Consider the following 85,032-nt stretch of genomic DNA (forward strand, 5'->3'; position numbering starts at 1 on the left):
GCGCGTGCACATGTCGATGATCCACTGGGCAAATCGTGGCTTTGAGGCCTGCGCGTACTCGGGGTTCGGCTGCCCGTCCGGGTGCGCGGAATGGGCTGCCAGATACGTCTTTTGAGCCAAAATCCCGCGCCACGTGTCGACCATTTCCATGGCATGGGGTGCCAGGACTGGCTCTGCTCGAGAGAGCAGCTCTGCGTCACGGGGCTGGACGTGCGCGGCGGCCTCAATCTGTCGTAGGTCCTCGAGTGTGAGCGGGGATGTGGGGACGGCATCGGTGCCGTAGGTGTACCCCGACGAGTGGTCGTAAGCGGTCATGAGAACCTCCTTGAACCTATGGGTTAATGGTAGAACGTGTTCTGCTCGTCTGGATCTGTTTGACATTCGGGGATGGTGCAGCGGGCAGATGGGTGGGGCGTGGCGCTCCGCGCGAGTTCGCGGCGCGCGTAGCCGGTGTGGTGAGATGGCAACGACGCTGCGGGGGTTGTTCACAATACAATTGACCTGTGGATCCCCTTCTTATTGCCGTGGCCGGAATGCTCATCATTGTAGCATGCCAGTTCGTCGCGCACAAGGTGCGCGTGGCATCCCCCCTGATCCTGCTGGTCGTCGGCCTGGCGATTGGGTTCCTGCCGCAGGTGGGGGCCATCGAGATCGAGCCGCACATCGTCCTCGAGATGGTGCTGCCGCCGCTGCTGTTCTCGGCGGCCGTGCGTATGCCGACCATGGACTTCCGGCGCGAGATGCAGGCTGTCGCGATGCTCGCGATTCCCCTCGTGTTCCTGTCCGCCTTCGCGGTCGGCTTCGTCATCAACTGGCTGGTCCCCGCGATCTCCCTGCCCTGGGGCGTCGCGCTGGGCGCGGTCCTGTCGCCGACGGACGCGGTCGCCATCTCGATCGCGAAACGCTCGGGCGTCTCCCACCGCATCATCACGGTCCTCGAAGGCGAGGGGCTCTTTAACGACGCGACCTCGCTGGTTCTGCTCTCCGCAGCGATGAGTGCCGGCCTGGCCGCCGACGAACACGCCCTCAATCCGGGCCTGCTCATCGGCAAGGTCGCCATCGCCCTCGGCATCGCTGCGGGTATTGGCTGGGTCGTCGGCGAGGTCGGCGTGCGTCTGCGTGCCCTCATCAAGGAGCCCTCGGCCGACACGGTTTTCTCCTTCGCGATGCCCTTCATCGCATCGATCCCCGCCGAGCACCTGGGAGGCTCCGGCCTCGTTGCGGCCGTCGTCGCCGGCCTGGTCGTCTCGCGCCGACGCGCCGCCACGATCTCCGCGGCGAACAGGCGTTTCTCCCAGCAGAACTGGCAGACCATGACGCTCGTCTTGGAGAGTGGCATCTTCCTGACGATGGGCCTGCAGGCCTTTGGCATTGTCGAGGAGACCGCCGCGTTCTCCGGCGGCCTGGCCTTCGCCGCCTTCCTCGCCGTCACCCTGGGCGCGCTCATCATGGTCATTCGAGCCGTCTTCATCGCGTTGATGTTCACCTGGCTGGACCATCGACACAAGCGCCGTCAGCGGCGCTACGAGGCCGAGGCCGCGCGCATCGAGCGCTTTGAGAAGCGCATGCACAAGGCGAGTGAGGTTGACGCCGACATGCTTCAGGCGCGCGACCTGAGTCCCGAACGCTGGGAAGACGCGCTTAACCACTATCGTCGCCGCCTCAAGCGGCGCGCGCGCCGCAACGCGATGCGCGGATCCGACCTGGACTACTTCGAGAGCGAACCGCTGGGCCCGCGCGAGGGCAGTGTCATCGTCTGGGCGGGCATGCGCGGCGCGATCACCCTGGCCGCTGCGCAGACGATCTCGACGCATGCGCCGATGCGCGCGTTCCTGAACTGCCTCCCGTTTCTTGGACATCGAAAATGAAGTCCAAGGAACGGGAGGCAGTTCACTTACAGGTACCGGGGCTTTCGCCTTATCTTCTATGAAGCCTTCTCTACGAAGGTGCGGGGTGTGTTTTAGCGGTTTTCAGAGCCCTCAGCGCTGTCAACGCTATTAGCGGTCTCAGGTGCTTCAGCTTCTTCGGCATCGCGAGCCTCGGCGGCCTCGCCCGGGTTCGCCTCACCGGGGGCCGAAACGCGCCAGGCCAGCCACACGCCCAAAGCGTACAGCGGCAGGCCCATAATCAGGCGGGTGGCACCCAGCGCCTCCACCGCGTTGGCGAAGTACAGGGGCATCTGCACCACCAGGCGCAGAAGCATCAGGATCGTAATAATCCAGGTGGCCAGCATGTACTGGCGCACCCGCACCGGGTTCTTCCGCCAGGTCAGGCCCTCGCCGCGAATCACGCCGAAAATCAGGCCCGTAATCGGCCAACGCACCGCCATGGACACCAGGTACCCCAGCGAGTACAGGCCGTTCGTCCAGAAACCAACCACAAAGTAGTCGCTCGCGTTACCCGTGCGGTAGGCCGCGAAGGCACAAATCGCCACGCCCACCAGGCCGGTCAGGGCGCTCACCAGCTTAGAGCCCTGCACCAGGCGAATCAGAGTGAAGGCGGCGGCCGCGACCAGCGCGGCAATCAGCGAAAGGTTCAGTTCCTTCGTCACGGTAAACAGCACCAGGAACGCCACCGCGGGCAGGGAGGATTCCACCAGGCCGCGCCAACCGCCGATGGCGTGCAGAACGTCCACGTCACCGTTGGCGGTGCGGCGCATGTTCGCGCTCATGGAGGCGCTCACCGCCTGCGCAAACTGGTGCGGCGACTCGGACGACTTGGAGGATTCGGAAGCCTCGTTCCGCTCGCTCGCCCGGCCCTGCTGTGCGGCGGCGGGCTCGGTCTCGCGCGCGGTCTTCTCGGCCTCCCGGTCGGGGTTGGTCGGCTCGGAGCTCATGTTATCCCTTCTCCACAAAGAATTGCGGCACAATCTCGTAGCGCGGATTGTAAATAATCGGCTGGTTCGCGCGAATCGACACCACGCCCGAACAGCGCAGGAGCGCACCGGCGAGGATGCCCGGCACCATCTGCTGACCCTGCCACTTGAGTATCACCCGGTCGCCGTAGTTGAACGGCGGGTAGGAGGGAAAAGCCACATCCACGATTTCCAGCTGCGAGGTGACCGTGGCCAGCGAGGCCGTGTTCAGGTGCTTCCCGACGTCCGTGGGAGCCTCAGCATCTTCGTCAAAATCCTCGCCCGGAGGCTCCACAATGGGCATGCCGATGATTGCGCGCGGGTTCGTCCACTGCAGCGGCTTCGACTTGGCGACCAGCAGCTCGGCGCGGTACATCGGCTTGCTGTGGGCCGTCGGCAGCCACACCTGCTCCACGCGACCGGCGAGGCGCACGCGAAAGCGCTCGGGGTAGCCGGGAGCAATCAGGGGCTCCTCGGGAACCACGAGCGCGCTCGGATGATGCGAAAAGCTCGGCATTAGCCGATCTCGGTGATCTCGGGGCCGCGGCGAGGCATCGGGCGGAGCTCCTGGTGATTATCCTTCGGCTCCTCGTCCTCACCGTCATCCTCGGCGATAGCCAGGTCTGCAGGCAGGGTCATGGGCAGCAGCTCACGGGGCGGGCGCGGGTCGTCGCCGCGGTCCACCACCACATCGCGGAAGACCTCCTCCACGGAGGCTGCGGCAGCCTCATCGCCCAGCACAGCGGCACCGGAGATGACGCCGCGCAGGAACCAGCGGGGGCCGTCCACGCCCACGAAACGGGCGATGCGCTCGCCGCGCTTGCCGTCCGGGGTGACGGCGGGCAGGCGGGTCAGCATCTCGGCGCCGAACACGCCGGCGTACACCTCAACCGTGCCGCCCTGGGAGGCGACGGACTCGGTCAGGTCGTGGCGGATGTCATCCCAAATGCCGGTGGTACGCGGCGCTGCGAAGGCCTGCACCTGCAGGGTTGCACCGTCGCGGGTGATGGTTGCGGCAATCACCGCACCGGTCGAGTCATCGGTCTCGAGTCGCAGGTTCATGCCCTCGTGCATCTTGATGCGCAGGGCGCCCAGGTCGACGTAGTCCTCGAGATCCTCTTCGCTGACCTCCTCGATGTCGTGGGGTCCGTTCACGCGATCGTACTTGATCACTTCGGCGGAGTTCTCCTCCTCCTTCAGCTCCTCGACCTCGACGCTGGTCTCTTCGATTTCCTCGTTGACAGCCTTGTCGATGGCGGCCTCCTCGGCTTTCTTCTTCTTACCAAATCCGAACATGGTGTTCCACCTTTCGCCGCACCCCGGGTGCGGGTTGTGTTCCCTCCACCCGGGGAATCCGTCAGAATCCGTTGAGGGGAGGTACGTTTCTACGCGCGAGCCGCAGCGCGGCGGACCGTGCGAGCCCGTCCTAGTGAACTCCGCTGGAGCCGAAGCCGCTGGAGCCACGCTCCGTCTCGTCCAGTTCCTCCACGATGGTGAAGGTCGCGTGCTCGTACTTCTGAATCACCAGCTGAGCGATGCGATCGCCGCGGCTCACGTGGAAAGCCTTCGTCTTATCGGTGTTGAGCAGGGTGACCATCAGCTCACCGCGGTAGCCGGAGTCAACGGTTCCGGGCGCATTAACAATGGTAATACCGTGCTTGGTGGCCAGACCCGAGCGCGGATGCACCAGACCCACGTAACCCTCGGGCAGGGCAATGGCCACGCCGGTGGGCACGAGCGCACGCTCGCCCGGCTCCAGCTCGAATTCGATGCGCGAGCGCAGATCGGCGCCGGCGTCACCGGGCTTGGCGTAGGAGGGGGCGGGCAGCTCGGGATCGAGCAGCTTAATGTGAACGTTGATGGGGTTCATCGGGGTCGGTCCTTTCGGGGTGTGTGTGCCAGGCTCCGCGCGGCGGGTGCGGAGGCATACTCAACGGGGCGGTGCCGTGTGGCACTCGCCCCGTTCAGATGTCTATCGGGTGGGGGTTACCCATCCTTGGAATATTAGCCTTCGCATTCGACGCAGTAGTACAGGCCGCCGTCCTCGCGTGCAATCTGCGAGCGGTGGCGAACCAGGAAGCAGGATGCGCAGGTGAACTCGTCGTCCTGAGCGGGCAGAACCACGACGTTCAGCTCCTCGTTGGAGAGGTCGGCGCCGGGAAGCTCGAAGCTCTCGGCGGCGCTGTTCTCGTCCTCATCTACCGCGCCGGACTGCATGTCGGAACGGCGCGCGTTGAGCTCCTCGTAGGACTCTTCGCTCTGCTCTTCGTCCTGCTTGCGAGGTGCATCGTAATCAGTTGCCAAACTTTCACGCTCCGTTGAATCTATTGAATCTGTGGCCGCGTTAGCCGCGCCACTCTGGTTTTAAAATTCTCCATGCCGCCGCTACGCCCGTGACGACATGCCAGGTATTGTTCACCATTGAACACCCTTTTGTCTAATCCAGCGTGAGCTTTGAGCATATACGGCGTCATATTCTGTGCAATAAAGATGGCGCGGGACATATTTTTTGGCCCAAACAAGCCCCCGAGCTACTGATTTTGCGCGCTTTCACGGTACCCTGGAAGGTAGTTTGCGTTCCGTGCACCACATTTCACGGAAGGCGCCCGGTTCACCTATGGAGGTTCTCATGCTTGAGCTACGTCTGATTGGCGTGCACGATGACGGCGAAAATCTGGTGCTTGAGTCTGCCGACGGCACCCGCTTCTTGCTGCCCATTGACGCTAACCTGCGCACGAGCATCACCAAGGCTCGCCGTATTCAGCCCGCCCGCGGCCTGGGCGCTAAGGGCACCTACGGCCCGCGCGATATTCAGACCCGTTTCCGTCAGGGTGCCTCCGTTGAGGAGATCGCGGAGGAGTCCGGCTGGGAGCCGGAGCGCGTGCGCCGCTACGAGTGGCCGATCGTGGCCGAGCGCGCCCACATTATTCGCGCCGCTCAGAGCGTGAAGATTGGTCGCCGCGATTCGGCTTCGGGTAGCGCGCAGATTCCGGTGACGCTCAGCGCCCGCATTGAGGAGGTTTCGGAGCGTTACGGTTTTGAGGAGGCCACCCAGGATTGGACGACCCGCCAGCAGGAGAACGGCCAGTGGCGCGTTGAGGTTGATATTGCGCTGAAGGATTCGGTGCGTCAGAACCTGCCCTCGCAGGTGATGTTCCCCGCCCGCTGGGTGTACAACCCCGCGAACCAGGGCCTGTACGCCTCGAACGAGGCCGCGTACTTCCTGATGGGCAATAGCGAGGACGCTGTGGCCGCCGCCGCGAAGAAGGCCCCCGTGGAGGTTCCGCAGGCCCGCCTGCCGAAGGCTCCGGAGCCCGCACCGGCTCCCCTGGCTTCTTCCGAGAGCGCTGACGAGCGTAAGCTCAAGGAGCTTCTGGAGCGTGCCCGCTCGGTACGCCCCGCCCAGGTTGAGGAGCCCGAGGTGTTCGTGCATCGCGAGTCTGCTGAGGCTCCGCAGGCTGAGGCTCCCGCAGAGACTCCTGCTGAGGCCCCCAAGGCTGAGGCGACCACCCGTGCGAACGAGGAACAGCCTGCACAGCCTGCACAGCCCGCAACCGCCGATCGAGGCCCGCTGACCGGTGCGCCCTCCGCGCACACCCCCGCGGCGCATCCGGCACCGGAGGAGTACGGCAAGCACTCCCCCGATACCGAGGCAGCCGAGACTGCCGAGGCTCCCGCGGCGCAGGATGAGCCCGCAGAAGCTGCGGGTGCGGCCGAGGAATCCACCAAGGCCTCCGCGGCCGAGAAGCCCAAGTCTTCCTCAAAGAAGCAGCGCGTGAGCGTTCCCGCCTGGGACGACATCATCTTCGGCGGCCGCAAGTAAGCGACCGCCCTCGCGCCGCCCGATAAAGGCTTCTAGGCAAAGGCACCAAGACAGCAGAAAGCCGCCGGTTATTCACACGAATAACCGGCGGTTTTTTTCTATCTTCTCAGCCTGTATCCGCTGAGCGCGGCTCTTCCGAGCCTTAGAAGGTCTTGAGCATGCGCAGCGGTACCAGGCGCTCGGCGTCGGTAAGCGAGCCGTGCTGGCCCACCATGTGCAGGGCCCGCTCCTGGTAGTGGCGCATATCGTAGAGCGCCCAGTCATCGCGAGCGCACACCATCAGGTCGCCGATGCGCGAGCGCGCGGCATCGGTCACGATCGGGCCGAAGTAGCCGGCACGCATCAGCTCGCGAGAATCAATCACCCAGGCGCGCTCGCCCCAGTACTGCGCCCAACGCTGAGCGGTGGCGGTGCGTGCCGCCTCCGAAGTGTCCTCCAGGTACAGGTGCACGGCGCGCGGTTCACCCGCGGTCATTGCGATATTGCGGGTCAGCTCCTCCACGCCGGAGTAGTCGATGCGCTGGTGCTCGGGCACGTTTACCATGCCGTGATCGGCGGTCACGAAGAGTGCCGCCCACGCGGGGGCGCGCTCCGCCAGACGCTTCAGCGCCGAGTTCAGCTCCTCAAGCTGTTGCAGCCATTCGTCGCTGCCCACGCCGTAGCGGTGGCCCGCCGCGTCAATCTCGCCCCAGTACAGGTACACGGTGGTCGGGGTGCGGCTGGAGAGCGCCTCCAGGGCGTAGGTGATGCGGGCGTTGTACCCGACGGCATCCACGAAGTCTCCGCCGCGCAGGGCGGCCTCGGTGAGTCCGGTGCCGCGGTACTTACCCAACGAAATGGTGAGCACGCGGCGGTTCGTATGGTGGCGTTCCAGCACGGTCGGCAGCGGTTGCCAGGCGTGGGGGTCGACCGACTGATCCCAGCCGGAGAGGTGGTTCATGACCGAGCCCGCTCCCCCGTTGCCTGCCGGGTTGCGCACCTCGTAGCCGGCAATGCCGTGCGCGCCGGGTGCCGTGCCGGTACCCAGCGAGGTCAGGGAGGCGGCAGTCGTGGTGGGGAACGCGGCGTCCAGCGGGCCCAGGCTCAGGCTCTTGCGCAGGGCGGGCGCGTAGCCGGCGTATCGGTTGAGCAGCTCCTCGCCCAGGCCGTCCACCATGATCACGCAGGCGTGGCGGAAGGAGTCCGGGTCAACATCCTGCTCGGTCAGGCGGGCAGCCAAGTTCAGAGGGTCGGCGGAGGAGTGGAAGGCCGGGTCGGCGTCCAGGGCGTGGACCGGGCGCACCAGGCTTCGCTGAGCCACGAGGGATGAGGCGGACTCCAGCACATCGGCGATGCTATTGCGACCGTAGGCCGGCGCGGGAGGCAACGGCGCACCCAAGATATCGTGCAGGGCGGGCTGTTCGGTGCGGGACGGGGCCGTCATGATGGTTCCTCTCGGCGGGTGACTGCTTAGCGGTGGGTGCTTGTTTAGCGGCGGGCGGCGCGCATGCGGGCGCGGTGCAGGGCGCGCGCAAAGTGCTGGGCGCGGTACACCGACTCGGGGCCGTCAGCGGTTGCGGAAACGCGCACCGCGATATCCTCGCGGCGAGCGTCACCGGTGTAGCCGTGGTCGGCGTTGCACTGCGGATCCTGGCAGCCGGCCGGGGCGAGCTCCAGGTGCAGGGAGCCGGTCCAGGCAATCTGGAAGGAAATTTCGGTCGGGGCCGTGCTGCCGGCGTTGTAGGCCTGCGGCTGGCTGAAGCCGTAGCTCATGGTGACCGCGTTCAGGTCGCTCAGGTGCACCGCCTCCACGCTCACGTGCGCCACGGTGCCCTGCGCATCGCCCTCGAGGTGCTGGTCGTCCAGGTGTGCAAACACGATGAAGTCGCCGCACAGGACCATCACGGTGATGTGGCGGTGGAAATCATCGCGCGAGAAATGGGTTTCGTGCTGCACAAAGTGGGCGTCGGGGTTCATATCGGCCAGGGCCTCGTCCACCACTTCCAGCACCAGGTCGGGGTAGAAGCCGGCGTGCTTGATGTCTGCGACCAGCTGCTCGCGTTCGGGGGTGGGGGTGTTCATCGGACCTCTTTCGTGCGGTGTCAGCCGGCGCGCACGGCGGCTCTGCGGGGCGTGCGCGTTTCGGCGGTTAGGCATTACTACCTTCTACCTTAGAGGGTTCCAGCCGGGCTGTGCTACTTAACCACGCGTACGGATGCGCATATGACGAGACGCCGGGCCTGGCCCGCTCCCCCGCCGGGTCGACGCATCATCTCCCGGCCGCCCAGACGCACGCCCGGGTATCCCCGCGCGTCTCCGTGTATCTTCGCGCGTGACGCTGACCGGTCGGCCCGGTTCACCCGCGTGCACCCGCTAGAATAGAAGTACGAAAAACACACCGACACGAGGAGATATATGGCTCGCCGATCCAAATCCACCGCCAGTGACTACCCGGTGGATGTGGTAGAGAATATCGTCGACATCGACGTATCCGCCGAGATGGAATCCAGCTTCCTGGAGTACTCCTACTCGGTGATTTATTCGCGCGCCCTCCCCGACGCCCGCGACGGTCTCAAGCCCGTGCAGCGCCGCATCCTCTACATGATGCAGCAGATGGGCCTGCGCCCCGATAAGGGCCACGTCAAGAGCGCCCGCGTGACCGGTGAGGTCATGGGTAAGCTCCACCCGCACGGCGACGCCGCCATCTACGACGCCATGGTGCGCCTCGCCCAGCCCTTCGCGCTGCGCCTGCCCCTCGTGGACGGTCACGGTAACTTCGGCTCCCTCGACGACGGTCCCGCGGCCGCCCGATACACCGAGGCGCGCATGGCGCCCGCCGCACAGGCGCTGACCGCCGACCTCGACGAAGATGTCGTCGACTTCGTGCCCAACTACGACAACCAGTTCATGCAGCCCGCCGTGCTGCCCGCCGCGTTCCCGAACCTGCTCGTCAACGGCACCACAGGCATCGCGGTCGGCATGGCGACCAACATGGCGCCGCACAACCTGCGCGAGGTCATCGCCGGTACCCGCCACCTCATCGCCCACCCCGAGGCAAGCCTCAAAGACATCATGAAGTTCATTCCCGGCCCCGATTTGCCCACCGGCGGCACCATCGTGGGCCTGAGCGGAATCCGTGACGCCTACGAAACCGGCCGAGGCACCTTCAAGACCCGCGCGAAGGTCTCGATTGAGCAGGTCAGCCCCCGCAAGCAGGGCATCGTCGTCACCGAGCTGCCGTACATGGTCGGCCCCGAAAAGGTCATCGAAAAGATCAAGGATGGCGTCAACTCCAAGAAGCTCACCGGCATCTCGGACGTGGTCGACCTGACCGACCGCACCCACGGCCTGCGCCTCATCATCGAGATCAAGAACGGCTTCAACCCCGAGGCCGTGCTCGCCGCCCTATACAAGCACACCCCGCTCGAGGACTCCTTCGGTATCAACAACGTGGCGCTCGTGGACGGTCAGCCGCAGACCCTCGGCCTGCTCGACCTGATGCGCGTGTACATTGACCACCGCCTGAACGTGGTCCGCCGCCGCACCGAGTTCCGCCTGGGCAAGCGCACCGACCGCCTGCACCTGGTCGAGGGCCTGCTCGTGGCCATCCTCGACATTGACGAGGTCATCCAGATTATTCGCGAATCCGATGAGACCGCTCAGGCACGCGAAAAGCTGAAGGTCGTCTTCGACCTGACCGACACGCAGGCGAACCACATTCTGGAGCTGCGCCTGCGCCAGCTCACCAAGTACTCCCGCCTGGAGCTCGAGGCAGAACGCGATACCCTGCAGCAGGAAATCGCGGAGCTGCAGCGCATCCTCGGCTCCGATGCGGCGCTGCGCGAACTGGTCTCCGAGGAGCTCGCCGAGGTTGCCGAACGCTACGGCACCGACCGCCGCACCCAGCTCAAAACCAAGGACGAGATGCAGGTCGCCATTGAGGCAGTCACCGCGCAGTCCAAGGCGAAGAAGAGTCTGGGCCTGGCCCTCGAGATTGCCGACGAGCCCTGCTGGGTGCTGCTCTCCGCCACCGGCATGATGGGACGCACCCCCGGCAAGCCCATCCGCGAGGCGCTCGTGGATCCCGGCAAGCGCTTCAAGCACGACGTGTTCGCTTCGATTGTGCCGACCACCGCACGCGGTGAGATTGGTGCCGTCACCTCCGCCGGACGCATGGTGCGTCTGTCCGTCATGGACATTACGGTGCTGGACGAGAACGGCGGCACCCCCTCCATGGCGTCGGCGGCGAAGGCAACCGAGCTGGTTCAGCACGCCAAGGGTGAGAAGCTGGTCGCCCTCGTACCGCTGAACACCGTGCTGGCGATGGCCACCGCCGGCGGCGTGATTAAGCGCCTCAACCCCGACTACCCGCTGAATCAGACCGAGTGGGACATCATGAAGCTCAAGGACGGCGACGAAATCGTGGCCGCCGCCCCCTGCCCCGCCGACGATGCGGTGCTCACCTTCGTCACCCGCGACGCAAAACTGCTGACCTTCGACGCGGCGAAGGTCCGTCCGCAGGGACGCACCGGCGGCGGTATCGCCGGCATTAAGCTCGCCGAGGGCGACCGCGTGATTGCCCTGGGCGTGACCGCGCCCGGCGATGCTACGGAGGTCGTGACCGTCACCAACGGCAAGGACGGCCTGGCGAGCGCCAAGGTCACCGCGCTGAGCGAGTACCCGCAGAAGGGCCGCGCGACCGGTGGCGTGCGCGCGCACCGTTTCCTCACCGGCGAGAGCCAGCTGGCCCTGGCCTGGGTTGGCGTGGGCCCGGCGAAGGCGGCATCCTCCGGCGGCGTGGCTCGTTCCCTGCCGACCGAGCACGGTGCCCGCGACGGCTCCGGCGTGATGCTCACCCAGAGCATCGGTGTGGTTGGTCCGAACTACGCGGCGGTTTCCGCGGCGCTGGCGGTCAGCCCGGAGGGTGAAAAGCTCTTCTAGGCGCGCCGTTCACGGCCTTTCGACCTCATGTTGCTAACAAAGCCGGGGGTGAAGACACGTTGTGTGTGTCTTCACCCCCGGCTTTTATGTGGTGTACCTTAAGTAACACAGCACACATTTATTGACGCATTGTTCTTAGAGGATTTGTCGTGCTTGATTTACTGTCCGTCACACCAGAGTTATTTATCGTGCTCCTGCTCGCCGCCTTCTGCGCGGGCTGCATCGACTCTGTCGTGGGCGGAGGCGGCATGATCCAGCTCCCCGCCCTGCTCATGGCACCCGGATTCTCACCCGTCGCCGCCCTGAGCACCAATAAAGTTGCCAGTTCCATGGGCACTTTGACGAGTGCCTCAACCTATATTCGCTCACTCAAAATCCCGTGGAAAATCCTACTCCCCGTAGCGTTCGTGGCGTTCTGCGCCTCCGCCGCCGGCGCCTACTGCGCCACAATCCTGCCGGCACATATTTTCCGCCCCGCCATTGTGGTGGTTCTAGCCGCTATCCTCGTCTTCTCGGTGCTACAACCGCGCATACCTCGCGGGCAGCCTCGCGCGCTCACAACCTCATCGTTCCTAGTGCGCGGCTTTGCGCTGGGTCTGATTCTGGGCAGCTACGACGGCATCCTCGGGGCTGGCACCGGCGCGATGATGCTCGTCGCCCTGCAGGTAGCCATGGGCTACGATATGCTCCACGCGACCGCCGCCGCCAAGGTTCTCAACACCGCCACCAACCTCGGCGCGCTCCTCTACTTCATTCCGCTGGGCTCAATTCACTGGCTCCTCGGAATCACCATGGGATGCGCCAACATGGCGGGAAGCTGGGTTGGTGCCCGCACCGCAATTCACCTGGGCGAACGATTCATTCGCCGCGTGCTTGTTATCGTTATGACCCTCATGCTACTGCGGTTGAGCGCGCAGATACTCGGCTGGGTCTAGCTCTCTCCTCCCCACCCTCACCCGAACCTATTCGCGCGGAGATATGAACGCGCAGAAAGGCCCCGGCACTGATGTACCGGGGCCTTTCTTCATGTGCAATTCGCACGTGGTGCATGCCCTCAGCCGCGTTTAGAGGCGAACCACCTCGTCGCAGTGGGCGACGTCCTCGGGACGGTGCGACACCAGGACCGTGGCCACGGAGCTGGCGCGGGTTGCCGCATCCAGGTCGGCCATGAGCGCGCGGGCAGACTCGGCGTCCAGGTGCGCGGTCGGCTCATCCAGCAGTAGAACCGGCGAGTTCACCAGCAGGGCGCGAGCCACCGCCAGGCGCTGACGCTGACCGCCCGACAGGAAGGAACCGCCGGCACCCACGGGGGTGCGCAGGCCCTTCGGCAGGGCGTCAAACCACTCGCCCAGACCCACGCGGCGCAGAACCTCGATGAGCTCCTCCTCGCTCGGTCGATCTGAACGGTCGCGGGCCAGCAGCAGGTTACCCTCGAGGGTCGACTCGAAGATATGCGCCGCCTGCGGGCACCACGCCGCGTAGCCGCGCAGCTCTTCGGGATCCAGTGCCTCGCCGGCGGCCTCGATGCGGCCCGACTCCAAGGGCAGGAAGCCCAGCAGGGTAGCCAGCACGGTGGACTTACCGGATCCGGAGGGGCCGGTCACCGCGGTCCAGGAGCCCTCGCGAGCCGTCAGGTTCAGGTGTGCGAAGACCGGGTGGTCCATGCCGGGCCAGCGGGCGGAACCGTCCTGCATGGCCAGGGCGGGGGCCGCGCCGGTGACCTTCACGCCGAGCTGCTGCGGGGTGCCGCATCCGACTATCTTGGGCTCGCCGGGCTTGGGCGGGCGCGGAGATTCAGCCTTGGACTCAGCCGCAGAGTCGGGGCGCGCGAAGCGGCGGGCACGCTGGCGGTCCGCCTCCAGCAGCTCCTCCATCTCGGCCTCGGCACGGGCACGCAGACGCTCGGCACGACGCGGCAGAACGTGGGTGTCCACCTCGGCTTCGGTGGGCACGGAACGCTTCAGGGTCGAGGTGGCGACAACGCCCTCCAGGGATACGTCGCGAACGCTCGGGGCAATCGAGGCGAGCAGGCGGGCGAACTCGGGCCAGGAGCGAACCGCCTCGATGTGGCCCAGGGAGCTCTCCAGCATGCCGGTGCACAGTAGCACCACGATCGCCGACTCGGGGGCGCCCACGGTGCCGTTTACGGCCAGCGGGTAGGCAATCACGGCGCTCGCCAGCGCGGCGCCAAACCAGCTCAGCGCTACGAGGGTTCGGCCCAGGCCCTGGGCGGTCGAGCCCTTCTGCAGGGCGGAGAGGTTCTGCGCGTCCAGATCGTTGTTGGCGCGTTCGGCGGTGTTCGCCACGCCGTTGGCGCGCAGGTCCTCGGCGGCGGAGAGCATACCGGTGCCCAGGCGCAGCATACGTGCGGTGGACTGGCGGGCCAGAGCCTCCGCGCGGGCATCGGCACGAAGCACGGCCCAGGGGGCCACAAAGGTGCTCACCAGCACCGCCGCCAGCACGGGAATCAGGGCCTGCGGCAGGATGCACGCGGTCGTCACCAGCGCGGCAATCATGACCAGCAGGTGCGCAGCCGGCGGAATAATCACGCGCGGAATACCGTCGCGAAGCTCGTCAATACCTCCCACGAGGCGCTCCAGCAGGGCGTCGCCGCGCAGCAGGGCACGCACGCTACTCACGCTCTGCCAGGCGCCAACCCAGGCGCGCAGACGCAGGATATTCGCGGCGGCCAGCACCTTCGAGTGGGTCATCAGACGCTCGGCGTAGCGGGCGCACGCGCGGCCCAGGCCGAAGAATCGCACGCCCACGATGGCGACCATCAGGTACATCATGGCGGGGCCCTCGCCCGCGCGCACGATAAGCCAGCCGGACAGCGCGGTCAGGGCCGCGGCCATCAGGGAGGTGGTCGCCGCCATCAGCACGGGGCCGGAGAAGGCGCTCGCACCGATTCCGGTCAGTTCCTTGAGGGTGCGCAGGGTGGCGAACAGGCCTGCGGGCTTTTCCTCTTGCGGGTTCTCGTCCGCGGCGGGGGTGGCCTCCACGAGGGCGCGGCTTTCGGCCTCGTGTTCGCTCTTGAGCTCCAGCAGGTGCGCGGGGGCTTCGGCGGGCACGGGCACGCGGGTCGCGTTGAGCGAGGTGCTCCAAGTGTATCCGGACGCGCCCAGCTCGGCTCGCACGAGGTGGTCGCAGTGCGCGGCCAGTTCGCCCTCGTGGGTCACGATTAGCACGGTGGCGCCAAGCTCCGCCAGGCGGTGCAGGGCGCGGGTGACCAGGTAGGCCGAGTAGGCGTCCAGGTGAGCGGTGGGCTCGTCCACCAGCACGGTCAGCACAGTCTGCTCGCCGCCGGCGCGGTAGATGGCCTCGGCGCGGGCCAGAGTACGTGCCACGGCGAGGCGGCGCGCCTGACCGGCGCTCAGGGCGCCCGGTTCCAGCACGTTCACGCTCTCAAGGCCCAGCTGCGCCAGCGGGCGCATCATCAGGTCGTTATCGGCGGGGCTCACTGCGAACTCGCCGCGCTCCAGCACGCCGGTCACCAGGGCCGCGGCGCGCTCGCGTTCGGAGTCGTCGGCGCTCAGGGCGTACAATGCCATTTCGGCGCGCACGGTGGGTGCGGTGAAGACCGGCGACTGCGGAATCATCAGGGTCGTGCCCAGGCCGGTGACGCTACCGGTGACGCGCATCGGCTCCTGCGAGCCGGTGGGCACCAGACCCTCACGCACGGCACCGGAGAACACGTTCAGCAGGGTGGATTTGCCGCAACCGGAGGGGCCCATGATGCCGATGACGGTACCGCGTTCCGAACCGGGCTCCGCCGCCCGAGCCACGCGGCGAGGCAGGCTCAGCGACAGGTCGGTCAGCACCTCGGGGCGATCGGGGTAGTTCACGTCCAGGTTGCGCACCTCGATGGCTGCGGGGTTGGCCGAGTCGTCCTCGACGGTTTCCTCGGGCAGGGGCGCATCAATAATCTTCTGGGCGCTACGCAGGGCGGCCACGCCGTCCTCGGACTGGTGGAAGGCGGCGCCCACATCGCGCAGCGGCTGGTAGCACTCGGGAGCGAGCAGCAGCACGAGAATGGCGGTGTCCAGGCCCAGGGTGCCGTTGACCAGGCGCACACCAATCAGCACGGCAATCAGCGCCACGGAGATGGTGGTAATCAGCTCGAGAGCCAGCGAAGACATGAAGGCGCTGCGCAGGGTCTGCATGGTGCGCTCGCGGTAGCGCTGGCCCAGGGAGTTCATGGCGCGGGTCTGCGCGCGTTCACGGCCCAGACCGATGATGACGGGCAGGCCGCGTACGAGCTCCAGGATGTGGTCCGAGAGGCGGTGCAGCTCGGCCTGCGCCTCCGCGGTTTCGGTGCGGGTGTTCTTGCCGATCAGCACCATGAACACGGGAATGAGCGGCAGGGTGCAGAGCAACACGAGGGCGCTCATCATGTCCAGGGAGGCGACCACAATCCACAGCAGGACCGGCACCACCGCGGTGGAAACAAACGCGGTCAGGGTCTTGGTGTAGTAGTCGTCCAGGGCGTTCAGGCCGCGCGAAAGCAACACCGCGGTCGCGCCGGTACCCTCGGGGGTGTCCGCGCCACCGGTGGCGAGCACGCGGCGCAACAGACTACGGCGAATCTGAGACTTCGCTCCGGAGGCGGCACGCTGCGCGCTCACCGCCAGCAGGTAGTCCGCGCCCGAACGCACCGCGAGGGCCAGGACCGCCACGATGAGCAAGCCGGGGGTGATGGCGTCGCCGTCACCGAAGATGCCGCCGAGTCCGAGCAACCAGCCGCCGTGCGCCTCCAGGTGTGCCTGGGCGGAGCCGGCGAACTCAACGTAGGCGCGGTACACGTCCGGCGCGCTCGTCTCCTTGAGGCGCGCGTGTTCGGCGGCGACCGCGGCAAACCCCGCGTGGGCTGCGCGGGCAATGATGACCGCGAGCGCCGCGCTGAAAAGCACGGTGGCCAGGGTGTGCACGGCGGTGATGATGCCGAAGGTGCTCAGATTCTTGCGGGCGTTGGGTCCCAGCGGCGGACGGCGGTCAGCGCGGTTATTGCGCTTTCCTTCGGTCACCTCTGGTGCCTCAGTGTTCTGATGTTTTTCAGCATGACGCGGTGTGTGCGTTCGACTCACGTGTTGTCCTTAGTCTTCTGCTGTTTTTACCTCCCATCAGTTTAAGGGGTGGGCTATCCAATACCTATTTGGCAGGTCATACTCCGGGGACTTGAGGGCCCTGCCCGCTCTCCCCCGCTCGAGCGCGCGGCGCGGACCGGCGGTTCCTGGCGAACCGCGCCTCGCACCCATTAACGCGGACTCCTATCCGCGCATCGCGTCGGCGGGGCTCTTGCGGGACGCCACCCACGCCGGGTACGCCGAAGACACCAGACCGGTAAGGGCACCAACGCCCACGCCGAGCACCACGAATCCCGGGGAGAGGACAGCCTGCCAGCCTTGCACGAGCGAAAGAATGATGGTCGCAATCATGCCGGAGCAGGCGCCGATGGAGCCGCCGAGCACACCGAGCATGACGCCCTCCATGAGGAAGATGCGGGCAATCAGCCATTTACTCGATCCGATGGCGCGGCGCAGCGCAATCTCTGCGGTACGCGATTGCACGGACAGGTACATTGCGGTTGCCGCCGAGAGTGAGGCGAGCACCAGCAGAATACCGGAGAGCACACCCACGTACAGGCCCAGATCCGAGGCGATAGACGCGCGTAGGCTCTGCAGGTCGGAGGGGGTTTCCACGTTGATCTGGCTGGGTTCAGCGGGCTTGAGGGTCAGCGGAATCGCCTTGGCGACCGCCTTGCCGTAGCCCCGTTCGGTTTCGGCAATGTAGGTCACCTGGCCGCGTCCGGTGCGCTGAAGTGTGCCCGGCGAGACAATGACCGTGTTCCTGAATTCGTAGCCGCTATTGCCGGGGTCAAAGAGGCCGATAACCGGCATCAGCTTACCGTCCACCCAGATGCTCACGCCGGGTGCCACCTGCGGCAGCCCACCGAGCTTAATGCCGTAGTCGACGACGGGCATCTCGCCGGGGCGGGGCTCGGTTGTGGCGTTATCTGCCGCCTTATCTTCGGGAATAATGCCGAGGGCACGGGCAGCGGAGACCGAGACGATAGCGCCGGAGAGCTGCTCGGCGCGTTCACGGTCGGCGACGTTCTGCTGGGTGAGGGTCGAGTTCATCTGTTCGAGCGCACGCAGGGTTTCGGGGTTCATGCGGGCACCGATTTGCTCGAGCCGGGTCTTCGAGGTGGAGCTGAGGCCAATCGCCGTTTTGGGTTCGTCCTCGTAGGGGCTGAACCGGGTGATTCGCACGTCGGCGGGTGCCACGCTGCTGACGAATCCGGTGTTCTTCACGTAGTCCAGCGCGCTAATGCGGTCGGCAACATTCTGCGCGGATTCGCCCTGCCGGTAGGTTCCGAGCATGTTTTGGTCATTGTCCCTGTCGCTGATGTAGAGCGTGGATTGTTCGGATCCGAGCAGGCGCTGGTTCACCTGGTAGCTGGCGGATTCGCTCATGCCGGAGGCGCTGATGAGTCCGCCCACGCCCAGTGCGAAGGACAGGCCCAGCAGCAGGGTGCGTAGCGGTCGTGAGGTGAGCGCCGAGATTGCCTCGATGCTGTCGTCGGTGAGGAAGCTTCCGCGGCGATGCGTAGCGGGCTTCTCCCCCGCAGCGAGGCTGGTGGTAGCATCTACCGGGGCACCCACCGTGGCTTCTGCCGGGGTGTCCGTTGCAACCGGTGCAACCTCAGTACTCGGCACCTCAGCGACCGGCACCGTAGCCAAGTCGGCGCGGCTCTGCTCGTGCAGCCGCCCATCCTCAATGCGGATCACGCGGCGGGCGGCGGCGGCAACCTCCGGGTCGTGGGTAATCACCAGCACGGTACAGCCGGTCGCGTTAATGCGCTGAAGAATCTCAATGACCTTGGCGCTATTGTGGCTGTCCAGGTTGCCGGTCGGCTCGTCGGCAAGAATCAGCGGCGGGCGCGTGGCGAGGGCGCGAGCAATGGCGCAGCGCTGCTTCTCGCCACCGGAGAGGTAGCGGGTGCGGATGCTGGCGCGGTCGCTCAACCCCAGAAATTCTAGGGTTTCTTCGGTGCGTTGCAGGCGCTCGCCGTAGGGTACGCCCTGCACACGCAGGCCCATGGAGGCGTTGGTCGTACTGGTTTCGTCCAGCAGCATGTTTGAGGATTGGAAGATGAAGCCGAGGTGATCTCGGCGCATTTCGTCGCGTTCTCTGTCGCTGAGTCCTTCCGTGTTTTTGCCGAAGAGGCTGTAGGTTCCGCTGGTGGGAGTGTCGAGCAGGCCAATGGCGTTGAGCAGGGTGGATTTGCCGGAGCCCGACGGACCAATAATGGCGAGGAATTCGCCGCGTTCGACCACCAGGTCGAGACGATCGAGGACTGCTCGTTCGCTCCCCTCGAAGATGCGGGTAATGCCGTGCATTTCAATAGCGGGCGCGGTACCGAGCCCGGCGGCAGGTGTAGCGGCGGACGCTACGTTGGGCGCAACTGTAGGCGCACGTCCCGGGCTTGCGTCTGGGGTTCTCTTACGGCGGCTCATGAGACAAGCACCTTCTGTCCCGTGCTGAGGTTCGCGTTGATTGCGGCGTACCCGCCGGCGGTGCGTAGAACCTCAACGTTGACGCGTTCGGTGGCGGGCGCATCCTTGCTGGTCGAGGTGGAGCTTCCGCCCTTTTCAACGAGCACATAGGTGCCCTGGGAGTCCTGGCGTACCGCGGTAGTCGGCACGGCGAGGGTGGTTGAGGTGTTGCCCTTACTGGTGATGGATGCGCTCTGCCCCGGAGTGAGCTTGCTCGGGTCGTCGGCGCTGAATCGCACGCTCTTCGCCGCACCCTTGGAGGGGTCGTTCTGCAGCTCACCAATGCTGGTGATGGTGCCCTCCACACTGCCGGTGGAAGTGCGCAGGCTGATGCGGTCGCCGACCTTGAGCTTGTTGGCGACGGCGAGTTCAACGCTGGATTCCACGTAGGGTTCGCTGGTTTCTACACTCGCGATGGGGTTGCCGTCGCTGATGAGCTGGCCGACCGCCGCAACTGCGGTGACGGTGTGGCTTCCGCCGGGCAGAATCGCGTAGTTGCTGCGGGCAATGCTGGTGACCCCTTCGCTGGGCACGCCGGTCAGGTGCGCGCGGTGCAGGCGCGTGACGGCGTCGAGGGTGTCTTCGGTGACGGTGCCACTCTGAGCGGTGGCGTACCCGGCGGAGTTCAGTGCCTTCTGGAAGGCGAGCACGTCGTCGCCGTTATCGCCCAGGTTGAGGTCGCGGTACAGCGGCAGCGGCCCCTCCAGCACGAAGACGGGGTCGGCGCCAATGATGCCGATGAAGTCACCGGCTTTGAGCACGTTACCGGGCTTCTGGTTCTGGTAAACGAGCACCGGTTCACCGTTGGTGCGCGCGCTAATCGGGGCGGTCTCCCCAGCCTTGGTGGTTCCGGCAATGGCGAGGCCCTCGCTGACGGTTCGTTCTTCAACCTTCGCCCAGACCGGAATCACGGTTTTCGCCTGCACGGCCGGGTCGGGGCCCGTGGCGGCGTAGCGGGTGCCCAGGTAGAAGGACAGCATGAGCGAGCCAATGGCGAGGATTGCGAGCAGCAGGAGCACGCGGGGTCGGGCGATGCGTTCGCTGAAGCGGTGCCCGCTGTTTTGGTTTTTCGTGTGAGTGGTCATGGCGGTGTCTTTCTAAACTGTGTCAGCGCTGTCTATTTCTCTGCGCTGCCTATTTCTTAGCGCCGTCTTTCGGTGCGCTGTCTTTTAGTGCCCCGGTTTACTGGTGCTCCAGAACGTACTGTTTGAACTTCTCGTCACGCTCACGTTCTGCCTTGCGGTCCTGCTCAAGCTGCGACTGGTACTTGCGGATGAGCGGCATCTGATACTGTGCCTCCAGGTCGTAGAGCTGCTGGCTCATGCCGACCTGCTGGTTACATTCGGCCTGGATGGTGGCGATGCGAATCTCTTCTTCGGAGGCGGGCTCGTCGATACCGTCGTTCTTGCTCCACTGCTCAGCCAGCGGGGATTCCTCGGCTACCGCCCCTGCCTTAATGGGGGTGAGCCCCCGGTTTGAGACGCACTGCTTCCACTTCTCTTCGAGTTCGCGGTGCAGTTTGCTACCGTAAACGGCGTTGACCGCCTCGGTGGAGATACGACTGTATGTGGACTGCACGTCGTTCTCGGGCCTCTTACCTTCGGGAACCGCGGCGTCCAGGGTCTCGCGGGCCTTGTCCTCACATTCGATGATGAGCCTCTCCTCGGGGCTGAGGCTTGCCCCTGGGGTGACGGAGATGGGAGCTTTGGCGTTGGGGTCTCGCTTCTGAAAACCGTACTTCTTGGCGTACTCGACGTTCCAGGGGCCGTACATTCGGCCCGGATCGCCACGCGGCGCGCTTTCAGATTGGGGAGCTTGGTCGGGGTCGGTGTAGCTCTGCCCGTGTTCGGCGAAGCACTGCTTCATAGCAATCTGAAAAGCCGTGTACTCGTAGTTGGTGCGCTCGTAGTAGAGGTAATCGTCCAGGGGCATCTTCACAATGTCCTGCTCCGCGTCGAAGACAGCGTGGACGCTTTCGTCGCGTTCCAGCGGCGGGTTGAAGAGCGAGCATGCGCTCAGGGGCATGATGCCGATGCAGAGCAGGGCGCCCGTGGCGAGCAGGCGGCGGCGCGTGCCGGTACGAGGAGCGGTTCCGGTGCGAGGAGCGGATGCGGTGGAGCTACGGTTGAGGGACTTCATCGTTGAACACCTTTCATAAGAGTGAGTTGTTCACCACATTACACTTTTTGCTCCTTGCCGCGCTCGAATTTCGGGGGGGTGCAGCAAAAATTTTTGCGCGCCCACTCGCCTGCCGCGAGCTGCATCCTCTGCGGGAATATCCTCTGCGGGAATATCCTCTGGGGGCATAGAAAAATCCCCCGAACTTCTCAGAAGAGAAATCCGGGGGATTTTCAATCAGCTACATGCTACTTGGTCGGCAGTTCAGCCAGTTCGGTAGCGTCGTGAGCATCGGGGATGTGATCCACGTGCAGACGCTTACGGAAGACCCAGTAGGTCCAAGCCTGGTAGACGAACACGACCGGCAGACCAAGGCAGGTCACAAAGGTCATAACGCCCAGGGTGTACTCGGAGCTGGATGCGTTCGCAATGGTGAGCGAGTATGCCGGATCCAGGGTGGAGGGCAGAACGTTCGGGTACATTGCGGTGAAGATTGCCAGAGCGCCGAATGCGAGGAACACGGACAGGCCTGCGAAAGCGCGACCCTCACGGCCACCCTTTGCGGAGACCCAAGCAATCAGAACGGCAACAACAGCCAGGATGGTGCACAGCCAGGAGATACCGTTACCGCTGGTGAAGTCCAGGGTCAGAACCCATGCGACGATCGGCAGCAGCAGGACGGGAGCCCAGCGCACCAGGGTGTTGCGGGCACGGTCGCGGATATCGCCGTCGGTCTTCAGAGCGACGAAGGCAAGACCCTGAACCAGGGAGAAGCCAGCGAAACCCAGACCGCCGAGCAGAACCGGCAGGGAGACCCAAGCGAAGGCGCCGCCAACGCGGTCACCGTTCTCGTTGATGGGCAGACCCATGGAGGTCAGGCCCAGCAGTGCACCCACGAGCAGAGCGATGAAGAAGGAGGAGACGGACAGAGCGATGTTCCAGTTACGGATCCACTTCTCGTCGTTCTTCTTACCGCGGTATTCAATTGCGACCACGCGCAGAATCAGGAAGACCAGCGCGAGGGTCAGGGGGATGTACAGAGCCGAGAAGAGGGCTGCGTACCAGATGGGGAATGCTGCGAAGATAGCAGCACCGCCGGACACGATCCACACCTCGTTACCGTCCCAGACGGGGCCGATGATGTTCAGCAGCAGACGACGTTCCTTCTCGTTCTTGGTGAACTTGGAACCCATCAGCATGCCGACGCCCAGGTCGAAACCGTCGAGGATCAGGTACATGATGAGGAAGACGCCAATGGCGACAAACCAGAGGGTGGACAGGCCAGGCTGACCGGCAAAGATATTGAAATCAAAATTCATGGTGAATCAATCCTTACCCGCCTAGTAGGCGAACTCCAGCACATCGCGCTTGGACTTGTCGTTGGACTCGTCCTCGTGGTGCGACTGAACCAGCTCGGGCATTGCTGCAACGACGCCGGCCTTGACGTACTTGATGAGCAGGTAAACCTCAACCACCATCAGCACGCCGTAGAGCAGGCCCAGGGTGAGTAGGGAGAAGAGGATTTCTTCACCGGAAACGCCCGGGGAGATAGCTGCTGCGGTGTACAGGCGGATTGCGGGATCGCCCTCAAGGTTGGGGACAACCACGAAGGGCTGACGGCCCATTTCGGTGAAAATCCAGCCCAGTGCAATTGCGAAGAAGGGAGCCAGGATAGACCAGACGGCAACCTGCTTCAGCAGCTTGGACTCGGGAACGGTGCCCACGCCCTTCTTGCGGGTAATCCACAGTGCGTAGAGGTAGAAGGGAACCACAATGGCGCCCAGACCGATCATGCCGCGGAAGCCCCAGTAGGAGACCTCGAGGGAGGGCAGGTAATCAATCTTCTGGCCTGCACGCTCACCGTAGAGGGGGTTGTTGGGCAGGTTGGTGCCGTACTTAGCTTCGTACTCGGGCAGCAGGGTCTGGATGCCCTTCACCGGGGTGTTGAAGTTGTCGTGTGCCAGGAAGGACAGCACGCCGGGAACCTCGATGATGGTGTTAATCTTGTCGCAGCTCTGAGCGCCAAGCTCACCAACGGTCAGCACGGAGAAGGAGGTGCCGTCGTGGCAGGCGGCCTCGGCGGCAGCCATCTTCATGGGCTGCTCGTGAATCATCATCTGTGCCTGCATGTGGCCGGATGCGCCAACACCGGCGAAGCCGATGAGGCCCACCACGGCGCCCAGGCGCAGGGACTTGAGCCAAACCTGGAAGTCCTTCTTGTCGCGTGCGCCCTTGTCGGACTCACCAACGACAACCTTGCCGTCAACGACCTTGTCAATGCCGTCCTTGCGGCGGCGCCACAGCTTGTACCATGCGATACCGACCAGGAAGCCACCGGCAACCTGAATGGATGCGGTGATGACGTGCGGGAAGGTGACCCATGCGGTGGGGTTCATCAGCACGGCGCCGATGTCGGTCATACGGGGACGACCGTCAATCATTTCTGCGCCGACGGGGTGCTGCATCCAGGAGTTTGCCACCAGAATGAAGAAGGCGGAAATCCAGGAACCGAGAACAGCCATGAACAGGGAGAAGGCGTGGACTGCGGGCTTGAGGCGATCCCAGCCGAAGATCCACAGGCCCAGGAAGGTCGACTCGACGAAGAACGCGAAGAGGCCTTCCATAGCCAGCGGGGCGCCGAAGACGTCGCCCACGAATCGGGAGTATTCACTCCATGCCATACCGAACTGGAACTCCTGAACCAGACCGGTGGCCACACCCATGGCGAAGTTAATGAGGTACAGCTTGCCCCAGAACTTCGTCATTCGCTTGTATTCGTCCTTCTTGGTACGAACGTAGCAAATGTACAGGTAGGTCACTACAAGGCCCAGACCCAGGGTCAGCGGAACCATGAAGAAGTGGTAGACGGTGGTGATACCGAACTGCCACCTACCAAAATCAAGGGGATCCATTGATAGGTCCTTACTATGTGTGTACTGATATGCGCGTGCGCCAGAATCGGGCACTCCCCCGTCAGTGAAGGGAGTGCGAGAGTTACTGACACAGTGTCTCTCACCCATCTACGGTACAGGTTTTTCTTTGAAGACTGTGAGGCACCTGTGCGCCGACTGGGCGTTAAATGTTTGACGTTTCGATAAAGGTTCATCGCACGTTATCAGCAAATACCGAGGTGAGACGGTTTAGAAACAGCCTGTCACCATCCGGAGTACGGAAGCCTTTTTCAACCCCTCCCCCAAACCTTGCAGTAAATTGTAATATCTGCAAGATTTTGGTGACGGATTTACCGAAACTGACACAATAGTTATTCAGTGTCGATTCATTAAATTTGCATCAAAAATACTGATTTTTGCGCCGTAGTGAAATCTAATGTGACAATTATCATAGAAAATTCCCACTTTATGACAAATCGTCAGCATGTTTTCCACGAGTCTCGCAAGAAAATACACACGCAAACACACACGGGGAGAACCGCTACATATCGATGTTCTCGGTATCCAGCTGATGCGCACCCGCGATAATGAACTCCTTACGCGGAGCCACCTCGGAACCCATCAGGAGCGAGAAGGCGCGCTCGGCAGCCTCGGCATCCTCGATGCGGACGCGACGCAACATGCGATGGCGTGGATCCATCGTGGTCTCGGCCAGCTGGTCGGCGTCCATCTCACCCAGACCCTTGTAACGCTGAATGGGTTCTTTGTAGGTCACGCCCTGCTCCCGCAGGGAATCCAGCAACTCGTGCAGCTGCTTCTCGGAGTAGGTGTACACCATCTCGTTCGGCTTACCGCGGCGCACCACCTCCACGCGGTGCAGGGGCGGAACCGCGGCGTACACGCGACCGGCCTCAATCAGCGGGCGCATGTAACGGTAGAACAGGGTCAGCAGCAGGGTGCGGATGTGCGCGCCGTCAACGTCCGCATCGGTCATCATGATGACCTTGCCGTAGCGGGCAGACTCTAGGTCAAAGGTGCGGCCCGAACCGGCACCAATCACCTGAATCAGCGCCGCGCACTCGGCGTTCGCGAGCACATCGGTCACCGAGGCACGCTGAGTGTTCAGAATCTTACCGCGAATCGGCAGCAGGGCCTGGTACGAGGAGGAACGAGCCAGACGCGCAGTACCCAGCGCCGAATCACCCTCCACAATGAACAGCTCGGAATGTTCGACGTTCGTCGAACGGCAATCCACCAGCTTGGTGGGCATGGACGAAGACTCCAGCGCAGTCTTACGGCGCTGAGTTTCCTTATGGATGCGCGCGGAGACGCGGGTCTTCATCTCAGAGACGACCTTCTCGCACAGAGCCGTAGCCTGCGCCTTCTCAGCGCGGGCGGTTGACTCCAGGCGGGCCTTCAGGGCATCGCCCACCACCTTGGAGACAATCTGGCGAACCGCCGGGGTGCCCAGAATCTCCTTGGTCTGACCCTCAAACTGCGGCTCGGCCAGACGAACGGTCAGCACGGCGGTCAGACCGGCCAGCACGTCGTCCTTCTCAATCTTGTCGTTACCCACCTTGTACTTGCGAGCGTTATCGGCCAGATGCTTGCGCATCACGCGCAGCAGGCCCTGCTCAAAGCCCGCGGTGTGGGTACCGCCCTTGGGGGTCGAAATGATGTTCACGAAGCTGCGAATCGTGGTCTCGTAGCCGATGCCCCAGCGCAGGGCAACGTCCACCTCGCAATCACGTTCCACATCGGTCAGCTGCGAGCGGCCGTCCTCCCCCAGCACGGGCACGGTCTCGGTGAAGGTTCCGCTACCGCTGAAACGCCAGATGTCGGTGACGCGCTCGTCGTGCGCCAGGAACTCCACGAACTCGCTAATGCCGCCGTCGTACTGGAAGACCTCCTCGTGCGCCTCCAGTTCGCCGGGGGTGCCGGGCAGCCGGCGCTCATCGCGAATACAAATGCGCAGGCCCGGAATGAGGAACGCGGTCTGGCGCGCACGAGCCACCAGGTCCTCGTAGCTGAACTTGGCGTCGGGGGTAAAAATCTGCGGGTCAGCCCAGTAGCGCACGCGGGTGCCGGTCACACCGCGCTTCGCCTTACCCACAATCTGCAGGGCGTCGGTGCCCTCGGATGCGGGGGTGAACGGGTCATCGGGCTTGGGGGTACGGCCCGAATCGAAGTGGCCGGGAATACCGTGACGGAACGACATCTGGTAGGTCTTCGAACCGCGGTCCACCTGCACGTCCAGGCGCGAAGACAGCGCGTTCACCACGGATGCGCCCACACCGTGCAGACCGCCGGAGGCGGTGTAGGAACCGCCACCGAACTTACCGCCGGCGTGAAGCTTGGTGAAGACGACCTCCACACCGGATAGGCCGGTACGCGGCTCAATATCCGTGGGGATGCCTCGGCCGTCGTCGCGAACCTCCACCGAACCATCGCGGTAGAGAATCACCTGAATGGACTGGCCGAAGCCGGCGAGCGCCTCGTCCACCGAGTTGTCGATAATCTCCCAGAGGCAATGCATGAGGCCGCGGGAATCGGTGGAGCCGATGTACATGCCCGGGCGTTTGCGGACTGCTTCAAGACCTTCCAGAACGGAGAGGTTGCGAGCGGTGTAGTTCGAGGACGCCACGGGGTTCCTTTCGGGTGAATATGTCTGCGGTGGTGAACGCGCGCCGCACGCAGGGCGGAGTGAGGGCCCGGCTCACGTGCTACTAGGCAGAACGGATGCGGGGCACGACGCGTGTCGTGCCCCGCAGAGCGTTCAACGTTCGGAACTCTATTCTAGCGTGGCTTGGGGAAAAGGGTGGTCAGGACGGTCACCGATGGTGCCGTGCGTGGTTCCCACGTTCACCCCGCTAGTGTGCCTCACCCGTGGCCTTCGAGGAGCTCTCGTGACGGTTCGTGACCATGATATTGGACTTGAAGTAGAACTCTTCGGGAAGCTCATTGGTGACCGGGCCGTGGGGGAACTCGCTGAGCTTCGGCACGAAGTACCAGTCCATCAGCTCGCCGCTGCTCTGCTTGAGCACGCGACGCTCGCGCATGGCGCGGCGTACCTTGCGGCGCAGACGCGGACTGTCTTTCAGGGTGCTCGTGAAGACCCACGGAGTCTCGTAGCCCTCGGTGGCGGTGCCGAAGGTGATGCGCAGGTTGCCGTTCTCGTCGGCGTCCATCGTGAAGTCGCCGTCTGCGATATCGGTGAAGGCGAGCATCCAGCTGTGTCGGCGTTCGTAGCTTTCGCGGGTGGTCTGCAGTGCCGCAATGATGCGGTGGTCGACCAGCAGCTCAACCTTACGTTCGGTGATTTCGCCCAGACGAGCGTAGGAGCCGAAGGCGCGGTTCGCACCGCTGCGGCGAGGCCACTTCGTCACCGCACCGTGCGGCACCTCCCCCGCAAAGGTGAAGGGGCCGGTAATGGTGCCGGGCAGACGCAGACGCTCAAACGGCGCAGTCGGCAGGAAGGTCGTCAGCAGTTGATCGGAGCTCACCGACTTACCCCAGCGCGCCATCTCAAAAATAGTCGGCTCGGGGCCCACCGGGTAGAGGCGCGGCATCTTGCGACCGAACTCGTCAAAGCCCTCAATAAACTCACCGTTGGAGCTGTACCCGGGCATGGTCGCACCGAGCGGGCGAGTCCACGAGCCCGAGTACGGCTTGGTCAGGTGCGGGTTCTCCACCGGCAGGATGCTGGTGCGAGCGCCCAGGTAGGCGGGCATACGGGACAGGTTACGCCAGGCGAACTTCGCGGCAACCGCCTCACGCCACCACATGGGGCGCTTGCCGGGGGTTTGGCCGCCCAGGCAGTGCATGAGGAGCCAAAAACCAGCCCAGCCGAGAGTACCGGCAACAATCACCCACAACACCACGCTCAGCACCAGCTGGAGGGTACCGGTCGCCCACATATTCGTGGCGATGATGCCCATCAACCCCGCCCAGGCCACCATGGCGTACGGGCCGAGCGTAATCATGGGGTCGACCACCTTGACGGCGGCGATAACACGGCGGTTGAGGCCGCGCCACACGTAGGAGTAGGACCAGAGGGCGACGGCAAGCATCAGCGCCATCAGCAAGAGAAGGATGAACATCGGTGCGTTCTCTTTCGCGGCAGGTTTTTCTACCGGGGTCGGTGGCAGCAGGCATCAGGCAGATGCTCCGTTGAAGTGCTTTTCAACAACAAAACTCGTCTGCCGAAGGTACCTTCAGCAGACGAGTCTCTTTGGTGTCACTAACCCTGAGGTAAAGCTTCTTTACCTATTGTGCCTTTAAGTGGTATTCGTATGGGGGATTTTGGCCGCGGTGTACGAATAAATCCCACTCGCCCCTCCGTCAGGCAGATACCCGACAGATATCAGGCACAGCAAACAAGCTGTAACGCCCCGGTGACGGTTTTAGGCCAGAGCCGCAGCAATCTGCGGAATCAGCGCCTCAAAAGCACGCGCGCGGTGGCTAATCGAGTTCTTGATCTCGGCGGGAATCTGTGCGCAGGACTGGCCGGCGTACTTGCCCTCGTAGAGGGCGTTCTCACCGTTGAGCTCCACGGGGCGCAGAATCGGGTCGTAGCCAAAGCCACCCTCCCCCGCCGGTGCGGTCAGTAGCTCACCGGGTAGCTCACCGTATTCAACCGCCTCGAAGCCGTCCGGGGAGGCCACCGATGCGGCGCAGCAGAACTTCGCGCCGCGGTGCTCCGGAGCGATATCGCTCAGCTGAGCCAGCAGCAGGTTCAGGTTCGCGGTGTCATCGCCGTGGCGGCCGGCCCAGCGGGCCGAGAAGATGCCGGGAGCGCCGCCGAGCACGTCCACGGACAGGCCCGAGTCGTCGGCAATAGCAATCAGGCCGGTTGCCCGGGCGACCGCGCGAGCCTTGAGCAGGGAGTTCTCAGCGAAGGTCACACCGGTCTCAGGAACATCGGGTGCGTTCACGCTGGCTGCATCCACGACCTGGGTGTCAACGTCCAGGCCGTCGATGTGGCCGCGCAGAATCTCGCGTAGCTCCTTGAGCTTGCCCTTGTTGTGGCTTGCCAGAACAATCTTTGCTTCTGCCATGGTTTCTCCTTTGCAACAGGTGCACACGGTGCGGGGTGGGGCGCCGTGCGGGTTAGTCGTTCTTCAGGGCCTCGCGCTGAATCTGGGCCAGCTCTGCGGTGCCCTCCAGGGCCAGGTCGAGCAGGCTGTTGAGCTCTTCGCGGTCGAAGGGGGCGCCCTCGGCGGTGCCCTGAACCTCCACGAACTTGCCGCTACCGGTGACGACCACGTTCATGTCGGTCTCTGCGCGCACGTCCTCGGTGTAGGGCAGGTCAAGCATAGGGGTACCGTCGATGATGCCCACCGAAATCGCGGACACCGAATCAATCAGCGGGTTAGCCTTGGCGGAGATAATCTTCTGCTCCTTCGCCCAGGCGATAGCGTCGGCCAGGGCCACGTACGCGCCGGTAATCGAGGCGGTGCGGGTACCACCGTCAGCCTGCAGCACGTCGCAGTCGAGCACAATGGTGTTCTCGCCCAGCTCCTCCATGTTGATGACCGCGCGCAGGGAGCGGCCAATCAGACGGGAAATCTCGTGGGTGCGGCCGCCCACTCGGCCCTTCAGCGACTCGCGCGAAGAACGGGTGTTGGTGGCGCGCGGCAGCATGGCGTACTCGGCGGTCACCCAGCCCTTGCCCTCGCCCTTGAGCCAGCGCGGCACGCCCTCGGTGAAGGATGCGGTGCACAGCACGCGGGTGTTTCCGAACTCGATGAGGGCGGAACCCTCAGCGTTGCGGGACCAGCCGCGGGTAATGGTGATGGGGCGCAGTTCGTTGAGGGCGCGGCCGTCGTCGCGGGTCACAGTCATGGGTTCTCCTTGGGTCGGTCGGTCTGTTGTGCTTATAACCTGGTCGGGTTGAATGTGGTTTGCGCTAGTCCAGCTAGGGTTTAGGGAGGGCAATGGCGGCCTTCAGTGGCGGGTCCAGCACCTCCACCACGTTCAGCGTGGAGGTCACCGGATGCGCCGGAGTGGGGCGCGGGTAGATGCGGTAGCTTGCGGCCATTTCGGCAACACCCACGGGGCCGGAGAAGGCGCTACGTGCCTCGGCGCGGGCGATGTCAGGGTCGTTCCATACGGGCAGGTGGGTCAGCAGCAGGTTGCGTACGCCCGCCTCCTGGGCGGCTTGCCCGGCGCGCTTGCCGGTCAGGTGGATACCGCGCAGGGCGTCGTCGCGACCCTCCTGGTAGGCGGCCTCGCACAGGAACAGGTCGGCGCCGCGCGCGGCCTTAACCAGGCCCTCGCACAGGTCGGTATCACCCGAGTAGGCGAAAATCGTGTGGCCCTCGCGGTCGTTGCAGGTGATGCGCAGGGCGTAGGGATCCTTCGAGGGGTGCACCACGCGGAAGGGTTCCACGCGGAACGGGCCAATCTGCACGGGCTCGCCCTCGGTCCAGGTGTGGTACTCAAACTCGGTGCTCATGCCCGGGTCGGGGTCTAGGCCGTGGGTCGCCGAAAGGTACTCGTTAATGGCGGCCGGGCCGTAGAGCGGAATACGTCCCTTGGGCCAGCCGCGCGGATCCCACTTGACGGCCACGTGCAGACCGGACAGGTCGATGCAGTGGTCCGGGTGCAGGTGCGAGATGAGAATCGCGTCGATATCGCTCAGGTCGATATGGCGCTGCAGCATGCCGAGGGAGCCGTTGCCCATGTCCACGATGACGCGCCAGGTGCGGCCGGCGAAGTCGGTTGCGGTGAGCATGTAGCAGCTGGCCGGCGAGACGGGGCCGGGGAAGGAACCGGTACAACCGATAATCGTTAGGCGCATGCGGGACCTTCCTGCGTCGCCGCGGCCTCTTCGGCCTCGGCGACGTCTTCGTCCAGGGTGATGTTGCGGTGTGCGGCCAGCATCTCGGGGGTGATGGTGGCAAAGGAGCCGGTCGGGAAACGCTCGGCCACGGATCTGGTGTGGCGAACGTTGGTGACCTCGGGGCCGAGGAAGCGGCGCGCCAGCTGCGAGAAGGTCTCGGACTCGCCGGTGGCGAGGAACTCGTGGTGCGGGTGTTCCTCGGGAACCGGGCTCTCGATGGCGTGGTTGAGCAGTTCGCGGTATACGTCCTTGGCGGTCTCATCCGCGGAGGAAACAAGGGTGACGTCCTCGCCCATGATGTAGGAAATCACGCCGGCCAGCAACGGGTAGTGGGTGCATCCGAGCACGAGCGTATCGACCCCTGCATCCTTGAGCGGCTGCAGGTACTCGCGAGCGGTCTCCAGCAGTTCGGGGCCGGAGGTAATGCCCTTCTCCACAAACTCCACGAAGCGCGGGCAGGCCACCGAGTACACCTGAAGGTTGGGGGTAATCGCGAAGGTGTCCTCGTAGGCGCGGGAGGTGACGGTCGCCTCCGTCGCAATCACGCCGATCTTGCGGTTGCGGGTCGCGGCAAGCGCGCGGCGGGCGGCGGGCTGAATCACCTCGATGACGGGGATGCCGTACTGGCGGGTGTAACGTTCGCGGGCGTCGCGCAGCACGGCGGCGGATGCGGTGTTGCAGGCGATGACGAGCATCTTCACGCCGGAGTCGACGAGCTCGTCCATGATGCGCAGTGCGTTGGCGCGCACCTCTGCGATTTTGAGGGGGCCGTAGGGGCCGTGCGCGGTGTCGCCGACGTAGATGATGCGTTCGTGGGGCAGCTGATCCATGATGGCGCGTGCCACGGTAAGGCCGCCTACGCCGGAGTCGAAGACGCCGATGGGTGCCGCGGCGGTGGGGGCTACGGGTTCGGGGCTTCCCCAGGGGGTGCGGGCACGGTAGGGATTGGTTGCGTCGATGCTGTCACTCATGGGTCACCTACACTTCGGTATCGGTCGTTTCCTCGTTCTATGCTAACCCGCGTTCGGGGTGGTTTCTTCCCGGGAGGGGGTTAGATGAGTCCAGAACCACCATTATGAGACGGTCTGTGACGGCGGTGCGAGGGGGCAAACGAAAAATCCGTTCAGTGGGCGGTGTTCTATCGCACGTCGACGGGCAATATTACTGCGCACGCGTGCACCTTATGAACCGAGAAGAGGCCTCTACTCCTCTTCGTCCAGGCCCTCAATCATCGCAAGCATGAGCGAATCCTGCACCCACGAGATGAAGTTGTACACCATCGCCATGTACTCCTCATTGTTAGTGACCTGCGAGGCGTCGGTGATGGTGCCGATCTCGTCGGCGCGTTCTTCATCGGTAATCTGCAGGCGGTCGGCGAGCACCAGGCGAATATCGCCGAGGGCAGCGGCCCAGGCGCGGGCGTGCTCCTCGTTCAGGCGCAGGTCGCTCGACTCAATGTCGAAGGCGAGCATCGCCAGGTTGGCGCGCTTGGTTTCGCGCAAATCGCGTTCGGTGTAGCGACGGTACTCGGCCGCACTTTCCTCGTCGCTGCTAGCGACGGGGAGCAGGCGAGCCACGGCGCTGTCCTCGGGAATCGTGGGGTTCTCGGTGATGCCGACCAGCGCCTCGAGCGGGTCGACGGTACTGCCGTCGGCGGCGGTGTCGGAGGGTCGTAGCAGGGCGCGCACGTCCTCGGCGAGTTCTCGGATGAGCTCGCGCTCGGGCTGTTCAAAGCGTGCGGTGTAGCCGCCGGGGGTGCGTCGGAAGGGGTGTGCCATTAGTTCTCCACTTTCTCGAAGGTGGCCAGCAGACCCCAGGCGTGCATGGCCTGGGTGTGCTTTTCGGCGTCCTCGCGGGGCCCGGTGAAGACGATGGCCTTGCCGTTGTGGTGCACCTGCAGCATGAGCTCCTCGGCGCGGGCGCGGGAGTAGCCGAAGTGGCTGCGGAAGACGTAGGCCACGTAGGTCATGAGGTTGACGGGGTCGTTCCAGACGATGACGTTCCAGGGGGTATCAGCGGCGAGGATGTTCTCGAGCTCGGTCGTCAGGTCGGTGTCGCCTTCGGTGAGGGTTCCGTTGGAGAGGGTCACGGCTGCGTTATTCATGGGGGTCCTTCGGGGTCCGGTCTGATGGATTCCGGAGTTCGTGGGGCCGGGTTGTTGGGAACCGAGCCTCGCCACTTCGTGCAGCGTGGCGGCGGCTCGCGGCCGGTGTGTGCGGTGGCCAAATCTCTTTCGATTATACGGCCGGACGCGCCGGGCGGCGGGCAGAGTGCCTGTACTTTTTCATACTACACTACTTATAGTCAATAGTACTTTATGTAGTGATTGACACGCCGTCACAACAAGAAAAACGCCCGCTCCCCCCTCTACAATTGGACACATGACTACTACTTCACTTCTCACCGATCACTACGAGCTGACCATGCTTCAGGCAGCTCTCGCCTCCGGAGCCGCCCAGCGCAAGTGCACCTTCGAGGTCTTCACCCGCCGCCTTCCCGCGGGCCGCCGCTACGGCGTGCTCGCCGGCACCGGCCGCTTCCTCGAGGGACTCTCCGAGTTCCGATTCACCGACGAAGAGCTCTCGTTCCTCTCCTCCCGCAACGTCGTCAACAAGGAGACCCTCTCCTTCCTGGAGTCCTTCCGCTTCAGCGGCAACATCCGCGGCTACGCCGAGGGTGAGGCGTTCTTCCCCCACTCCCCCGTCATGCAGGTCGAGTCCACCTTCGCCGAGGCGTGCATCCTCGAAACCTACCTGCTGTCCATCCTGAACTTTGACTCCGCCGTGGCCAGCGCCGCCTCGCGCATGACCGCCGCCGCCGGCAACCGCCCCTGCCTTGAAATGGGTTCGCGCCGCGCCCACGAGCGCGCCGCCGTCTCCGCAGCCCGCGCCGCCGTCATCGCTGGCTTCGCCGGCACCTCCAATCTGGAGGCGGGCCGCTCCTACGGCCTGCACACCATCGGCACCAGCGCCCACGCCTTCACCCTGCTACACGACAACGAGCGCGAAGCCTTCGAAGCGCAGCTGCGTTCCCTCGGCGCCCGCACGACCCTGCTGGTCGACACCTACGACGTGGACAACGCCGTGCGCCTGGGCGTGGAACTGGCCGGCGAGGAGCTCGGCGGCGTTCGCCTGGACTCGGGTGACCTGGTCACCACCGCCGCCCACGTGCGCGAACTGCTCGATTCGCTGGGTAACACCAATACGAAGATCACCGTGACCAGCGACCTGGACGAATACGCCATCGCCTCGCTGGCCGCCGCCCCCGTGGACTCCTACGGCGTGGGTACCCGCCTGGTGACCGGTTCGGGCGCGCCGACCTCCTCCATGGTGTACAAGGTCGTGGCCCGCGAGAACTCCGCGGGCGAGATGCAGCCGGTCGCGAAGGCCTCGGCCGGCAAGGCCTCGGTGGGTGGCGCCAAGCTCGCTGCCCGCCGACTGAACAGCATGGGCATCGCAACGGCCGAGGTTCTGGGAACCCACGAAGACCCGGCCCTGCATGAGGACACCCGCCCCCTGCTCGTGGACTTCGTTCGCGAGGGCGAGCTGCTGCCCGGCTTCACCGGTGAGGAGGGCGTGCGCCGCGCAACCGCCCGCCACGCCGCATCCCTGGCCGAGCTGCCCGAGGCCGCTCGTCGCCTCTCCGAGGGCGAGCCGGTTATCCCGACCGAATTCATCTAAAACTCCCCCACGGTGCCCGCCCCGCGAGCCGCCGCGAACCCCGCCTCAAGGACGGGGTGCATCCGGCGCAATCACGCGGGGCGGCGCGCCATACTTCTACCCGTGACCGTATAGGAACGGCTTGTAAGGACGGCTATGTCTAAGGCATTGATTATTGTGGACGTGCAGAACGACTTCTGCGAGGGCGGTTCCCTGGCGACCGCGCGCGGCGCCGAGGTGGCTTCGCTCATTAGCGAGTTCGTGGAGAACAACCACCACCGCTACGACGCAATCGTGGCCACCCAGGATTGGCACATCGATCCGGGTTCGCACTTCTCCGACACCCCTGACTTCGTGGACTCCTGGCCCGTGCACTGCGTGGCCAAGAGCAAGGGTGCGCAGATTCACGAGAACCTGGACACCGACTACATTGAGGCGTACTTCCGTAAGGGCCGCTACGAGGCCGCATACTCGGGCTTCGAGGGTTTGCTGGCCCCCGAGGACGAGGTGGCCACCGGCGAGCACGAGCCGGGCGCGGATGCTTCCGAGGACGGCCCGCAGACTCCCCTGTCGGAGTGGCTGGATGAGCGCGGTATCGAGTACGTCGACGTAGTAGGTATCGCCACCGATTACTGTGTGGCGGCTACCGCGCGCGATGCGGTCGACGCCGGCTACGAGACCCGCGTTCTGATTGACCTGACTGCGCCGGTGCACGAGGATAAGCTCGACGAAACCGCCGAGGCGCTGGAAGCCGACGGCGTGGAGGTCGTAGAGGTCCTCTAGCCTCAACGCAACTCGCGCAACGATAGGGCGGGCGCCCCGAGAGTACTCGGGATGCCCGCCCTATCTCGTCTACGCGAACAAATATTACAGGCACGCAAAAGCCCCGCGAGCGCATACTCGAGGGGCTTTTCTCTATGTTTTAGCGTCGGCCAACGAACCAGTCCGACAGCTTATCGAGACGCGCCTGAATCTGCTCAGCGGAGGCCTGCGCCACCGCCGGGCCGCCACAAATCTTACGCAGCTCGTTGTGAATCACGCCGTGCGGCTTACCCGAGCGAATCGACCAGGCCGCCACGTTCTTCGCCAGCTTGTTGCGCAGCGCCTTCAGCTGGCGGTGATCCACCACCAAAGGCGCCGCAGTCGCCGGGCGGCGCGCCGCGTGCTCACGCTGATGCGCACGCAACAGCGTACCGACCTGCTCAGCATCCAGCAGACCCGGAATACCCAGAAAGTCCTGCTCCTCCTCACTACCCACAGCAAGGTTGCCGGAGGCGAACTCGGCACCGTCGAAGAGCACGCCGTGGAAGGACGCCTCGGAGCCGAGCGCCTCGAACTTGCCGCGGGCCAGCTGCTCGGAGGCGCGTTCCTCGCGGTTTGCTTCTTCGAGCAGGTGGTCGTCCAGGCCCTCGACCATGGGGTCAATTTCCTGGGGCGCGCCGCGGTCGAGGGCGTGGTCGCGTTCTACTTCCATGTCGTTGGCGAGCATCATCAGCTGCGGCACCGACGGCAGGAACACGGATGCGGTTTCGCCGCGCTTGCGGGCACGCACGAAACGGCCGATTGCCTGGGCGAAAAATAGCGGGGTGCTGGTGCTGGTGGCGTACACGCCCACGGCGAGGCGGGGCACGTCCACGCCTTCGGACACCATGCGCACGGCGACCATCCAGCGCTGCGTGCCCTCGCGGAACTCGTCGATCTTGGCGGAGGCCTCGCGGTCGTCAGAGAGGATCACGGCGGGGTATTCGCCGGTGATTTTCTGCAGCTGCTCAGCGTAGGCTTTGGCGTCCGCGTGGTCGGTGGCGATGACGAGCGCGCCGGCGTCGGGCACGGTGCGGCGCACCTCGGTCAGGCGCTTGTCGGCGGCGGCGAGCACGGTCGGAATCCATTCGCCGTTGGGGTCCAGGGCGGTGCGCCATGCCTGGGAGGTGATGTCCTTGGTGAAGCCCTCGCCCAGGTTTGCCGCCATTTCTTCGCCCGCGGAGGTGCGCCAACGCATCTGACCCGAGTACGCCATGAAGATGACCGGGCGCACCACGTGATCCTTGAGCGCCGGGCCGTAGCCGTAGGAGTAGTCCGCCTTGGAGCGGCGGATACCGTCGTTGTCGCCCTCGTAAGTGACGAACGGAATCGGGGAGGTATCGGAACGGAACGGGGTGCCGGTCAGCGCCACGCGGCGGGTCGCGTCGTCGAAGGCCTCGCGCAGGCCGTCACCCCATGAGAGGGAGTCTCCGGCGTGGTGAATCTCGTCAAAAATAACGAGGGTCTTCGTCGCCTCGGTGTTGCGCGCGTGCAGCTGCGGCTTATTCGCCACCTGCGCGTAGGTCAGCGCCACGCCCTTGTAGTGGCGGCTGATGGTCACATCCGCGTTCTTAAAGTTCGGGTCAATCGGAATACCGACCTTCGCGGCGGCGTCCGCCCACTGCTTCTTCAGGTGGTCGGTCGGCGCCACAACGATGAGCTGGCGCACCGTGCCGCGGTTGAAGAGTTCCTTGGCGAGGGTGAGCGCGAAGGTGGTTTTACCCGCGCCGGGGGTTGCCACGGCCATGAAGTCGCGGGGGTTCTTTTCGAAGTACTTCTGCATGGCCTCGGCCTGCCAGGCTCGCAGGTGCACCGAGGTGCCCCAGGGGGCGCGGTCGGGGTATGCCGGGGAGAGCTTCGGCTTCACCATGCTGTCAAATAGCGTGGGTTCCTCTGGTGCTGCGCTCATTCTCTCCTTCTTCCTCGTCTGCCTCTGCCGGCCCGTTCTGAGCCTGTTATAAAACCGGTTTCCGGGCACAGCGAGGTTAAATTCTAGCACCACCGCCGCGGGTTGGGCCGGGCTGTGGTGCAAGAATTTGGTGCTCGTCAGCAAAGTCTCATGGGGTGTTTTGCCGCTGAGCTTTACTGCTGAGGCGTGTTATTCAGATGTATTCACTCGGGTTTACCCAGGCGTATTGTCTGAGTCGTATTATCTGGTTGTATTATTCGCCCGAGCCGTTATCGCCGTCGTTGCCCGGTGCCAGACCCTCGTAAATCTCCTTGCACTGCGGGCAGACGGGGAACTTCTGCGGGTCGCGACCCGGAACCCACATCTTGCCGCAGAGCGCACGCACCGGCTCACCGGTCAGCGCCGACTCTAGAATCTTCTCTTTGCGCACGTAGTGGGAGAAACGCTCGTGGTCGCCCGGCTCGGATAGCTGGGTTTCCTCACGCTCCAGCAGTGCCGTGCCGCCGGCCGTTCCGGGGCCGAACGGATCTTCAATACCTTCAATAGAGCTCATTCTTCTCTCCTTGGTGTTTTAAGTTCTTGCGAGCGCGGTCACCCCGCGGCTCCTAGCTCGTGCATGCCTCTCTCCATTCTAGTGGCTCATAGCAAGCCCGCGGCCCGCAACCGTGACGATTGCGGGCCGCGGGCTCTGCGCCGGGCGCCGTGAGGGATGCGCGACGAACCAGCACGGCGTTCAGCTGCCGGGCGCTAGTTCACGCTGAATCGCGCCACGCGCTCCAGCATGCGGGGGCTCATCCGGTCGAAACGGCGACCTCCCCAGACGACGCCTCCGACCAGCAGGCCCGCGCCGATCATCAGCTGCAGTACGCCTCCGATGACCAGCGTCAGCAGGTTCTGCGTGAGGAAAACGTACACGATCACGGAGATACCACCGGGCAGGGCGCTGAGCATCACCACGGCCATTGAAAGCATGAGGAGCAGCTGCTTGCCCATGCCCTCGTTATTCTTCGGGTTCTTGAACGGGTTAGCACCGGGAGGCGCCACGGGCGGACTAATGAAGGTATCCAGCACGCAGCCCATGCCTGCCGCCGCCGCGAACACGCCCAGCTGGTGCATCAGCACGATGGGGAAGAGTTCCAGGTGCCCGTTCACCGCAGAGGCCACCAGCACCATCAGCACCACAATCGGAACAACGAGAATACTGTAGCCCCACAGACGACCGATTCGGTCGTCGATACCTCGCAGCGGGGAGAGCACGTGCAGGCTAAAGGCCGTGTTGTCGTATGAAACGAGGTAGCACATGTAGTAGCCGGTGAAGACGGTGCAGAAGTAGATCCAGAATCCGAAGAGCTGCATCACGCCGCTATTGACGACTTGTGTAGCCTGCTCGGGGTTGGGGCCGAAGCCAATCTCCCCATGGATGCTCCCGCCCGTGGCCGACATGAAGAGGGGAAAGCCAACCGCCAGGAGCAGGTACATCATGACCGTGGTAACCGTCAGCATCTGCAGGCGGTTGTCCTTGAGCAACGAGTGTAGGGTGCGGGCCGCCACCGCGCCGCGCGGGGTTGCGGGGAACCGAGCGAACAGACCCAGGTCGCCCGCGGCAACTTCGGCTGCGCTCGCACGGTGGGCGCTACCGCCAACGTTCGCCATGGAGCGCGCGAGGTTCTTACCCCACAGCCACCAGCCGCCGGCCAAGTAGCCGAGGGTCAGCACCAGACAGCCGAGGGCCGCGGGAACGTTACCCGCCGCGAGCCAGTAGGGTACGGCGTAGGCCGCGCCGAAGGGAGTCACGCCCAGCCACGGCAGGAACGGGAATAACGCATCCCAGTGCCTCATCAGGTAGGTTGCGGTACCGCCGGAGATAAAGCCCATGCTCATCATGAGCACCGCAGCCACAATCATCAGCACGTTGGCGACGCGCGGGTTTGCGCTCAGCATGATGCCCAGGCGGTTGGCCAGGCGTGCCCACACCATGAGGTTGGCCAGGCCCAGTACCGCGCAAACCAGGTACACGATCAGCAGGAGCGGCTGGGAACCGTACGCGATGAGGCCCAGGAGCACGGCTAGCACGGAGGCAACGCCGGGGATGCCCACGAACCCGCCGAGGAACTGTCCCTTCTGCAGGGTGGCGGGCTCGATGGGGAAGAGCACGAATCGGCTCTCGTCCAGGGTGCCGTCCAGGCCGCTGAAGAAGATGGGGACGATGGCCCAGCCGATGGCGAGCACCGAGCCGGCCAGTAGCGCGATGAGCGGACCGGTTTCGGGCGCCTCAAAGGCCGCCGTCAGGTACCCGACGGCGAGGCCAAGGAGTGCGAGGACCGCGTAGACGGCGGCGATGACCAGACCGATAACCGCCCAGACGCTACGGCGGAAGGAGGCCTGCACGTACTTCCACTTTAGTGAGACGAGGTGCCCAACCATGACAATCCTTCCGAGGAGGTGCGGCCACCAACCAGCTGCACGAATCGTTCTTCAAGGCTCGTGCCGGCACGTACTTCGTCGACGGTTCCGGCGGCAAGGATTCGGCCCGAGTCCATAATCGCCACATGATCGCACAGGCGCTGCACGAGGTCCATGACGTGTGAGGAGATGACGACGGTGCCGCCGGATGCGACAAAGCCGCGCAGGATGTCCTGAATATTGGCCGCGGAAACCGGGTCGACCGCCTCGAAGGGCTCATCCAGGATCAGCACGGAGGGCGCGTGGATGAGCGCCGCGGCGAGCGCAATCTTCTTGGTCATACCGGCGGAATAGTCGGCGACGGCGCGACCGGCCGCGTCGGTCAGGTCCATGGCGGCCAGCAGGTCCTTGACGCGGGAGGCAACGGTTTCCTTATCGATTCCGTGCAGGTAGCCGGAGTAGGTGATGAGCTGCTCGCCGGTAAGTTTGTCGAAGAGGTGCACGCCGTCGGGCAGCACACCCAGGTGCGCCTTAGCCTTGAGCGGGTCGGCCCACATGTCAATGCCGCGAATCAGCGCGGTACCCTCGGTAGGCTGAAGCATGCCGGTAACCATGGAAATGGTCGTGGTTTTACCCGCGCCGTTGCGGCCGACCAGCCCGTAGAACGAGCCGGAGGGAATCGTCAGGTTAATGCGATCCACCGCGACCTTGTCGTCGAAGAGCTTGGCGAGTCCCCGAATCTCGACGGCGGCTCCGGTCTGCGACGGTGCTTGGGGAGGCGCCACGGGAAGTTGCGCGGGGGCCGGCTGGAACTGCGAGGGTTGCTGATCCGGCTGAGCGTAGGCCGGCTGAGCGTAGGCGGCTTGTTCGGGTTGCTGGGCTACCGGCTGTTCGGGTTGAGCTGAGCTAGGTTGAACCGGGGTAGGCTGAGCTGGGCTCTGCGCTGCACCGTTCTGCGGCGTTCCGTGCTGCGGGTCGTGGGGCGGGGTGTTCACCGGATCCTGGGGCATCGTTGGTTCCTTACGCGTGAGAGTAACGGGTCACACTCTCACCCTATCACCCCCCCATTAGCCAAAATACCTTTTTCTGAAAGATGCTCAAAAAACGTCTTTTGTCCGCATCTCGAGCGTTGGGGCCATTCGCAGAGAGGCTATCCGCAGAGCATCCCAAAGACGAAGATGCTGCACCCTACCCTGCCGGTGCGTCACGCACGCAGACGGGCCGCCACCCCGCCGACACTACAGGTCGACGAGGCGGCGGCCCGCCTATTGCACACCATTCCGTACGATTCTCCGATGGGTCCCCCCGGAGGTTGCCCCGGCCGCGCCGAGGAGCCTCTTTAGAACAGCGCCATAGTCAGTGCCGCACGCGCCTTGACGGTGCGCGGGTCAGATGCACCCACCACATCGAAGAGCTGCACGAGACGCTCGCGCACACACGCCTTATCGTCAGGACCAACAGCGCTGAACAGGCGCAGTAGACGGTTGTACGCGTCCTCCACGTGGCCACCGACCAGGTCCAGGTCGGCTACGTTGAACGCGGCGTCAATGTTCATGGGATCTGCCGCGGCCGCCGCACGTTCGGTTGCCATGTCCAGATCCTTCACACGGGCGAGCAGTTCAACCTGTTCCAGGCCGAGCTTCGCTTCCTTATCGCCGGGGTTCTCGGCAATTGCCTTGCGGTATGCGGCGCGGGCGCCCTCCAGGTCGCCGCGGTCGAGGGCGGCGACAGCTTCTGCGTGCAGGGGCGGCAGGGGCTTTTCATCTTCGGGAACGACCGGGTCGAAGCCGCCGGGCAGCTGGTACTGTGCCGCGAGTTGCAGAACCTGGGAGAGCACATCGCCGAGGTCTTCTGCGCTGACCGGGCCGGTGTAAATCGGTGCCGGGCGGCCCGCCAGAACGGCAACGCCCGCGGGCACGCCGCTCACGCCGAATGCCTGGGCAGCTTCGGGGAGCTTGGTGACGTCCACGGCAGCGCAAATCATGCTACCTGCGGCGGAATCAACAAGCTTCTGCACGCCTTCGAGCATCTGCAGGGAGGAGGGCGAGTGCGGCGCGTAGAGCGCAAAAATTACGGCACCCTGGCTGGAGAGCTGAACGAACTTCTGGAACTCTTCGGGGGTGTTGACCTCGTAGCGCCAGGTGGGAGCGGAGGGGGTCTGCTCGCCGCCCTGTTCGCCAGCAGACTGTGCCGCGTTGGGGTTTAGTTCCATGGCGTTGCGTACGGAGGCGGGAATCTCCTGCGCTGCCCCGTTCTGCGCTGCACCACCCTGCGCGACATGACCCTGTGCCGCGTTCTGGGATGCGCCGCGGTCTGCCGGATCAAAGATAATGCTCATCCTGGGCTCCTTTACGTTCTGTACCTATTGTTGCGTGCGGGCTAAATCCTTCACGCGTTCCTTCCTCTATTATCCCCACAACGCACCGTTGCGAGCGCCCGTTCTCTGTCGCCTACGCTCTGAGCTCATGCCGGGGATAGCGTTTGGGCTATTGCCCGATCCGTCCCGCAAATATCTCTCCCACATGCACTCCCCTGTCCTTGGGATTCACCGTGGACGCCGTAACAAAGTAAACCAGCCGGTAGAATGGCACAGTAGAGAAAAAATACCCGGAATGATTCGGAAAGGAAGAGCATGAGCGAGAAGAAAGCCTCAGAAGCTCCCGCAGAGACGACATCGTCCCCCGAGACGCGCAAGAAGGAATCCCTCACCGATCAGCTAACGGAGACCTTCAGCGAGCTGACCGAAAGCATTAGCCAGGTGCGTTCCAACCGCCGCCGCGCTTCTATGCCTCCTACGGATACCATTCCGGTGGTTCCCGCCGCTTCTGAGGATGCGCCTCCCGCACCGAAGGTGGTCGGCAACGGCAAGACCTCGATGATGCATAACCCGGTCGCTTTTGGTTTCCTCATGACCGTGGGCGTGGGTCTGGCGCTCTTCGCCTACTACATTTTCAATAATGTGGGTGCCCTGGTGGGTTGGGTGACCGGTGCTATTTTCATTGCTCTGGGTCTGGACCCGATTGTGCGCCGCCTGGAGTCTTGGGGCATTAAGCGCGGTATCGGCGTGATTGCTGTGCTTGCTGGTTTTGCTGGCGCTGTGACCGGTCTGGTGATGACGATTGGCCCGGTCATTAGCGAGCAGGCGTCTAAGTTTGTGCAGTACGCGCCGGGTATTTATCAGAACACGATTGATTCTGATTGGTACCACGAGCTTGATCAGCGTTTTAGCATCAGCACCTGGGTGAATGAGAACGTCCCTAAGTTCTTGGAGTCGACGTTCTCCTCTTCGCAGGTCAATAGCTTCATGTCGAGCCTGGTTTCTGCGGGTTCTACCCTGGCGCAGAGCGTGACCGGCGTGATTATTGTGCTGTTCCTGTCCCTGTACTTCCTCACGTCGATGGACACGATTAAGGCGTGGGGTGTGCGTTTGGCGCCGGCGTCTAAGCGTGTGCGTGTCAAGTACATTACCGACAAGATTACTGAGTCGGTGGGTAACTACGTGATGGGCCAGGCGATGGTAGCCATTCTGAACGCCCTCTTCGCATTCTTCATAATGTTGTTCTTGGGCTTTAGCTTCCCGCAGTTGATGGCTTTGGTCGTTATGATTCTGGCGTTCATTCCGCTGGTTGGTGGCGTGATTGCGCTGATTTTGACCTCGCTGATTCTGCTGACTCAGGGTTGGAGTCTGGCGCTGTGGTTTGCGGTGGCGTACTTCCTGTACTTGCAGGTGGAGGCGTACCTGATTTCTCCGCGTATTATGGCTCGCGCTGTGTCGGTCCCTGCCGGTGTTGCGATTATTTCGGTGGCTGCCGGTGGCGCGCTATGGGGCGTGCTGGGCGCGCTGATTGCTATTCCGGTGGCGGCTTCCATGCTGATTCTGGTGCGTGAGGTGTTCATTCCTCGCCAGGACCAACTATAGTCACCGCCCAGTTGTAGTCGCCTCCCAGCTGTAGAGTCCCCTCTAGGTTCTCTACGCGCTCACGGCTCTTCCACCGAGCAGGCGTTTAAGACATAAGGCGGCGGCTTTGGATGTTCTATCCAAAGCCGCCGCCTTGATATTTTTATGCAGTGTTTTTACGCTGTGTTTTTATGCCAAACCTTTAGAGCTCAGTAATTTCTTCTGCCACCGGGCCGTTGTACTCGGTGGGCAGTTCAGTGGGCACACCGGTTACGATGCTGACAATAGTGTTCAGGACCTGCTGCACGGACTTCTCGCCCACCCACAGGTGCTTGCAACCCTCGAAGGGAATTACCCGAGTACGCGGTACAGCCGCGAAACGCTCACGCGCTGCCGGAGGCTGCAGGTAGTCGTCATGCTCGGGCACCAGCGCGTACAGCGGGTTCGAGATCTTGTTCCACTCGTCCAGCTCAGCCGGGTGCACGCGGTGCAACGGCGGGGAGAGCAGAATGGCGCCGGTGAACTCGTTCGCGTATTCGGGCGCGTACTTGAGCACCAGCTCGGTGCCGAAGGACCAGCCGACCAGCCAGGGGTTCGGCAGGGCACGCTCGCGTACAAACTTCAGGATTGCGTCAAAGTCCTTCTTCTCGGCAAAGCCGCCGTCAAAGACACCTTCGCTGGTGCCGCGAATCGAGGAGGTGCCGCGAGTGTTGAAACGCAGCACCGCGATGTTCGACAGCGCCGGCAGGCGGAAGGAAGCCTTCTTGTACACGTGCGAGTCCATGTAGCCGCCGTGGGTGGGCAGCGGGTGGAAGGTCACCAGGGTTGCCTTGACTTCGCCTTCGGGCAGGGCGAGTTCACCGACGAGGCGCTTGCCGTCCGCGGTGGTGACGGTGAAGTTCTCGCGGCGTGCCGGAAGCACAGTACGTGCCTTAATGGGGGTGGGCTCAGCGGCGGTGCTGAAGACGTAGCGGGCGGGATCGAATTCCTGCTCGCGGGTGATATCGGCGGTGTTGCTCATTGCGTTCCTTCAAGAAATGGATTCGAGAATGTGGTTTTGGTCAAGAATGTAGTCTTAGGCTGCACCTCAAGTGCAGTGTTCAGCCTATTTGCGGCGGGTGCGCCAGCAATGCTGATGCCAGTGCCTGCGCTCGTCAATGGCGCGGCTACGGCCCATCGTGTGGCTTTCTTGCCACACCACCAGGTGCGCTGTTCTGGGCGGAATCGGGCGGTAGCATTCGGGGCAGGTGTAGGTTTTTTGGGCGTTGACGGCGGGAATGTATTGCACCAGCCAGTCACCGTATCGGTCACGTTCCAATCGGGGCGCAGGGTCGAGGATCCTGCTGATATCACGCCCTGCGGGTGCTTGACGGTGCCACTTATCGCTGGTGGTGCCGGATGCTCGCCTGCCGGGATGATTCTTACGTGCCATGAGCCCTATTCTACCGCGCCGCTCAGCTATCTCTACCTATCGGTCCTGCCGCTGTTCGCTCTACGCTCTTCCACATACTGGCGTGGTACTCATGTTGAGGCGGTACTCCCCCGCTCTGTGCCGTACTTCCCTGCTGTGCCCCGTCCGCGACCTGTACCAAGCTCAGGTTCCCTATCTCATACCCTCACCTGCTAGAGCCAAACACTCGTACCTGCTAGAGTGGACGGATGCGTATTGTCATTGCTGAATGCTCCGTAGATTATGAGGGCCGCCTCCGCGCCCACCTGCCCCGCGCTACCCGCCTGCTGATGGTCAAGAATGACGGCTCCGTCCTCATTCACTCCGACGGCGGTTCCTACAAGCCTCTGAACTGGATGAGCCCTCCCTGCTCCCTGCTGGTGGCTGAGCGTGAGGACGTTCCGCAGAGCATCCGTGAGGACCTAGAGTCCGATGTTCAGCAGCTGTGGACCGTTCAGGCAGCTAAGAGCGATGACCGCCTCATGATTCGCATCTACAAGATTGAGCACGAGCACGCCACCGACCTGGGTGTTGATCCCGGCCTCATCAAGGACGGTGTGGAGGCTGATCTGCAGCGTCTGCTCGCAGAGCAGATCCACACTCTCGGTGAGGGCTATTCGCTGGTGCGCCGCGAGTACCCGACCGCTATCGGTCCGGTAGACATCATGGCGAAGGATGCGCACGGCGTCTCCGTGGCGGTTGAGCTCAAGCGTGTGGGCGATATTGACGGTGTGGAGCAGCTGACCCGTTACCTGGAGTTGCTCAACCGTGACCCGCTGCTGGCACCGGTGCGCGGCGTATTTGCGGCACAGACGATTAAGCCGCAGGCACGTACCCTGGCTGAGGACCGCGGTATCCGCTGCGTGAGCCTGGACTACGATGCGATGCGCGGCGTGGACGACTCCGCTGACCGTCTGTTCTAGCTGACCGTCTGTTCTAAACGGCTCTAGGCTAAGCAGCTGCACATAGCTTGAGGGGCGCCTCCCGACCATGGGAGGCGCCCCTTTTCAGCCCATCATCTTTCTGCCCGCGCTCTTTCGGCGCACGCGTTCTTTCTGTGCACACTCTCGTTCTGCGTAAACAATCTACCCCCGGATACACCAATCGCCGGTGCCCCTCCCCTTTCAGGGTGGAACACCGGCGAGGTGTACACAGTGGCTAATTCCCGCTGAGGGGAACCAGCTTTAGATCTGTGCGTGCTTTGCAACGATGGTCACGTGATCGTTCGAGACGGTCAAGAAACCTGCGTTGAGGATGGTCTTAATGGGCTCACCATCAACGGGTTCAATGAGCAGCTCGCCGTCCTGTGCCAGCAGCGTGCAGGTGGGGATCATGCCCGGCAGGATGCCGAGGTCACCGCTGACGGAGCGTGCACGAACGTACTTCGCTTCGCCAGTCCACACGACGCGTTCGCGGGAAACAACTTCAACTTTCAGAGCCATGATTACTTAGCTCCAGTCTGTGCCTTGATTTCCTCGTAGCGGCGCATAACGTCGTCCATACCACCAATGTTGTAGAACGCCTGCTCGGGGATGTGGTCGACATCGCCGTTGCAGATCATCTGGAAGGACTCGATGGTGTCCTTCAGCGGAACGGTCGAACCCTCGACACCGGTGAACTGCTTTGCAGTGTAGGTGTTCTGGGAGAGGAACTGCTCGATACGACGTGCACGTGCCACGACGATCTTCTGCTCCTCGGAGAGCTCGTCCACACCCAGAATCGCGATGATGTCCTGCAGTTCCTTGTTTTCCTGCAGAATAGCCTTCACACGAATTGCGGTGTCGTAGTGCTCCTGACCGATGTACTGTGCGTCCAGAATTCGGGAGGTGGAGGACAGCGGGTCAATTGCCGGGTACAGACCGCGCGATGCGATTTCACGAGAGAGCTCGGTGGTCGCATCCAGGTGCGCGAAGGTGGTTGCCGGCGCCGGGTCGGTGTAGTCATCCGCAGGCACGTAAATTGCCTGCATGGAGGTGATGGAGTGACCGCGGGTGGAGGTAATACGCTCCTGCAGCAGACCCATTTCGTCCGCCAGGTTCGGCTGGTAACCCACTGCGGAGGGCATGCGGCCCAGCAGGGTGGAAACCTCAGAACCTGCCTGAGTGAAACGGAAGATGTTGTCGATGAACAGCAGCACGTCCTGGTTCTGAACATCGCGGAAGTACTCCGCCATGGTCAGACCGGTCAGTGCCACGCGCAGACGGGTTCCCGGGGGCTCATCCATCTGGCCGAACACAAGAGCGGTGTCCTTCAGAACGCCTGCTTCTTCCATTTCGACCCACAGGTCGTTACCCTCACGGGTACGCTCGCCAACACCGGTGAACACGGAGGTACCACCGAAGTTACGAGCCACACGGGTAATCATTTCCTGGATCAGCACGGTCTTACCCACGCCTGCACCACCGAACAGACCAATCTTACCGCCCTTGATGTAGGGGGTCAGAAGGTCGATGGACTTAATACCAGTCTCCAGCATTTCGGTGGAGCCTTCCAGCTCTGCGAAGCCGGGAGCGGCACGGTGGATCGGCCAGTAGGTGTCAGCCTTGATCTCGGAGTTCGGCACGTCGAGTGCGTCACCGAGAACGTTGAAGATGTGGCCCTTCACGCCGTCACCAACGGGGACGGAGATCGGTGCGCCGGTGTCGACTACAGCCTGACCGCGGACCAGGCCGTCAGTCTGCTGCAGGGAGATAGCGCGAACGATCGAGTCGCCCAGGTGCTGTGCGGTCTCGAAGGTGATGGTGCGGGTGCGACCGTCGAGGGTCAGCTCGGTGGTCAGAGCGTTGTAAATCTCGGGGACCTGACCGGCGGGGAACTCGACGTCGACCACGGGGCCGATGACGCGGGCAATACGACCCGTTGCGCCCTGAGTCGGTGCGGAGACCGATTCGTTGTAGGTGGCAGTCATATTTCTCACTTACTTAGAAAGTTTGGACAGTTGATGGCTTCGTTGGCGTACAAGTACTAGGAGCCGAGGGCGTCTGCGCCGCCCACGATTTCGGAGAGCTCCTGAGTAATTTCCGCCTGACGTGCGTTGTTCATCAAACGGGTGTACTTGGTAATCAGCGTCTCAGCGTTGTCACCTGCGGTCTTCATCGCGCGCTGGCGGGATGCCAGCTCACTTGCTGCTGCCTGCAGGAGGCAGGAGAAGATACGCGATGCAATGTAGCGCGGCAACAGCGCGTTGAGCACTTCCTCGGCGGAGGGCTCGAACTCGAAGGATGCCGCCTGCTCGTACTCAGCCTTGGTCAGTTCCTGGTCGGGAACGATTTCCTCGCCCATAGCCTTTGCGTCACCCACGTGGATGGGCAGCAGGCGCAGGATCTTGGGTTCCTGAACAACCATCGACTTGAACTCGGTGTATACGATGTGCAGTTCGTCCACGCCGCCCTCTTCGAAGGGCAGGTCGTAGGCTTCGAGCAGCGCGTCACGAATTTCGACGGCAGTTTCAACACGAGGTGCATCGGTGTGCCCCTCCCACGCACGGGCGTAGGGGCGCTCACGGAACTCGAAGTAAGCCTTTGCCTTACGGCCAACCAGGTACAGCTGTACCTCCTGGCCGTTAGAGCGCAGCCTCTCAATCAGAGATTCGGTACGACGCAGGATAGCGGAGGAGTACGAACCTGCCAGACCGCGGTCACTGGTAACAACCAGGATTGCGGAGCGACGGTGTTCGTAGGTTCCGAACTCGTGCGGCTTGTGAATCAGCGGGTGCTTAATACCGTGCTGAGTCGCAACCGCAGTCACCACGCGGGTCAGAGCGTTCGCGTAAGGGCCGGCTGCCTGAGCAGCGTTACGAGCCTTGTTAATGCGGGAGGTCGCGATCATCTCCATCGCCTTGAAGATCTTCTTCATAGACGACGTCGAAGCAATCTTCTGTCGGTAAACCCTAATCTGGGCTCCCATAGAGCTTCCTTTCTCCTTGCTTTCTGCCCCGCCCCAGCCTCATAGCTGAGGCGGGGAGAAGGCGAGGACTAATCGCTAACCGATGGTTTCCTGAGTGATGTCGCTATCGCGAGCTGCCTTGTGCTCCTCGTGACCTGCGTCGACGAGGTGGCTGCTGCCCTCAGACTTGAAACCCTGCTTGAAGTCAGTAACTGCGGACTTCAGAGCTGCAACGGTGTCATCCTCAAGCTTGCCGGAGGAAGCGATATCGGTCAGTACCGAGGTCTTGTGACGCAGGTACTCGATGAAGCCTTCCTCGAAGCGCAGCACGTCGGAAACCTCAATGTCGTCGAGGTGACCGGAGGTACCAGCCCAAATGGAGACAACCTGCTCTTCAACTGCGTACGGGGTGTACTGCGGCTGACGCAGCAGCTCGGTCAGGCGAGAACCGCGGGTCAGCTGTGCCTTGGTAGCGTCGTCCAGGTCGGATGCGAACATTGCGAACGCTTCCATTGCACGGTACTGTGCCAGCTCCAGCTTCAGGGTACCGGAGACCTTCTTCATAGCCTTGGTCTGTGCGGCACCACCAACACGGGAGACGGAGATACCGACGTCGACTGCCGGACGCTGGTTAGCGTTGAACAGGTCGGACTGCAGGAAGATCTGGCCGTCAGTAATGGAGATGACGTTGGTCGGAATGAAGGCGGAAACGTCGTTTGCCTTGGTCTCAATGATCGGGAAGCCGGTCATCGAGCCTGCGCCCAGGTCGTCAGAGAGCTTAGCGCAACGCTCCAGCAGGCGGGAGTGCAGGTAGAAGACGTCACCGGGGTATGCTTCACGTCCCGGCGGGCGGCGCAGCAGCAGGGACACAGCGCGGTATGCTTCTGCCTGCTTCGACAGGTCGTCGAAGATGATGAGGACGTGCTTGCCACCGTACATCCAGTGCTGGCCGATAGCCGAACCGGTGTAGGGTGCCAGGTACTTGAAGCCTGCTGCGTCGGATGCGGGAGATGCCACGATGGTGGTGTACTCCAGCGCGCCGCGAGTCTCAAGGGTGTGGCGGACAGCTGCAATGGTGGATGCCTTCTGGCCAACAGCCACGTAGATGCATCGAACCTGCTTGTTGGGGTCACCCGAAGCCCAGTTGTCCTTCTGGTTCAGAATGGTATCGATCGCAATAGCGGTCTTACCGGTCTGGCGGTCACCAATGATCAGCTGACGCTGACCGCGACCAATCGGAATCATCGAGTCGATTGCCTTCAGACCGGTCTGCAGCGGCTCGTGAACCGACTTACGCTGGGTCACGCCGGGAGCCTGCAGCTCCAGTGCGCGGCGACCTTCAGCCTCAATGGGGCCCAGGTCATCGATCGGGTTACCCAGGGGGTCAACAACGCGACCGAGGTACGCGTCGCCAACGGGCACCGAGAGGACCTCACCGGTGCGGTGTACGACCTGGCCCTCTTCAATACCGGTGAAGTCACCCAGGACGATCACACCAATATTGCGGGTATCCAGGTTCTGTGCGAGGCCGAGGGTGCCGTCTTCGAAACGAAGCAGCTCATTCGCCATAACCGAGGGAAGGCCCTCGACACGAGCGATACCGTCGGAGGCCGATACAACTCGACCCACCTCAACACGTTCTGCATTGCCGGGTTCGTAAGACGCTGCAAACTCGTTCAGCGCATTACGGACATCTTCGGCATTGATGGTCAGTTCGGCCATCTTGTGTCCCTGCTCTCTCATTGTGGTTGCGTTCCGTCAACGGAACCAACCGAAACTTGCAATTCGGGTTGAACGGGCGGGCAATGCCGCCGCTTCTGCGAAGGAGGCATCTGCCACGCACCCGCTACCCGAGGTATCTTCTAAATCACCGTTGCGACGAACGGTTCAGCGTCGCTAGCTTGAGCCGCTAGCCGATGGAACGAGCCAGGTCGGACATGCGGGTCTCGACGGTACCGTCGATCACCTCGTCGCCCACCTGAACACGCAGACCGCCCAGAACGGCGGGGTCCACCGAAACGTCGAGCTTCAGCTCACGGCCGTACACGGCGTTGAGCGTGCGACCGAGACGTTCAAGCTGTGCCTGCGACAGCGCAATCGCGCTAGTTACTCGCGCAATGTAACGGTTCTGTCGCGTGACGATGATTTCTGCGAACTCATCGGCTACCCGTGCAGCGTGACGGCCGCGGGGGTTGGAGCCAACTCGTTCGAGCAGAAGCACACCTTCGGCGGTGGTGGCGGGGCCACCGAGCGCCACGGCGAGCTTCTTCTTTGCTTCTTTGCTTGCCTGATGGTCGGACAGCGCTTCCTGCGCCTGAGCGTTGGAATCAACGGTACGCACAAAGGTGAGTAGTTCGTTGAGTACCTCGTCCAGGGCGTCCACGCCACCGCGAGACTGAGCCGATGCGGTCACGGCGAGCACTGCTGCACGCTCCAGGGCATTCGCCAGATCAGCATCATCGGACCAGCGCTGAGCCACCGCACTGGTGAGCACAGCCATAGCCTGAGAAGAGATCTTGCCGCCGAAGACGGTGTTAGCGATACCCTGACGTGCTGCTGCATCACGCGAAGAATCGGTGACAGCACGGCGCAGGGTGCCGTTGTGGTCGAGAACATCAACCACAGCGAAAAGCTCGCTCGCCAGGTTCAGGGGCTGCAGGGAAGCGTGAGCTTCCAGCACCTCTTCCACCTTGCTCAGTGATTCAGTAGATACTCCTGCCATTACCGAGCCGCACCTGCGTTCTGCTTCTCGGTTTCAAGGTCAGCAAGAAAACGATCTACCACACGGGCCGATCGCTCATCATCGTTGAGGGCTTCGCCCACAATCTTGCCGGCAAGGGTCGTAGCAAGAGTGCCAACCTCGGAACGGAGGGACACTGCTGCTGCCGCACGCTCTGCCTCGATAGCCTTTGCTGCATTATCGCTAATGCGCTGAGCCTCAGCGGTTGCACGCTCGCGAGCATCGGCAATGATTGCCTCGCCCTCTGCGCGTGCCTCTTCACGAATCTTCTGAGCCTCCAGTCGAGCGCTTTCGAGCTGCTGGGTGTACTCATCGCGAGCCGCTGCAGCCTCTGCCTGTGCCTTCTCGGCCTTGGCAAGGCCACCTTCGATTGCTTCCTTACGGTCCTGGTAGATCTTCTCGAACGCCGGGACAACGTACTTAGCAACGATGTAGTAGAGGATCAGGAATCCGATGAGGGTAATGACAATTTCCCCGACGTCGGGAATCAGGGGGTTCGAAGTTGCCTCCGCTCCCCCTTCGCTTGCCAGATAAATCATGGAGGGAATCCTGTTCTATGGGATGGGTCGTTTAGGATGTGGCAGAGCCGGTTACTTGATGAAGACGAGAACCAGGCCCAGAATTGCCAGCGCCTCGACCAGTGCGAAGCCCAGGAACAGCATGGGCTGCAGGGTCTTCTGGGACTCGGGCTGACGAGCAACGCTGGTCATGTATGCCGCGAAGATCAGACCCACGCCGATGCCGCCGCCAATAGCTGCCAGACCGTAGCCAACCGCAGTGATGGAACCAACCATTATTTTTCCTTTCAACAGTGTTCGACCGGGAACATACCCGGACCGAACAGAGTTTGATTTGAGTTAATAGCCCGCACAGTGAACGTGTGGGTTGCTTTATTCACGCCCAATGACGAACGCGAAAACCTAAAAAACTAGAGAGTTTAGTGTCCCTCGGAAACCGAGCCCTGCAGGTACACAGCCAGCAGCAGAGCGAACACATAAGCCTGGATGCACTGAATCATGAATTCCAGGAAGTACAGGAACAGGCCCAGAGCACCGGGAGCAATAGCAGCCAGGTAGCCGATACCACCCAGGGTCTCAACCATGTAGGTCACCATGCTGGATGCAACCATCAGCGCCAGGTGACCACCGAACATGGTCGCGAAGAGACGTAGCGCGTGAGTTGCGGGACGAATCAGCAGGTTCGAGAAGAACTCGATCGGGATCAGGATGGGGTAAATCCACACCGGCAGACCCGAGGGCATGGTGATGTCCTTGAAGAAGCCGCCCAGGCCCTTGCGCTTGATACCAACGCCAACCCAGGTCAGGTACGCTACGCCAGCCAGCGCGTAGGCGCTACCGGGGTGCGAGAAGGTGGGCAACTGAACAAACGGAATCGAACCGTAGAGGTTGTTCACCAGAACGAAGAAGAAGGAGGCGAACAGAATCGGCACGAACGGCTTGTAGTGCTGTACGCCCAGGGTTTCCTTACCGAGGGAGTTACGAGCAAACATGTAGCCGGACTCAGCGATGAACTGAGTCTTGCCGGGAACCATGGCGCGCTTACGTGCTGCGGTGAGGAAGAAGACCGCGATAATCACCACGGACAGCAGAATCAGTACGTTCTGCTTACCGAAAGCGAAATCACCAATGGTGAAGAAGGGTGGCAGATGCATGTCTTCGGGGGTCGGCGGCACATAGGCTTCCGCGAGGATCAACCCGTTCTCGATCAAAGCAAGTCCTTTCTTGCTACTAGTGGCTATCAAGAGCCCATGTCTGCCTATAAACGACTGACATGCTAACTACATGGATGAATGTGTGACCTGGCGGTCCGCGTTCAATGACCTAACGGTCTTTATTCTGCCTGGTCATGTGGGTAAAGACGAGGGTCAAACCTCCAATAGCGCCAATCAAGACGCCAACCCACACCAGCCAGGTGGTGGAGAAGACCAGGTCACCGAGGTAACCGATGCCTCCCCACACTGCTACACCGATGATCAGATAGAGAATCGACATGACTGCACCGGAGAGACCTCCGTCAGATACCAATTCTCCGGTGGTGCGGAGCTTTTTATCTCCGTCCCACCACTTCTTCTCTTCGGCCAAACGTTTTTCCTTTCAAACACCGATCGTGTTACCGACCATGGTCTTCCGAGTCGGTGTCGAAGTACAAAATTCTCAGTCGTGCGATGCTAACTGTTTCAATAACAATCCACAGAATCACGCCGGTACATGCGCCTGCGAGAGTCCAACCGTGCCTCAGATTCTCGGGGAACGGCACAAACATCAATACCAGACCGAGCAGAGCAATCTTCACGAGGTAGCTCACCACCAGCGATTTGGGTACACCCCAGTCGAAAATGGGAGCAACCAACATAACCAATACGCCCAGAGTGAAGCATATATAGATTATCAGAAAGCCCAATGTTATTCCTAGCGCGCCCACGGGGCCCGCAAACAGGTACGCACTCATCATACCGCCCAACCAAGCCAGCAGAGAGTAAGCCGATACCCTGTAGAACAAAAATTTCCAGGAAAGCTCTTGACTCTCGTAAGAAGATGCCCTCAGTCCTACCCGGGCACGCTCTCGGCGACGTTCCCGCTGCTTCTTGCGTTCAACGGGTGGATACCACAGAACATCTGCCATGCGCTTCCAGGCAGGCTCTGCTACAGCTTCCGTTTGGGGTTGTGGCGACCTAGACACCATTAGTGTTTCTCCCCACGGTTCTGTTGGGACTGAGTTGAAGAAGAGTGCTCATTAGAAGGCTGCTCCGCGCGATCTTTCACCGAGTCCGGAATGATGGGCGCGGGATGCAGGGAGGTCGGCTCCACACGCTCCGGGGTTGCGGGAACACCGGTCGCCGAAGAAGAGGAGGTGCCCTGACCCGCCTTCTTCGGGGCTGCCGGTTGCTCCGCGGGAGAAGCCGACGAGGGGGTACCGGCCTTGGCAGAGGAGCCGCCCTTCGCTGCCTTCGTCAGGTCAATCGTTGAGTTGGGGGCTTCGCCGCCAAAAAGCTGCGGCATGCGCAGGTACACTGCCAGCACGGCGAGCGCCACAAGCACCACGCCGAGGGCGGCGAAAGCGGCGCCCGAGGTGTACAGATCCGAGGCAAAGGCCAGCAGGACCCACACCAAAATCGTCACGCCCGTGACCACTGCGGTCGATCCCAGGTGGCTGAAGCCGACGTCCGTCAGGCGCTGATATACGTGAGTGCGGTGCGGCTTGTACCACTGCTCCCCCGCCATGAAGCGGCGAAAGAGGGTCGTACCGGCATCGGCCAGGTAGGTGACGAGAGGAGCGAAGGCCAGCAGCACCGGAACGTCAGCAAACCAGGCGCCCACCGCCAGAGTGCCCAGGGCCGTACCCAGCACGTAGGAACCGGCATCCCCCAGAAAGACGTTCTTGCCCGGGCGCACGTTCCACGGCAGAAACGCCAGGTACGCGCCGGCCACCGCCACACCCCCCATAGCCAGCCAGGGCAGGTTGACCATCCAACCGGTCAGCGCGTACGCCAAACCGGCCACCAGGCCGTGAGCACCCGAGATGCCGTTGATGCCGTCCATAAAGTTGGCCACGTTAATGTAGCCCGCGATGAACACGGCACCAACCACCACCAGCAGCGGGTTGGTACCCTGAACCGTCGCGAAACTGACGCTCACCAGCACACCGATGACCAGCTGCAGGGCAGCGCGACGAACGATACTCACGCCGCGAATATCTTCGAGCCAGCCCAGGGCCAGGGAGAAAAGCATGGCGGCGGCAATCGTGATGGCCAGCTGCAGGGACTCGGCGGAGCGGTAGGTCCAGCCCAGCAGGGTCGCCACGAGGAAAGCCAGCAGGGTCGCCGCGGCCGTCGCCAGGCCCATGCCGCGGTAGGTCGGCGTGGTGTGCGAGGACCGTTCGTTGGGGATGTCCACCATGTTGTAGCGATGCAGAATCGGACGCACCGCAAAGGGCAGGAGGGCACCGGCAATCACCGCAAGAACGAAAATGCTCGTTAGCTCGGGAAAGGAGGTCATGATGGCTCCGGGTCGTACTGTCTCGTGAATGTGTTTATCGTATGGCTCCGCCGACCCCGGGGCGCCGGGAAGACGCTCCGATAGGGGCGGCGTCGAAGAGCCGGTCGGTTAGAAGGTCTGCGCGTTCTCCAGGGTGCGCGGATCGGGCGCGCGCTCCAGGCCGTGGCGTTCGTAGCCGCTGTGCTCGCGGTAGTTCTGAATCCACAGCTCGTAATCCAGCTCGTCCGGGTTCAAGGCCGGCGCGCTCGAGCGTGAAATGTAGCGGTTCTCCTCGCTGGGCACGAGCTTCTCCGTATCGCCGAAGAGCGTCTCGTCTAGCTTCTCGCCCTTGCGCAGGCCAATCTCCTTGATTTCAACGTCGTAGCGTTCGTAGGCCTGGCGCATCGCCTTGGCCACGTCCAGGATCTTGACCGGCTGGCCCATGTCCAGCACCATGACCTCGCCCGGACGGCCAATTGCACCGGCCAGCATCACGAGCAGGCAGGCATCCGCGATGAGCATGAAGTAGCGGGTCGCGCGCTTATCGGTCAGGGTAATCGGGCCGCCCGAGAGAATCTGCTTGGTGAAGAGCGGCTTAATCGAGCCGCGCGAACCAAACACGTTGCCGAACCGCACCGACACGTAGGTGTTGCCGGTCTTCTCGCCAAAGTACGCGGTCAGGCGCTCCGCCACGCGCTTGGACTGGCCCAGGGCCGTCTTCGGGTCCGCCGCCTTATCGGTCGAGACGTTCACGAAGGTCTTCACGCCCACGGCCTCGGCGGCACGCAGCACGTTCAGGGTGCCCAGGGAGTTCGTCTTCCAGGCCTCCTGCGGGTAGGCCTCCAGCGCCGACACGTGCTTCAGCGCGGCGGCGTGGAACACCACCTCGGGGCGGCGCTCCCGGAAAATCTCCAGCAGGGTATCGCCCTCGCGAATATCCGCGAGGATGATGCGGTCGTCGTCCAGGCTTGACTCGTGCGTAATCGACACCTTGGTGTCCATCAGCAGAGTCTCGTCGTGGTCGAGCATCATCAGGGTCTCGGGCTCAAATTCGCTAATCTGGCGGCAGAGCTCAGAACCAATCGAACCGCCAGCACCCGTCACCAGAACGCGCTTGCCGTGCAGGTACGAACGGAGGATATCGCGATCGATATCGTAGTTAATCTCACCGCGGATTACGCGCATCAGGTCGTTATCGCTCGCGTTCACCAGGCGCTCACCCATCAGGCGGGCGTTCGCGCTGCTGATACGCTGCACCTCAACCTTCAGGCGACGCATGCGCTCGCAGAAGGCCTCAAAATAGTCCTCCGGCATATCGGAAATCGTGACGATCACCTTGTGAGTGCCCGATTCGCGAATCGCTCGCTCAAGCTCGCGGTAGGTCGTAATCACCTGGATACCGTGGAACTTAGTGCCGGCCTTCAGCGGGTCATCGTCGAAGACCGCCACGGGGCGCAGCTTCGCCTCCTCATCGTGCAGCATGGAATCCATCACCATGCCGCCGATGAAACCGGCGCCGTACACGATCACCGGTTCGCCCGTCAGCTCACGCACCGCGCCGCGCTCGGTATAGACGCGCTTGGCCATGCGGGCACCGGCCATCATAATCAGGCTGAACGCCGCGGCAATCGCGGGCACACTGTGCGGAATGTGCGGCAGGCCAACAAGCTCATCCACAAAGGAGAAACCGGTCAGCACCACGCCCGTGCTCAGCGCCGCCGCCGCGGCGCGCCACGACTCGTCAAAGGATCCGTAGGAGTACACGCCGTTATAAATCTTGGCTGCCGCCAAACCGAAAATCAGCTGTAGCAGCACCGCCCCGGCGGCCGTAATCGTCAGCGAAATGGGGTGGATGATGTCAAACACCGAGCCATTGCTAAGTAGCACGCTATAGCGCAGCATGTACGCGAACAGCACCGCAAGAACCCAGGCGCTCGAGTCAATCAGCGCCTGCGCAATCAGCCACCACGGCTTGCGCTCGTACAGACGATTCACCAGAACGGCTCCGGAATCGCCCTCCGTCATCAGCGTGCCGCGCTGAGCAGCACGTCGTACCGCCTCGTGGGCGTCAGATTTCAGCTGGGCCATTAAAAGCCTCCTTCAGATGCGGCACCGGTGAAACGGTCCGAAGATGAGCGAGTAGAGGATGCGCGTGCGGCCACGGTGGACAGCGCACGGAAAGCGTTGCGGCGCAGGGATTCGGGCACGAAGCGGTACACGCTGCGCACCGCCATGTTCTGCGCCCAGCGGGCCTTCGAAATGGCGTGGCCCGTGTACAGTCGGCGTTGAATCGCCCAGTCCTGCTTCCAGGCGTCCACTCCCCCGCGCTTCGTGTAGGCGCCGGCGCCCACGCGGTAGCGCACGAGAGGTGCGGGCAGGTTGCCCAGGCGGTAGCCGGCGTCGCGCAGGCGCATCCACAGCCACCAGTCCTCGGCACCGGGCACGTACTCGTAACCGCCGAGGGTCTGCACGGCGCTCTTACGGAATGCCACCGAGGGGTGGTAGATCGGGTTACGCGAATCCATGGCGCGGAGCAGTCGTTTGGGCTCGACGATGGCCTCGCGAACCGATTCGACCGCCGAGTTGTTCTCGTTGACCTCGAGCATGGCCGAACCGAGTAGCGCGTAGCCACCCGCGGCCAGGGCCGGAATCAGCTCGGCGAAGCGGGTGGGCTCGGAAATATCGTCAGAATCGGCGCGCGCCACCAGCTCGTAGCTGCAGGCCCGCAGACCCGCGTTCAGGGCCTCGGCCAAACCCACGTTCTGCGGTAGCTCCACGAGCTGAATCGGCGGGCAATCCAGGTTCTCAGCGCGGGCAACCCAGCGGTCCACCACGGCGCGCAGCTCGGGGGTGAGCGGACCGTCCAGAACCAGCACGAGCTCGGAGGGGCGCAGGGTCTGGTTCAGCAGATTCGATTCCAGCGCCTGTTCCAGGTACGCGGGGTTCTCCTTCGCGTACACGCTCATGAGCACCGAGAAGTCGGGGGCGGAGCTCACGCATCCGGCGGCCCCGGCGTTTCCAGTCGCGACCGGCGCGGGGTTCGAGGCCGGAACGCCGTAGCGCCCCGGGAAGGTCAGCGGGTAGATGCCCTCCAGCACCCGGCGGTTCGGGGCGGGCGGGCGCAGGCCGTCACGCAGACCGTTCAGGAAGTACCCCAGGTAGGTCCGGCGGTCGTCGGTACGAAGCAGGGTGGAGACCCACAGGCGGGCCGAAGAACCACCGTAGAGCAGCTTTTCCAGCGGGTTCAGGGTACGCGAGCGCGTAAACACCCACAGCTTATTGCGCACGTCGTTATAGAAGCGCGGGCCGGGGTTAGCGTTCGTCGTGCCGAAGGTCTTGGTGTGGTGCTTCGCCACCGAGGAAGGCACCGCAATGCCGTCGCGGTGGTGAATCAGGCGGGTCGAGAATTCGAAATCGTCGTTCCAGATGAAGAATTCGGCGATGGGCAAACCGCCGTTACGGCGGATGGCCTGCGCGTCCATGAGAATCGAGACGAAGGAGGCGCTACGAATCGGGCGGGCCCCCACCGCGAGGGCGTGGGCGTGACGCCGCTCCCCCGCCGCAAACATCGTGCGAGGGGTGTTCATGGGGTGGTCCTCACCGTTCGTCCATACCACGCGAGAGGCCACCACCGCGGGGCGTTCGGCGGGAACCTCGGAGTAGCCGAGCCACGCTTCAACGGCCTCGGCAAGGGTGTTTTCGGTTGGCTCGGTGTCATCATCCATGACCCACACAAGGTCGGGGTTGTGGCGTTCCAGGGCGCGGTCGATACCCACCGCGAAACCACCGGCGCCGCCCATGTTCTGCCGCAGGGTAATGCGGTCAACCGGCAGCTCGTACTCCAGGGAATCCAGGTATGCGGCGGTGTCATCGGTGGAAGCGTTATCGACGATGACCACGGCGACCGGGCGCATCCGGCCCGAGGCGATGCCCGCCAGGGTCTTGGGAAGCAAATCGCGGCGGTTGTAGGTTACGACCACCGCGACGGTGCGGGGTTCGTGCTGACCGTCATGTTCGGCGGGGTGCTGGACAGGCGCGGGTCGGTCGCTGTGCTGTTCTGCCATAGTGTTCTCCCTCCGCGGCGCCGAGGCACCTTATCCGTTCGACGTTGAGGTATATCCTTCTCCGTGCGGGGACCGGGTGTTTCGGCGGTGCCCGCGACGCTCATGAATGAGGATATAACTCTCCAAAGTGACCATTTTACCGGGGTCTTCATCTCGAGGTGAATCTTCCCCCACTAACGCACCCATTATGACGCATATTCAACCTCAACCGGTTGTTTTTTCGCATGTCGGACGGGGCCGAACCCGCAATAGTTCACCCTTCACCAGAGAGTGAATAACCTCTAAGGATTAGGTGGAGGCGCAGGTTACGAGCTGGTATTACGGCCCGCGACGAAGCAAGGTGCCATTCAGCCAATGTTTTCAAGGCTGTTTTCGATGGCTCCCCTGTGCCCGAGCTGTGCCCGTCGTGCGAAAAAGCGACCAAAAACCGGTCACCGCCCCAACAATTCACCATAACCGGTGCAAATATGCGAAAGTTGAAATGACCCTGTTTTTCCCCGCACCGACCGCGGGCTTTTGAGAGGTAAAGACATGTCCGAATCCAGGTGGAAAGTCATTGGCGCCAGCGGCTTTGTTGGTTCCGCCATCGTTGCGCGTCTGAACGCAGAGGGGATCAGCGTCGATCCCATTGAAGCGCCCCGCCTCGCCACCCGCTCCCTTGACGTAGACAGCATTATCGACGAGGCAGAACAGCTGGAGGGCATCATCGATTCCCTCGCAGAAGCCTTCGCCAGCGCGCAGGTCGTGGTGAACGCCGCCGGCCTCGCCGCCCCGAATATGCAGGACCTGCCCCCGCTCATGGGCGCGAACGCCCTGCTGCCGGCTGTCATCGCGATTGCCGCCCAGCGCACCGGCGTGCGCCGCGTCATTCATCTCTCCTCCGCCGCGGTGCAGGGCCCCCGCCCCGTGCTCGACGCATCCGAGGAGACCGCCCCCTTTAGCGCCTACTCGTTCTCCAAGACCCTTGGCGAGGAAGCGCTGCTCGACCTGCAGGACTACTTCCTGGAGGAGCATCCCGAGAGCGCACCCGAGCTATGCATCCTGCGCGCAACCAGCGTTCAGGGTCGCGGCCGCCGCACGACCGAGCTCTTTGCCAAGATGGCCTCCTCCCCCTTCGCATCGGTGGCCGGTGCGGGCCAGGGTAAGTCCCCCGTCTCCAGCGTGTACGCGCTGGCCGAGTTCGTGGTGATGCTCGGAACCTTCCCCGGCGAGCTGCCCACCATCGTGCTGCAGCCCTGGGAAGGCGCAACCGTCGCCTCCGCATCGCTGGATGCGGGCCGCCGCAAGCCCCATCACCTGCCCGAGTGGCTCTGCCGCGCGGCCATCAAGGCCGGCTACAAGGTATCTGAGCTCATGAACGATAGGTTCTCCGGCTCCGTGCGTAAGGTCGAGGTCATGTGGTTCGGTCAGGGTATTGACGATTCCTGGGCCCGCAAGAACAACCTGCTACCCACCCCGCGCGTGCGCGAGGTGTTGCGCACCGCCCACACGGCACTGGGTAAGAAGAAGGATCGCCGCTTCGCCAATAGCTAGGTGGCGCCGCCTCCGGCGAGAAAGCAGCCTAACGCGCGCGAGATAGCATAAGGGAACGCCCGATACATCTGTTGATATATCGGGCGTTCCCTTAAGTTTTACTCCTGCGTTTTAACCGTGGCCGGGCCTACAGGTGATCCTCGGCGGCTTCCGGGGCCTCAGTCTTAGCATCAGCCTCGACCTTGGCTTCAGGTTCGGTCTTCTTCTGCTCAGCCTTCGCTTCAGTCTTCGGGGCGGCGGGTGCCTCGCCAAAGACCAGGGCGCGGGCAGTATCGGCAGGGACGGGCTGAACCCGCGGCTCATCCGCGCGAATCGGCTTGGGAGTGTTGTCGCGGTAGCCGCGCGAGCGCTCCTGGTCCACCGAGCTGATGCCGAAGCCCGAACCCAGCGCGCTCGTAGCGCCCAGCAGGGAGGCGGCAATCGAACCAGCCGCGGGTGCCTCGGCGCGGCGGGCGGGTTCGCCGCTCACCGTGTGGGTACTGTCCCACTGCTCGTAGGCTTCGTCCAGGCCCTCCTGCTCGTCCAGCGCCTGCTGGGAGGCGTCCGAGGTGTTCGACGCGCTCTGCGATGAGGCCTGCGCCTCCTCAACCTTGCGGGCCGCCTGTTCGTCGGCCTCGGCGCGGGTCAGAATCGAGGGGATCACCTCGCGGAGCTCCTCAACGGGAATCGCGCCCTCGCGCACCACCACGTAGGGAAACGAGGTGCAGTCCAGGATGGTCGAGGGAGCCGGCTCGCGTTCGGTCACCACCGTGACGCCGTCCTCGTTGGGCTCTGATTCGTGCGGCTTCGGGCGGGGGCCACCGTCAATAATCACCGCGACGTCCTCGCCCAGGGAGTCCATGGCGGCCTGGGCGGTCGCGGCAGCCTCCTGGCCGGTCTTGTTAGCGCTCGAGACGGCCAGCGGGCCGTGCTCGGTCAGCAGCTTCAGGGCAAACTCGTCGTCGGGAACACGCACCGCGACGGTGCCTCGGGTCTCGCCCAGGTCCCAGCTCAGCGAGGGGTAGGCGTGAAGAATGATGGTCAGCGCGCCGGGCCAGAAACGGTAGCCCAGATCGTAGATGTCGTCCGGAACGTCGTCCACCACGCCGGCGAGCGCCGCAATATCAAAGATGAGTACGGGCGGCGGCATGGTGCGGTCGCGGCCCTTATCTGCCAGCAGTTTGGCAACGCCCTGATGCGAGAAGGCATCGGCGGCAATACCGTAGACGGTATCGGTGGGCATCACAATCGTGTCGTGCGCCTTGAGGGCCTCGCGGGCGGCGTCCAGCGCCTCGCGGGTCTCGGTTTCAGTCGTTACGGGGTACAGCTTTGCAGTCACGGGTTATATTGTCTCACGTTTTATGGATTGCGGCGATACGCCGGGGAGGGTGCGCGTCACGGGGTTGACGCGTCGCGCCTCGTCGGCGGCTGATGCGACGGTTAGGATGCGCGGCGGCTCCGTTCGGTGGCCCCGCCCGGCTCGGAGGCTAGGAGTCGGCCCCGATGCTAGGAGCCTGCGGCGGCAGGTTTGTAGCCCGCGCTGTGCCGGGGCCTGCCATTCAGGTCCCGTACCGGGTAGCACCGTTCGAAGCCAACGCGCGCCAGGAGCTCAGCGACGGCTTCTTCCTGGGTGTCGTCGTGCTCCATCATGAAGAAGCCTCCGGGGGCCAGCAGCTCGTAGGCGCGCGCGGCGATGGCGGAGGGCATCTGCATGCCGTCCGCTCCCCCGCCGTACAGCGCCATCTCCGGGTCGTGCAGGGCGGCCTCCGGGTCGGCGGGCACGTTCGCCGACGGAATGTACGGCGGGTTGGAGAGCACCGCGTCGAAGCGGCCAGCCAGCTCGGTGAGGGCGGTGAGGGCGTCCCCCTGCACCAGGTGCACGCCGAGCGACTCCAGGTTCTTGCGGGCGTAGGGGATGGCCTCTTCGGAGAGCTCCACCGCGAAGACTTGGGCGTTCGGCAATTCGCTCTTGACCGCCGCCGCAATGGCGCCGGACCCTGTGCACAGGTCGACGATGCGCAACTGACCGGTCGCCGACTCGGCGCGTGCGCTCAGCACCTTGAGGGCTTCTTCGACGAGCAGTTCCGTTTCGGGCCGGGGTACGAATACGCCCGGCCCAACGGACAGCTCCAGGTGATGGAAGGGGGCACACCCGGTGATGTGCTGCAGCGGCTCGCGCGCGGCGCGACGGGCAACCAGCGCCTCGTACTCAGCGACCTGCGCAGGGGTGAGTCGCTCCCCTATAAGCAGGGCCCGCTGCAGCTCGGCCCGAGAACCACCGTGGAGCAGGTGCGCTGCGAGTAGCTCGGCGTCCACGCGGGGGCTGGGCACCTGCGCCAGGGCCGCGGTGGCGCGCGTCAGCACCTGCGCGAGTTCTTCCCCGCGCGGGTCGTGCACATTCACCGTCATGAGCTCTCCTTACGCTCTCTTCTACCTTTAGAAATTATCCCCTTTTAGGAATTACCCTCGGAGTCCTCATCCGATTCTTCCTCTGACTCTTCGACGGGCGCGCTATCGCAAGCCCCCAGCACAGTGACCATGCCGAGTTCGGAAGGTCGGAGCCTCGGCAGCGAACTCGAGTCGTCCTGATCGCTCAAGTGATCTTCTCGACGGAACTCGCCGCCGCGGCACGCAGGGCAACTAGAATCGCAAGATTCTTCACACTTCTCGCCGAAAACACCCACGCACTGATACTCCGGGGTCTCCTTGAGGAGCGCGATGCTCTCCCGCAGTAGCAACTCAAAGGGGCTGGGTTCTTCGAGGTAGCTATAAATGTCATTCGCGTGGAATTCCATACGGTCGGCAATCACTCGGGTTGCCATGCAAACCAGCTTCAAGTATTCGTCAGAATACTTACCCTGGTCTTCATACTTCTCGCGCAGGCTGTTCCGCCAGCCCTTCTTCATGAAGAAGTCCACGGTATCCACCAGGCAGAGAATCAGATGCGGCCCCTCCGCCTCCATGAATTCGGAAATAGCCGGCTTATTCAAGAAGTTCTTGTATATGCCATTCGGCCACGCACTCGATAAATGGACTTGGGGGTGTTCCCACCTCTCAAGATGAGAGAACCAGCCATAGTCGAGATCGTTATACTCGGGCGATTCGTACATTTTATCGAGCACATGTGCCACTTCAGCCGATACGGGGACTATATGGCAGTCTGCGTCCGCAAAGTTGACGGTGCGTTGACGGGTGTTCATAGGCCAGTTATGCATCGTCTCTATACGACTCAGCTGCTCGCGCATCTTGCTATGCATGTAGATACGGATACCGTGTTCAGGCACTACCACATGTTCGTAAATGGCCTTCGGAATCCAAGGAACGGCTCCGGTCAACACGTAGTTTCCCGCATGACACTGGACATCTCGACGCGGGTTAATGGGGGTTGCAACGGTTACTACAGTCTCATTGACCGGGGGTCCTAGGTAAAGAGCCTGCTTATCACATACCCCGCTTTCCTTAAAACGTCCCTCGGTATCGTGGTATCGAAGGTCGACCTTAAAAGGGTCGTGTTCTAGAACCGTGCCGCTAAATACGAACCGCCCGTCGCACTCAGTCACCCAGGGTTCGCCCAGGCGCGCATCATGTATCATCTTGGCGGTGAACTGGTCGCCATCTACGGTGTCCACTTCGAGGACCAGCAGCTCTGTTCCACCCTTACCATCGGTGTGATCCACAATTTGGGCAAGGATTCCGTCACCCGGTTGAAGCTGAACAATAACACCCATGTTCTTTGTCCTTTCTCAATCTACTTATAACGTTACACAATATCTAGCTATTTCATCTCTGGGCTCGTCATTGTGCCCCCCCCCCGATAGGGAGGGGCAGTACGGGGGCAGCAATATACCTGCAGGTAGCAGGCGTCACCATAGCTCTCGGCACTTCCCAAAGGGCGGGCTATACCCGCCATAGAAGGAAGTATCCCGAGATTTTTCGCTAGGGACACCCGTGCATATATACTCTTTCGTTTCCTTGAGCCGGGCTACGTTCTCCCGCAGCAACGCTAGCTACACCTCCAGGCTTAGCTACACCTCCAGTCTAGGGTGAAGCTTTCAAACGCGCGCGGCGTTTGGTCATTTACCACTCAGCACCCGGCGACAGACGCAAAAAGGCGCGCGAGTTCAGCATTCAAGCTAAACTCACGCGCCTATACCGGGCTGCTAACGCAAACCCAAAGCCACTAACGAGTGAAAGTTATACAGAACCTACTTCTGCACAGGGTTACTTCTGCTCCTGGCCCACCTGAGCGAGGCGGTGCGCCTCGTCCATCTCAATAGCGGACTGAACCACCGGCTCCAGGTCACCGTTCAGCACGGCGTCCAGGTTGTATGCCTTGTAGCCGGTACGGTGATCGGCGATGCGGTTCTCCGGGAAGTTGTACGTACGGATGCGCTCCGAACGGTCCATGGTGCGCACCTGCGAAGCACGGTGTGCCGCGTTCTCGGCGTCAATCTGCTCCTGCTGGTGAGCCAGCAGTCGCGCACGCAGCACGCGCATCGCGGCTTCACGGTTCTGCAGCTGAGACTTCTCGTTCTGCATCGCCACGACAATACCGGTCGGCAGGTGGGTAATACGCACCGCCGAGTCGGTGGTGTTCACCGACTGACCACCGGGGCCCGAAGAACGGTACACGTCAATCTTCAGGTCGTTCTGGTTAATCTCGATTTCCTCGGGCTCATCCACCTCGGGGAACACCAGCACACCGGCGGCGGAAGTGTGAATACGGCCCTGAGACTCGGTCGCCGGAACACGCTGCACGCGGTGCACGCCACCCTCGTACTTCAGGTGCGCCCACACGCCCTCGGCCGGCTCATTCGAGGAGCCCTTAATAGCAATCTGGGCGTCCTTGTAACCACCCACGTCGGTGCTGGTCGAAGAGATAATCTCGGTCTTCCAGCCCTTGTGCTCGGCGTAGCGCATGTACATGCGCAGCAGGTCACCCGCGAACAAGGCGGCCTCGTCACCACCGGCACCGGCCTTCACCTCGAGAATGACGTTGCGGCCATCGTCCGGGTCACGCGGAATCAGCAGGCGGCGCAACTTCTCCTGAGCTACCTCCAGCTCCTCCTCCAGGCCGGGCACCTCAGCGGCGAACTCCGGGTCCTCCTCGGCCATCTCGCGGGCGGCCTCGAGGTCGTCCTTGAGCGAGGTGTACTTGTTGTAGGCGGTCACGATACCGGTCAGCTCCGCGTAGCGGCGACCCACTCGGCGTGCCTTACCCTGGTTCGACTGCACGGCGGGATCGGCCAGCTGATTCTGCAGGTCAGCGTGCTCGTCCAGCAGAACCTGAATAGATTCAAACATTCTGTTCTCTCTTCCATCTCCCGCACTTTACGCCGCACGGGCGGGCACTAGAATTCGTCACTCCCCTGACGGGGCGCCTCGCTGGGAGGCACGGGTGAACGCCTCACGCGCCCCACCGTCGTACCGGGGTGGGGCGCGTGAAACACGGGTCTTAGTCGACCAGGCGCAGGCCGTTCTTCTGCACCGTGAGCAGGAACTCCACGTTGCTTTCGGTCTTGCGTAGCTGGTTGGTCAGAACGCCCAGGGCCTGCTCGGGCTCCATGCCGGCCAGGGCACGGCGCAGACCCCACATGATCTTGATTTCGTCCGGGGAGAGCAGGTTCTCTTCGCGGCGAGTACCGGAGGCGTTGATGTCCACGGCCGGGAAGATACGCTTGTCGGCCAACTGGCGGGACAGACGTAGCTCCATGTTACCGGTGCCCTTGAACTCTTCGAAGATCACTTCGTCCATCTTCGAGCCGGTCTCGACCAGGGCGGTAGCCAGAATGGTCAGCGAACCGCCCTCTTCGATGTTGCGGGCGGCACCGAAGAACTTCTTCGGCGGGTACAGCGCGGCGGAATCCACACCACCGGAGAGGATGCGGCCCGAGGCGGGTGCGGCCAGGTTGTAGGCGCGGCCCAGGCGGGTCATGGAGTCCAGCAGCACGACCACGTCGTAGCCCAGCTCCACCATGCGCTTAGCGCGCTCAATAGCCAGCTCGGCAACCGTGGTGTGGTCCTCGGCGGGGCGGTCGAAGGTCGAGGCGATAACCTCGCCCTTGACGGTGCGCTGCATGTCGGTCACTTCTTCAGGACGCTCGTCCACCAGGACCATCATCAGGTACACGTCCGGGTTGTTCACGGTAATCGCGTTCGCGATGGACTGCAGCATGAGGGTCTTACCGGCCTTCGGCGGCGAGACGATCAGACCACGCTGACCCTTACCAATCGGGGACACCAGGTCCACCACGCGGGTACCCAGCTTCTTCGGAGTGGTCTCCAGGCGCAGACGCTCCTTGGGGTAGAGCGGGGTCAGCTTGGAGAACACGCGGCGGTTAGCGGCCTCTTCAACGCTCTGACCGTTAATCGCCTCAACCTGAACCAGCGCGTTGAAGCGCTGGCGGCTGTTCGGCTCACCCTCGCGCGGCACGCGAATCGCGCCGAGCACGTGGTCGCCCTTACGCAGGTTGTACTTCTTCACCTGGGCCAGGGAGACGTACACATCGTTGGTGCCCGGCAGGTAGCCGGTGGTGCGCACGAATGCGTAGTTATCGAGGATGTCCAGCACACCCGAAATCGGTGCCAGCACATCGTCTTCGTTCAGGCGGGGCTCGTTCTCCTCGCGGCGGCGAGCCTGCTTCTCGGTGCGCTCGGCCTGACGGTCACGCTTGGAACGGCGCTCGGTACGCTCGGAGTTCTTACGCTCGGCACGCTCTGCGCGCTCGGCCTGACGGTCACGCTTGGAACGGCGCTCGGTACGCTCTGCGCGTTCGGTGCGTTCGCCGTCCTGATCGCGGCGACGCTCGCGGGTGCGGGTGCGCTTGGAGCTCTTCTCGCCGTCAACGGCGCCGAAGGTCATGTCCAGGGCGGCGTTCAGGCTGTCCAGGCTTGCGGTGCCATCGGCGGTGGATGCTTTCAGCTCGGAGGAGTTCGGAGCCGAATCGCCCGGCTCGGAACGCTCAGAGATACGCTCCGCGGCCAGCTCGGCGCGCACATCCAGCGGGGGAAGCTCTGCGGGCTTCTCGTCCTTGCGGCTACGGCGGGTGCGCTTCTCGGACTTCTCAGACTTTTCGCCCTTCTCCACCTTCTCGGAGGCCTCGGGGGCATCCTGACCCTCGGCGGCGCGGCGAGCGCGAGCACGCTTCTGAGCGGGGGTCTCATAACGCGAAGAGCGGGTGCGCTTCTCGGACTTCTCAGACTTTTCGGAGCCCTCGGACTCGCTCTTTTCTGCCTTCTCGGCCTGTGCCTCAGCGTCCTTCTGGACGCGGGTACGGCGGGTACGGCGAGTCTTCTGAACAGGCTCGGAGTCCTTCTCACCCTCGGCGGGAGCCTCAGCGGAGGCCTCGGCGGCCTTCTCCTCGGCCTTCGCGGTGGGCTTTTCGGAAGTCTTCTCGGCGGGGGTCTCGGCCTTCGGAGCGGCCGGGGCAGCTACGGCGCCACCACGCTGGTGCTCCTCCAGAGCCTGAACCAGCTCCGCCTTCTTCAGCTTCAGGTAGCCACGAATACCCAGCTGCTGAGCCAGGACGCGCAGCTGCGCGACCTTCAAATTTGCCAGTTCCGGCGCGGTCGATGCCGTGCCGAACTCATCGGTGACAACAATATTTTTTGCCAACTACAATTCCTTTGGTTGTAAGCCCTGAAAATCTTCAGAATAAAGATCGGGCGGGCGCTATAGCGCGGTCAAAGGTTCCTGCGCCGCCGCAGAACGCGGCGACCTGCACCTTCGACTCCCTCGAACCGCGCTGGAGGCGGTTCGCGTCTCTTACCGTACCCGCCGATTCAGACACGGCGAGCACACACGGAAGATAAGGCGCTCTATCATTATGCGTGCATCCCTCATTCATCGGACCCGCACCTGGGGCCGGCGGGTCAAGAATGAACGGTCGGGAGGGTTCAATCGCCGTGACCGAGACCGTACCTTCACGTCGGCACCCTGCGGGTGAGGCATTGTAGAAGGTAAGCTCCCCTCCGAGGCCCAACCGGGTACAAGGTCCGGAAAGGGGCGAAACGGGGTGAGGTACAGAACGTACCCGCGAGGAAGCGTCAATTACGGTCGTCGTCGAACGGCGGATAGAACCCGCGATAGGACGTTACACGTCCTACTGAGTAACTATAACACCTTCAGTATCAATTTCAAGAGGGAGCACGCGCCACTTCAGACGACGGTCCTCCACCTCGCTCGCGGGGCTCTGCGCCTCGAACTCGGCAATAGCCTCGGCGGCCTGCTGCACCTGCTCATCACCGCGGGCGAAGGTCAGGACGGTCGGGCCAGCACCCGAAATCACGGCGGCCAGGCCGCGCTCGCGCAGGAAGGCAACCAGGGCGGCCGACGGCTCCATGGCGGGAACACGGTAGCCCTGATGCAGGTAGTCCACCGTCGCATCCATCAGGTACTCGGGAGCATCCGAGAGCGAACGCACCAGCAGCGCGGAACGCGCCGAATTGGCGGCGGCCCGAGCGTGAGGAATCTCCGCGGGAATCAGGGAACGGGCCAGCTTCGTGGACACCTCGTAGTCGGGCACGGCCACGACCGGACGCACCTGCGGGTGCACCGGAATAATCAGGGAATGCCACTCCCCCAGCTGTCCCCAGGACACCGAGAGGTTACCGTAAATCGCCGGAGCCACGTTATCGGGGTGACCCTCCATATCGGAGGCGACCTGCAGCATACGCTCGCGGTCCAGGCGGTGCTCCTCGGGCAGCAGCGCGCTGGCGGCCGCCACGCCGGCAACAATCGCGGAGGCCGAAGAGCCCATGCCGCGCGAGTGCGGAATCTTGTTATCCGCAATCAGCTTCAGCGGGGGTAGATCCTCCAGGCCGGCCGCCTCAAAAGCCGCCTTCATGGCGCGAACCACCAGGTGGTTTTCGTTGCGCGGAACCTCGGCGCTACCCTCACCCGTCAGCTCAAATTCCAGGCCGGACTCGATGCGCTCAACCCTCAGCTCATCGTAGAATCCCAGGCCCAGGCCCAGGCTGTCGTAGCCGGGACCCAGATTGGCGCTCGTGGCGGGCACGCGCACGGTGACGGATGCGCCCACGGGAATATCAGAAAGGTTCAGGGAAGACATGTGAAGAGGTACCTCGCGATCGGTGACGGAGTGAGCGAGCGGGATGCTGATAATCCGCACATCCGCCATAACAATGGGTGGTGACGGGGTACGGAGACCCGCCATCATGCAGGTGCACCCCGCCCCGAAAACCGGGACGGAGTGCACCTCGTAGTACGACTAGGCTAGTGCAAATCGAGAATATTTGCCACAGCAACCACGTCGAAGGGAGCCTTGGTCGGCTCGACCTTCACGCCGTTCACGGCCTCCAGGGCCCACTGCGGGTCCTTCAGGCCGTGGCCGGTCACGGTGATGACGATGGTCTTACCCTCGGGTGCCTCACCCGCGCGGTGCTTCTTCAGCAGACCCGCCACACCGGCGGCCGAAGCAGGCTCCACGAACACGCCCTCGCGCGAGGACAGCCAGCGGTGCGCCTCCAGAATCTCCTCGTCGGTCACGGCCTCAATCACGCCGCCGGACTCGTCGCGGGCTGCCTCGGCCTTCTCCCACGAAGCGGGGTTACCGATGCGAATCGCAGTTGCGATGGTCTCGGGGTTCTCGATGGGGTGACCCGCCACGATCGGGGCGGCACCGGCGGCCTGGAAGCCCCACATGATCGGGCGCTTGGTGGCCACGGGCTCCAGCACCTCGCCGTCACGGTTGGTGTAGGGCTCGGAGTACTCCTTGTAGCCCTTCCAGTACGCGGTGATGTTACCGGCGTTGCCAACCGGCAGCAGGTGGTAATCGGGGGCGTCACCCAGGGTGTCAACAACCTCAAAGGAACCGGTCTTCTGACCCTCGATACGGTAGGGGTTCACCGAGTTCACCAGGAACACGGGGTAGTTCTCGCTGAGCTTGCGAGCAATCTCAAGGCAGTTGTCGAAGTTGCCGTCAATCTGAATGATGTCGGCACCGTGAGCAATCGCCTGGGAGAGCTTACCCATAGAAATCTTGCCGTCCGGAACCAGCACGGCACAGCGCAGGCCGGCCTGCAGCGCGTAGGCTGCGGCGGAAGCGGAAGTGTTACCGGTCGAAGCACACACAACAGCCTTCGCACCGTCACGCTTAGCGGCGGTCATGGCGCTGGTCATGCCGCGGTCCTTGAAGGAACCGGTCGGGTTCATACCCTCGAACTTCAGGTAAACGGTGTTGCCGGTCTCGGCGGACAGCGCCGGGGCGTGAATCAGCGGGGTACCACCCTCACCCAGAGTCACGACCTGAACGTCCTCACCGAAGGGCAGACGGTCACGGTATTCCTTGATAACGCCCTGCCACACGTGTGCCATTGGCTTCTCCTTTAATCTTGAGGCGCACCGCCCGTCGGGGTCCTGTGACCCCGGTAGCGGGTACGCGGGTTCGTCAGTGAGCGAGGGGCCTCGCGGGTTGCCCTCGCAGGTTTAGTGCGGCGCATCAGGCCGCGGGATTGGATAGTCTCTCGACGTGCACCTAGTGCTTCTCGGACTCCACGCGAATCACGGAGTTCACCTCACGCACCGTATCGAGCGCGTCAATCACGGCGATGGCGCGGCGCAGGTCGGAGTCCTTCGCGGAGTGGGTCACCATGCGAATCTGAGCCACACCCTCCTTCGGGGCGGACTGACGCAGCGAATCCACCGAAATGCCGTGCTCGGCCAGGATGCGGGTAATGTTCGCCAGAACACCCAGACGGTCCTCCACCAGAACGCCCACCGAGTAGCGAGAAATCACGTTGTCCAGGCTGGTTGCGTGCAGTTGAGCGTGGGAGGTCTCGGGAACACCGGGGCCGCCCAGCACGAGGCGACGAGCCAGGGACACGAAGTCACCCAGAACAGCCGAAGCAGTAGGAGCGCCACCCGCACCGGGACCGTAGAACATCAGCTCACCGGCGTTCTCAGCCTCGACGAACACGGCGTTGAACGCACCGTGCACGCCGGCCAGCGGGTGCTGGCGCGGAATCAGGGTCGGGTTCACGCGAATGTTCACACCGTCTTCACCCTCGCGCTCGCAGATAGCCAGCAGCTTGATGACGTAGCCGTCGGCGTCCGCGGCCGCAACGTCATCGGCGGTGATGGCGGTAATGCCCTCGGTGTGCACGTCATCAATCGTGAAGTCCGAGTGGAACGCCAGCGAGGCAACAATAGCGGCCTTCGAAGCGGCGTCGAGGCCCTCAACGTCGGCGGTGGGGTCGGCCTCGGCGTAGCCCAGCTTCTGGGCGTCGGCCAGCGCATCTGAGAAGGAGGCGCCGGTGGTATCCATCTGATCAAGAATGTAGTTGGTGGTGCCGTTCATGATGCCCAGAACGCGGGTCACGCGGTCACCGGCCAGGGAGTCGCGCAGCGGGCGCAGAATCGGAATCGCACCGGCCACGGCGGCCTCGTAGGACAGCTGCGCGCCGGATGCATCGGCGGCGGCCTGCAGCTCCACGCCGTGCTTGGCCAGCAGGGCCTTGTTGCCCGAAACGACGGACTTGCCGGCGTTCAGCGCGCGCAGGATGCGGGTGCGGGCCGGCTCGATGCCGCCGGTCAGCTCGATCACCACGTCGGCGGCGTCAATCAAAGCTTCGGCGTCGGTGGTGTACAGCGAGGGGTCGGCATTCCAGTGGCGAGTTGCCTGAGTATCACGCACGGCAATGCCGATCAGCTCGACGGGCGCACCAATGCGCTTCTCAAGGACGGCGTTATCCTCTACCAGGATGCGTGCCGCCTGGGAACCGACGTTACCGGCACCCAGCAGGGCAACTTTGATTTTGTCAGCCACGATAGTCTCTTTCTACGGTCGTTCCGGGGCGTTCCCCGGGGTCTCTTCGGGCTACGGTGCGGCGCGCTTCGCGGAGCACGCACTCAACACCACTTTATCAAGAGGCGGGATGAAGCCATCGGCCTCAAGCTGCGACTTTTATTCTCTGAGATGAGGCATCCCTCACAGCCGGATGCGGCCCGCCCGAAGGCAGCTCGGCGCGCGGGCTTGTCCTGCGCGGGGCCGCAAAGGCGGAAGGTCTCTCGCGAACGCAGCCTCAGGAGCCCCGCATCAGGGGCGCCGCAAGGCTCCGGCTCGTGGGGACGCTTAGATGTCCGACCCCATATCCAGGGCGAGCATGTCGTCCTCGCTCTGGCGGCGAATCATCACGCGGGAGGGACGCCCCTCGGCGGTCGCAATCACCGGCGGGCGGGTCAGGAAGTTGTAGTTCGAGCCCAGCACGTAGCAGTACGCGCCCGTCGCCGGAACCGCCAGAATATCGCCCGCCTGCAGGTCGGCCGGCAGGTAGCAGTAGCGCACCACAATATCGCCGGATTCGCAGTGCTTGCCCACCACGCGGCAGAGCAGCTGCTCCCCCGCCGGGGCACGGTTCGCCAGGGTTGCCGAATAGTCCGATTCGTACAGCACCGGGCGGGCGTTATCACTCATGCCGCCGTCCACCGAGACGTAACGGCGCACGCGAATCTCACCGTTCTCGTCTTCAATGCTCACGTTCTTGATGGTGCCCACCGTGTACAGGGTCGCACCCGAGGGGCCCGAAATCGAACGGCCCGGCTCGAAGGACATGTGCGGAATCGCCATGCCCAGGCGCTCGCAGGTGGCCGCGACCGAAGCGGCGATGGATTCGGTCACCTCGGCGATGGAGCGGGGACGATCGGCCTCGGTGTAGGCGATGCCGTAGCCGCCGCCCAGGTCCAGCTCCGGCAGGGTCACGCCCAGGTCACGGTTGAGGCGGTTCATGAACTCCAGGGCGGTGGTTGCCGCCTGCTCGAAGCCCTCCGCCTCAAAAATCTGCGAACCGATGTGGCAGTGAATACCGCGGAAATCCAGGGAGTCGGTCGCGTTCAGGATTGCGGCCGCCAGCGCGGCGTAGGAGTCGGAGGCCTCCACGCCCCAGTGCTCCAGCTCTGCCTCGTCCAGGCCGGCCAGCGCAGCGGTACCGGGTTGCAGGGACATGCCGAACTTCTGGTCCTCGTGCGCGGTCGCGATCGACTCGTGGGTGGAGGCGTGCACGCCCGGGGTGATGCGAATCAGCACCGGAACGGGCGGGTAGGGCTCCTCGCCCTCCGCCACGCGCTCTGCGGCCAGCTCGGCGTACACCCGCTCAATCAGCTTGATTTCGTCCACCGAATCGGCCACCACGCGGCCCAGGCCGCTACGAATCGCGCGGGCGATTTCGGCCTCAGACTTATTGTTGCCGTGCAGGGCGATGCGCTCGCCGGGCATGCCGCCGCGCAGCGCCAGCGCCAGCTCGCCACCGGAGGCGGTATCCAGGCACAGGCCCTCCTCACGAACCCAGCGAACGGCCGCGGTGGAGAGGAAGGACTTGCCGGCGTAGTAGACGCTCACCTGCGCGCCATGCTTGGCGAAAGCCTGCTCAAAAGCGGTGCGGTAAGCGCGGGCACGGGCGCGGAAGGTGGTCTCGGAGAAAACGTACTGCGGGGTGCCGTGCTCGGCGGCCAGCTCGCTGACGGTCACACCGTCGATGCAGAGCTCACCCTCCGCATTGCGGGTGAAGGAATCGGTCCAGATGCTTCGGGACAGGTCGGCGGGGTTCTCAGGCTGGGTCAGCCATTCGGGGCGGTAGAGGGAACGGGCTTCGCTCATCGTGTCTCTTTCTCATGCGCTCGGGTGCGCTACTGCGCCGGGGTTCAGCGTTAGGGGACGCAGTGTAGCGGCGGGACAAAGTCTGTGCAGTTTCAATATCTGTGCACTGTGCCGGGTTGGGCAATGAAGCCACCGGCGGCGGCATACGTTCAACCCCCGCCCCGGTAGCACCGGGTCGGGGGTTGAATCGAGGGGTATTACATGCGCTCGGGTGCGCTCACGCCCAGCAGGTTCAGGCCGTTCGCCAGCACCTGCTGTGCCGCGTTATTCAGCAACAGGCGGGTGCGGTGCAGGTCGGTGACCTCCTCGTCGGCCTTGGGGGCCACGCGGGAGACGCCGTACCAGCTGTGGTACGCCGAAGCGAGCTGCTCCAGGTAGCGGTTCACGCGGTGCGGCTCGTAGAACTTCGCGGCGTCGCGCACGGCGGCGGGGAACTGGCCGAGCACAGCCAGCAGCTCACCGTCAGCGGCGGAGTCGAGCAGGGAGGTGTCCACGCCGTCCTCAATCTTCACGCCGGCCTCCGCGGCGTTGCGTGCCACGGCGGCGGTGCGTGCGTGAGCGTACTGTACGTAGTAGACCGGGTTCTCGTTGCTCTTGGAGGTCAGCAGGCCCAGGTCAATGTCGATGGGGGTGTCCACCGAGTAGCGGGTCAGCTCGTAGCGGGCCGCGTCAACACCCACGGCCTCGACCAGGTCCTCGAGGGTGACCACGGTGCCGGCACGCTTGGACATGCGGACGGGCTTGCCGTCCTTGACCAGGTTCACCAGCTGACCAATCATGACCTCAATCTGGTCTGCGCGGTAGCCAAGAATCTGGGCGATGGCCTTCAGACGGCCCACGTAGCCGTTGTGGTCAGCGCCGAGCATGTAAATCGCCACGTCGGCGGGGTTCTCGGCACGGGTCATCTTGTCCTGGTAGTAGGCGATATCGCCCGCCACGTAGGCGTGGTTGCCGTCGGACTTGATGACCACGCGGTCCTTGTCGTCGCCGTAGTCGGTGGTGCGCATCCACCATGCGCCGTCAGCCTCGAAGAGCTGACCGTTCTCGCGCATGGTCTCGAGCAGGGCATCCACCTTGCCGCCCTCGAACACGGAGTTCTCGTGGAAGAACACGTCGAAGTGGGTACCGAATGCCGCCAGGGACTCCTTAATCTGATCGAACATCAGGTGAGTACCGATCTCGCGGAAAATCTCTTCGGGGTTCTCAGCCTCAAGCGCATCGGGGCGCTGAGCCAGAATCTGGTCCTTAATGTCGACAATGTACGCGCCAGCGTAGCCGTCCTCGGGGGTCTCCTCACCGCGGGCAGCGGCAATCAGGGAGCGCACGAAGCGGTCAATCTGGGTGCCGTGATCGTTGAAGTAGTACTCGCGCACGACGTTAGCGCCCTCAGCCTCAAGGACGCGGGCGAGCGCATCACCGACGGCAGCCCAGCGGGTGCCGCCCAGGTGGATGGGGCCGGTCGGGTTCGCGGAGACGAACTCAAGGTTAATGGTCTTGCCGGCGAACTTGTCGCTGCGGCCGTAGGCTTCGCCCGCCTCAACGATGGTGGCGGCGAGCTCGCCTGCTGCTGCTGCGTCCAGGGTGATGTTCAGGAAGCCGGGGCCCGCGATGTCAACGGATGCCACGCCGGGGATGGCGCCGATCTTCTCGGCCAGAAGAGCTGCTGCCTCACGCGGGTTCTTGCCCACCTTCTTGGCGAGCTGCAGAGCGACGTTGGTGGCCCAGTCGCCGTGCTCACGGGACTTGGGACGCTCCACTCGGACGGCGGGCAGTTCAGCGCCCTCCACGAGGGTCAGCTGGCCGGAGGAAATGGTTTCTTCAAGGGCAAGCGCAATGGCTTCGGAGAGTTCTTCAGGAGTCATAAGAATCTATTCTAGCAAGCATTGGCGGGTGCCTGACCGTATTATCTAGCGCTTATCTGATACCATGGTGGGGTTGCCTCTGTAGCTCAGCGGATTAGAGCACCAGTTTCCGGTACTGGGGGTCGAAGGTTCGAATCCTTTCAGGGGCACGATGTTCTTATTCGAGAGGGAACACGGGAGCCGATGCTCGCACAGCGGGTGTCGGCTCCTTTTTATTTCTGCTTTATATCTCGGGTTACATCTCGGGCAGAAGCATCAGAGGCTGGACGCCTCCGCTCCCCTGTTGTTCCGGAGGCCTCGCAGTTGAGAGAATAGGGAAACGCGCACACCGTTCAAACACGACAACACCACACCAGCGGAGGTAAACCGTGACCACCATGCGCCAAATCCAGCTCACCGAATGGGGCGACGAAAGCGTTCTGCACGAGGCGAACGTGCCCATCCCCTCTCCGGTGCGCGGTCACGTGCTCATCAAGACGGTCGCCGCGGGCGTGAACCCGATTGACCTGACTACCCGCAAGGGCCTGGGCCCCGCCGCGCAGCTGGCCGACCCCTCCTATAGACCCTTCGTGCCCGGATGGGATGTGGCCGGCACCGTAGTCGCCACCGCCGGCGACTACACGGGGTTCAAAGTCGGCGACGGCGTTTTCGGCATGGTGACCTTCCCGTACCCCGGCGGCGCGTACGCCGAGTACGTCCTCGCACCCGCCTACCAGCTGGCCAAGGTTCCCTCCGACGTTCCGTGCGCCCAGCTCGGCGGCGCACCGCTTGCCGGGCTCACCGCGTACCAGTCGCTCTTCGAGGTTGCGCGCCTGAAGGAGGGCGAGCGCGTGCTCATCCACGCCGGTGCCGGAGGCGTCGGCCACCTCGCCGTGCAGCTGGCCATTCAGGCGGGCGCGCAGGTTTTTGCGACCGCCTCCGCCGCGAATCACGAGTTCGTGCGCTCGCTGGGGGCCCAGCCCATCGACTACCGCACCGAGGATTTCCGCGCGGTGCTGGGTCGGACCATGGACGTGGTGCTCAACTCGACCGGCAGGCAGACCTTCCTCGATTCGTTGGAGGTACTGGTCCCCGGCGGGCGCATCGTGACGCTGACGAATCCCGACCCGCTGGATGTGGCCCGCGAGCGCGGGTTTGAGGCGCAGTGGCTGACGGCTCACCCGGACCGTACGCAGATGCAGGAGATCGCCCGGCTCATGTCTCTGGGCCTGCTGAAGGTGCACGTGGAGAAGATTTTCCCCCTCGCCGAGGCCGCCGCGGCTCAGGAGCTTATGGCCTCCGGCCACACGCGCGGCAAGATCGTGCTGGTTCCCTAAGAAATTTAGAGACCAAAGAGCTAAGAAACCTAAAGAACGGGCTGATTCATGCTGAATTCCGAGGCCGCGCAGAGCGTCGACGAGTACCGCTCCGGTTTTTACCGCCCCGAGGGGTTTTTCGACGGCTTGTCCCTGCCGGGCTACGGGGCCGAAACGCCCGTCACGCGGGAGGCCTTCGCCTACGATTTCTACCCCGCGCGCGCTGCCGAGGGGTCCGGTTCTGTTGAGGAGTCGGGTAGCGCTGGGGTCGGTAGTACCGAGCCCGCTCCCCTGCTCATCTGGGTGCACGGCGGCGCCTGGCGCTTCGGCACGAACCGGGGCCTACGCGATGTAGAGATCATGACCCCCGAGGGGCCGCGCACGAACCGGCAGACCCTCATGCGCCGCGCCCTGCAGGAACAGGGCTGGGCGGTCGCAGCCATCAACTACCGCTACTCGCACCAGGCGATTTTCCCGGGCGACCTGCACGATACGAAGGAGGCGGTGCGTTTCTTCCGCGCTCGCGCCGCCGAGTTCGGTATCGACCCCGGGCGCATCGCGATTGCCGGAGGAAGTGCCGGCGGGCACCTGAGCATGATGGCGGCGCTCGCCGGTCCCGATGCGACCGGCTACGCTGACGAAAATCCCGAGCTGCACGAGTACTACGAGGGGCGCGCCTCCAGCAACTACCCGGGGGTGAGCTCGGCGGTTGCCGCGGCCGTTCCCTTCTACGGGGTCAGCGACCTGCGCACCATCTTCCCCGACCGTCCCCTGGCGGGGTACTCGCTGGTACACCCGGACGATGACGGCGCCGAGTGGCGCCTACTGGGATGCGATTACCCCGTACCCCCGGTACAGGACTGGGTGGAGCGCGTGCCCGGCATCGACCGGGAGCGTGCCCTGCAGAATTGGGAACGGGTGAATCCCCTGGACCCTGCGCGCGGAGTATACGCCGGCGGCTCTGCCGGCGAGCCCTCTCGCAAAAACTCCAGTGAAAAGCAACCTGAGGAACAGGCTACGGACCGAGCGTGTGCACCCATCATGCTAGTGCACGGCATCGCCGATTCGTGCGTGCCGTACCAGCAATCGGTGCGGGTGTATCAGGCCCTGCGCACGCGGCAGGTACCCACCGATATGGTGCTGGTTCCGGGCGCCGAACACGGGGATTCTCGCTGCTTTAGCCCCGAGATTGTTCAGCGGATGCTGTCTTTCCTGAACGCCACGGTGTAGGCGGCTCGCTACCTATCGTTAGGGCCGCGAATCGTGAACGCCGCTCGGCTCAGTTCGGCTCGGCCTATCGAGCGTTCAGCCTATCGGTTTCGTCGGCTGACGTGCTCGTGGTCGAGGCGGTAGCGTTCCAGGTCGTCGAACGCCACGCGACGGTGCGTGTTGATGCGTTCGAAGGGAATCTCGCCGCGCTCGAGGAGTCGCACGATGGTCGGTCGCGATACCCCCAGGTAGTCGGCGGCCTCCTGGGTGGTCATGAGGCGGTCCTGGCGGACCACGCACACGTCCTTGCGGTCGGCGAAGGCCCGCGCCACCGAGGTGATGGGGCCGTACATCTCGGGGGAAATCTGTACCCTTTCCCCGTCGCCGGTCACCAGGTACAGGGTTTCGGCGGAGCTCAGGCGTTCAAAGTGCGTGCGAAGACTCGCGTGGACGAGGGCCTGGAACAGTTCTTCGCCGCGGTGGTGGATTTCTTCGTGGCGTGCGTCCTCGCAGCAGTCCAACACTGGAGTGCGTGAGGAGGTGTACGTCTTGGGCGTTGGCATAGTCACTCCTTCGTTACTGTGTTATACACCACTGTAACACCCGAACGAAAGTATCGAAAGAAAGCCGAAAAAGATACTTATTTCGCATCCGTCATACTTGAAATATTAATAACCAATTTATTGGCTTCTTTAATAATTTTGATGCTTTTTGAAACGTCTTGAGCTCGATCTCGCTCGCGCAAAGATGACGAGCCCTCCCTCTCGAGGGGTGCAACCCGCCCAAATATGACGCAATATTCGCCCGGTGCATACTCCCGTTCCCCGCCGTGAAGGGGGCGAGTACACTGGATAGGATATGTCTGAGCAGAAAACCCATCACGCAGATAAGACCTCCCGCGCGCCTAAAACCGGGGCGCCCCGAATCGCCCCCACCATGGCGAGCATGGCCGCCGCCATCCACGCGGCCAAAGTGCGCGCCTCCGAAAAGAACACTGAAAAGAACGCTGAAAAAAGCACCGAAAAACCCGCCGGCAAAAACACCGGCAAAAACACCGAGAAGAACGCGGTAAAGAACGGCGCCCCAAAGAAGGGTGCACAGAAGAACAACGTAGACCGCAAGAACTCCTCCAACGCCTCCCGCTCCAATCGGCGCGGAGGCGGCACCGGCCGCGCCCGCAAGCAGGGTAACAGCAAGGGCAACCAGCAGGGCGGTAACAAGGGTAACCAGCAACAGAACCGCCCCGCCCCTCGCCGCTACGAGCCCTTCATTCCCGAGGTCATCACCTACCCCGAAGAGCTGCCCGTCAGCGAACGCCGCGACGACATCATGAACGCGATCCGCGACAACCAGGTCGTCATCATCGCGGGTGAAACCGGCTCCGGTAAGACCACCCAGATTCCCAAGATGTGCCTCGAGCTCGGCCTGGGCGAGAAGGGCCTCATCGGCCACACCCAACCGCGCCGCCTCGCCGCGCGCTCCGTGGCCGAACGCATCGCCGAAGAACTCGGCCAGAAAATCGGCGAAACCGTCGGCTACCAGGTGCGATTCACCTCCGAGGTCGGCGAACACAGCGCCATCAAGCTCATGACCGACGGTATTCTGCTCGCCGAAATTCAGAACGACAAGCTGTTGCGCCGCTACTCGACCCTCATCATTGACGAGGCGCACGAACGCAGCCTGAACATCGACTTCATCCTCGGCTACCTCAAGCGCATCCTGCCGCAGCGCCCGGATCTGAAGGTCATCATCACCTCCGCGACCATCGACCCCGAGCGCTTCGCGCGCCACTTCTCCCCCAGCTACGTGCCGGGTAAGGGAATCGTCGACGAGAACCTCAGCGACGAAGAACGCGAAATTGCCGAAGCAATCCTGCCCGACGACGCGCCGCCCATCATCGAGGTCTCCGGCCGCACCTACCCCGTCGAAATCCGTTACCGCCCCCTCGAAGGCGACGAGCTCTACCTGGATGACGAGGAAGTGGACGAAGACCGCGACCCCACCGACGCGATTCTCGACGCCATCAAGGAGCTCTCCAAGGAAGCGCCCGGCGACATCCTCATCTTCTTCTCCGGCGAGCGCGAAATCCGCGACGCCAAGGACGCAATCGAGGCCATGGTTCTCAAGTCCCCGCGCCTGAACTACGAAGTGCTGCCCCTGTACGCACGCCTCTCGCTCGCCGAGCAGCACCGCGTGTTCTCCCCCGGTTCCCGGCCGCGCATCGTGCTCGCCACGAACGTCGCCGAAACCTCGCTGACCGTGCCCGGCATCAAGTACGTCATCGACACCGGTACCGCCCGCATCTCGCGCTACTCCGCGCGCACCAAGGTTCAGCGCCTGCCCATCGAGCGTATCTCGCAGGCCAGCGCCAACCAGCGTTCGGGCCGATGCGGCCGCGTCAGCGACGGTATCGCCATCCGCCTCTACTCCGAGGAAGACTTCAACTCGCGCCCCGAGTTCACCGACCCCGAAATTCTGCGCACCAACCTCGCCGCCGTCATCCTGCAGATGATCGCAATCGGCGTGGTGCGCGAACCCGGCGACATCTCCCGCTTCCCGTTCGTGCAGCCGCCCGCATCCCGCGCTATCAACGACGGCGTGAACCTGCTGCGCGAACTCGGCGCGCTCACCGAACGCACCCGCCGCAAGGGACGAGGCGGTAACAACAGCGCAACCCTCACCGCCATCGGCCGAGCCATGGCGGCCTTCCCCGTGGACCCGCGCCTGGCCCGCATGATTATCGAGGGTGGCCGCCGCGGCTGCGCCAAGGAAATGATGGTGCTCGCCGCCGCCCTGACCATCCAGGACCCGCGCGAACGCCCCGCCGACGTGCGCGCAGAAGCCGACGCGATGCACGCCCGCTTCGTCGACGACACCTCCGATTTCTCCTCCTTCCTGCTGCTCTGGGACTACATCAACGAGCAACAGGCGGCGCTGTCCTCCTCGCAGCTACGCAAAATGTGCCACCGCGAGTTCATCAACTACCTGCGCATCCGCGAATGGCAGGACCTCTTCGCCCAGCTGCGCGAAATGGGTCGAACCGCCAACATTCACGCCAGCGGCGGCAGGGACATCAACGCCTCCGCGCACGAGGTAGACATCCACAAGAGCCTGCTCACCGGCCTGCTCTCGCACGTGGGCGTCAAGGAAGAACGCGAGAAGGACTCCAAGGGGCGCACCCGCGGCCCCCGCGAATACCTCGGCGCACGCGGCACCAAGTTCGCAATCTTCCCCGGCTCCGGCCTGTTCAAGAAGGGGCCCGACTGGGTGCTCTCCGCCGAACTCGTCGAAACCTCCCGCCTGTGGGCGCGCACCAACGCCGCCATCGAACCGCAGTGGATCGAAGAGGTCGGCAAGCACCTCATCAGCGTGCAGTACTCCGAACCGCACTGGTCCCTCAGCTCCGGTGCGGCAGTCGCCTACGCCAAGGGCACCCTCTTCGGCCTGACCATCTACGCCGACCGCCCCGTACAGTACGCCCGCGTAGACGCCGCCGCGGCCCGCGAACTGTTCATCCAGTCCGCCCTCGTCGAAGGCCAGTGGCACACCCAGCACAAGTTCTACCTGCGCAACCAGCGCGCCCTCGCCGAGGTCGAAGAGCTTGAGGCACGCCTGCGCCGCCGCGACCTGCGCGTGGACGACTCCGTGCTCTTCGCCTTCTACGATGCCCGCATCCCCGCCCACGTGACGGATGTGCGAGCCTTCGACAAGTGGTGGAAGCAGGCACGCCTCGAAGACGACAACTTCCTGGATTTCAACCCCGAGAAGCTCATCAACGAGGAGGCCGCCGACTACGACGACTCCCAGTTCCCGCGCCAGTGGGTGCAGCGCACCGACAGCGGCGAACTCACCCTGGACCTGCGTTACGAATACGCCCCCACCGCCGGTGTGGGAGGCGCCCGCACCGAAGCCGCCAAGCGCGACGGTGTGGCCGTGCAGGTACCGATTCTCTTCCTCAACCAGCTGAGCCCCGAACCGTTCCGCTGGCAGATCCCCGGCCTGCGCCACGAACTCGTCACCGCGCTCATCAAATCGCTCCCCAAGGCGATTCGACGCAACTTCGTGCCCGCACCCGACGTGGCACGCGCCGCCTGCGCCGCTCTGGAAGAGGACTACTCCCCCGCAACCGACGAGCTCATCCCCTCCCTGGCACTCGTACTGCGCCGCCTGCGCGGCGTCGTTGTCGAGCCCGAGGCCTTCAACTGGGACGCCGTGCCCGAACACCTGAAAATGGGATTCCAGGTGCGCAACGCACGCAACAAAATCCTGGGTGAGGGCAAAGACCTGCGCGCCCTGCAGCAGCAGCTACACAAGGAGATTCGCAGCGCCCTCGCCGACTCGCTCGGTGCATCCGACGAGGCCATGGCGAAGATGGTTGCGCTCGCCCAGGGCGGATCAGGCAACTCAGGCGGCTCTGGCAACGCGAGTGGCCCCGCTCGCCCGGGTACCGCAAAGGGCGCGAAGAACCCGGGCGCCCAGGCCGAGGCGAGTGCATCCGGCGGAGTACGCGAGGTCACCGGCCTCACCGCCTTCCCCGCCGACATGTTCCCGGACGGAGCCATCCCCCGCAAGGTACAGCGTGTCATCGCGACCCAGGCGGTCAACGGCTACCCCGCCCTCGTCGACGAAGGCTCCAGCGTGGGACTGCGCATCTTCCCCACCGAAGCCGAACAGCTCCACGCCCAGCGCCGCGGCATCATCCGCCTGCTCCAACTGCAGGTGCCCTCGCCCGTGCGCTACGTGAGCGAACACCTCTCCCACAAGGAGAAAATCGTCTTCACGCAGAACCCGCACGGCTCCATCGACGAACTCATCCGCGACTGCACCGTCGCGGCACTCGACCACCTCGTGCCGCACACGCCCATCTTCACGCACGCCGAATACAGCGAGCTCTACGAGCACGTGCGCGCCGAACTCATCGAAACGGTCTTCGACGTCACCAAGCTCGTTGCCGAAATCCTCTCCGAAGCCACCGCGCTGAAGAAGGCAATCAAGAAGGCCACCTCGCTGACGACCATGCACGCCGTCTCCGATGTGAAGGCTCAGATGGAGAACCTGGTCTACCCCGGGTTCGTGGCGCAAACCGGCTACGACCAGCTGGTTCACCTGCCGCGCTACCTGAAGGCCGCCCAGGTGCGCCTGACGAAGCTCGGCCCGAACCTGCACCGCGACAACCAGCTGATGCTCACCGTGCAGGATCTTGAGGACTCCTACGATAACGCGGTCAAGTCGCTGCCGGCAGGCACCATCGTGCCGGATGCGCTCCGCCGCGTGAACTGGATGATTGAGGAGCTGCGCGTCAGCTTCTTCGCCCAGGAGCTCGGTACCGCCTACACGGTGTCTGAGAAGCGCATTGCGAAGGCTCAGCGTGAGGCGCTGGACGCTATCAAGCGTTAATTCCGGGAATATGGTTTAGTTGCGGACGGCGGTGTTCGTCCTCGCCTATCGCGCAATAAACAGCAAAGGGCCCCACACGATTACCTCGTGTGGGGCCCTTTCGTCTCTGTGGTTCTCGGTGCTCGGTGGGTCGGCAAGCTATGCACTTCCTCCGCTCCTGCAGGGGAACCCGCCGCACCCGGACGCTCCGCTCTTCCTTGCTTCGCTGCGGAGAGCGCCCGGGGGGGCACCCTGATGTCGCTTCCGGAAGGCATAGCCGCCTCCACCCGCGAATTGGCAAGAGCGTGCCGAGGGGCCGGTGTCCTCCGTAGTGACATCAGGGTGCCCGAAGCGA

At 63.4% G+C, this 85,032-nt stretch carries 64 protein-coding genes, 1 tRNA gene and 1 pseudogene; 13 read left to right on the forward strand and 53 right to left on the reverse strand.

Going from position 1 to position 85,032, the window contains the following annotated elements:
* Window positions 1–315: pseudogene (locus HMPREF2874_RS03990) on the reverse strand (MFS transporter permease); the annotation flags it as partial.
* 218 nt (window positions 316–533) lie between these two features.
* Between HMPREF2874_RS03990 and HMPREF2874_RS03995 the strand changes: the two are divergent.
* Window positions 534–1,868: a cation:proton antiporter gene (locus HMPREF2874_RS03995; protein WP_256388357.1), complete on the forward strand. Its 1,335-nt coding sequence runs from the start codon at window positions 534–536 to the stop codon at window positions 1,866–1,868.
* Window positions 1,869–1,960: 92 nt separating this feature from the next.
* Here the strand turns inward: HMPREF2874_RS03995 and HMPREF2874_RS04000 are convergent, their stop codons facing one another.
* From HMPREF2874_RS04000 to HMPREF2874_RS04020, 5 genes are all read right to left on the reverse strand, one after another.
* Entirely contained in the window at window positions 1,961–2,836 is an 876-nt protein-coding gene (locus HMPREF2874_RS04000; protein WP_070649027.1) for a DUF3159 domain-containing protein, read from the reverse strand.
* 1 nt (window position 2,837) lies between these two features.
* Window positions 2,838–3,371 (reverse strand): asparaginase, encoded by a 534-nt coding sequence (locus tag HMPREF2874_RS04005; protein WP_070649028.1) that lies wholly within the window; start codon window positions 3,369–3,371, stop codon window positions 2,838–2,840.
* Window positions 3,371–4,150 carry a DUF3710 domain-containing protein gene (locus HMPREF2874_RS04010; RefSeq protein ID WP_070649029.1) on the reverse strand — a complete coding sequence of 260 codons (780 nt, stop codon included), beginning with the start codon at window positions 4,148–4,150 and terminating at the stop codon, window positions 3,371–3,373. Before HMPREF2874_RS04010 ends, HMPREF2874_RS04005 begins: the two co-directional genes overlap by 1 nt.
* 130 nt (window positions 4,151–4,280) lie before the next feature.
* Window positions 4,281–4,724, reverse strand: a complete 444-nt coding sequence (gene dut, locus HMPREF2874_RS04015; protein ID WP_049333593.1) for a dUTP diphosphatase — start codon at window positions 4,722–4,724, stop codon at window positions 4,281–4,283.
* Between the two features lie 134 nt (window positions 4,725–4,858).
* Complete coding sequence (locus HMPREF2874_RS04020; RefSeq protein WP_049333595.1) at window positions 4,859–5,158, reverse strand: DUF4193 domain-containing protein; 300 nt, start codon at window positions 5,156–5,158, stop codon at window positions 4,859–4,861.
* 325 nt (window positions 5,159–5,483) lie between these two features.
* Between HMPREF2874_RS04020 and sepH the strand changes: the two genes are divergently transcribed.
* Window positions 5,484–6,677 (forward strand): septation protein SepH, encoded by a 1,194-nt coding sequence (gene sepH, locus HMPREF2874_RS04025; protein ID WP_210397969.1) that lies wholly within the window; start codon window positions 5,484–5,486, stop codon window positions 6,675–6,677.
* Between the two features lie 142 nt (window positions 6,678–6,819).
* Here sepH and HMPREF2874_RS04030 read toward each other — a convergent pair whose 3' ends face one another.
* Together HMPREF2874_RS04030 and HMPREF2874_RS04035 are read right to left on the reverse strand one after the other, a co-directional pair.
* Window positions 6,820–8,100 (reverse strand): alkaline phosphatase family protein, encoded by a 1,281-nt coding sequence (locus HMPREF2874_RS04030; RefSeq protein WP_070649031.1) that lies wholly within the window; start codon window positions 8,098–8,100, stop codon window positions 6,820–6,822.
* 44 nt (window positions 8,101–8,144) lie between these two features.
* Window positions 8,145–8,738 carry a DUF5998 family protein gene (locus HMPREF2874_RS04035; protein WP_070649032.1) on the reverse strand — a complete coding sequence of 198 codons (594 nt, stop codon included), beginning with the start codon at window positions 8,736–8,738 and terminating at the stop codon, window positions 8,145–8,147.
* A 333-nt stretch (window positions 8,739–9,071) separates the two neighbouring features.
* Between HMPREF2874_RS04035 and HMPREF2874_RS04040 the strand changes: the two genes are divergently transcribed.
* Complete coding sequence (locus tag HMPREF2874_RS04040; protein WP_070649033.1) at window positions 9,072–11,597, forward strand: DNA gyrase/topoisomerase IV subunit A; 2,526 nt, start codon at window positions 9,072–9,074, stop codon at window positions 11,595–11,597.
* A gap of 149 nt (window positions 11,598–11,746) precedes the next feature.
* Window positions 11,747–12,532 (forward strand): sulfite exporter TauE/SafE family protein, encoded by a 786-nt coding sequence (locus tag HMPREF2874_RS04045; protein WP_070649034.1) that lies wholly within the window; start codon window positions 11,747–11,749, stop codon window positions 12,530–12,532.
* A 129-nt stretch (window positions 12,533–12,661) separates the two neighbouring features.
* Here HMPREF2874_RS04045 and HMPREF2874_RS04050 read toward each other — a convergent pair whose 3' ends face one another.
* From HMPREF2874_RS04050 to clpS, 14 genes are all read right to left on the reverse strand, one after another.
* Window positions 12,662–16,621 carry a thiol reductant ABC exporter subunit CydD/CydC gene (locus HMPREF2874_RS04050; protein ID WP_246823773.1) on the reverse strand — a complete coding sequence of 1,320 codons (3,960 nt, stop codon included), beginning with the start codon at window positions 16,619–16,621 and terminating at the stop codon, window positions 12,662–12,664.
* A 243-nt stretch (window positions 16,622–16,864) separates the two neighbouring features.
* Window positions 16,865–19,114 carry an ABC transporter ATP-binding protein/permease gene (locus HMPREF2874_RS04055; protein ID WP_070649036.1) on the reverse strand — a complete coding sequence of 750 codons (2,250 nt, stop codon included), beginning with the start codon at window positions 19,112–19,114 and terminating at the stop codon, window positions 16,865–16,867.
* Window positions 19,111–20,238 (reverse strand): efflux RND transporter periplasmic adaptor subunit, encoded by a 1,128-nt coding sequence (locus HMPREF2874_RS04060; protein ID WP_070649037.1) that lies wholly within the window; start codon window positions 20,236–20,238, stop codon window positions 19,111–19,113. The genes HMPREF2874_RS04055 and HMPREF2874_RS04060 overlap by 4 nt, the downstream gene beginning before the upstream one ends.
* Window positions 20,239–20,335: 97 nt before the next feature.
* The gene (locus tag HMPREF2874_RS04065; RefSeq protein WP_083309838.1) at window positions 20,336–21,292 is read right to left on the reverse strand and encodes a multidrug transporter; all 957 of its coding nucleotides are present in this window, start codon (window positions 21,290–21,292) and stop codon (window positions 20,336–20,338) included.
* Window positions 21,293–21,519: 227 nt separating this feature from the next.
* Window positions 21,520–22,590, reverse strand: coding sequence for a cytochrome d ubiquinol oxidase subunit II (gene cydB, locus HMPREF2874_RS04070; protein ID WP_070649038.1), 1,071 nt, complete (start codon window positions 22,588–22,590; stop codon window positions 21,520–21,522).
* Window positions 22,591–22,611: 21 nt separating this feature from the next.
* The gene (locus HMPREF2874_RS04075; protein WP_070649039.1) at window positions 22,612–24,183 is read right to left on the reverse strand and encodes a cytochrome ubiquinol oxidase subunit I; all 1,572 of its coding nucleotides are present in this window, start codon (window positions 24,181–24,183) and stop codon (window positions 22,612–22,614) included.
* 520 nt (window positions 24,184–24,703) lie between these two features.
* Entirely contained in the window at window positions 24,704–26,806 is a 2,103-nt protein-coding gene (locus HMPREF2874_RS04080) for a DNA gyrase/topoisomerase IV subunit B (protein WP_070649040.1), read from the reverse strand.
* A 226-nt stretch (window positions 26,807–27,032) separates the two neighbouring features.
* Window positions 27,033–28,262 carry an RDD family protein gene (locus HMPREF2874_RS04085; RefSeq protein WP_070649041.1) on the reverse strand — a complete coding sequence of 410 codons (1,230 nt, stop codon included), beginning with the start codon at window positions 28,260–28,262 and terminating at the stop codon, window positions 27,033–27,035.
* Window positions 28,263–28,565: 303 nt separating this feature from the next.
* Window positions 28,566–29,219 (reverse strand): non-canonical purine NTP pyrophosphatase, encoded by a 654-nt coding sequence (locus HMPREF2874_RS04090; RefSeq protein ID WP_070543264.1) that lies wholly within the window; start codon window positions 29,217–29,219, stop codon window positions 28,566–28,568.
* Window positions 29,220–29,271: 52 nt separating this feature from the next.
* Window positions 29,272–30,006, reverse strand: coding sequence for a ribonuclease PH (gene rph, locus HMPREF2874_RS04095; RefSeq protein ID WP_049343119.1), 735 nt, complete (start codon window positions 30,004–30,006; stop codon window positions 29,272–29,274).
* A 73-nt stretch (window positions 30,007–30,079) separates the two neighbouring features.
* Window positions 30,080–30,964: an MBL fold metallo-hydrolase gene (locus HMPREF2874_RS04100; RefSeq protein ID WP_070649042.1), complete on the reverse strand. Its 885-nt coding sequence runs from the start codon at window positions 30,962–30,964 to the stop codon at window positions 30,080–30,082.
* Complete coding sequence (gene murI / locus HMPREF2874_RS04105; protein WP_070649043.1) at window positions 30,955–31,977, reverse strand: glutamate racemase; 1,023 nt, start codon at window positions 31,975–31,977, stop codon at window positions 30,955–30,957. The genes HMPREF2874_RS04100 and murI overlap by 10 nt, the downstream gene beginning before the upstream one ends.
* 231 nt (window positions 31,978–32,208) lie before the next feature.
* Window positions 32,209–32,784, reverse strand: coding sequence for a DUF2017 domain-containing protein (locus tag HMPREF2874_RS04110; protein ID WP_070649044.1), 576 nt, complete (start codon window positions 32,782–32,784; stop codon window positions 32,209–32,211).
* On the reverse strand, window positions 32,784–33,110 hold the full coding sequence (gene clpS, locus HMPREF2874_RS04115; protein ID WP_070649045.1) for an ATP-dependent Clp protease adapter ClpS: 327 nt from the start codon (window positions 33,108–33,110) through the stop codon (window positions 32,784–32,786). The genes HMPREF2874_RS04110 and clpS overlap by 1 nt, the downstream gene beginning before the upstream one ends.
* Before the next feature lie 277 nt (window positions 33,111–33,387).
* Here clpS and HMPREF2874_RS04120 point away from each other — a divergent pair, with 277 nt between their 5' ends.
* Together HMPREF2874_RS04120 and HMPREF2874_RS04125 are read left to right on the forward strand one after the other, a co-directional pair.
* Window positions 33,388–34,686: a nicotinate phosphoribosyltransferase gene (locus HMPREF2874_RS04120; RefSeq protein ID WP_049343123.1), complete on the forward strand. Its 1,299-nt coding sequence runs from the start codon at window positions 33,388–33,390 to the stop codon at window positions 34,684–34,686.
* A gap of 135 nt (window positions 34,687–34,821) precedes the next feature.
* Entirely contained in the window at window positions 34,822–35,448 is a 627-nt protein-coding gene (locus HMPREF2874_RS04125; protein ID WP_070649046.1) for an isochorismatase family protein, read from the forward strand.
* Window positions 35,449–35,587: 139 nt separating this feature from the next.
* Here the strand turns inward: HMPREF2874_RS04125 and HMPREF2874_RS04130 are convergent, their stop codons facing one another.
* The 5 genes from HMPREF2874_RS04130 to HMPREF2874_RS04150 form a co-directional block, all read right to left on the reverse strand.
* Window positions 35,588–37,375, reverse strand: a complete 1,788-nt coding sequence (locus HMPREF2874_RS04130) for a DEAD/DEAH box helicase (protein ID WP_070649047.1) — start codon at window positions 37,373–37,375, stop codon at window positions 35,588–35,590.
* A 253-nt stretch (window positions 37,376–37,628) separates the two neighbouring features.
* Window positions 37,629–37,928 carry a DUF3039 domain-containing protein gene (locus HMPREF2874_RS04135; RefSeq protein ID WP_005506434.1) on the reverse strand — a complete coding sequence of 100 codons (300 nt, stop codon included), beginning with the start codon at window positions 37,926–37,928 and terminating at the stop codon, window positions 37,629–37,631.
* Window positions 37,929–38,122: 194 nt separating this feature from the next.
* Window positions 38,123–39,799, reverse strand: coding sequence for a transporter (locus HMPREF2874_RS04140; RefSeq protein ID WP_070649048.1), 1,677 nt, complete (start codon window positions 39,797–39,799; stop codon window positions 38,123–38,125).
* On the reverse strand, window positions 39,775–40,788 hold the full coding sequence (locus tag HMPREF2874_RS04145) for an ABC transporter ATP-binding protein (protein ID WP_246823774.1): 1,014 nt from the start codon (window positions 40,786–40,788) through the stop codon (window positions 39,775–39,777). The genes HMPREF2874_RS04140 and HMPREF2874_RS04145 overlap by 25 nt, the downstream gene beginning before the upstream one ends.
* 329 nt (window positions 40,789–41,117) lie before the next feature.
* Window positions 41,118–42,116, reverse strand: coding sequence for a co-chaperone YbbN (locus HMPREF2874_RS04150; protein WP_049347474.1), 999 nt, complete (start codon window positions 42,114–42,116; stop codon window positions 41,118–41,120).
* 294 nt (window positions 42,117–42,410) lie between these two features.
* Between HMPREF2874_RS04150 and HMPREF2874_RS04155 the strand changes: the two genes are divergently transcribed.
* Window positions 42,411–43,697: an AI-2E family transporter gene (locus tag HMPREF2874_RS04155; protein ID WP_049347476.1), complete on the forward strand. Its 1,287-nt coding sequence runs from the start codon at window positions 42,411–42,413 to the stop codon at window positions 43,695–43,697.
* A gap of 181 nt (window positions 43,698–43,878) precedes the next feature.
* On the opposite strand, the gene HMPREF2874_RS04160 is transcribed toward HMPREF2874_RS04155, so the two are convergent.
* Together HMPREF2874_RS04160 and HMPREF2874_RS09010 are read right to left on the reverse strand one after the other, a co-directional pair.
* Window positions 43,879–44,697 (reverse strand): alpha/beta hydrolase, encoded by an 819-nt coding sequence (locus HMPREF2874_RS04160; RefSeq protein WP_049340650.1) that lies wholly within the window; start codon window positions 44,695–44,697, stop codon window positions 43,879–43,881.
* An 84-nt stretch (window positions 44,698–44,781) separates the two neighbouring features.
* Window positions 44,782–45,108: an ATP/GTP-binding protein gene (locus HMPREF2874_RS09010; RefSeq protein ID WP_080562540.1), complete on the reverse strand. Its 327-nt coding sequence runs from the start codon at window positions 45,106–45,108 to the stop codon at window positions 44,782–44,784.
* A 227-nt stretch (window positions 45,109–45,335) separates the two neighbouring features.
* On the opposite strand from HMPREF2874_RS09010, the gene nucS reads away from it, so the two are divergent.
* Window positions 45,336–46,049 carry an endonuclease NucS gene (nucS, locus tag HMPREF2874_RS04165; protein ID WP_005506450.1) on the forward strand — a complete coding sequence of 238 codons (714 nt, stop codon included), beginning with the start codon at window positions 45,336–45,338 and terminating at the stop codon, window positions 46,047–46,049.
* Window positions 46,050–46,310: 261 nt separating this feature from the next.
* On the opposite strand, the gene HMPREF2874_RS04170 is transcribed toward nucS, so the two are convergent.
* From HMPREF2874_RS04170 to HMPREF2874_RS04230, 13 genes are all read right to left on the reverse strand, one after another.
* Window positions 46,311–46,568, reverse strand: coding sequence for a F0F1 ATP synthase subunit delta/epsilon (locus tag HMPREF2874_RS04170; protein WP_049340652.1), 258 nt, complete (start codon window positions 46,566–46,568; stop codon window positions 46,311–46,313).
* Window positions 46,569–46,570: 2 nt separating this feature from the next.
* On the reverse strand, window positions 46,571–48,034 hold the full coding sequence (gene atpD, locus HMPREF2874_RS04175) for a F0F1 ATP synthase subunit beta (RefSeq protein ID WP_005507810.1): 1,464 nt from the start codon (window positions 48,032–48,034) through the stop codon (window positions 46,571–46,573).
* 56 nt (window positions 48,035–48,090) lie between these two features.
* Window positions 48,091–49,032 (reverse strand): F0F1 ATP synthase subunit gamma, encoded by a 942-nt coding sequence (locus HMPREF2874_RS04180; protein ID WP_049340654.1) that lies wholly within the window; start codon window positions 49,030–49,032, stop codon window positions 48,091–48,093.
* 75 nt (window positions 49,033–49,107) lie between these two features.
* Entirely contained in the window at window positions 49,108–50,733 is a 1,626-nt protein-coding gene (gene atpA, locus HMPREF2874_RS04185; protein WP_049340655.1) for a F0F1 ATP synthase subunit alpha, read from the reverse strand.
* Window positions 50,734–50,920: 187 nt separating this feature from the next.
* Complete coding sequence (locus tag HMPREF2874_RS04190) at window positions 50,921–51,733, reverse strand: F0F1 ATP synthase subunit delta (RefSeq protein ID WP_049347483.1); 813 nt, start codon at window positions 51,731–51,733, stop codon at window positions 50,921–50,923.
* Window positions 51,733–52,290, reverse strand: a complete 558-nt coding sequence (locus HMPREF2874_RS04195) for a F0F1 ATP synthase subunit B (protein WP_049326923.1) — start codon at window positions 52,288–52,290, stop codon at window positions 51,733–51,735. Before HMPREF2874_RS04195 ends, HMPREF2874_RS04190 begins: the two co-directional genes overlap by 1 nt.
* A 51-nt stretch (window positions 52,291–52,341) precedes the next feature.
* Window positions 52,342–52,545 carry an ATP synthase F0 subunit C gene (gene atpE / locus HMPREF2874_RS04200; RefSeq protein WP_005506461.1) on the reverse strand — a complete coding sequence of 68 codons (204 nt, stop codon included), beginning with the start codon at window positions 52,543–52,545 and terminating at the stop codon, window positions 52,342–52,344.
* 143 nt (window positions 52,546–52,688) lie between these two features.
* The gene (gene atpB, locus HMPREF2874_RS04205) at window positions 52,689–53,480 is read right to left on the reverse strand and encodes a F0F1 ATP synthase subunit A (protein ID WP_049347485.1); all 792 of its coding nucleotides are present in this window, start codon (window positions 53,478–53,480) and stop codon (window positions 52,689–52,691) included.
* 112 nt (window positions 53,481–53,592) lie between these two features.
* The gene (locus HMPREF2874_RS04210) at window positions 53,593–53,853 is read right to left on the reverse strand and encodes a hypothetical protein (protein ID WP_049347487.1); all 261 of its coding nucleotides are present in this window, start codon (window positions 53,851–53,853) and stop codon (window positions 53,593–53,595) included.
* A gap of 28 nt (window positions 53,854–53,881) precedes the next feature.
* Window positions 53,882–54,394 carry a hypothetical protein gene (locus HMPREF2874_RS04215; RefSeq protein ID WP_141754214.1) on the reverse strand — a complete coding sequence of 171 codons (513 nt, stop codon included), beginning with the start codon at window positions 54,392–54,394 and terminating at the stop codon, window positions 53,882–53,884.
* Between the two features lie 59 nt (window positions 54,395–54,453).
* On the reverse strand, window positions 54,454–55,767 hold the full coding sequence (locus HMPREF2874_RS04220; RefSeq protein WP_070649050.1) for an MraY family glycosyltransferase: 1,314 nt from the start codon (window positions 55,765–55,767) through the stop codon (window positions 54,454–54,456).
* A 108-nt stretch (window positions 55,768–55,875) separates the two neighbouring features.
* Complete coding sequence (locus HMPREF2874_RS04225) at window positions 55,876–57,834, reverse strand: polysaccharide biosynthesis protein (RefSeq protein WP_049347169.1); 1,959 nt, start codon at window positions 57,832–57,834, stop codon at window positions 55,876–55,878.
* Complete coding sequence (locus tag HMPREF2874_RS04230; protein ID WP_070649051.1) at window positions 57,834–59,810, reverse strand: glycosyltransferase; 1,977 nt, start codon at window positions 59,808–59,810, stop codon at window positions 57,834–57,836. The genes HMPREF2874_RS04225 and HMPREF2874_RS04230 overlap by 1 nt, the downstream gene beginning before the upstream one ends.
* 531 nt (window positions 59,811–60,341) lie before the next feature.
* On the opposite strand from HMPREF2874_RS04230, the gene HMPREF2874_RS04235 reads away from it, so the two are divergent.
* Complete coding sequence (locus HMPREF2874_RS04235) at window positions 60,342–61,343, forward strand: NAD-dependent epimerase/dehydratase family protein (protein ID WP_049333680.1); 1,002 nt, start codon at window positions 60,342–60,344, stop codon at window positions 61,341–61,343.
* A gap of 127 nt (window positions 61,344–61,470) precedes the next feature.
* Here the strand turns inward: HMPREF2874_RS04235 and HMPREF2874_RS04240 are convergent, their stop codons facing one another.
* The 10 genes from HMPREF2874_RS04240 to argS all read right to left on the reverse strand — a co-directional run bounded on the left by HMPREF2874_RS04240 (window position 61,471) and on the right by argS (window position 76,797).
* Window positions 61,471–62,661 carry an L-threonylcarbamoyladenylate synthase gene (locus HMPREF2874_RS04240; protein ID WP_070649052.1) on the reverse strand — a complete coding sequence of 397 codons (1,191 nt, stop codon included), beginning with the start codon at window positions 62,659–62,661 and terminating at the stop codon, window positions 61,471–61,473.
* Between the two features lie 167 nt (window positions 62,662–62,828).
* Complete coding sequence (gene prmC / locus HMPREF2874_RS04245) at window positions 62,829–63,731, reverse strand: peptide chain release factor N(5)-glutamine methyltransferase (protein WP_070649053.1); 903 nt, start codon at window positions 63,729–63,731, stop codon at window positions 62,829–62,831.
* Window positions 63,732–63,775: 44 nt separating this feature from the next.
* A complete protein-coding gene (locus HMPREF2874_RS09325) occupies window positions 63,776–65,050 on the reverse strand; it encodes a hypothetical protein (RefSeq protein ID WP_070649054.1) in 1,275 nt (424 codons plus the stop codon).
* A 493-nt stretch (window positions 65,051–65,543) separates the two neighbouring features.
* Window positions 65,544–66,626 carry a peptide chain release factor 1 gene (prfA, locus tag HMPREF2874_RS04255; RefSeq protein WP_049363905.1) on the reverse strand — a complete coding sequence of 361 codons (1,083 nt, stop codon included), beginning with the start codon at window positions 66,624–66,626 and terminating at the stop codon, window positions 65,544–65,546.
* 151 nt (window positions 66,627–66,777) lie between these two features.
* Window positions 66,778–68,937 carry a transcription termination factor Rho gene (rho, locus tag HMPREF2874_RS04260; protein WP_070649055.1) on the reverse strand — a complete coding sequence of 720 codons (2,160 nt, stop codon included), beginning with the start codon at window positions 68,935–68,937 and terminating at the stop codon, window positions 66,778–66,780.
* A 487-nt stretch (window positions 68,938–69,424) separates the two neighbouring features.
* Window positions 69,425–70,393, reverse strand: coding sequence for a homoserine kinase (gene thrB / locus HMPREF2874_RS04265; protein WP_070649112.1), 969 nt, complete (start codon window positions 70,391–70,393; stop codon window positions 69,425–69,427).
* A gap of 164 nt (window positions 70,394–70,557) precedes the next feature.
* Window positions 70,558–71,658, reverse strand: a complete 1,101-nt coding sequence (thrC, locus tag HMPREF2874_RS04270) for a threonine synthase (RefSeq protein ID WP_049343660.1) — start codon at window positions 71,656–71,658, stop codon at window positions 70,558–70,560.
* Between the two features lie 160 nt (window positions 71,659–71,818).
* Window positions 71,819–73,108 carry a homoserine dehydrogenase gene (locus HMPREF2874_RS04275; RefSeq protein WP_070649056.1) on the reverse strand — a complete coding sequence of 430 codons (1,290 nt, stop codon included), beginning with the start codon at window positions 73,106–73,108 and terminating at the stop codon, window positions 71,819–71,821.
* Window positions 73,109–73,414: 306 nt separating this feature from the next.
* The gene (locus tag HMPREF2874_RS04280) at window positions 73,415–74,935 is read right to left on the reverse strand and encodes a diaminopimelate decarboxylase family protein (protein ID WP_070649057.1); all 1,521 of its coding nucleotides are present in this window, start codon (window positions 74,933–74,935) and stop codon (window positions 73,415–73,417) included.
* Between the two features lie 197 nt (window positions 74,936–75,132).
* Entirely contained in the window at window positions 75,133–76,797 is a 1,665-nt protein-coding gene (gene argS, locus HMPREF2874_RS04285; RefSeq protein ID WP_049333701.1) for an arginine--tRNA ligase, read from the reverse strand.
* A 75-nt stretch (window positions 76,798–76,872) separates the two neighbouring features.
* On the opposite strand from argS, the gene HMPREF2874_RS04290 reads away from it, so the two are divergent.
* From HMPREF2874_RS04290 to HMPREF2874_RS04300, 3 genes are all read left to right on the forward strand, one after another.
* A tRNA-Arg gene (locus tag HMPREF2874_RS04290) sits at window positions 76,873–76,946 on the forward strand.
* Window positions 76,947–77,174: 228 nt separating this feature from the next.
* Entirely contained in the window at window positions 77,175–78,113 is a 939-nt protein-coding gene (locus tag HMPREF2874_RS09595) for an NADP-dependent oxidoreductase (protein WP_305793938.1), read from the forward strand.
* 48 nt (window positions 78,114–78,161) lie between these two features.
* Complete coding sequence (locus tag HMPREF2874_RS04300) at window positions 78,162–79,322, forward strand: alpha/beta hydrolase (RefSeq protein WP_070649059.1); 1,161 nt, start codon at window positions 78,162–78,164, stop codon at window positions 79,320–79,322.
* Window positions 79,323–79,402: 80 nt separating this feature from the next.
* On the opposite strand, the gene HMPREF2874_RS04305 is transcribed toward HMPREF2874_RS04300, so the two are convergent.
* Window positions 79,403–79,864: a helix-turn-helix domain-containing protein gene (locus HMPREF2874_RS04305; protein WP_070649060.1), complete on the reverse strand. Its 462-nt coding sequence runs from the start codon at window positions 79,862–79,864 to the stop codon at window positions 79,403–79,405.
* A gap of 295 nt (window positions 79,865–80,159) precedes the next feature.
* Between HMPREF2874_RS04305 and hrpA the strand changes: the two genes are divergently transcribed.
* Window positions 80,160–84,698, forward strand: a complete 4,539-nt coding sequence (gene hrpA / locus HMPREF2874_RS04310; RefSeq protein ID WP_070649061.1) for an ATP-dependent RNA helicase HrpA — start codon at window positions 80,160–80,162, stop codon at window positions 84,696–84,698.
* The last annotated feature ends 334 nt before the right edge of the window (window positions 84,699–85,032 follow it).

The sequence above is a fragment of the Rothia sp. HMSC068F09 genome, assembly GCF_001812775.1.
Classification (GTDB): Bacteria; Actinomycetota; Actinomycetes; order Actinomycetales; family Micrococcaceae; genus Rothia; species Rothia mucilaginosa_A.

Bases quoted from the DNA above. Each gene is read 5' to 3' on its own strand.
- HMPREF2874_RS04055 (WP_070649036.1), bottom strand. From the start codon at position 19,114: ATGAGCCGCCGTAAGAGAACCCCAGACGCAAGCCCGGGACGTGCGCCT.
- clpS (WP_070649045.1), bottom strand. From the start codon at position 33,110: ATGAATAACGCAGCCGTGACCCTCTCCAACGGAACCCTCACCGAAGGC.
- HMPREF2874_RS04005 (WP_070649028.1), bottom strand. From the start codon at position 3,371: ATGCCGAGCTTTTCGCATCATCCGAGCGCGCTCGTGGTTCCCGAGGAG.
- HMPREF2874_RS04140 (WP_070649048.1), bottom strand. From the start codon at position 39,799: ATGGTTGGGCACCTCGTCTCACTAAAGTGGAAGTACGTGCAGGCCTCC.
- HMPREF2874_RS04035 (WP_070649032.1), bottom strand. From the start codon at position 8,738: ATGAACACCCCCACCCCCGAACGCGAGCAGCTGGTCGCAGACATCAAG.
- HMPREF2874_RS04225 (WP_049347169.1), bottom strand. From the start codon at position 57,834: ATGGCCCAGCTGAAATCTGACGCCCACGAGGCGGTACGACGTGCTGCT.
- HMPREF2874_RS04235 (WP_049333680.1), top strand. From the start codon at position 60,342: ATGTCCGAATCCAGGTGGAAAGTCATTGGCGCCAGCGGCTTTGTTGGT.
- cydB (WP_070649038.1), bottom strand. From the start codon at position 22,590: ATGAATTTTGATTTCAATATCTTTGCCGGTCAGCCTGGCCTGTCCACC.
- HMPREF2874_RS04060 (WP_070649037.1), bottom strand. From the start codon at position 20,238: ATGACCACTCACACGAAAAACCAAAACAGCGGGCACCGCTTCAGCGAA.
- HMPREF2874_RS09325 (WP_070649054.1), bottom strand. From the start codon at position 65,050: ATGGGTGTTATTGTTCAGCTTCAACCGGGTGACGGAATCCTTGCCCAA.
- HMPREF2874_RS04090 (WP_070543264.1), bottom strand. From the start codon at position 29,219: ATGGCAGAAGCAAAGATTGTTCTGGCAAGCCACAACAAGGGCAAGCTC.
- HMPREF2874_RS04195 (WP_049326923.1), bottom strand. From the start codon at position 52,290: ATGATTTATCTGGCAAGCGAAGGGGGAGCGGAGGCAACTTCGAACCCC.
- prfA (WP_049363905.1), bottom strand. From the start codon at position 66,626: ATGTTTGAATCTATTCAGGTTCTGCTGGACGAGCACGCTGACCTGCAG.
- HMPREF2874_RS04130 (WP_070649047.1), bottom strand. From the start codon at position 37,375: ATGAGCGCAGCACCAGAGGAACCCACGCTATTTGACAGCATGGTGAAG.
- thrC (WP_049343660.1), bottom strand. From the start codon at position 71,658: ATGGCACACGTGTGGCAGGGCGTTATCAAGGAATACCGTGACCGTCTG.
- argS (WP_049333701.1), bottom strand. From the start codon at position 76,797: ATGACTCCTGAAGAACTCTCCGAAGCCATTGCGCTTGCCCTTGAAGAA.
- HMPREF2874_RS04030 (WP_070649031.1), bottom strand. From the start codon at position 8,100: ATGACGGCCCCGTCCCGCACCGAACAGCCCGCCCTGCACGATATCTTG.
- HMPREF2874_RS04120 (WP_049343123.1), top strand. From the start codon at position 33,388: ATGACTACTACTTCACTTCTCACCGATCACTACGAGCTGACCATGCTT.
- HMPREF2874_RS04155 (WP_049347476.1), top strand. From the start codon at position 42,411: ATGAGCGAGAAGAAAGCCTCAGAAGCTCCCGCAGAGACGACATCGTCC.
- HMPREF2874_RS04160 (WP_049340650.1), bottom strand. From the start codon at position 44,697: ATGAGCAACACCGCCGATATCACCCGCGAGCAGGAATTCGATCCCGCC.
- HMPREF2874_RS04135 (WP_005506434.1), bottom strand. From the start codon at position 37,928: ATGAGCTCTATTGAAGGTATTGAAGATCCGTTCGGCCCCGGAACGGCC.
- HMPREF2874_RS04145 (WP_246823774.1), bottom strand. From the start codon at position 40,788: ATGCCCCAGGATCCGGTGAACACCCCGCCCCACGACCCGCAGCACGGA.
- HMPREF2874_RS09010 (WP_080562540.1), bottom strand. From the start codon at position 45,108: ATGGCACGTAAGAATCATCCCGGCAGGCGAGCATCCGGCACCACCAGC.
- HMPREF2874_RS04220 (WP_070649050.1), bottom strand. From the start codon at position 55,767: ATGACCTCCTTTCCCGAGCTAACGAGCATTTTCGTTCTTGCGGTGATT.
- HMPREF2874_RS04110 (WP_070649044.1), bottom strand. From the start codon at position 32,784: ATGGCACACCCCTTCCGACGCACCCCCGGCGGCTACACCGCACGCTTT.
- HMPREF2874_RS04215 (WP_141754214.1), bottom strand. From the start codon at position 54,394: ATGGCAGATGTTCTGTGGTATCCACCCGTTGAACGCAAGAAGCAGCGG.
- hrpA (WP_070649061.1), top strand. From the start codon at position 80,160: ATGTCTGAGCAGAAAACCCATCACGCAGATAAGACCTCCCGCGCGCCT.
- HMPREF2874_RS04125 (WP_070649046.1), top strand. From the start codon at position 34,822: ATGTCTAAGGCATTGATTATTGTGGACGTGCAGAACGACTTCTGCGAG.
- rph (WP_049343119.1), bottom strand. From the start codon at position 30,006: ATGACTGTGACCCGCGACGACGGCCGCGCCCTCAACGAACTGCGCCCC.
- HMPREF2874_RS04010 (WP_070649029.1), bottom strand. From the start codon at position 4,150: ATGTTCGGATTTGGTAAGAAGAAGAAAGCCGAGGAGGCCGCCATCGAC.
- HMPREF2874_RS04065 (WP_083309838.1), bottom strand. From the start codon at position 21,292: ATGAAGTCCCTCAACCGTAGCTCCACCGCATCCGCTCCTCGCACCGGA.
- HMPREF2874_RS04280 (WP_070649057.1), bottom strand. From the start codon at position 74,935: ATGAGCGAAGCCCGTTCCCTCTACCGCCCCGAATGGCTGACCCAGCCT.
- HMPREF2874_RS04190 (WP_049347483.1), bottom strand. From the start codon at position 51,733: ATGGCAGGAGTATCTACTGAATCACTGAGCAAGGTGGAAGAGGTGCTG.
- HMPREF2874_RS04100 (WP_070649042.1), bottom strand. From the start codon at position 30,964: ATGCGCCTAACGATTATCGGTTGTACCGGTTCCTTCCCCGGCCCCGTC.
- murI (WP_070649043.1), bottom strand. From the start codon at position 31,977: ATGAGTGACAGCATCGACGCAACCAATCCCTACCGTGCCCGCACCCCC.
- HMPREF2874_RS04040 (WP_070649033.1), top strand. From the start codon at position 9,072: ATGGCTCGCCGATCCAAATCCACCGCCAGTGACTACCCGGTGGATGTG.
- atpA (WP_049340655.1), bottom strand. From the start codon at position 50,733: ATGGCCGAACTGACCATCAATGCCGAAGATGTCCGTAATGCGCTGAAC.
- prmC (WP_070649053.1), bottom strand. From the start codon at position 63,731: ATGACGGTGAATGTGCACGACCCGCGCGGGGAAGAACTCGCGCAGGTG.
- atpD (WP_005507810.1), bottom strand. From the start codon at position 48,034: ATGACTGCCACCTACAACGAATCGGTCTCCGCACCGACTCAGGGCGCA.
- atpE (WP_005506461.1), bottom strand. From the start codon at position 52,545: ATGGTTGGTTCCATCACTGCGGTTGGCTACGGTCTGGCAGCTATTGGC.
- HMPREF2874_RS04075 (WP_070649039.1), bottom strand. From the start codon at position 24,183: ATGGATCCCCTTGATTTTGGTAGGTGGCAGTTCGGTATCACCACCGTC.
- thrB (WP_070649112.1), bottom strand. From the start codon at position 70,393: ATGTCTTCCCTGAACCTTTCTGATATTCCCGTGGGCGCATCCGTCACC.
- HMPREF2874_RS04300 (WP_070649059.1), top strand. From the start codon at position 78,162: ATGCTGAATTCCGAGGCCGCGCAGAGCGTCGACGAGTACCGCTCCGGT.
- sepH (WP_210397969.1), top strand. From the start codon at position 5,484: ATGCTTGAGCTACGTCTGATTGGCGTGCACGATGACGGCGAAAATCTG.
- nucS (WP_005506450.1), top strand. From the start codon at position 45,336: ATGCGTATTGTCATTGCTGAATGCTCCGTAGATTATGAGGGCCGCCTC.
- HMPREF2874_RS04170 (WP_049340652.1), bottom strand. From the start codon at position 46,568: ATGGCTCTGAAAGTTGAAGTTGTTTCCCGCGAACGCGTCGTGTGGACT.
- HMPREF2874_RS04230 (WP_070649051.1), bottom strand. From the start codon at position 59,810: ATGGCAGAACAGCACAGCGACCGACCCGCGCCTGTCCAGCACCCCGCC.
- HMPREF2874_RS04150 (WP_049347474.1), bottom strand. From the start codon at position 42,116: ATGAGCATTATCTTTGATCCGGCAGACCGCGGCGCATCCCAGAACGCG.
- HMPREF2874_RS09595 (WP_305793938.1), top strand. From the start codon at position 77,175: ATGCGCCAAATCCAGCTCACCGAATGGGGCGACGAAAGCGTTCTGCAC.
- HMPREF2874_RS04180 (WP_049340654.1), bottom strand. From the start codon at position 49,032: ATGGGAGCCCAGATTAGGGTTTACCGACAGAAGATTGCTTCGACGTCG.
- HMPREF2874_RS03995 (WP_256388357.1), top strand. From the start codon at position 534: ATGCTCATCATTGTAGCATGCCAGTTCGTCGCGCACAAGGTGCGCGTG.
- HMPREF2874_RS04085 (WP_070649041.1), bottom strand. From the start codon at position 28,262: ATGTTCATCCTTCTCTTGCTGATGGCGCTGATGCTTGCCGTCGCCCTC.
- dut (WP_049333593.1), bottom strand. From the start codon at position 4,724: ATGAACCCCATCAACGTTCACATTAAGCTGCTCGATCCCGAGCTGCCC.
- HMPREF2874_RS04305 (WP_070649060.1), bottom strand. From the start codon at position 79,864: ATGCCAACGCCCAAGACGTACACCTCCTCACGCACTCCAGTGTTGGAC.
- HMPREF2874_RS04000 (WP_070649027.1), bottom strand. From the start codon at position 2,836: ATGAGCTCCGAGCCGACCAACCCCGACCGGGAGGCCGAGAAGACCGCG.